Genomic DNA, 111859 nt, shown 5'->3' with positions numbered 1-111859 from the left:
TGCAGCCGGTGCGGTACCCCGGATCAATTGCAAGTACCCGCTTTTCCCCGGCCGGGGCTGCGAGCAGGAGGTGGCGGAGGTTCTCGGCAAACACCGAGATAGCCTCGGTGTCGGCACGCTCCTTGATGGTATTGAAGAACTCTCGTTCAAGCGACGGAGCGATCAGGCGGCGGTAGGCATCGGTTGCTGCCGCCGCAACCTCGGACGATGCTGCACTGCTGCCGGTTACCACACGCGGAATCAGTTCCTTCAGGACAACATCCTCGGGTGGTGCGAGATGCAGACGGAGTACACCTTCACGCTCTCCCCGCATCACCGCAAGCACGCGATGGGATGCCGCCCGGGTGATGAGCTCATCCCACTCGAAGTATCCGGCATATACCGAAGAGTCCTCACCCTTTCCTTTCACCACTCCGGAAGAGAGATGTGCGGAGCGGGCATAGATACCGCGAATCATCCCGCGAAGGTCTGCGTCCTCGGAGATCTCCTCGGCAATAATGTCCCGTGCACCGGCAAGCGCGTCCGCCGCAGTCGGGACCTCCGGAGTGATGAAGGTCACGGCAGCCGTCTCCGGCGACAGCCGCACATCCTGTATGCGCAGAACCGCGGCAAGCGGTGCAAGACCACGGTCACGGGCAACACTTGCACGGGTCTGGCGTTTTGGCCGGTAGGGCAGATAGATGTCCTCAATCTCTGCAACCGTATCCGCTGAGAGAAGCTTGTTCTGCAGATCAATGGTGAGAATCTTTCGTTCCCGGAGGGTTGTAAGAATGCTTTCCCTGCGTTCGTCAACCTGTTTGATGCGGATAAGTGCGTCACGCACCGACGCGATTGCAACTTCATCAAGAGAACCGGTGGCTTCTTTGCGGTACCGGGCGATGAAAGGAACGGTTGCCCCGCTGCCGAACAGCGATGCAACCGCAGTGACCGATTCCTCGGGCAAAGCGAGGAAATCGGCAACTTTGCGATAGAGACGGGTGGAACCGGGACCTGTGGAGAGGATCATATGTTGTGTAGTACTTGCATGAGGGGCGGGATAAAGCTTAGCAGGAAAATGGCTTTCTCTAAATGTCTGAGACGTCCCTTACCGCAGAGCAAGACGTTACGGTATAAAAATCCGGCTTCCGGTGGATTTTTTCCAATCATTCATGATCTTTTCCATACCCCTTCGATCCTCTTTCTCAAACGGATCAAAGACACAGAGGGAATCAGCAGAAACCGAAATTTTTCGCGGAAGACAACGGAAATCCCCGTGCCAGACTTCAAGCCTCGCATGACTGCCGGAAGCGGAAGCCACTTCCACCGGACAGCGGCGGATTTTTTTAGCGGAAAATTCTGCCGGATCTATCTGCCAGGAAAAATCATCAAGGTCCAGCGGACGGCAATTAACCGAGATGTTCACTGCACACCAGAATGCTGCCGCATACCACCGGTCATTGAGAATGACATGCGGCATTCCTGCAAGACTTGCGGCTATGCCGAGTGTTCCCACACCCGAACACCCGTCGATGACCGTTACCGGATGAGCACGTTCAATCATGCGGGATACTGAGAGAAGTTTTGGGTTGAACACCCGCGGCATCTCCACATGCATGGTGGAACTTCTCTGATACACCACAATATTTCCGGCGGGCGAGGGAAATACTGCGGCATGGAGATCGCATCCGGCAACAAGTTCATGCGTATGAAAAACCGGTGAATCAATCCCGCAGGATAATCCCGGCACCACATGCCGGTCACGGACAACACCCCGGAGCTCGGGGACCTCTGCCATCAGCCGCTCGGCAACATGTTTGTCAATGGCGTGTGTCAAAAGAATCAGGGAGCGCGGCGGGAGATGCGGCGGAGTACTGAGTACCATAAAAGGATGCAGATGAGGAATGCCTGCACTGCCCAGAGGAGATGCGGGGGAAATTATTTTCTCCTCTGCCAGTATCAGCCAGATATGGGAAAAAACATCATCAATATAGCGTTTGCCGCAGACAGGGCAGGGCGGCGGCGGAGAGTCAAGAACCGGAGGTAGGCGCTTGTCTCTTCGCAAACCCTGACAGGACGGGCACGCATCAAACCGGTGAGCAGAAGATTTTACCAGATCATCAGAAGACTGAATGCAATCCTGTCCGCAGACAGGGCAGTTCATATGGGATAAATGATGGGGAAGGTGATAACAGTTTCCCTCAAATGAGGGTCAGAAAAAGATCAAAAACCGAAAAAAGTCAGTCACTTTTTTCGGCGGAACCACATGTCTCACATCCGGCGCAGGAACCCTCGGCAGAGGTATTTTTCCTGACCGGCATCGGCTTTGCGTACTTCTTCCAGACCTGCTCGCGGTACACCGGACCGCTGTTGTAGGTGCAGAACGGAATCAGGCGGCCGTCCGGCGTTGTGTAGTGGATGCAGCACCGTTCGACGCGGTCGGTATCGTAATTGAAGCAGTCCATGAAGTGCATCGTCCCGATGAACAGCGCATTCTTATGGAACTGGCCGATACTATTGTAGTCGTGCTTGATCAGGGCATCGTAGATCATCTTGTTCATGTCGATCTTAATACCTTCAACCTCGCCCTTCTCCACAATCTTTCGCATGTTGTTGAGGCCGGTAACCATTGCAAGGTATCTGCCGGTTTTTCCTGCACTCCGGAATTTTTCGGCCATCTTTGCGACTTCGGTCAGGAATCTGTCCACATCAATGAACCGGTTGACCGGTACAAGATCGCCTTTCTCATTGACAAATCCGTAGGTTGCAGCACCGCAGTGCGGGTGGGCGCAGAACATAATCTGCGCTTCACCGGTGTAGGACTCAATCAGGTCGCAGACGGACATCATTGACGGTACCGGATAGAAATCGGACTGTTTTAATGCGCCTCCGGTCTGTTCTTCCATGCGTTTGACAAGATCCGGAACGGTGACGCGTTCCCTTTCCACATCATCATTCTTGGCAGCACCGGTAAAGGCTACTGGCTGGAAGTTGATGCCGCGAATCACATCAATGTTCTTTGCAGCGAACCTGATGATATCGCCCACCTGATGATCGTTTTTGCCGTTGATGACAGTCGGCACGAGAACAATACCGAGGCCTGCTTTCCGGCAGTTTTCAATCGCCGGAAGACTGGTCTTTTCCAGAAGCGGATTGGTGTCTTTTGTGGTACCGTCAAAGTGCAGATACACGGTTGACAGACCGGCGGCCCGCCATTCTCTGGCAAGTTCGGGATTGCGTGCAAGTTTAATACCGTTTGATGCCATCTGTACCTGCGAGAATCCGAGTTCCTTGGCCTTCTTGATGATATCTGTCAGATCATCGCGCATCGTCGGCTCGCCGCCGGCAAACTGCACAGCCGGGCAGGGAACCGGTTCCTCATTTCTGAGGAGCTCAAGCATTGAGACAATCTCGTCGAACGTCGGCTCATATATATATCCACATGCACGGGCGTTGGCGAAACAGAAGTCACAGTTCAGATTGCAGCGGTTCGTGAGATCGATGTTTGCGAGAAGGGTACCGGATTTGTGGTGGGCACACAGTCCGCAGCGCTGGGTACACTCGCCGGGAGTATTGGTGTTCGGGTTATAGACGCCGCGGCCTTCGCGGTCATACTCTTCGAACCGGTGATACATCTCTGCATCCGACCAGTAGAGAGATCGTAGTTCTCCGTGTTCAGGGCAGGTTCTGCGAATCCAGACAGCTCCATCCTCTTCAGTAACTGTTGCGGGGAGCAGCCTGCCGCAGACCGGACACATGCTTTTTGTTTCTTTGATGATTTTCATGGACCTGGCCAATCTCCTTGGGTATCGGCGGATCATGCCGCCAAAATGTAAGTTATTATATCTTTCTGCTTTCCATTAAATAAACTATGGATCGTGTGATCAGATGATTGTGGAGACAATTCTTGCGGTTTTGATGACGTTCGTTGCAGCATTCTGGATTATGGTACCTGCATATGTTGCAAATGCAGGCGCGGTTCCGTTTGGCGGAGGCACCCCGGTTGACTTTGGGAAATGCGCAAAAGACGGGCGCAGATATCTGGGAGACGGAAAAACATGGCGCGGCCTTATTGGGGGGATTGTTGTCGGAGTTCTGTTCGGACTCCTGCAGATGTTCCTCGCAGAAACGTTTCACTGGGACTGGCTGCCGCAGCACACTATCGTTACGATAACGGTTCTTGCCGCCGGTGCGCTTCTTGGTGACATGGTAAAGAGTTTTTTTAAACGCCGCGCAGGAAAAGACCGCGGAGAGAAGTGGCCGATCGCAGATATGTACGATCTGGTAGCAGGGTCTCTTGTGCTTCTGGCAGTCTTTGCCTGGCCGTGGGTGATGGCGTATGTCACCATCTGGATCTTTCTTGCAATCCTCATCTGGACACCGCTTCTCCATCGCGGTGCCAACATCATCGGTTACCTGATCGGCATCAAACAGGTGCCCTGGTAAATCGGGTTGTTACTTTTATCCGGAGTTCACCCCCGCCTGCGATGGAGAGGGTGAACTCCGTGGATACTGTGATTTTTCCAAGCGCAACCAGACTGATATTCTGGGAATACTTAATGTTCTTTCACCTCATATAATACACAATATTTCATCAGGAGTTTTACGGAGAACATGGTAAATCCGGTATTAGATCTGTTAATCCAATATAAGGCCGTGGAGTTCGGGGATTTTACCCTTGCTTCCGGTGCAAAAAGCAAATACTACATTGATGTGAAGACGGCGATCATGCAGCCCTCACTGCTCGGCGAGATTGCAAAGGAGGTCGCCGAACGCTACACTTTTGACGTAATTGCAGGTGTTGCCGTGGGCGGCGTGCCGCTCGCGGTTGCCGTATCGCTTGCAAGCGGTAAACCCTGTGCTGTCATTCGTGCAGCAGCAAAGGATCATGGAAAAAGCCAGATGGTTATCGGCGATGTTGCCGGAAAGAACGTTCTCTTAATTGAGGATGTAACAACATCGGGTGGTTCCTCAAAGTACGGCATTGACGAGCTGCGCAAGGCGGGCGCCGTTGTTGACTCAGTTGTTGTCGTAGTTGATCGGGACAGCGGCGCAGAAGCATTGCTTGCAGCAGACGGAGTAACCCTGCATCCGCTGGTCAGAGCAAGTGAATTGTTAAACCGCTGAGTTTTTTGCCGGACAGGAGATAGATATGAACATGAGAATACTCGTTGTGGGTGGCGGTGGACGGGAACACGCAATCACACTCGCACTGTCGAAGAATACTAAAACAGATCTGTACTGTGTAATGGGAAAGAAAAACCCCGGAATCGCAAAGCTGTGCCGTGAGGTGCTGATTCATCCGGAGACGGATGCAGGTGCAGTCCTCGCATTTGCAAAACAGCACAATATTGAATATGCGGTTGTGGGTCCCGAGGCTCCGCTTGCGGCAGGTGTCTCCGACGCGCTGGTTTCAGCAGGTATCGGATGTGTCGGTCCGTCAAAGGCTGCCGCACGCATTGAGACGGATAAGGGATTTTGCAGAAGACTGATGCAAAAACACGGAATTAACGGCTGCCCTGCCTACAAACTGTGTGAGAATCCAATAGAGGCTGCCGAGTACATCAGATCCTATCCGGGCGATCTTGCGGTAAAGCCGACCGGTCTTACCGGCGGCAAAGGTGTAAAGGTAATGGGTGAGCAGGTTGACCGCGAAGGAGCGGTCGCCTATGCGATGACGCTTGAGAATCAGACGATCATCCTTGAAGAACGCCTGCTTGGCGAGGAGTTCACGCTGATGGCGTTTGTGGATGGAAAGACACTTGTTCCGATGCCGCTTGTGCAGGATCACAAGCGTGCGTTTGAGGGGGATATCGGCCCGAACACCGGCGGCATGGGTTCTTACACGCTTGCTGATCATACCTTCCCGTTTGTAACTGATGCGGATTATGCAGCGGCATTTTCCATAATGCAGGAAACGGTTGCGGCGCTTGCAAAGGAAGGCTGTCCTTACAAAGGAGTGCTGTACGGTCAGTTCATGAACACAGGCGACGGGCCGAAGGTCATTGAGTTCAATGCCCGGTTCGGTGATCCGGAGGCGATGAACGTTTTAACTCTTCTCGACTCGGACTTTGTGACGATTGCAGAGCATATCATTTCAGGAACACTCACACCTGCGGATGTTTCCTTCAAAAAACAGGCAACGGTCTGCAAGTACATCGTGCCGAAGGACTATCCCGAACATCCGCACGCAGGTGATCCGATCACCCTCGGACCGCATGAGAATACTATTCTCTACTACGCAAACGTGATTGAAGAAAACGGGGTGCTTCAGACGCAGACTTCCCGGACGATGGCATTCGTCGGTGTCGGTGCAGACCTCACCGAGGCGGAAGAAGCGGCGGAGACTGCGTGCCGCAATGTCTCCGGCAATGTCCGCCACCGGACCGACATCGGAACAGAGGCTCTGTTTGCGAAGAGAATTGCCCACATGAAGGAGCTGCGGGGATGAAAAAGGACTTTATTTCGATTACAGATTTATCGTGCGAGGAGTACGATGATATTCTGACGCTCGCTGCACGACTGAAGCGCCAGCGGTATGCAGGTGTTCCCCACCCGCTGCTTGCCGGAAAGACGCTTGCGATGATCTTTGAGAAGGCATCGACGCGGACCCGGATCTCCTTTGATGTGGGCATGTATGATCTCGGCGGATATGCCCTGTATCTGAACTCACGGGACACGCAGCTCGGACGCGGCGAGACGATCGCCGATACCGCACGGGTCATGTCGCGGTATGTCCACGGTGTAATTATGCGGACCTATAAGCATGAGACGATCACGGAGTTTGCAAAGTATGCATCCATTCCGGTGATCAACGCGCTGTCCGACAAGGAACACCCCTGTCAGATCATGGCGGACTCTCTCACGCTCAAAGAGAAGTTCGGGGATCTGAACGGTCTGCGGGTCGCCTGGATCGGTGACGGCAATAATGTCTGCAATTCGCTGATCATGGCTTCGGTGCAGACCGGGATGGAGATCGCGGTTGCAACACCGAAAGGCTACGAGCCGGACCCGGCTGCTATCCGGTTTGCGCGGGAAAATGGTGGAAAGGTTGTGGAGTACGATGATCCGAAGAAGGCGGTGGCCGATGCTCACGCTATCTATACGGACACCTGGATTTCCATGGGTGAAGAGGAGATCAAGGACATGAAGTTAAAGGATTTCGATGGTTTCTGTCTTGACATGCCGCTCCTCAAACGTGCCGCGCCGGATGCAATCGTTCTGCACTGCCTGCCGGCCCACCGCGGCGAGGAGATCACGGATGAGGTGATCGACTCCATGCAGAGTGGTGTGTGGGATCAGGCGGAGAACCGTTTGCACGCACAAAAGGCTGTTCTCGTCCGGCTGATGGGACAAAACCTCTGAGTGAGTCTGTCTGTTTTTTTGGTGTCTGCCCTTCCGCCCACTGCGGAAGAGGCAAACCCTACATTAGAAATAGCAATTCCGGGAAATATAATCCCATATATGACAGACCAGGAAATATTTTCCGATCTCTCCCGCATCGGAAAACGACTCTTTACGGAACATCTTGTCGGCGGAAACTTTGGAAATATGAGCGCACGCTATGCCGACGGCTACTTTATCACCCGCACCGGTTCTTATCTTGACGCAGATCCGGCACAGGCGGTGCTCATGCCTTTGAACGGCAGAGTCACGCCGGGAGCATCCAGTGAGTGGCAGGTGCACACCGCAGTCTACAATGAAGCAGAGCAGCACTCAGCGATTGTTCACGCTCATCCGGCCCATGCCGTCGCACTCTCTCTTCTGGTAGAGGATGAAATACTCACCATCGACAGTGAAGGAAAAATGCTTGCACCTTTCATTGCCGTGGTGGACGGAGCGCCCGGAACACAGGAACTGGCTGATTCAGTTGCAAAAGGGCTGCGCAGCGCCAATGTTGTCATTGCGAGAGGACATGGAACGTTTGCCGCGGGAAAAGATCTGGATCAGGCATACCTGTTTACGTCCCTCGCCGAGCACTGCTGCAAAATTTTGCACTACACAAAGCTCTACCGACAGTAAAGTACAAAACAGATCCGGCCGGGGCAAAAAAATATTTTTTTTAAAGAAGCGGATCGATGTATTCGCTGATCCGCGGAACAGACACCGCACCAACCGGAACACATGTTCCGTTGATCAAAATGATCGGCAACGGGGGATGTTCGGCGCGAACAATTTCTTTGATGCGGTCGGGAATTTCTTTGTCAAGCGGGACCAGTTCGACGGAAACCTTGTCGCCGTATTTTTCCCCGAGTGCATCGCGCAGTGCCGGGAATGCAAAGGACAGCTTCTCTTTCTGGTAGCATTCTTCGAGGCCGCAGGAACGGTCGGCATCACAGGGGAACGGGCCGCAGGGACGATAGGTATAACCGACAACCTCAACGGTGATCTGAGTCATATTATCCTATTGGCTGTCTGTTCAAAAGGGCTTTGTGAAAGTGAGCCGCGAAGCGGCGAAGAAACATGCTGAAGGCATGCGACCGCGACTCATGAAGTGAGGGATAAAGCACGACGAACCGGCGTGCGCCTCACCTAAAATACTATTAAGAGAATTAAGAGATTAGTAGAGGGGGATCAACAGCGCTTCAAGGCGGGCTGCATCCGTCACACCCTCAAGACGGTGGACAACTTTCCCCTCTTTTTCGATGATGAGGGTAGGAACCACGCTGATCTGGTATTTGTTCGCAAGGTCGGGGAACTGGTCCACATCCACCTTCTTTACGTCAACCTTGTCACCGATCTTTTCTGCGAGCGAGTCAATAATCGGACTCTGGATTTTGCAGGGACCACACCAGGTCGCAAAGAAATCATATAACATGGGTTTTGTCATAATTACTCGTATGACAGGCAGATTAATATAACTTCTCTTTGAGGAACGCGGGGAAAATAGAGAGAATATTTTGAGGGGAAATAATGTTATTCTGCTTCGTATAATGCCGTAATCACATCGCGATCGAATAGCATACCGGACAGCCGCTGATCATTGTCGATGATCGGCATCTGATCCACACGGCCGCGCTTCATCTTTAAGGCACAGTCACTGATTTCGGCATTGTTCGGGACAGAAATGACCTTTTTTACCATGACGTCCTTCACCGGACGGTTCGGAAGTTCCACTTTGGAGATGCCGTAGGAGATGGTGTGGTTGTCGCGGATGCTCTCCCATGTCCATTCATCGTCGTCTGTTCCGGTAGAGAAGTCACTCGTCTGGACATCATCCTCAATGCGGGAACAGCGGATTAAGTCGCGTTCGGAAATAATGCCGGTCAGTTTGTTCTCTGAGTTTAAGATCGGCATTGCATCCACTTCTGCAAGTTCCATGATTCTGCCGACAACGGGAAGCGGGGTTTCTTCCCAGATGGCAAAGGTCTGTTTATTCACAAACCGGTCGTGAATCTCGCGCTTGTCATTGATCTTGGCAACGGCACTGACCAGATCGGAGACACTCAGAAGACCGACCAGTTTGTTGCCTTCAACGACCGGAAGACGGCGGACATTGCATTTGGTCATAACTTCCGCAGCCTCGGCAAGCGTTGCATCCGGACGGATGGTCAGCGGTTCGACACTCATCAGAAGCGCGATCTGGTTCTCCTCTGCATTGTGCAGAATGTCTTTTCTGGTGACTATGCCGATCAGCTGATCGCCTTTTACCACCGGTACACCGGAGATACCGGTACGCTTCAGAATCCGGAGAACATCGTCGCGGCTGGAGGGTATCTCTACAGACACAACATCCTTTGTCATATAGTCTTTTGCAAGCATTTCTTCAGTTGTCATGGAACACCTCCGTATATTGTACGAATTTTCTTGTCTGTGACATGGGCATTACACTTCCCACATGGGAGAGTTAGAATTACGTTAGGGCTATTGATGTAAAAACAGTTCTATCCGGTACAATGGACGTTATTCTTTCCAGGGAACACTTCTGATGCGAAAAAAGACTGAAATCAGTGCGGAAGCCAGGATTGAAGAGACAGAAAATTCCCATATCCCGGAATATACCAGATGCCACGCGCGGAAAAAAAGAACGGGATTCCCTGATGAAATTTGTGAGAATTTTTCAGGTCCGGACAATTAGGATGTTGGTTTTGCTGTAGTTGACCACATAGGAGGAGACGCTGCCGAGAAGCAGGCGATCAAGTTTGGATTTGCCGAGAGAACCGACAACGATCAGGTCTGCACCGATCTTGGTCGAAATTTCAATGATGGTGTCTCCTGCATGACCTGCCTCAATGTGCGGTTCAACGGTGATGCCTTTCTGTTTTGCATCCTCGACAAGTTCTGCGATGACCTGATGTCCCTCCTTTTCAAACCGTTCGTAGATCAGTTCCCATGTGGTGTCCACCGGTGCAGGGCTGACGATTCCTGATTCAATGACATAGATTACGTGGAGTTCGGCTTTATTCTGTTTTGCCAGATCAACTGCCCGCGAAAATGCACGCCGGCTGATCTCGGACCCATCAATTGCTACAAGTATTTTGGAAAACATGACTGTATACCTCCGATTATCTCGTTATGATAACTTATCCTCTCCTAAACTTAAAAAGAGTTCGGAGATGGCAAGGGTTCAGCCTCATCCGCGGATGACCATAATGTTCCGCATGCTGTACTGGGTTACATAGGCAGACACACTGCCGAGAAGCAGACGATCCAGGTGAGATTTGCCAAGGGATCCGACAACAATCAGGTCGGCGTCCATCTCGTCGGCGGTGCTGACGATCCGGTCGCCCGGATGGCCGGAGACAAGGTGCGGGGTAAAGGAGACCTCGGCTTCTTTTGCGATCTCTTCCAATTCGTCAAGCAGCATTTTTGCGTCTGTTTCGGATCGTGTCTGGTTTGCGGGACTGTCGTCCTTCCACATGTGGGGACTGTTGACGACCGCGATTGCATGCAGTTCGGCGTTGCTTTCTTTGGCGAACTCAAGAGCGCGGGAGTACGCTATTCTGCTGATCTCAGAACCATCCAGTGCTACAAGAATCCTGGAGAACATGATAATTCTACTGTCGTTTTATAAGGATAAAAAATCTCGGATGATTCTGTTCACCCGTACATTACCCGGACAGAGCGGCTGCCGATCCTTGATACAAGCGAGAGTGCCGGAGACTGTGTCCATTTCTTTGCATATCCCGGATCAAGACAGATGAGATTTGCGGGTTCTCCTTCTTCAATGATACCCCGATGACCGAGAAGGGAAAAACCGCCGGTTGCCATGGAAAGTGTTTCTTCGGGCGATGTTTTGTACACGGTGGTGAGGAATGCACATTCGGCAAACATGTCGGGAGCAACAAACATGACGTTGTCGGTACCAAGCCAGAGCGTACATCCGGCGTCGATCATTTTTCTCACGGGGGGACGGGAAGCGGCGTCTGTTCCACCCAGTATCCAGTTGGAACGCGGACAGATTACCAGGGGGATATTGCGGTCGGCGGCTTCGCGTATGTGGCGTTCCTCGAAACAGGTTGCGTGAATGATGAAGTCAGGGTCCAGTGCAAAGGCGTCTTCGATGTCTTTGGTTCCTGCTTCCCCGGCATGGATGGCGATGCGCTTTCCTGCGGCACGGGCGCGCTCGACTGCGGCGAGGTCGGCGGCAGGATGTTTTGCACTGCTGAGACCAAGCCCGTCCGCCACAAACTCGCCGCCGTCCCGGCCGAAGATTACGGGATGGATGCCGGGAGTGTCTGCCTGCTGCAGAAGCTGAACGCCGTGTGCTCCTCCTTCCCGGAATTCGGCGAATGCTGCGGTGCCGGTTGTGTGCATAAACTGCATTGTCTCATGCATGGCGGCACTCAGGCGTTCGTCTTGGGTTGCGCGGAGAATTCTGTGTTTCAGTCCGTTGGGTGGCGCAACAAGGTCTGCAAGCGGGCGGCCCTGCACGGGAGTGTCCATTGCAACGGTGTCGGCGATGTGGGTGTGGGCGTTGAAAAATGCCGGTGCTATCCACCCGGCTGCCGGTTTTGTACTCTCTGCAATTTCGGTGATGATGCCCTTTTCAATGCTGATGGTTACATTGCGCGGTGAAAATGTTTCACCGCAGAATGCGAGTCCCTGCAGTTCTCCGTCCTGCATATCTGTTGATCCTCCTCCTGATTTTATATGTTTGGAGCGGGAACATAATATGGTATGGCATCAAAGAAGTCGGGCAGAGGGTTAAGTTCATCCGCAGGTCTTGTTACGTATTATGATGCCGACAACCGGACGGCTGTTCATATCGGTCCGAAGACCGTTCTGATTGTCGTGGCAGTTGTTGGTGTTGCAATATACCTGCTGAACTTCTTCTTCTAAATTGTTCGGGGTTTAGACAAACCTGCAGGGATTTGCGCTGTCATTTCCGGCAGCAGTATTTTTTTTGAAAATCCGGTTTTGTTGAGAGGGTAATTTCCTGAACTTTGTTTCCGTGTTCTTCCACAATCCGTCTGATATCGGCATAGGCTATCCAGACGGTGATGGTGTTGATGTTCGGGTGGACGCCGATGCACGGTTTTTCGATCAGGTCGGCATCAAAGATAACTTCAACCGCAGAGTCGCGGTCGTTGAGGATGCCAAAGGGTGTTACCTCGCCCCGCGCGAGGTTGAGATATCTGGTGAGGCGCTCTGCTGAAGCGAAGCTGAGGGAAGTGGATCCGATCTTTTCTGCGAGTGTTTTGAGGTCTGCGGTTTTTTTGCCGCAGAGTACTACGAGGAAATGCCGTTTTCCTTTTGCGTCGCGCAAAAAAAGATTTTTGCAAACTTCGCCAAGATCGGGTACACCGAGGTTTTCCATGTCTTGATAGGTGCAGGCGGCCGGGTGGCGGGTTAGTTTGTAGGGTATTTTTTTCTCATTCAGGAGAGCAAAGACCGGGTCTTCCGGATTCATGTCTATCGGATGTGGAGGGCTTTCCGGATGAGGTCTTCTTCCCGGGTAAAGTAGAGGGAGTTGTGGCCTTTCCAGGTTTCACAGCCGGAAAATTTGACAACCGGAATCCCGTTGTTACTTTCGCCCATGATGAAGTTGGAGAAGGCTGCGATTTCATCAACGACTGCTTCTTCGGTGATCTCAAGTTCCAGACCGAAGAGGTCGCGGTCGCCGCGGAAGTCGCGGATGGCAGTCATACCGGCCCAGCCGATGGCACTGCCGGTCTGACCGCGGCGGAAGGCGCGGCCGCAGGTGTCGGTAACGATGACACCAACGTCGATACCGGTGATTTCATGTATTTTTTCGCGGATTTCCCGGGCTTCTGCCATTGGGTCTTTCGGCAGAAGAATGATGTTTTCACCTTCGATGTTGCTGTTATCTACTCCGGCGCGCACACCAACGTGACCGAAGGGGAGTTCGGAGAGGATGAACGGGTATTCGATGATGATGTCGGCAGACGAGTCCAGGACTCCCTGAATGAACCGCGGGTCTTCTCCGGTTTTTGCAGAGATTCTTTCTGCGTCGGGAGTAGGGACGATTTCTGCGAGCGGCCGGACGTAGCCTTTGGCTTTGGATACGATTGTTGAGGCGATACAGATGATGTCTCCGTTCTCAAAGCCGGTGTTTGCACAGATGATGGCAGGGATGTCGTCACCCTTTTGTATGAGCGGAATTCCGGAAATTCCGGTTACCTGAACTGACATTATCTGTCTGGTATGCACCTGTGTGATTATAAAGTCGGGGGTTTTGTACTGGGAGCTAAGAGATACTTTTTTTACTGTTCAGGTTGATCAACTGATATAACCGCATGAGTACCTATCGTGTTATCCGCTGCCCGGGCTGCCATCAGTTTACGTATACGGATCAGTATGGGAAGTGGAAGCTTTGTCCGGTCTGCGGGGAGGTCATTTCACTTGAGCGGGTGCCGATTTATCTGGAGGTGGATGATTTTTCGCAGGCTGAGGTTTTGATAAAAGAGGTGGAGCGGTATTTGTACCGGAGCGGGCGTCTGGATCTGACGCCCGCGGAAGTGAATCTGATACGCGAGAAGTATCTTGCCTGGCTGCACGCAGCGGTATAACCGGAAGTTACCAGAGTCTGCCGCAGTTGGGGCAGAGGATTGCCGGACGACGACCGCACTTGGGGCAAAAAAGCTGACCGTGCGAGTTCTGAATGAGTTCTGTTCCACACTCACGGCAGTAGATCTCTTTTTTGAAACCGCAGATGTGTTCAACTACCATATAGATAATACCTCTGCATGGAAGCGGATAAATGTAGTGCTCGAATCAGGGTGAGAATCCCACAGGTGTTGCACTTTATTCCTGAACATCGTGGGCTGAAATTCGATCAGCAAAGATCATTCGTGGTCAATAAACGAATTTAGGTGCACCGCCAATCCCACAAGAAAGTTCATCTTATATCCGTTCCACATAATAGAGAGCATAGGGCTAAATAAGGCGCGAGGGTTGCCAAGCCAGGTTAACGGCGCAGGGCTTAGGACCCTGTCTCAAGGAGTTCATGGGTTCGAATCCCATCCCTCGCATTGATGGAAAAAATGCTCAAAAAAGTTGAAATTTCCGGACTGCGGCACTTCGCCGAGTATGCGGTGCCGGTGGAAGGGCTTTTGGTCTTTTACGGGAAAAACGGTGCAGGAAAGTCTTCGATTGCTGTAGCGTTTGAGATGCTGTCTGCTATTGCAGGGCGATCCCTTGGCGACTGGACCGGGGTGTTCGGGAACTGCGGGGCACTTTTTCATTTCGGGTCTGAGTGTACAAAGGAGATTGTGCTTTGTGTGCAGCGGGGTCGTGAGTCCTACCGTGCAGTTCTTGTCCGGGATCCAAAGGATGCGGAGCGGTTGATCCTTTCCCGTGAGCAGCTGGTGGTACAGGATCAAAAGGATGATACGCAGCTGGAAAAGATCGAGGTTGGGACCGGCGAGCGGGAGAGTATCTTCGGTGTTCCCGTGGAGCCTGAGCTGCGCGATGTGTACCCGATCATGCGGGAGATGGATCGCTGGTGGATTGGTCATCTTGTTCCGTCCGCGATGCGAAAGCCGGAAACGAACGATACGGGCAGGCAGCTTTATCCGACCGGCAGGAATCTGGAGGCGTGTGTTCTCCGGTTTGCGGCGGGTATACCGGAGGCGTTTTCTTCAGTGGAGGCGGCTGTTGCGCAGGTTGAGCCGGAGTTTGTCCGGTTTGTGATTGTGGATGAGGGCGGGCACAAGCGACTGATGTGGGAGTCAACGGCCCGGGCAATGCTTATTCCCTACCAGTATTTCTCTGAAGGGACGCTGCGGCTGCTTGCCTATGCGGTGCTGTTCTCTTCACCGGATCTGCCGGAGGCAATTGTTATCGATGATATTGAAACGGCACTTGATGATGATCATATTGAGGTATTAATGCGGATTGTGAGGGATGCGGGGAAACGGACGAATATTGTTCTGACGACCCGTTCGGAAAAGGTTGCGGTGTGTGCCGGAGCTGCGGTTCGTGAGATATGATTTATTTGAGATAAGACAATATAGTTAGCAACATCTATGTTGCGCCGTCCTGTTCTTATTCTCCCGGTTCTTTTGCTGCTGCTGATTGTGAGTATTTTTGTTACGACCTGTATCGGGGTGTCCGGTTTGTCGCTGTGGAATTTTGATACGGCGATGATTCATAAGCTGTTGTTTGAGGTCCGGCTGCCGCGGGTGTGCGGTGCGGTGCTGGTTGGTCTCGGGCTGGCTGCGGCGGGTTGTGCTATGCAGGGGCTGTTCCGCAATCCGATGGCTGATCCGTATATTATCGGAACGTCGTCGGGAGGGGCACTGGGGGCTGCGTTTGCGATTGTGTTTCTCGGCGGGCTGTTTCTGCCGGTTCTTGCGTTTGTCGGTGCGACATTGTCGACGATTGTGGTGTATATTATTTCTCTCCGGCACGGACGGGTGGCGGTTGAGACGCTGCTTCTGTCGGGTATTGCGGTGTCACTGTTTTTGTCGGCGATGCTGTCGTTTCTGATGTATATTTCGGGAAACAGTCTGCATCAGATTATGTTCTGGATGATGGGCGGGTTCTGGAATGTGTACTGGGATGATGTGTTTTTAGGTCTTCTGATTCCTGCGGCGTGTGTGGTGGTGTTTGTGTTTTCCCGGGATCTGAATGTGATGGCTCTGGGGGAGGAGGAAGCGGTGCATCTCGGGGTGAATACGGAGAAGACGAAGCGGATTCTTTTGCTGGTTTCTTCGTTTATTACTGGTATTGCGGTGTCGATTGCGGGGTGCATCGGGTTTGTTGGTCTGATTATTCCGCATATTATGCGGATTCTTACCGGGCCGGATCACCGGGTTCTGCTGCCCGCGTCGATGATGGCCGGCGCGATTCTTTTGATGTGGGCTGATACGGCTGCGCGGACGCTGCCGGTTGAGATTCCGGTGGGTATTATTACGGCGTTTCTTGGTGCGCCGTTCTTTATTTATCTTCTGCGGAGGAGGACACAGGTATGATGCCGGTGATTTCTGCGGAGCGGTTGTGTGTGAGCTATGGTGATCACAAGGTTCTCCGGGATCTTTCGCTTGCGGTGGAGGAGGGACGGTTCATCGGGATTCTCGGGCCGAACGGGTGCGGGAAGACGACGTTTCTCCGGGCATTGTCGCGGATTCTTGAGCCGGTTTCGGGGGTGGTGATGATTGAGGGGATGGATGTTGCGGCGTACGATACGCGGGCGCTTGCACGTATTCTGGGATGTGTGCGTCAGGAGACGGATGTTGCGTTTCCGTTTACGGTCCGTGAGATTGTGCTGATGGGCCGTCATCCGCATATCGGGCGGCTTGCACCTCTGGGGGAAGCGGATCTGTCGATTGCGGATGAGGCGATGCGGAGGACGAATACGCTGCATCTGGCGGATAAGCTGATTACGGAGGTGTCGGGCGGTGAGCGTCAGCGGGTGCTGATTGCGCGGACGCTTGCGCAGCAGCCGAAGATTCTGCTGCTGGATGAGCCGACTTCACATCTTGATATTAATCATCAGCTGGAGATTCTGAGTCTGATTCAGGAGCTGACGCCGAAGATTACGGTTGTGGGGGTGTTCCATGATTTTAATCTCGCGTCGTATTTCTGTGACCGGCTGATTCTGATGAGTGCGGGGCAGATTGTGGCGGCAGGTACTCCTGCGGAGGTGCTGACGGCCGAGAGGATTCAGATGAGTTTTTCTGTACGGATGCTGGTGCATACGCATCCTCTGACGGGGAAGCCGTATCTGGTTCCGGCGTACGATGTTGCGGCAGCTCCGGGAGGGGTCCGGGTGCATGTGATTTCGGGCGGGGGGTCGGGTTCGGAACTGTTTCATCTGCTGCTTTTGCACGGGTGCCGGGTTACGGCGGGAGTGCTTGCGGCAAATGATTCGGATGCGGCGGCGGCAGCGGCGCTCGGGATTGAGGCGGTGGTGGAACCGCCGTTTGCGGCTGTTTCGGATGCGGCGGTTGAGCGTCTGAGGGGTCTGCTTGCGGCGGCGGATGTGGTGGTGGTTGCGGGAATGCCGGTCGGTTCGGGGAATCTTGCGAATTTGTCGGTTCTGAGGGATGTTTCAGTGCCGATATATTTCGTTGGAAGATGCGGTGATTATGCCGGGGGAGCGGCGGATGTGCTTTGTGCGGAGCTTGCCGGATGCGGGGCGGTTGAGGTTGTGTCGGCTGCGGATCTGCTGCGACGGATTCTGCTATGAGACGGTTTGGTGTTTCGACGAACTGCGGGATGGGATTTCCTCTCCCGGATGTGCTGATGCGGCTTTCGGAGGTTTGTGATCTGGTGGAGGTTCAGTGCGATGCGAAGCATTCTTTGTTTTTGTATGAGGATGTCTGCAGGGATTTTGATCTGCGGTACACGATTCATGCACCGACGGGGGACGGGAATATTGCGTCTGCGTTTGAGCCGATGCGGCGGGCGAGTGTGGAGGTGATCCGTGAGACTGCGGAGGCCGGGGATCGGATCGGTGCGGAGACGCTGGTGATTCATCCGGGGTTCTGTCTGCACCCGGAGGAGTGGGATGCGTCAACTGCGGCGATGCTGCGGAGTTTTGCAGAGCTGGGGGAGATGCAGGAGGAGTTTTCGATCCGGTTTGCGGTGGAGAATCTGGGCAGCTGGGACTGCTGCAGGTTTCAGACGCCGGAGCTTCTCGAACGTATCCGTGACTGCGGGTTGTCGTTTGTGCTGGATGTGGGGCATGCGAATCTGACGGGGACGCTTGCGGAGTTTCTTGCAGCAAAGCCGGAGCATCTGCATCTGCATGATAACTGCGGGGAGGTGGATGAGCATGCGGCGTGCGGGTCGGGGACGGTTGATTTTTCTCAGGTGCTTGCGGCGGCGGGGTCTGCGACGATGGTTGTGGAGGTTCTGCGGTTTGAGGATGTGGGGAGGAGTCTTTCGTTTCTGGAGGAGTTGTAGATGACGGGGTCGTCATCACGGGTGTGCTGCCGGGGAATGCAGAGGAGTTCTGCGATCAATATTTTTTGTGTGATACTACGAAGTGATTTAGTAGGTATTTTTTCTGGAAAATGTAGGTGGTTGGATGGTTATCGGGCATGATGAAAAGAAAACGCGAGATAATGCAGATGCGTCGCTACGCGGCGCGTGGTGATGCATCTGCTGTTTCTTTTCTCAGGTATCCCACTCACCACGTACCCGCCCGCAGGTTCCGGAAACAATTTCAGAAAAAGATAAACGGGTCCGCGGATTGCTTCCAGAAAAAAATACTTATGAAATGATTTTGTGACAGCATACGTATGATATCCGGTCATTTTGCCTGAAGATGCCTCTACGCTGTTCTCACCGGTTCAACTATTTCTCTCTGCAATCCTCTTGCAGTAAGATGTAATAAAATTTCCCTCACCCTTTTCTCTGCCTGCCGGATCACACGAATCCTTTTCCAAAAAAATAGGGGAAGACAACCAAGTCCCCTCCGGCAAAAGCGGCCGCATCACGCCAGACCCCGGTACAAAGCATCAGACGCACCGAAATACAACGCACGCCGGAGAATCCGTGCCCTATTCTGCCGTGAACCGTACAGAACGCCGCATGAATCCTACTGCAATAGGATATAATACAGAAAAATTTGTTCACTCAGGGCAACGTACCACCGGTGATTTTCTGCTGTGCAGAATGTCTGCCATGCAGATGTGTTAATAATATAAATATCAATTGAGCCATTTTTAGGTTTAGGTTTCCCAAAACTATGGTTTCGGGATCGGATCCGCTGCCGAACCCACGGCATAAATCCCGCGCAGTCAATCTCGTTTCTTTGTTTCCTCGGTTTTCCATGCATTGTCGTATGCGCGCAAAAGCCCTGCAACCATTGACAATGAAACTTGTGTTGTTAATTACTTTACTTGTCTTAACGCCGATCTGCTTATATGATCGAAAGAAAAAATGTTGTAATGTAAGCGGTGCGGACGTGTGCGGCAGTTACCTGCAGAGTACGATGCCGGCAGATCTGCCCTGCTTGCAGGACCGTGAACCGGGGCCGTTGAAAAATGCGTATGCGTCGGGAATGTACGGCACGTAATGATATCTGAATACCGGATGGTATCAGCATCCGGTAACCAAAAATCTCGTGAAAAGAAATTCGGAGATCTATTGTATGCAAAAAGAAGCATTTAAAATTATGGGGGCCCTGCTCGTGCTGGTCCTCGCAGTATCGTTCAGCGTCGGCGCGGTGTCGGCGGCAAGCTATTCTGTTGACATTATCGATGGAAGTCTTGCACTAACAAAAGATGTTCCCGCATGGGGCGCACCCGATCAGACACTTGGGTACTTCTTCGATGCAGAGACTGCTCTTGGAGCATTAAGAGAAGCGTATGTGGAGAATGATATTTCGACTTACGAAATCACCTTTGCATACAACACGAACAATGTCGGTGAGTACACCATCACGGACATCAACGGTGTCAGTTCAGCTGGTTCTGTCTGGTATCCGTTTGTTGGTACAACCTATGCACCAACCACAGCAACTCCGGTTACATCAGCCAGCAATGTGGTAACCTTCCTCCTTGCAGAGTCAGGACATGAAGCAGCACTCCTTTCCGGTGAAGAAGGCTTCGATGATATTAGTGAAATTGCAGAAAACAATGTAGATATTACAGTCACCTTTACGAACCCGGTCTTCAGCATCAGTCAGTCTATCTCAGTTCCGAATGGAACCACGGGTCTTGGAGTTCTGGACGCAGCCAAAGCACAGAATATCATTACCTCCTACACCAACACGTCTTACACGGATGATCAGGGTGTCTATGCATGGCTTGAGAGTATCAATGGGGTCTACTCCTACAACTGGTACAAGACCGGATACGGCTATGCCATTCTGAAGAACAATGCTCCTACTGATGCATTAAACCGTTTCAGCTTCACCACTGAACTGCCGAACCCGGACACCTTCGGAATCTACATGGCCCCCAGCACGTATGGAGGACAGTACCCGTTAGCAACTGCAACCGGCGGCTACTTCATTGACAAGGCAACCGAGAAACTGGTGTTATCGGTTGGTATTTCCGCATAAGAGTGTGTGTCTGATGCAGGCATCAAAAACAACCATCCATTTTCTTTTTTTTTTGATACTTCTCTCTCTCTTGTTGATACTGCCGGCTGCTGCTGACTATACTACGTATCAGGTAGATACTGCACGAACCGGTATCGCAGACGAGTTAAGCATCCAGTATACACCGGATGCAACTCCAACCCAAAATCTCCACACGTTTACTTATCACGCATCAGTGATCGGTACAAATACCGATCCAGTGAAGATGAGCCTGAACAAATTTAGTTCAACTCAGTATCCAAATCCCCTGAAAGATAACTCGAACTTTTACAGCTCCACCGGTGCAGTAAACAGCACCCCGGCTATCCATGAAGGCATGATATTTTTTGGAACCAGTAAATCTGCAAATACAAAGTATGCGACTGCTACAAATTATGGTGTCTTCTGCATTGATCTCTCTTCAAGAACTGAAATATGGTACACACCAATAATGTATGATGACAATACACCTGCAGGTGTTGTATCAGGATTTACCGTTCAGAACGGCAAGCTCTTTTTCGGTGGCGTCAACGGGAAACTCTACTGTTTAGACGAGTACACGGGTACGATCCTCGGACAAACAGAACCACTTGACACTACCGTGCAAACCGGTTTATCCTCGACACCACTGGTAATAGAGAATAAAGTCTACGTTACCTCCCAAACACCTGCAAAACTCTGGGTGTTCAGTATCGGTAATGACGGGTCGTTAACTGAGGAGAAGTCGATCGATCTTTCAGGAAACGTCGCTGCATTTTCCTCACCATCCACTGACGGCACGAACATCTATACTAGTGGAGACACAGGTTTTGCCGCGTTTGATTCCTCAGGAACTCTTCTCTGGAATGGGACAACAAATGGACCAACCGGGACACCGGTGTATTCCGACAATGTTCTCTATGTAAGAACCGCCGAAAAACTCTGGGCATTCTCCACAACAACACACAAAGAACTGTGGAACATCACCCACTCCGGTTATCCTACTGCACCCGTGGTAAAAAAACACGTATCGCTATCTGATAAGCTTGGTGGAAATACGGTCACTCTTGTTATTGCCAATGGATATGCGGGTCTGACTGCTTATAATGCCACTTCCGGCATACAGATCTGGAATCATGTACCGAACATGGCCTCCTATAATGCAGTGAAGAACAATGCCCTCACGGTTTCCAGCTTCTCGATATCCCCGAACTCTCCGATTATGGCCGGAAACAATGTTTACTATACGGCAAACCTTGTACCCTCTGCCACGTTTACCAACGGATGTACGGGAGTCTTTGGAGTAAATGTTTCGACAGGAACGGAAGATTCCTGTACGTCATCCAACGTCATCTATCCGGTGTACTCCGGTATCATTGGGACGACGAATGCAGCGACAACCTACATTGGATCTGCCTCACCGGTCGTCTCCAATAATCAGATCTTTCTGGGAACAGGTTCGAGGATGGGTAAATCTACTGCGGGAAAAGACAATGCCGTCCTCATCCTCGGGGAACCGCAGGGACTTCCTACAACTCTCCTCAGAAACACCATCACCGTACCACCAACACTCACACTGTCAGTACAGGGTACGACGACTCCTTATGCAAGTCCGCTTGGTTTACTCCAGATGCTGTCTGAAAAAGACAGTCAGAACAGTTTCAGTTTCTCCAGTGGAGTGCTTACCCAGTTCCGAACCATTAGTAGTAATTCAGGGGGGGACAAATCATGGAAACTGAAGATTAACGAGGTGGATTCTACAGACTACTGCACTGCCTTGGAGAATGGAGATGCCCTTCTGTTCTACTACAGTGCTGGTACGTACGCACAGGCAACAGAGGCATTCCGCCTCACAGCCAAAGTTACAGATACCTTTGCCACGGTTACTCTCTCAGAAGATTACTGGCGTGCCTTCCAGCCGAATGATGGAGCAAAAACCATCTCCGCAATCGTAAAAGACTGGAATGGAAACACACTCCCCGATGTAGAGGTTTCCTGGTCGATTTCCAATACAGGATCATTCACTATTCAAAAGGCAGGTTCGTTATCCGCAACGTATCAGCCAACGGCTTCCAGCGGAGAAGCAACCATCACTGCAACGTATACACCATCAAATGGAAACGGAGCATCGGTATCCGCAACAACACCAAAACCGATCTACATTTACAACCGTATCACCTCAATCCCCCCTAATCCTGCTATTGAATCAACGACTGGCTACACCACGTGGAAGGGAAATCCGGCAAGAACCGGTGTTGCAGAAGGTACGGGACCGATGACAAATAATGTCATCATGGATCTGGCATTCAAGATCTACGAAGATGATAAGAATAACAGATATATCCCGCTTGTAGACGGATCTCCCGTAATCCATGACGGAAAAATCTATTTCACCATCTGGAGCGGGGGAATGGCAGAGGGCATTAAAACAGGAATGTTCTGTTATGATCTGGCAAAGACAGACGCAGATGCGGAAACAGAGTATCTCTGGTGGAATGAATCTCTTTCCAGCCGGACCAGCATGACCGTTGCAGATGGGAAAATCTACGCAGGAACCGGCACAGGGCGACTAGTCTGTCTGAATGCCGCTGACGGTTCAGGTAACTGGCAGACACCGGTTATCAGTAATTACCCGTTTACCGGACTTGCAGCAACACCGTTGGTCTACGATGACAAGGTATATGTCAATGTCATTAACGTTACTGACGAAAAGACGACGACTGTAGGTGGAAAACCCGTTTCCATCGCAACAATAGATGAGTATCTGTACGTTTTTAACAAAAATGACGGAGCCCAGATTGCCAAAATCTTTACAGGAGTACATGATCCATTACATGGCGATATCAGTGGCGGAGCAAGCAAATACGCCTCCCCGTCCCTGTCTCCGGACGGCACGATCTATACCGTTGGAGCAGGGGGAATTGTCGCAATAGACAGTACAACCAATGCAAAAATCTGGGAGTTTAACGCAGGGGCGCGTGGCGGACAGGACATCGCTTCCGGCATGTACTATGTTGAATCTGGAAATGATATCTACGTTGGCTCTCCCGTCTACAAAAATCAGAGAATTTACTTCACTACCAGTGGAGGAAGTCTTGGAGGAAATAGTGCTCCCGGAAAACTGTACTGCCTGAATGCGATTACCGGCGAAAAAATCTGGGATATTACCGACACCAACATCAAGGCAACAACTCCGGTCGTAACTGATAGCTTAATCCTCACTACCGGATTTGGTCTCTCCGCCTATGATCATTCCGGAACATTACAGTGGCACCATGTCGACAGCAGCACAGGAGGAAATGGTTACGTCCAGTATGCATCCCCGATTGTTGCCGGAACCGTCGCATACTATGGAACATGGGGTCAGGGTCTTTATGCAGTAAATATCGAAGACGGTTCACAGGTCTGGAACTTTAAAGGAAAATCCATTAGTGGCCCGGACGACTGGAAATCACTCACGGAAGCGACACCTGCCATCTACAATGGGGTACTCTATGTCGGAATGGAAAACGGGCATTTCTACGGAATCAAAGATGCAGGCAGCATAGATCAGCTTCCATTCAACATCACCGTTCCAACCTCAGTTACCGCAGGAGTTGAAGCAGTCTTTACCATTGACGGACCGGCTTCCGGATACAACTGGGACTTTGGAGATGGATCCATCGCTTTAGGTAAGAAAACGGTCTACAAAATCTGGAAAAATGCCGGGACCTACATCGTAAAAGCGTACATCGGGGATAACATTAAGACAGTCACCATCACTGTTCAGCAGGCACCGGGAGAGTTTACCGGTGGCCGGCATCAGGATGCTGTGATCCAGGCTGAAACCGGAGTCACCATCCCGACAGAGAATAGTGTTACCCTCCGCTTCTCCAACAGTACTGTTTCAAGCGGTACACCAATGGTGACGATCGCAGAGTTTGAAGTTGTGAAATTGAACGAACCAGATCCAAACATCACACTTGACCCGAGCAAGTTCGACACCCCACCCAACACCAAAAAAACCCTCCTTAAGATGAACGTCACGGAGGTCAAAAATGTTACGAACAAAGAATCACTCAGCAACTACGCCTGGCTCACCATAAATCTGCCGGTCGATCAAACAGACAAGGACAAACTTAGTTTCTGGCGTTACGCTGATGGTACCAAAGTTCCTGAACGGCTGAAATCCGATCTCAGTGGTTATACAGAGACAAGAATAGCTGTATATAATGTTTACATTCCCGGATTCTCCACCATCGTTGCAACCGTGGATCAAACCACTGTGTCCGTGGTAGAACCGCCAAAGGAAAACACCGGCGGAACCGGAGGAGGAGGCAGCTCCGGCAGCAGCTACAGCGGCCTCTCCTTCACCAATGTCAACCCCGGAACAGGAGACTTCGAGTACACCACCCCCGACGGCACCACCTACACCGTCAGCGGTATGACCGCCTTCGGTGTTCTCAACGCCGCCGGACTCACCCTCGAAACCAAAACCTGGCCCGGCGGCATCTACGTCAACGCCATCAACGGCCTTGCACAGGACGCAAACCTCAACGGCTGGATGTACCAGGTCAACGGCTACGCCCCCATGGTCATGTCCAACAACTACAAAGTCACCTACGGCGACAAAGTCGTCTGGTACTACAGTGACAACAAAATGAGCACCGACCCCGCCAAAAGCAAAAAGTACTACGCCTTCACCGTCTCAACCGCGGTCTCTGCAACCGGCGGCGGTGCATCCGGACAGACCATTGGTCAGACCGCCAAACCCGGGACCACCACCAGCATCGTCGTCCCCGCCGAAACCAAACAGATCGCCGTCACCATCCCTGACGGCATCTCCGTCGAAAAACTCGCCGTCGGCCAGAAAATCACCATCGACACCGCCGTAACCAAACTCACCGGCACCGTCAACGTCAACTCCCGCAGCATCGTCATCATCCAGCCCGGCATCCAGATCACCATCCCGCTTGCCGACGTCGTCTACAACGGCGACGTAGCAACCGCAACCATCCGCGGCATGACCGCAGAAATAGTACCCGTACCGGTCACCGTCCCCAAAGGAGGATACAGCCTATGAACCCGACACACCTGTCACCGCAAAGCAGAACCGCGGAGTTCCTGCGCATCACCGCAGCCGCCCTGCTTCTGCTGCTCCTGCTCACCGCAGGAACAGCAGCAGCAGACGACACCATTCAGATCAGCCCCTCCGTCCTCCTCACCTTCGAAAACGTCCCCGCCGAACTCCTCACCGGATCCGAAATCGGCATCGACGCCGCAGCAGAGATCACCGGCAGCACCAGAACCATCCTCAAAAATGCAAAAGCCGGAAAAATCATCAACGCCGCCTACGCCGTAGCACTCACCCCCAAAGGCTTCAGCAAAAGCGACATCATCAAAGCAGACATCCGGCTCCCCGTCTCCGGCGACTGGTCCGGCGCACACAAACACATCTACGCAGCCGCCATCACCGGCGACACCTGCGAACTCCTCACCGTCACCCTCATCGGAACCGGCGGCGACGGAAACATCATCTTCGAAGCAGTCACCCGCGGACTCCCGGACATGATCCTCCTCGTCGCAACCGAAAACGCTGCCGACCTCTCCCTCCAGCAGACCGCAGTACCGACAGCATCCGCCCCCGCAACAGCGCAGCAGACCCCCGACCGCACCACCGCAGCCGCAACGCCCTCGGCAACCCTCGTCGAAGCCCCCGCCCCGGCCGCCGGAGCACTCCTCGGCCTCCTCGCCGCCGCCCTCATCACCACCCGCAGGAGGTGGGACTGACCCTCAGAACAAAACCGCGGACCACCACCACACCGCCGCGCACACCAACCGGGACCACCTGCGATCCGGACCGGAACGCACACCGAACAAAACTGTACTCCGAAAAAACCCGCAACACATAGAAACCGAAAACATGATCAAATCCAACGAACCCGTAACCCGTCCGGCCCTCTACTCAATCAGCAGCAAAACCCTGCACGGCAAAACCGAAAAAATCTACACACTCCTCGACACCATGCCCCCCGCATCCAAACCACGCAGCCGGGAACTGGCATGCCTCGACGCAATCTCCGAAATCTGTCAACACGGCGGGTGTGCAAAAGTAAAAGAAATAGCAAAACATCTCGGCATCACCACAACCACCGCCACAACCCTCCTCTGCCGCCTTGAAGAAAAACACCTCATCATTTATCAGCGGCACAAAGGAGCATACCTCACCCCGGACGGAACCGCAAAAGTCGCAGAAAACCTTGCCCTCCGCAAATCGCTCTACGACCTCCTCACCATGGCCGGCGTCCCCGACGCCGCCGCACAAAGCGATGCCGAAACACTCAACCGGGAACTCAGCGAAGGCACCCTCAAAACCCTCAGCAGCTGGATACAGGAACTCAGAACCCGGAACACCACAGACAAAAAATCCGGGCCCGCAAAAACTGCGGAAAAAACCCGCAACACACAACCCTGAAACAACGTACACACAAAAATTCCGGCCCGGGAAAAAAACATTCCGGGCCGGAACCACCGCATGGGACCAGGCGGCAGAGGGTCTGTACCAACCGGAATAAAAAAAATTCACACACCACCGGAAAACCGCATTGCACACACATACCGGCACTCCCGGGACACCGAACCCGCGGGAACCCTCGCATATACCCGCGAATACACATCCCGGAAACAAACCTCCGGAACTCCGGAACAGCAACATCCTCAATCAGGACAGACCCGCCGAAACCTGTGCCCACAGGCACAGACGGGCACAGCCTCCGCAGGAGGCAGTGCCCGAAAAGCACGGCCCGGTCAGGGCCGTGCACTCACCACAAATTAAGGAACATGTGGACTATGAATGGAAAACTCATCACAACCCTCATACTGCTCCTCGCACTTCTCATCGCAGGATGCAGCAGCGTATCCGCATCCTCACCCGATGTCGAAAACGCAGTAACAAAAGCACTCGACTACTTAGCCGAACATCAGCAGGCCGACGGCGGCTGGGCCGAACCCGGCCAGACCCTCGGCGCCGCAAGCCCCAGCTGGTTTGCCATCACCGCCATCACCAGTGCCGGTGAAGACCCCATGAACTGGCAGATCAACGGCATCTCCAGCCTCGACTTCTGGGACACCCCCAAAGAAGGAAGCGAAGGCACCGGCGAACTCGGCAAAATGACCACCCTCCTCGCCCAGTACGGCATCGACGCCCGCAACTACAACGGCCACAACTACGTCGAAGAACTCAAAGCCAAAATGAAACCCAGCGGCCAGATGGGCGACTTCATCTACACCACCTACTGGGGAATCTTCGGTCTCGTCGCAAGCGGCGAAGACGCAAAGCAGGCAGTCGAATGGATGAAAACCCAGCAGCAGGAAAACGGCGGCTTCGGCTGGGCCGAAGGCGCCCTCCCCGACAGCGACGACACCGCCGCCTGCATCATGGCACTCATCGCCGGCGGCGTCTCCCCTGACGATCCCGTCATCAAAAAAGCCGTCCAGTTCCTGCGTGACGTCCAGGAACCCACCGGCGGCTTCAACTACGGCTACTACAGCGAAAGCAACCTCGCCTCAACCGTCTGGGTCATTCAGGCACTCTGTGCAGCAGACGTCGACCCCGCAACCTTCACCAACAACGGCAAAAGCCCGGTAGACTACGTCTTATCCCTTCAGCAGGACGACGGCTCCTTCAAGTACACCGAATACGTCGTTGACAGCCCTGTCGGCATGACCGGCCGCGCCGTCCCCGCACTCATGGGCAAACCCTACCCTGTCCTTCCCGGACAACCTGCCTACGACCTGCGGAGCACCGCCTACTCCGGCGTCTCTCCCGAGACCGGCAGCAGCAGCGCAGCACCCGTCGACACCCCCGTACCCGTAACGGCACAGACCTCCGCGCAGTGGACGCCGGTCACCCTCACCGACGACTTCGGCTATGAAATCACCATCGAAAACGAACCGCAGAGAATCGTCTCGCTCGCACCCGCGAACACCGAAATGATCTTCGCGCTCGGTCTCGGCGACCGCGTCGTCGGTGTCACCGAGTACTGCAACTACCCGGAAGTTGCAACAACCAAACCCATCATCGGCGGCTACACCACCGTCAACATCGAACGGGTCGTCGCCCAGAAACCCGACCTCGTCATCGCCTACTACGGCAACGGTGAAGAAACCGTCAGCCACCTCAAACAGCTCGGCCTGACCGTCATGACCATGAACTCCGACAGCGTTGACGGCACCTTCCATGACATAGAACTCATCGGAAAAGCCACCGGAAAAACCGCAGAAGCCGCAGCCCTCATCGAAAGCATGCAGAAAAGAATCGACGCCGTCACCGCAAAACTCAAGGGAGTTACCACAACCCCGACCGCCTTCCACTGCGTCTGGGCTGATCCTCTCTGGGTCTCCGGCGGCCAGACCTTCCAGGACGAGATCATCACGCTCGCCGGCGGACAAAACCCCTTCCAAGACGTCAACGGCTGGGGCATCATCACCATGGAACGCCTGCTCACCACCGACCCGGAGTACATCATCGTTGACTCCGGCATGGGCATGGGCGAAGGCGGATACGACGTCCTCAAAGACTACTTCTACACCGAACCGCGTCTGCAGGACCTGACCGCCGTCAAAAACAAACATGTCTACGTCATGAACGCCGACATCATCGACCGCGGCGGACCAAGAATCGTTGACTGCCTCGAACAGGTGGCAAGAATCCTCCACCCCGAAGCATTCGGAACCGAAAACCAGACCGCAGCACCCACAAAAGCCCCCGGCTTTGGCGGAATCCTCACCCTCACCGCAGCAGCCTGTGCACTCTTCCTCATACGGAGGCACTAACCCCTTTTTTCGTCGTGACAGCGGCGAAAACCGGGACAGGGAGACGAATTCATCATGAAACACCTGATAGCAGTGTTGTGCATCCTTGCCTGCATCCTCGCGGCGGGATGCGTGAACGCACCCGTCCCGGGTCCGGACATCACGCCGGCACCCGGGCCGGCCACAGACCCCGCAGATGAGACGGAAATCCCCGCGGGATCCTTTGCAGTGACCGTTCTTTCCGATCCGCCGGGAGCATCGATTCTCGTTGACGGAGAGTACACCGGAAAGACCGCACCTGACACGATTGCAGTTTCCGCCGGCACGCACACGATCACCGCAGAAAGTTCCCACGGACACCGGAGTTCGGAGGAACTTAAGGTCGCAGAAGACAGAACCATCGAACTCCGGATCACGCAGGAGAAAACACTCGGAAAATTCCTGACAGAAAAAGAGCTGAGTAAAACCGGCTGGGCGGTGGTTCGTGCATCGCAGCAGTATGTCTATGTATCCGTAAACGGCAGGCAGGCAAACAGTGTCCGTTATAATCTGGAAGGAACGGCAATGCGTGATACGGTGGAAACCCCCTACATCATTCCAGGCCTCAAAGAAGGACTTGTCTCCATCAAAGTTGAACCGGGCGGACTGCAGTTCGACACCGGAAGCGGCTATGATTCCGGAGAGTTTCCGATTGTATCCGGAATCTACTCATGGCTCTACTTCCTCGTAAACGGCAATGAACCGATGGATGTTCTCGCGGTAACGTCTGAGGCATATGCAGGCTATCCCTACAGCGTGGACGGCTATCTCTCGGCAGGACTGATCCCGGAAACACGTGAGTGGCCGGTATCCTGCGACTATGTCTCGGTTCTGACGGACGAAGGCTATGTCTCCTATCTGCGGGACTCCATGGACCGGACACTGCTGAAGATCGAACCGCGGGAGGTGGTCTGGCATGACCTCTACGTAACATCCTCACCCTCCGGAGCGGACATTCTGGTAGACGGTTTTCCAACGGGGTACACAACACCATGGACAATACAGAATGTCTCGGATGGTTTTCACCGGATCACCGTCTCAAAACCCGGATATCTGCCGGTGGAAAAAGAACTGGTACTCGCAGGTACGACAGGAACCGAACAGATTTCAATGCCTGCGATGAGCGAATACTCCTCCGGCTATCTGCTGGTCGACGCGGATGAACCGGGATCCTACATCATGATGTACGGAAAAGACACCGGCGACCGGACACCGACGGTCTATCCGGCAGTTCCGATCGGAAACCGCGACATTACCATAATGTCAGGCTCCGGAGTTACCAAGACCGAGACGGTGATGATCCTGCCGGATGCGATGAACACACTCAATGTATCCTTCAAAAACTAAAATCCGGACATTTCTTTTTTTTGGAGGGCATGTTCCTCCGCAAATGTGTACGGTGCAATCAGCATGGTTTTTGTGGGATCATCAGGACACGCAGCGATAAAATCCTCCTCCTCCAGAGAGGATTTATATCCCTGCATCCTATTTTCATCCATGACACAGGAAGAGGTAAACAGAGCAGGTGCCTGTGCGTCCATGCGAACCTACTTCGCAAGCGGTGTAACCCGGCCGCTGCCGGTACGAAAAGCCGCACTTGGGGGTCTCAGAGAGGCAATTCTGCGTCACGAAGCGGACATCCTCCGGGCACTCTCCGTGGACCTCGGCAGACCGGCATTTGAAGCGTATGCCTTTGAAATAGCTCCTGTGCTGCAGGAGATCGATACGCTGGAAAAAAATCTCGGCAAATGGACCGGGCCGCAGAAGATCAAAACCCCGCTCCTTCTCTTCTCCGCAAAAACCGAGGTACGAACCGAACCCTACGGTCTTGTGCTTGTGATTGCGCCCTGGAACTATCCGTTCCATCTTCTCATGATGCCGCTCGCAGGAGCTGTTGCCTGCGGAAACGTTGTTGCTGTCAAACCGTCGCGCCGTGCACCGGAAACCATGCGGATCGTACGCACCATTCTTTCCGAAGCGTTTCCTGAGTCCTGGGTCTCGGTCTTTTCCGAGGTTAGTCTTGAGGAGAAGTATGACTACATTTTCTTCACCGGCGGCATTGAAACCGGCAGGGAGGTTGCCGCCGCCGCTGCACGGCATCTGACACCCGTAACCCTGGAACTGGGCGGTAAAAATCCCTGCATTGTGGACGAGACAGCAAACCTTGATGTCGCTGCACGCCGGATCGCCTGGGGAAAATGTGTGAATGCCGGTCAGACCTGTGTTGCCCCGGACTATCTGCTCGTGCATGATTCGGTCCGTGATATTCTCGTGGATAAAATTGCCGCAGAGATCACGGCATTTTACGGGGAAAATCCGACTGCAAGCCATGATTATGGTAAAATCATAACTGATGAAGAGTACGACCGCCTGCTCGGGTACTGTGCGCCGGAACGCATCCTCAAACAGTGCGGGATGCACAGCCCCGGCGACCGGAGGCTTGCACCGGTTCTCTTGTCCGCGACGTTTGGGGACCCCGTAACCCACACCGAAATATTTGGTCCTGTGCTGCCTGTGATCACCTGGCGGACCCGTTCCGATCTTGACGATCTGGTATCCCCAACCCCGCTTTCCCTCTATATTTTCACCGCCGATACCGCCTTTGCGGAGCAGCTGATTGACCGCCACCCTTCGGGCGGTGCGTGCATCAACGACTGTCTGGTGCAGGTGGCGAACGGGAATGCCCCGTTCGGCGGTGTCGGTACAAGCGGTATGGGATGTTATCATGCCCGCTACAGTATCGACACGTTTTCCCGTAAACGGACAGTCATTCTCCGGAAAAACTCTCCGGACCCTGCTCTCCGCTACCCGCCGTATGCAGAATCCTCTCTGGAAAAAATCCGCAAACAGCGGCGCAGACTGTTCTGAAAAATATTTATTTTTGTCTCATTATTTTTGTTTTTTGTCACCATCTATATACTTATTTAAATACACCTCGAAACTTGGTATGTGACACACCGGAAGCGGTATCGACGTTTTCCGGGAGCATCCTCCTTTTGCGGAGGATACAACACGGGTCATCAGGTCCGTGCAATGCAATTGCAAACAATGAAAAATAGGTGATACACAAAATGGCTGATTCAACTCCCCCGTCATCCGCTGACGCGGCCAAACCGTCAAGCAAAAAAACGCTTGGTATTATTTCCCTCGCCATGATCAACGTTGCCGCAGTCTTAAGTCTGCGCAACTTCCCGACCATGGCAATGGAAGGATGGAACATGATCTTTTGGTATGTTCTCTTCACTGTCTGTTTCCTGATTCCAACCGCACTTGTTGCCGCAGAACTTGCTTCTACCTGGCCGAAGTCAGGAGGTATCTACTCCTGGGTAAAAGAGGCCTATCCAAAGGACGGAAGTTTCATTACCATCTGGTGTTCCTGGGTGAACAATCTCGTCTGGTTTCCGACGGTTGTTTCCTTCTTTGCAGCAACGGTTGCCTATATTCTGCTTGCCCCGCTGCTCTCGGATAATCCGGTCTTTATGGCAGTTGTCATGCTTGCCTGCTTCTGGGCGGTAACCATCTTCAACTTCTTCGGCTCCCGCGCCTCCAACCTCCTGGCAACCGTGGGAACCGCATTCGGATCCTTAATCCCGGTCGGTATCCTTGTCGTTCTCATGATTCTCTGGGTCACCGGCGGAAATCCAAGTGCAATCGGTGATTTTTCGGTTGATCGTCTTGTTCCGCAGTTTGATCTGAGTACGGTGACGTTTGCGGCAAGTCTGGTTCTGATGTTTGCCGGAATGGAAATGGCGGGTTATCATGCCCGTGAAACGGCAAATCCGAGACGTGACTACCCGATTGCAATGTTCCTTGCAGCCGCTATCATCTGTATTGTCTCTATTGTGGGAACACTTGCTGTGGCACTTGTGGTGCCGGCAGATCAGATCGCACTGAATGCAGGAATTGTTCAGACGTTCCAGGTAATTTTTACTGAGTTCCACCTTGGCTGGCTGATTGTGCCGGTCTCGATTATGCTCGCTGTTGGTATTATCGCCCAGCTGTCAGTATGGCTGGTTGGTCCTGCCAAAGGTATGCTGCCTGCGGCGATGTCCGGGGATCTTCCGCCAATCTTCCGGAAGATGAACAAGTACGGTATGCCGGTCGGTGTTCTGATTGTTCAGGGTGTGGTTTCTTCTGCGTTTGCCCTTGCAATGGTGCTGGTTCCGTCGATTAATCAGGGATACTGGGTTTTGACGGCAATCACCGCACTGATCAATGCGGTGATGTATATGTTTATGTTCGCTGCATTCGTAAAGCTCCGGAAGATTAAGGGGAATGTTACCCGTCCGTACAAAGTTCAGGGCGGTAAGGTGGGTATGTGGCTGGTGGCAGGTGTTGCGTTTGCTGCACTGATCTTCTCTTTCGTGGTCGGTCTGTTCCCGAGCGGAAATTCCTACACGATGACCGAGACGGTTCTGTATGTCATCGGTATGCTTGCTGCTGTGCTGCTGATTATTCTTCTGCCGCCGTATCTGCTGAAGAAGTTCAGGAAGGAGTCGTGGAAGCCGACAAAGCAGGAGTTCCGCGACTGGTACTGCGAGGAGCATGTCTGCGAGACGGATACGCCTATTCCCTATGATGACTGATTCCTTTTGGGATCTTCCTTTTTTATTTCGTAATGATTTTATGTTTCCACGGAGAGGTTAATAGTATGAAGAAGCTTTTATTGGCAGCTGTTCTGTGTGCAGCGCTGGTGCTTGTTTCTGCTGCCGGCTGTGTCGGATCGGATCCGATCGTGGGCAACTGGCAGACAAAACCGGTACTCGGCGTGTATGTTTCTGTTGAGTTTGTGAATGATGGGACCGGGTCGATTGCGCTCCATACGGATCTTTCTCCGGCTGAGGCAACGACTGCGTTTGCCTGGGAGAAGACGGCAGATAAAACCTACAAGATTACCAGTTCTGATAAGTCTCTGCCGGGAGGAACGTATACGCTTTCCGATGACGGAAAGACGCTGAGCAGTTCAACCGGCCTTATTGTGCTGAACAAGGCGTAACGCTGTTCTTTTCAATTTTTTTCTTTTTTGGTTTTAAAAACGCCGGGTGTAGTTTCTGTACTTCTGCGAACGTATGTCAGGGTGGCGGTGGCCGGAAGGGAGATGCGGGTATGTATGGTTCAGCTGCGTCCGGTGAGAGGTACTTTCCGAAACGGAATATATTTTTTCGAAGGAAGTTTTTGTTCAGATGGTCCGGAGTTGAAAATTTCAGAAAAAAGATACAACATCTTTGTGAAAGGATTTATTGTGGTATCCCCGGGGATACCAGCATCCTGAAACCGCCGGACTATTGGTCCGGCGATTTTCCACACCCCTGATTTTTTAGGAAAAATCAGTTTTATTCTTTAGTGGCGAGGTCAATGTCCTCTGCCTTGATGGTCTTGCGACCTGCGTGCTGTGCGTACTCGTATGCTTTCTTTGCGATCTCTTCGATGTAGGCTTCTGCCTTTGCTACGAGTGCATCTGCTGCATCTTCGCCGACACGCTCTGCGCCTGCTTTCTTTGCAAGTCTAACAACTGCTGCTTTTGGTAAGTCTGCCATAATTATTACCAATGAAAAAATAGTTCAAAATACTATATAAATATATCTCAAGATTCGGGTGTTTTTAGCAGTTTGCAGGCTTTGGTGAACCGAATATGGTTTTGTACAAAGAATATGGGCGATATTTGATATTGGCGTTAATTTGCCGCAAAATTTGAAAATTGACGCAATTCATGGCTTTTTTCCGAGGGCAAGGGCCGCAGCGAGGCGGAGAGATCCTCCGTATCCGGCGGATGCGCGCGAACTGTCCACAAATACGGGAGATATATTGACGACGGGCGCACCATGTCCGGTGCCGTGTCCGAGGAAGGTGAGGGTGCGGAAGATGAGGTTGCCGGAGATGCCGTCGGGGGCGATGATGAGACCGCAGTCTTTGACTGCGTCTTCGATGAGTATTTCTTTGTGGACGGCTCCGGTACGTTGTGCGATTTCTTCGGCGTCGGCGATGGTTTTGTCGACAACCGGGTGTCTGCCGATGTCGCCGAGTCTGCCTCCGGAGAGTACGGCGGTTTTTTCGGGGATGCCGAAGCGGCGGGCGAGTTCCCGGCCGTCGTTGATGAGGGAGATTTTTTCCGGGATGGTCCATCCTTCGTCAACGCCGACGGGTGCGAGGAAGAACAGCTGGTGATCAACGGTTTCAAGGAGGGCTATCCGTTCCAGCCGGTCAACGCTGCAGGCTTTTTTGAGGTATCTGAGCGTTTCGTTTGCGGGGAGGGTGCCACGGACTGCGCCATCGATTGTTCCGGCGAGAAGGTCGTCTATGATGCGCCGGCAGGGTGCGGGGCAGACGGTGAGTTCGACGAAGGGCCCTGCGGAGAAGCCGTCGGCTGCTCCGGGGCAGCAGTAGCAGCGTATGCGGAGGTCTGCGGTTGCTGTTTCTTCGGCGCTTCGCAGAACTTTTGCGGCGTCGGCGCCGCAGCCGATTCCGATGGTGATCATATGTTGGTGATGCCTTCTGCGCAGAAGTTGAAGAGTACGGTCTGCCGGTCGCCTTTGACGAGGGTGAGTTGTCTGGTGGTGTTGACGGTGCCGATGACCTGGGCTGCCATGCCGGCTGCGCGGAATTTTTTGCAGACGGTGTCCACCTGCGACTGGTCTGCGGTCATGATGAAGCCCATGCCGGGGTACATGCGTACCCATTGTTCGAAGGTGAGGCCAAGTGCGTCGAGGTCGGGGCAGGGGATTGCGGTGAGGTCAACGACTGCGCCGACACCGCTTGCTTCGATGAGCATACCGAGGGTGCCGATGACGCCGGGGTTGGAGATGTCTTTTCCGGCGGTGAGGTGGTGGTGTTCGCCGAGGTCTTTCATGACGCTGATCTGGGTACGGAGGAGTTCGGGGGTTTTCATGGTGACGGAGTCCCAGTTCATGGGCGCGGAGGGGTGGATGCGGCCGTTGAGGTCGATTGCGGCGATGATGGCGTTGCCCGGTTCTGCGGTGCTGCTGTAGATGATGTTTTCGAGTTCGGCGACGCCGAGGATGGAGACGTCGATGACGTTGTAGGGGGCGTCGGGGTGGAGGTGGCCGCCGACGACGGGGACGTCGAAGGCGGTGGCGGCGTCACGCATGCCGCGGCTGACTTCGGACATGAGCTGGTCGTTTGAGGCGGAGAGGACGTCAACCATGGCGACGGGGCGTCCGCCCATGGCGGCGATGTCGTGGACGTTGACGAGGATGGCGCAGTAGCCTGCCCAGTAGGGGTCAACTTCCATGAGTTTGTTCCAGATGCCGTCGGCGGCAAGGAGGAGTGCGGTGCGTCCGTTCTGGATGACGGCGGCGTCTTCGCCGTAGGAGGCGATGACGTCGAGGTTGTCGAAGTGGAGCGCACGGACGAGGGTGCCGATTGCCTGTTTGCGTCTGACTCCGTCGTACTGCCGGACTGCGTCTGCAACTGATTCGGGGGTGTAATTGTCTGCGGCCATGCTTGTATCTGTCACCACGGGGGCATGATGTCCCCTTTGTTATCTATTCTATTCCCGTTCAACGGTGATAAGATGCACGATTGGAAATGACCCTATTGGGCGAGTGATATAATAAAATCGGTTTTGTTCCAAAAATCCAAACTTGTTTACAAAGTCTGTTTGGATTTAAAATAGAGATATTTGCAATTTTTTGAATTTGGTTTTGAGATATAAAAATGGAAGGGATAATCATTTGCTGTGATCGATATAAATAATTCCTTCTTGATAGCCGATAGGTTCAGGTTCTGCAGGTTCTTTTAACCCAGTCTTATCAGTTGCTTTCTCATACGTACGTTTATCCTCCAAGTACTTCTCATATTCCTTTTTGTCATATGAGTTCACGATTACTTTGACCCCCCCTACAGGTATAGTCTTGTCTTTGTATTTGTCTAACTCGGACGCGAAGATATTAATCTCATTATCTTTATTGATTAGACTGTCTCTTACATATCCTTTCAAGGTACCATCACTCCAAAAAACATAACCTGACATTTTTAAATACTGATCCGAAGTTTCTTCTGCTTGTGGGACGGTAATAAGCAGATTGTGCCGGTTACCAGTCCCATTTTTATAAATTATAGAACTGGCATTAATCCAGATAGGAGAGCCAGATAGGAAAAGATCGGCTATATTTTCAGAGATCTCTCTTTTATCAAAGTCTTTTAATCCCATACTGATCAAAACACCATCAAGGTGGGACTTGACACCAACAAATGTCAATTTTGTATTCAGTAAAACAACTTCTGTTCCATCTCGAAATAATCCTTTTACCAAAACAGGTGTTAAATATGGTTTTCCAATTGATTGTGCAGAAGGCCAGGCCACACTTTTCGCAACATATCCTGCCCCGGCAGTAAACGACGTAACATCTCCGCCATCGGAAAGCCTTACCTCCCGAAACACTGCATCCGCCGAACCCCCGTCGATCACCTCAAGCTTCGTCAGCTCCGGCACATCCTTTCCCGAGACCACCGTCACCAGCACATCCCCGCCGGATGCCGCAGGCTTTACGATAAGGCCGACCTGTTTGCCGTTCTGCAGTTCTCCTGTCATGCCGGTTGCCACCACCGCAACAACCCCTGCGGCAACTACCGTTATGGCAAGGATGAGCAGCACCGCAATCACCGGCGAAACTCCGTTGTCTTTGGTATTTTGTGTCATATGCTCTTGGGATCGATGATATTCCTTTTGAAATACATCCTATTAGAATAGGAATCATTCATATATATAGTTGAGCCACTTACCATCTTCTCCGGAGACCTGCCCAAAGCGTTTTTGGTATCATCCCGGGAAAATATCCCTCTGATTCGCGCATGATTGCAAAAAGTTCCACACGAAACGTATGAATCCTCTTCTAAAAGGATTCAATCCTCTGTAACCGGCAGGCAGATTACAAAAAATCCCGGAAAACACCGATGAAATCTGAAAATACCGGAAATTCAAAAACTTTCCAAAAACGGTAGCCGGTGTAACTGCAAGAACAGTACGCTGTAGAATTTTTTTCAAACATCACCCCGCCGCGGATGTTTGGGATACCTTTTCTCTGAAAGAACCACATACCGAAGCTTCCCGAATCCATCGCCGCGTGTGTACCTATCCACATGTGGTATGACTGTGAAAATGGTAGCAGGAACTGGAAATAACTGCAACCAGTAACATCACTCTCTCGTACCCCCATAAACAGTCATTGAAGCAGTTAGAAAATTTACGAAAAATCAGCAAAACAGGAAACAAAACACAAAAGCAGGTACGAAAAATCAGCAAAACAGGAAGCAAAACACAAAAGCAGGTACGGATAATCAGCACACGAAATAGAATCCTACCGTGATAGTATATAGTACTCTGAGGCAAATAAACGTATTCTCCAACCACCTTGAAATCAGAATTGATACCCGTATCTTACCCAACCCCATCTTTCAGGATGAGAGGTTCAGCACATTTTTCTATTTTCTCCTGACGAGATGATCGTTGTACCTCACAATATTTTTTCCAGATATTGTCGATAAATCTTGTTTTTTCATATTTGATCCATCTCATTTTTCAATCATATCACGGAAGGATTCAATTTGAAAAAATGTTGTAATTGGTATGTCACTTTGGAGAATTTTCTTGTGAAATCGACATATATGAGAGACAGGGTGTTCACCGTACTTCCGATAGAACCAGTCTTGCGACGTGGATTGCTCGCCGCCGCAGTCCTGCTGTTGCTTGCAGTCGGGTGTGCCGTACCAGCGGGAGCGGATGCAGGTACCGCTGTACCGTTTGACGGTGGTACATACAGTACCGCAAGTGATCTTGCACATGCCCTCGGTAGCGAGAACGCAACCGCATCCGGCAGTATGCTCACACTTCTGAAGGACATTAACGTCACCGGTACCATCAACATCACCGGCGACATGACCATTCTCGGCAACGGTCATACTGTCTGGCGCGGCGGCATAAACTTCCACCTCATCAACGTCAGCAGTGGAACACTCACACTCGGTGACAACTCTTCGCAACTGACCATCCACGGACAGAACGACAAATTCACCAGTACCAAGAGTTCCATCTTCGTAGCCGGATCAGGGGCACATCTTGTGATGAAGGATGGTGTTACCATCAAAAACGTCGCCTCGATAGTAAGTGGCGGGGGAGCGATTCGCGTTCAGGATGATGCCTCATTCACGATGTTCGGCGGAAACATCTCCGGCAACACTGCACACTCCGGCGGCGGCGTTTCTGTCAGCCAAGGTACAATGACGATGTCCGGCGGAAACATCTCCGGCAACACTGCAGAAAGATACGGCGGTGGCGTTTCTATCGTCAATGGTGCTTCATTCACAATGTCCGGCGGAAACATCTCCGGCAACACTGCAGGAATATGGGGCGGCGGTGTTTTTATCGCCACTACTGGTACTTCGTTCACAATGTCCGGTGGCAACATCTCCGGCAACCGCGGCAATATTTCCGGCGGGACTACAGGAACATGGACACGGACTACCGGAGGCGGAGGCGGTGTTTATATTAACGGTAATATGACACTGTCCGGCAGCGCGTCAATCGCTGCGGACAACGAACTGTATATGGCGCGTAATCACATCTACCTCACCGGCAACGAATTTACCGGCAGTGCCAAAAACATCACTGGCCATTCAACCATCATCACAGAAGGCTATGAGCTGATCCAGATCACGAGCGGCAGCCTCAAGGCATCCGAGGTTCGGAAACAATTCATTCTCCAGGAAAAGAATGATTTTTCGCTGAAACCTTCCAGTACTGACAAGGCCCTCATCATCATCCCGCATGTTCCGGCTATCATCACCCCCTTCCCTCTTCCTGCCGGTATGGTTGACCAACCCTACCTCCAGACCCTCGAAGCAACCGGCACCACCCCGCTGACCTGGACGAATGAAACCACGTTACCACCCGGCCTGACGCTGGACTCTGCCACTGGAAATGTCTCCGGTACGCCAACCGTGGCCGGGTCCTATACGTTCCGGATCAATGTAACGAACGCATACGGCCATGATACCGACACTGTTTCCCTCACCATCACCCCTGCTTATCCCGGTCCCGGACCACAACCACCGGTCGGTACCTCCGATTCCGGTGACGGTAACATGGAGAACGCCTTCCGTGTCCTCTTCGACACACAGGGCGGCAACTTCATCAGCCCGGTAACCTATCTCTCCTACGGCGACAAGATCACCTGCCCGCCAGTACCAACCAAGGACGGATACACCTTCGGCGGTTGGTACACAGACGCAGGATGTACCAAGGAATGGAGTTTCTCCTCCGGCATCACCGGCGACATGACCCTGTATGCCAGATGGATCGGTACCACCACTCCTACCCCGATCCAGACACCGGCAGCAACCACAGGGGAACACACCATCTCCCCAACGCTTGACACCGTGTCCCCGTCAGAAGACGCTACCAGCGTCGTGACGCCCACCGGAACCAGCGACGACAGCAGTAACGGAAACAGCACATTCTACTTCCTGCTGTTCCTCTTCCCGCTGTTGCTGCTGATCCTCTACCTCCTGTACCGCCGCACATGACTCGCCTCGGTCTTCGGGATATTGCTTGGACTGTTCACTGTGGGCGTACTCTTACGGAAAAAAGACTAATCTCCTCCTTTTTTTTTGATATTCTTTTCCATAGTAGTTTTCAATCAACCGTGAGTACCGAATGCCGAAGGCATATCTGTGAAAATGTGACTCCGTTTGCGGGGAGCTGAGCACGATTCTGCCGTGCAAATCGTGGGTTGAAATTCGATCAACGATGATCACCTGCGCTGTACCGAAATTATTTGAATTCATGCTGATACCTCCGTGTCGTCCTTCTGTTGTCTCTCACCCCTATTTTCCATCTTTACCTCAATTTTCTGATAAACGTCTTGTCCGGTGTTTCCATGATATCTCAGTCCGGGCTCTGATGAGGTCTGGCGGTGTTGTACCAGATCAGCATCTCGTCAAGGCTTGCGAACTTCGCGTGGAATTCTGCGGCCCCAGAGCATACAATGATCAATGCAGATGTGGTAAATATTACTGCAAAAACCCGGATAAAGAACCTAACCACTTACCATTTTGCTGACTGCAACAAAATGGTAAAAAAAGGATTAAGAGATGGTGAATTTTCCAATTTCAATTTTCGAACCAGTATATGCACCACCTTTCGCACAATAAATTCCAGATGTCCCTTCAGGAATTAGATATTCTGTCATAGTTGATGCGAGAGTGGAGGATGACAGGGTATTCATCTCTGCATCAACAAATCGTACAGAAGTACTGCTCTGACTTGCAGCTCCTTTTAGAGGGATAGAACCCGAGAGTGTCTCCCCGGGCCCAACCTGATATACCTAGAGGGATTGTTCTAGTCCTATCGTGAGAGTAGTAGCAGTTACCAGTGGATGTACTGGGGTCAACACATAGTTACATTTCACTTTTCCTTCGATGATGTGTGGTTCTGGTACGAGAATATCTGCTGAAAGTTTCAATTTTCCGTTTACCGTGTCATGGCTTGCTTTGTGTGCATCCAGCACATCCTCATTCGTGCCAAGTGCCTCCTCGATCTTCGCAAAATTCCCGCTGACCTTCTCAGCGTATCCCAGTTCTCCGGCAGCAGCCATGTAGAGCAAATACCGGGAAGTCCAGGATCCCATTTAAAGCACCTCCAGATTTTGTATCGTACTCCAAGAGGATTCAATATTTGCGGAAGTCTCGTGAAAGTCGTGCGTGAACAAAACCCCAAAAACAGCAAAGATCGCGACCGTATAATCACAGATATATAATTTGTTTTTACCTGCGATTGTGTTTTTCATCGTATTTATATGTTTTACAACCTAAATTTCACCGAAAAATCCTCAGAAACTCCCTTTTTTCCCAAAATTATAAATACCTCAGAAGTAAGACATCAGAATTGTCCCCGGACCCTATCAACTCCGGGCGGCAAAAACATCACCGAGGTGAACACAAAAAACCCCGAACCGCACAACCCCGGAACAGAAACAGATGTCTGCCCGATTTCCGCCACTCGAAAGGGAAAAAGGAACAGACATCTCTTCTCTTCGTCGTCCCCCGACGAATACGTAACTCTGACAACCATCCGGAAGACAGAAGACAGTCCCCAGAAGACAGATCATTTCCCGCACCCGCTCTCCCGAAAAAAACAGGCCGCACCTCCCGGGTGAGACACAACAGTTCGTGCTCCGCACTCCTGTTGTACTTCTTTCTCACTCATCCATAATATATCTGCGTAATTTCCTGATACAAAAACGAAAAAGTACAACGTACAAAAAAGCGGGGAACCCCCCGGGTCTTCCTCCTCATCCCTGACCCGTGTGTCTCCTGTCCCCTGTCTTCTGTCTTCTGTCTCCCCGCCGGACCACCCCGGAACCGCCATCCATGCGCCTCTCCCTCAAAGCAAACATCACTCAGGATGAAGCACACATCCTCGACAACATCCTGCACGCCGCAGGATTTGACAACCGTACCGACTACCTGACCGCCCTCCTGCACACCACCATCCACGGCACCGCCGCCCGCTCCCCTCCTGCAAACGTTACCGACTGGATCGGCACCGTCCGCGACCGCGCCGTCGACCATGACCGGCTGCTTGCCGCCGCCTTTGCCGTCTTTGACGAAATCGCATTTGCCACCATTGCCATGAAAGGAGCAGGCTATGTACTTGCCCACATCGGCAGTGACCTCGAGGCCGCCATCTTTGAACGCTGCGGAACCCTCCCCGCAGCAGAAGACCTGCGGACGTATCTCCGCATCTACCAGAATGTCCGCCGCCCGAAACTCATACAGTACCGTACCGAACAGGTGGCAGAAGAGTACCGTAAACTCCTCGGCGTCGAAAACGACGGCGGAAACGCCGGAGACGTTGGAGACAACGAAGACGGGAGTCTTCAGTAGGGGAAAGATGAAAAAAAACGCAGATAACGCAGATCGCGCCTGCGGCGCATCTGCGTTATCTGCGTTGTTCTCTCCCCATCCTGCCCCCATGAAGAACCCCGAACAACGGAAATACCTCACCTAACCACAAACCAAGGAAACAAACCATGACTCCCAAAACCACCACCACATACTCCTCACCATGCTCAGAACAGGATACAGCATACGCGAATGCACCCGCACAAACATCAACTCAGCCATGAAAAACCACCGAATCAGACGACCCTGCGGAGAACACGTACCCGAAGGAATGCGAAAAAAATGAGGCTCTAACCCCCTCTTTCTCTAAATAAAAATCCAAAACAGAAAACAAAAAAAGAAAATTATAAAAACTCCCGTCCCTGCATATACGGACGCAGAACCTCCGGAATCTCAACACGCCCGTCCTCCGTCTGATAATTCTCCAGAATACACCGCAGCGCACGCGACGTCGCAATCGCCGTCGAATTCAGCGTATGCAGATACCGCTTCGAATCAAAATCATGCGCATCCCGCACCCGGATATTCAGACGGCACGCCTGATACGCCGTACAATTCGAACACGACACCACCTCGCGGTACGCATTATCCCGCGGCATCCACGCCTCAATATCATACTTCTTCGCAGCCACAATACCAATATCCCCCGTACAAATATTCACCACATGATACGGCAGGCCCAGTCTCGTAAACAACTCCTCCGAATTCGCCAAAAGCTCCTCATGCATCTCCCACGACCGCTCCGGCATACAATAAATAAACTGCTCCACCTTCGTAAACTGATGCACCCGGAACAGACCCCGGGAATCAAGACCATGTGCCCCGATCTCGCGGCGGAAACACGGAGAAATACCCACCATCTTCAGCGGCAGATCCTTCTCCTCAAAAATCTCATCCTGATACATCGCCGCCATCGGATGCTCCGCCGTCGCAATCAGATACGCATCATCCCCATCAATCTTATACATCACCTTCTCAAAATCCGCAAGATCCGTCACATCCTCATACGACCTCCGGTTCAGCATATACGGCGGAACAATCGGCGTATACCCCTTCGCAACCAGCGAATCAATCGCAAACCGCTGCAAAGCCATATCCAGCAGAGCAAGATTCCCCTTCAGGAAATAAAAACCCGCACCCGACGTCTTCGTTGCACGCTCAAAATCAGCCCAGCCATTCCGGACACACAACTCACCATGATTCACCACCTCAAAATCAAACGTCCGCGGCGTACCCACCGTCTTCACCACCACATTCTCCGTATCATCCTTCCCGTACGGAACCGACTCATGCAGAATATTCGGCAGACGCATCAGATAGTACCGTACCATCTCCGTCGCCTTCTCCATCACCTCATCATTCTCCTTAATCCTCTGCGGCAGCGCCTTCGCCTCCGCAAACAGCGGAGCAGGATCCTCCCCCGCCTTCTTCGCCGCATTAATCTCCTTTGCAATAGAATTCCTGCGGGCCCGCAGCTCATTATTCTTCACCGTCAGCTCGCGGAACAGCTTATCCTGCTCAAGAACAACATCAACCCAGGCAAGCTTCTCCGTATCGTGCCGCCGTTCCAGATCCGCACGAACAACCTCCGGATGTGCCCGGACAAACTTAATATCCAGCATAATTGGCATCAATATATGCGTTCAGACATGAAGAGGATTTCTCCAAACCGGCATTACCCCGGAACTCCGGACCCGCTCACGAAACTGACCGGATTACACATAACAAAATCACCCCGCTCCCTTTTCCCGGAAAAACCACACAACAAAAAAGAAAAAATCCGGAGAAGGACCAGCCTCCTCACTGACTCTTATACTCAGGATACCGCCGGAGAACCGCATCATCAACAACCGCCGGATTCTCCTTCAGAAGCGCAAGACCGCGCTCCGTAATCTGACACGTATTATCCGCAGACTTCGTAATCAGACACGCCTTCGCAAGCTCCGTACTCGCCGCAATCATCGGCTCAAGATAATCGCACGACCCGTCCTTCGGCTCGCGGATACCCAAATCATCAGGCAGCACGCAATAAATTTGACCGGTCTTATCCGGAAGCGCTGCAATCTGCTTCGGCTTCCCATCGGCAAGAGCCTTCAAAAGCGGCAGATACAATTCACAGGTACTCTTTGACGCTGTCATAATCACACATAGGAGACAATCGCAGATAAACATCCGGATAGTACCAAAAACCGCACAAACACAAAACTGACAAACGAAAAGAACAAAAAGAAGTATGGAGAATCCGGGCGGGTTTACACCCAGCCGCGAACCTTCATTGCCTCAACAACGCGCTTTACTGCAACAACATATGCTGCCTGACGCATGTTGATCTGATATTCCTTGGACGCATCCAGCACCGCATGGTAAGATGCAGTCATCGCAGCATCAAGCTTTGCATAGACATCATCCAGCGTCCAGTAGTGCATGTACATGTTCTGGACCATCTCATAGTAGGAAACGGTCACACCGCCTGCATTGCACAGGAAATCCGGAATAACATGAACACCATTCTTGTGGAGAATCGCATCTCCCTCCGGAGTCGTCGGGCCGTTTGCAAGCTCACAAATAACCTTTGCCTTCACAGTCGGTGCAACCTTCTCATTGATTGCTCCCTCATCCGGTGCCGCGGCAATGATCACATCAACCGGCAGTCCCATAACCTCATCATTCGTCAGGGTCTTTAATCCCTTATATCCGACGACGGACCTGGTTGACTCCTTGTGCGCAATAACTGCTGCGACATCCAGACCATTTGCATCATAGATACCGCCCTTCGAATCCGTCACTGCAACAATCGTAGAACCAAACATCTCCTGGGCAAGAGTTGCTGCATACATACCTGCATTGCCGAAACCAAGGATTGCGATCTTTGCCTTGGACAGATCAAGATTGAACTCCTTTGCTGCCTCACGCAGAGTGAACAGACCACCACGGGCAGTGGAATCACTGCGGCCGAGAGACCCGCCGACAACCAGCGGCTTACCGGTCAGAAGACCGAACTGGTTCTTACCCTGAATCGTAGAGTACTCATCCATCATCCAGGCCATAATCTGACCATCAGTATATACATCCGGTGCCGGAACATCAGTATCAGGACCAATATTCTTCCACATTGCACGGATGTATCCGCGGCTCAGACGCTCAAGTTCACCCTTGGACATCTCCTTCGGGTTGCAGATGATACCTCCCTTGCCTCCGCCGAGCGGCAGACCAAGAACGGAACACTTCCAGGTCATCCATGCAGACAGTGCACGAACGGTGTCAATGGTTTCTTCCGGGTGGTAGCGGATACCTCCCTTGTATGGACCGAGTGCATTATTATACTGCACACGGAACCCCTGGAAAACCCGGGTCGTACCATCATCCATCTTCACCGGGATGGAAATCTGAATCTGCCTCTGCGGCTGCATGAGGATGTCGACAACGCCCTGCTCAAGCTTGAGGATCTTTGCGCAATCCTGAAGCTGCTGCTGGGCCATCTCAAACGGGTTTACCTTCGACATGGTTTTTGCTTCCTGTCATGTTGCGGCTCTTCATAAAACCTTATTTAGGCCACATTCTGACATCAGTAATGTTGGAGTTCACCTATATAAAAGGTATCGTATTGTCGACAATTCAGACCCCAATTATTCGCCATTTTCAGAAAATACCGGATATTAGGCAAAATAACGATTAAGGCGTTGAGCATGGTTTTTCTATGCTATATGTTAGCATGCAAACCATATTTACCGCATACCTCTCGCGCATCAATGTACACAAACGCGCGGACAAAAAAAACAGAAAGAGGGCTTAGCTGAAGTGCACGCCCACGTCTTTCATGCCATTAAACTTGGCAATATTCAAAACAAGCGGAGTAATACTCTCCACAATACCTGAGACCGCGAGTGGACCCGCATCCACCGCCCGAAGCTTCGAAACCTCCGAGACCAGCTGCATCACAACTTTCTTCGCCTCCGCATCATCACTACAGACCGCAACCGTATAATCCAGCTCCTCATCAAGAAGTGTCCACTTGTGGGCCGCAATATTATTGAACGCCGTAACAAGCTTCGCAGACGCAGGCAGCATCTTCTGAATAGCAAGAGCCGCTGATCCCTCCTCCGGCCGGTCAAAGAAGAAATATCCATCCTTCTTCCCCATCGGATTTACCGGAGAGATCACAATCTTGTTCTCCAGATACTTCGGATCGATACCTGCAAGCGTCGGAGCAACATGCTGGAACATCACCGAGATCACCACAACATCCGCATCCCGCACCGCCTCCTCATTGGAAGTCCCGCGACAGAGACCTATACAGTTATGTTCCTGAAGCGTACAGACCGTAGCCTCAGCCGCCTCACATGCCTTGGAAGCCTCACGGGAACCAAGGATAATCTCATGTTTGTCAGAAATACGGAGGGCCAGACCCTTACCGATATCTCCCGTACCACCAATAATACCTATCTTCACTGAAACATTCACCTCAGATACTGTAGATATTGCAAGAGAAAAAGAATAAAGATTGTGCTAGGGTGTAGCACAGCAGAAAAAAACGTTCGCATCACTTGTACTTGTACCAGCGTCCTTTCTCGTCATACTCACCCTCCGGCTCGGCAACAGTTGCATCCGGCAGCACCAGAGCGGAAGTCTTTGCAAAGTAACAGACCTTGTACAGCGTAAACAACGGAACAAAAAACACCGCACACACCGCAATCGCCGCAAATCCGGCAAACATCACCTCAGGGGCAGACATAATCGCGAGAAGCTCATCAGGTGTCAGAGACAAAAGCTCAGCCTCCGTCATCGACGTAAACGGCAGAAACGCATCTGCCGCAAACGCCGCAAACACAAACGAACCGATAAACGAAACCGCAATCAGCAGCACAACATTCACCAGATAAAAGACCGCAACCGAAAACGACCCGTTCATCACCCGCAGGAAACTATCCTTCACCGACGCAAAAACACGCTTTTCATTCACCACCGCAGTCACATCCGCAAAGTAGCAGAAAAACACCACAGGAATAAACACAAACATCGCCACCTGTGCAGAAGCCGCAAGACCAAGTCCGAACGTCATCAGAATATAGGAAACAAACTGCGAAATAACCCACGCAATCAGAAACACCAGAATCGACGGCAGAAGCTGCCGGAAGTACCCGTGCACCGCATACCGCCGGAACACCCGGAACGACGACTCACCTTCTGCAACGACACCGTATGTCCCGGCAATAAGCGCCGGAAGCACAAATGCCAGCACCAGAGCAACCGAAACCGCCGTCATTATCCCGACACCCTCATACAGATACCAGGCAAGCAGAAGAACCGCCGCAGTCCACAGCCCGCTCAACCAGACGTACGGACTCTTCGCCATCCATCCGGCTGCCTCTCCAAGTGATTGAAGCGCCATATATCTCACCGGTTTCTGGGCATTGCCACAACTTCGCGAACCTGCAAATCAAAAAACGATGCTGTATGGGCTGGCCGGATCACCAGAACCGTATCCGCCCCCTCCTCCGTTCCGCCGACCGCAACAACCTCATCAGTCACACCGACCGCACCCTGATCTGCGGCGATAAGCACACACTCCACCACAACCTTCAGACCAACCGCAATTGTCCTGCGGAACGCTTCGGCAACAGCCTCAGTACGTGAACCACCGCCTACACGCGGAGACCGGGACAGGGCGCGTTCCAGACCGGACAGGGCATGTGTTCCGCAGACAACCGTATGCCCGGCCGCACGCAGCTCATCAGCAAGTACCGCATCAAACTCCCACACGCCGGGGGAAGAAAACCCGACCGCATGCGTCACAATTACCAGCCGGATATCCGTACCCGCGATCGCTTTGGCAAACTCCCGCGCCGTAGCACCTCCCGAACTCGCCGCAACAATCGTAGTCAGACCAAGCTCGGTCGCACGTTCAACTGCAAGCGCCGCACAATCCGCCGTATTCACGGGACCCGGACTGTCGAAATAGGTAATCGTCTTTGTCGTTTTCATAAATATCACATTACCCCCGGGCTGTCAGACTGCATAGTTCAACTCACTCCCGCCGCACCGTAAAATCCGGAAATTCTGTCAGTACATACTCCGACACCGCAACCTCGCGGATAATTGCACGCGGACAAGTGTACACCATCGAAAGAAACTTCTCGATAACCATATCCTCGCCGGTCACAAGAGCACGCACCCGCCCATCGGGCAGATTCTCCACCTCACCGCAAAGGCCGAGACTCTGACCCGCGTTCTTCACACAGGCGCGAAAACCAACCTTCTGCACTTTTCCGGAGAAGAGAACTTCCATCGTTTTTCTCATTATTTATCCCTGACACCCAAACGGTAGATACTTGTTTGATTCTGAAAAATGATAAACTTCCGCCCCTGGCAACATTCAGAGCGCCGGTGTTTTCATCCCATGCTTGCGCAGAAGAATCGATGCAGCCGCAGGAACCGCCACAATTGCACCGAAAAGCGTAAACGCCATTGCAATCACAGTGACAATCCCGAATACACTGATAATCGGAAAATCCGAAACGATCAGAGCCGAAAATGCCGCCATCGTAGCACAGGCGGAAACCGATATTGCCGCACCGATTTTACCGGTACCTTCGATCACCGCAGTCAGGGTATCGTGCGTCTCCATCTCCTCATAAATCCGCTCAACCATCATAATACAGTACTCAGCAGCGACACCGATGGTCATCGCACCCATAGTTGCCGTGAGGATATTGTACTCAATGCCGAGAAGATACATCGCAGCCCCGTTCCAGCCGATGATTAACACAATCGGAATCAGCGGTACCGCCGCTTTACCCATACTCCGGTACAGAAGCGACAGGAACACAAAGATCACCACAAACGCTAAAATCGTCATCTGCAGCTTGCCGATGTTCATCTCCTCCATCAGCTCAACATCCGAATACGGCGTTCCGGTAACCACCGCCTCAACTCCCGGCGGCGGCTGATAAAATGCAATATCACGGGTAACCTGTTCTGCAAGCGACCGCTCCGTTGCAAGCGACATCGAAGTCATATCAAACGAAATAATCGCTGACTGACCATCATTAAGATACGGCCGCCGCTTCTCTGGAGGAATTTCAGCAAGAATTGTATCGATCTCCTCCTGGGAAGTTGGAAGAACACCATTGTTTGCCGAAACGATCAGAGTGGCAATACTCTCAACACCCGTAAAACGCCACTCATGCGACGAAAGTTCATTGTTACCCCACACATACATCCACTCAAGCACATCAGGACTCACAATATTGCCACCGGTCACCTCCACCTGCAGACCATCCAGATCACCGATAGCATCCGTCACCGTATTGATACTGATAAGCGCCGGCATATCGGTAGGCACATAGGTTTTAATGTCTGTGTTGATAGGGATCTCCTCATCAACATACAACCCCACAACACCAACAACACAGAGAATCAGAAGAACAGGAACCGCATACCTCGTAATATGAAGAGCAGTCCCTTTCAGGAACGCATTGTAGCGTACCGAAAGAGGAGGTTTCGCTCCGGATTTTGGAGTTTTAACCTCACGGGGACGATAATCAGTCAGAACCGCCGCCAGCGGAATAATCAAAATCGCCGAAATATAGCAGCAGACAAGACCAAGAATCGCAACCGCACCGAACTGCCGGATATCCGGAAGTGTGGATACCTGCATCGCCACAAACCCCAGAGCACTTGCAATCATTGCAAAAAACACCGCAGACCCTGTCTTCGTGATCGTAATCCGCAGCGCCTCAGTCAAAGGATGAATGCGTATCTCATCATCAAGCCGCGAATGGAACTGAATCGCATAATCAATACCGATTCCGAGGAGAATCGGCAACGCCCCCATCGTCGCCATCGACAGCGGAATATGAAACAGTCCCATAATGCCAAACGTCATTAGAAGACCATTCATCACCGAAACAATCGACAAAAGGGTGTAGCGTGCATGATGGAACAACACCACGAGCGCGGTAATCATCAGAATAAACGCTGAACCAAGAAGTTTGCCAACATCATTGCCAAGACTCGTTCCCATATCCTTGTGAAGTGCCGCCGTCCCTGTAAAGGTCAGCGTAACGCCCGGCGGAACATTTGCAAGCGGCTGAAGAGCTGCAAGCGTGTTCAAAAGCGTCTGCTGATTCGCATCCGTCATGCCGGTTGTCGGATCAATCTTCACTAAGAGAAGCTGATTATTGGGCATACTGCCTGCAAGAACAGTCGCCGGAACACGGGAAAACAGGACATTCAAAACATCCTGATTCTCCGGAACACTACCTCCATTGTACGCAAGAATCAGATCATAAATGCTCTCTACATTCTGCACACCGTTCTGCTGCCGGAGAAGTTCTTCGAACTCAACGATGCTTTTCATCACATTCACATCGCGGACATTGCCGGTCTGCACCATCATCACGACCGAACTTGTCTGAAACGTATCGCGATAGTCCTGATACACATAGGAAGCGTGACCGGTTTTGTCCGGCGTCTGAATTGTGGTGTTCATAGTGACGCCGGTTGCACCATAGATACCGATAAGGATCATGAGAATGAGAAGACAACCAATTACGAACGGATATTTAGTAATAAACTGATTGATCTTCTCAAATGGTGACAGCATGGCACAACCCTCGACTCTTGTATAAAATAAGATGTTGCAGGCAGTTCTCTTAAAGGTAGAGATGATACTCAAATTTTTTGTCGAAATTTATGACAGAATACGAGTATTTTTTACGATAGCCGAGTATGCAGCAGAAAAAAAGATGCGCGGCCTTACTCACCGCAGGTATCGCAGTCGTGACCGCAGGAGGAACACGATACAGGTTCTCCCCAGGGCTCGCGTCCCTGTTTCACCAGATAATCATTAATTGCCTTGTGAATCGTCTCCTCAGCAAGAACCGAGCAGTGCATCTTGATTGCCGGCAGACCATCGAGCGCTTCTGCGACCGCCTTGTTGGAAAGCTGCCAGGCCTCTTCAAGGGTCTTGCCCTTGATCATCTCGGTTGCCATACTGCTTGAAGCAATAGCCGCACCGCAGCCGAAAGTCTGAAACTTTGCGTCCACAATGATATCATTCTCGATCTTCAGGTACATCTTCATGATGTCGCCGCAGGAAGGATTACCCTCCTCGCCGACACCGTTTGCATCCTCAATGGTACCCACATTGCGCGGGTTCATGAAATGATCCATGACTTTTTCACTGTACATTTATCTCAGCTCCTCAGGGGTAAGGGGTGACATCGACCGGAGTTTCTGAATAATTTCCGGCAGTTTTTCAAGAACATACAAAACATCCTCCTCCGTGTTTCGCTCACCGAGCGTAAGACGAACCGAACCATGGGCAATCTCATGCGGAACACCCATCGCCGTCAGCACATGGGACGGCTCAAGCGATGCAGAGTTGCAGGCACTGCCGGTGGAGGCACAGATACCGAACATATTGAGAAGCAGAAGAATACCCTCTCCTTCGATGTACTCAAATGTGATGTTCACATTATTCGGCAGACGTCTGGTCGGATGGCCGTTCAGATGACTTGCCGGAAGTTTGAGAAGTTCGGTGATCAGGTGATCCCGCATCGCCGCAAGACGCACCGATTCATCGGGCATTGCCGCAACAGCCCGCTCAATTGCAGCACCCAGACCAACAATTCCCGGAACATTCTCGGTTCCTGCCCGGTGCCTGCTCTCCTGTGCCCCTCCGTGAATCAGATTCTGAATCCGCACACCGCGCCGGATATACAGTGCACCAACACCTTTCGGCCCGTAGAACTTATGACCCGACAAAGAAAGCATATCAATCTGCTCAGCCTTCACGTCAATCGGGACATGGCCCACCGCCTGTACTGCATCAGTGTGGAAATAGATGCCGTGCGCACGGGCTATCGCCCCGATCTCTGCAACCGGCTGGATCGTCCCAACCTCGTTGTTTGCATACATGACGGATATGAGAATAGTGTCGGGCCGGATCGCTTTTTCCACATCCGCAGGTGACACCATGCCGTACTGATCCACCGGCAGATAGGTCACTTCAAATCCCTGGGACTGCAGCCACTCGGCAGCATGCAGAATTGCGTGGTGTTCAACGGCGGTGGTGATGATGTGTTTTCCTTTCCGGATGTTTGCAAAGGCAACCCCTTTCAACACCCAATTATCCGATTCAGAGCCTCCCGCCGTGAAGTAAATCTCATTTGGTTCCGCATTGATGGCTGCCGCAACCTTCGCACGCGCTTCATCAACTGCCGCCTTACTCTCCTGGCCGATGCTGTACACCGACGACGGGTTGCCGAACTTCTCCGAGAAGTAGGGAAGCATCGCCTCTACAACCTCCGGCGCCGCATATGTTGTTGCGGCATGATCCATATACACAATTTTTTTCTCCGTTTCGGTCACCTCGGCACGTGCAATTCACGCCGTGAATTGATCTGATAGTAGTATATCGCTCTTCTTGTATTTGAAAAGATATGGATATGCGGGTAGTGGCAATTCCCCTCCCATATCCGTGACTCTTAACTATGTCAGAGTCTAACATACTTAGCGATGTACGCAAAACGCCTGGACAACTTACCCCCCTATCTGTTTGCCCAGATCGACGCCATCAAAGCACAGAAACGTGCCGAAGGCGTTGACCTCATTGACCTCGGAGTAGGAGACCCGGACCTGCCGACTCCGGAACACATCGTTGATGCGCTCTGTGAAGCAGCACGCGACCCGGCAACCCACCACTATCCCGACTACCTCGGCATGATAGAGTACCGTAAAGCGGTCGCCGTCTGGTACAAAAACCGGTTCGGCATTACCCTTGATCCCGCCAAAGAAGTTCTGGCACTCATCGGCTCCAAGGAAGGTATCGCACATATCCCTGAAGCGTTCGTAAACCCCGGAGACTACGTGCTCGCATCCGACCCGGGTTACCCCGTCTACAAAACCTCCACCCTCTTTGCCGAAGGAAAATGCTACAACATGCCGCTTCTTGAGGAAAACAACTTCCTCCCTGACTACGATGCAATCCCCAAAGACGTCGTGGCCGGCGCAAAACTCATGTTCATCGGATACCCGAACAACCCGACCGGTGCAGTCGCCCCCATGGAATTCTTCGACGAAACCGTCGAATTCGCCAAAAACAACGACATCATCGTCGTCCACGACAACGCCTACTCGGAGATCGCCTACGACGGCTACAAGACCCCCTCCTTCTTACAGGCAAGCGGCGCAATGGACGTCGGTATTGAGACCCACTCCCTCTCCAAAACCTACAACATGACCGGCTGGCGTATCGGTATGGCTGTCGGAAACGCCGACCTCATCGGCGCATTCGGACGTGTCAAAACCAACATCGACTCAGGAGCATTCGACGCAATCCAGCGTGCCGCAATCGTCGCACTTACTGGATCGCAGGACTGTGTTGCACACGCCTGCTCCATCTATCAGGAACGCCGCGATGCACTCGTCGCAGGTCTTCAGTCCCTCGGCTTCACCGTCCATGTTCCCAAAGCAACATTCTACGTCTGGATGAAGGTGAACAACTCCGTTGAGTTCACCCAGAGGATGATTAACGAAGCAGGTATCGTCGTCACCCCCGGAACCGGTTTTGGTCCGAACGGTGAAGGCTATGTCCGCTTCGCCATCACCCGTCCGGTAGAACGCATCAACGAGGCAATCGCCCGCATGAAAGAACACAACATCACCGGTAACTGAAATGAAACTTCCCGAATCACTCTCCATCCAGGGCGGCCACCTCTACTGCGGCGGCGTTGACACCGTAGAACTTGCAAAAAAATTCGGCACGCCGCTCTACGTCACCAACGAAAATCATGTAATCAAAAACTTCCGTCGCTTTGAAGCCGCCCTCAAAACTTACACAGACAACGTCCAGCTGCTCTACGCCGCAAAAGCAAACGAAAACCCTGTCCTCATCCAGACCCTCGCACGCGAAGGTGCCGGAGCAGACATATTCTCCCTCGGAGAAATGCGTGCCGCCCTGGAAAGCGGTATGCCCGCCGAAAAACTGCTCTTCAACGGCAGCTCCAAAACTGAGGCCGACCTGCGGGCAGCAGTCCAGCACGGCATCAAAATCTCCGTTGACTCCGTGGATGAACTCCATCAGCTCGACGCTATTACCAAAGAGATGAAAAAGGCCGCAAAAATCGGCTTCCGCGTCAACCCGGAGATCAATGTCCCGACCCACCCGAAGATCGCAACCGGTATCAAAAACAGCAAATTCGGTATTCCGGCAGAAATGATCCTTGACGCTTATGCAGAAGCCCTCGCCTGCGAGTACATCATCCCGGTCGGCATGCACTGCCATATCGGATCACAGATTCTGGAGATCGAACCGTTCAGAATCGCCTGCGGCGTCATCATGAACGTGGCAAAAGAGATCACAAAACTCGGCGTCAAACTCGAGTTTGTGGACTTCGGCGGAGGCCTCGGCATTCCGTATCACCGCGGAGAAAATCCGGATGCAGCGCCGACTCCCGAAGAGTATGCCGCAGCTGTCATGCCGGTGTTCGTGGATGCCTGTAAAGATGCCGGCATCTCGCCTGCATTCTGGGTCGAACCCGGACGCTGGATGGTCGGCGAATCCACCATCCTGCTGACCGGCGTCAACTCGGTTAAGACCGTGCACAAGACCTTCATCAACGTGGATGCAGGATTCAACCTCCTGATCCGCCCGGCGATGTACGACTCCTGGCACGAGGTGCTTGTCGCAAACAAAGCAGACGCGCCTGCAAGCATCACTGCAACTGTTACCGGCCCGATATGTGAGACCGGCGACATTCTTGCAGCCGACCGGAAACTTCCTGAGACCGTGACCGGTGATGTCATCGCGGTTCTGGACGCAGGAGCGTACGGTTATGCCATGTCCTCGCAGTACAACAGCCGCCCGCGATGTCCGGAAGTTCTCGTCAATGGCGACAAAGCCGAACTGATGCGCCGCGCCGAGACCTATGAGGACATGACGGCTACTGTCGTCTATCCATCCTGGCACAGGAAATAACCCATGCACTATGCGCTCGTCTCCGATCTGCTGACAAAAGAAGAGTTTGACGAGCGGGTAGAGAACAAATGCGAGGAACTTGGCGGAGCAGTTGATGAGGTCTGCGCCGCCATGCTCGTCGTTGAGGAGCTGGGACGCAGCCACATCAGGATCGGTGAAATCAAAAACACTGCCACCGCCCTCGTATCTTTTTTCGGAAAAATTCTTGAAATAACCCCGCCCCGCGAGTTCAGACGCGAGGGAGACGACGAGAACGCAGAACCAGGGCTCGTGGCATCCCTTATCCTCGGGGATCCTACCGGCACGGTGAAAATGACACTGTGGGATGCAATGGCCGCAGCCGTTCCTGAGCTTGAGGTCGGATCGGTTCTTGAGGTGATCGCAAAGCCGCGTCCGGGTTACCGGAATGAGGTGACCTGCGCCGCACTCAGACCGAGCCAGGTCACTATTGTTGAAACGAAGAAGCCGCCGAAGTCCGAAACGATGAAGGTCCCGCTTGCGGCAAAAGTACTCCACATCGGAAACATCCGTGAAATCACCCGTCGTGACGGATCCCTGTCCGAGCTTCAGGAGATCCTCGTAGGCGATCCGTCCGGAACGGCACGGATTATTACCTGGGAACCGGAACTGTTTGCGGATCTGGACGAAGGAGTCTCGGTAAGTTTTGCCGGACTCACGCGAAAAGAGGATGAGGATTCGGTTGAGTACGTCGCAGGAGATAGTGTAGTGATAACACCGCACACAGAACCGATCGAAGTTCTCACCTGTGATGCGGGCGATGTCACCGAAGGCCAGACCTCGGTGGTGACCGGTGTTGTGCGATCCGTCTCCCCGGTCCGGACCTTTACCACCCGCCGCGGAACCGAGTCACGGGTAAAGAACATCAAACTTGGCAGCGAGACAGGGCACGGATACGTAAACATCGCCTGTTGGAATGAGGCCGCGGATACAGCGGTGCTTGCCGGGGACAGAGTCGAAGTCATCAACGCACCGGCAAAGCTGAACAAGTACGGGGATGTGGAACTTTCCGTCGGTCGCGGCGCGGTCCTGCGGGAGCGGGAAGAAGAGGGAGTCTATACTGAGTTTGAGGGATTTGTTGTCCCCAGAATCGAGGGAATGACAATCGACAACGGAACACAAGCCTTTCTGATGGTAACCGATCTGCCGCTTACTCCGGCGGTACGCATACGTGCCGAAGGCATCTGTAAAAACTTCCGGCTGTACGTGGAGAGGGTGGAAGTGGTGCCGGTGTCGGCAGCCGATCTGAAGGATCGGCTGCGCAATCTGTGATCTATTCTCTGCTCTCTTTTTGAAGTCCGATACTTTCTTTAAATCTCCGTTTTGCGTATGCGGCAAATGCATCGCGGCATTCAGGAGAGGAAAGGAAGTCATATGCGACCTGTTCAATAACCGGACCAATAACCGGATTTTTGACAAGGTCTCCCGCAGCACTGAGCAGAGCTGATTTGAAAGATGAGTCGTCCGCAGATGTCATGATGTAGCGTGAGCAGGATATGGATAAATCTGTATGGATGGTGACAGGAGACAGACAACGCACATTCACACGGGAGGGCACTTTCACACCGCGCGGTCGGGGGTTTATATGCCGCAAATGTCGATGTAATAGTATATCTCAACAATACAAAGGAGACAGAAGATATGACAGCAACTGATATTGAGGACATTCCCGGAGTAGGACCGGCAACCGCCGACCGCCTTCGTGAGGCAGGATACATAACCGTTGAAAGCATTGCAACCGCCGCACCGGTTGACCTCTCCGAGGCAGCCGAGCTTGGCGAGTCAACGGCCAAAAAGATCATCAAGGCAGCCCGCGAGATCGCAGATATCGGCGGTTTTAAGACCGGCACGGATGTTCTTGCACGCAGACAGGAGGTTCTCAAGCTCAGTACGTTCGTCCCCGAGGTGGATGAACTTCTGGGAGGCGGTATCGAGACGCAGGCCATCACCGAGTTTTACGGTGAGTTCGGTTCCGGAAAGTCGCAGATTGTCCACCAGCTTGCAGTGAACTGCCAGCTTCCTCAGGAAGTTGGCGGTCTTGGCGGCAGCTGTCTCTACATTGACACGGAGAACACGTTCCGTCCGGAACGTATCGAACAGATGGTTGCAGGTCTTGAGTTTGAAAAGCCGCTCCCCGAGGGATACGAGATTCCGGACACGGAAACGTTCCTTGCAAACATCCACGTTGCCCGTGCCCACAGTTCCGATCACCAGATGCTTCTGATAGACTCTGCACGCGATCTGGCGAATGAACTTAAAGAAACTGAGATGCCGGTCAAACTGATCATTGTGGACTCTCTTACCGGCCTCTTCCGTGCTGAGTATGCGGGCCGCGGCACCCTTGCCGGACGTCAGCAGAAACTCAACCGCCATCTGCATGATCTCTTCAAGCTCGTTGACGAACTGAACGCGGTTGCTATTGTTACCAATCAGGTAATGTCCAACCCGGGTGTCTTCTTCGGGGACCCGACAAAACCGATCGGCGGCAACATTGTCGGCCATTCAGCAACGTTCCGTCTCTATCTCAGAAAGAGCAAGGCAGGAAAACGTATTGCCCGGCTTGTGGACAGCCCGAATCTTCCTGAGGGAGAGGCCACCTTCATGGTTGAGACCGCAGGTATCAAACCCTGCTAACGGGTATGACGGCGGGTATTATCACAAAAATACCCGTTTTTAGAGCTCGGATTGTGATAACATGATGACCCCTGAAATGTTACCAAACGAGTATATCGGGATGTATGCAAAGGAGAACACCCGGTACCAAAAACAGTTTGCCATCCGACGATTTTTGAAAGTATATCTGGGGCATGATGTCCCAGATCTGAACTCTGCTATGCAGGAGTATCTGAAGCGTGACGAGCGGCAGATCGCAGTTGATCTTACTCGGTACCAGATGCACCCCTCATTCCAGAAGCTTGCGCCTAAAACGAGATCACTCTACACATCATTGGTCATCACGTATTTTGAAGATTGTTGCAACCTATCTCTCTCCGGTCTGCAGAAAAAGATGATGAGGAAAGCGGTCAAGGAGAAAGTCAGGGCTGTTACCGTTGATGCGAATCCAACACGTGAGATGATACGAAAGATCATCAATCACTGTAATGAGCGTCACACAGCTGAAATACTTATCAGCGTGTCATCTGGTCTGCGTTTTGGAGAAATACTGCAGTTACAGCATGATGATATCGACTATACAACAATACCCGTGACCATCCATCTCCGAGGGGAAACCACCAAGAGCGGAGAGCCAAGGATAACGTATCTATCTACCGAGGCAGTGGATGCACTTAAAGCCTATTACCGGGTCAGGGATTCAATGATCCAGAAAAGTGAACGGGAAAAACGGCGTGGCCGTCCCATCTGTGTCACAGATACTTCCCTGATATTTCCGTGGTCGATGAATAATGAGGGAAAACTGATATCAGATGCGATTGTTCTTGCAGGATATACAGAAAAGGACAAAAGGACAGGACGGTATAAGGTTCACTTCCATCTATGGAGGAAGTATTTCTTAACGCAGGCAAAAAGGTACGCCAATCCCGCATTTGTTGAAGCCTGGGCAGGGCACTCCGGCTATTTGTCCTCCTCTTATCATCGACCCTCAGACGAAGAAGACCGGGCGGAATATTTGAAGGCAGAGATTGCGCTCACAATCAACATCCCTGATGATTACATACAGATCAAACTGGAGCAGAGTGAGGAGCTGGATGATCTCCGAAAAAACAATGAGCGTCTCACCTCGATGTTGCATATTCTGCAGAGCCAGCTCGAAACGATGCAGATGCAACAGAAAGAACTGATGGTTGCCCAAAGGATTAGTGGTGGGATTCCGCCATACCCAGGGCCTTGTGAAACAAATGATGATGAATCAGACTGAGCACTTTCAGACCGCACGGTCAGGGATTTATATCCTCCCAAAACGAGGTATGATCAGGCAGGTGGTTCCCCCTACCTGCTCCACCCCAATTTTCAAAGTTTCTGCAATTTTCGGGCAATGACTGGAATTGAGCACTGGTTGGATTCCGGAAGATACCACTCGCATTTTTCTTTGATACACCCATAGTAAAAGGGAGCACCAACTTGGTTGATGTTGAGTGGACATGCTTTGTCTTTATCTGTTACCTGCTTTGCAGTGATGCCTAGGAGCCCCATACCATTACTTGAGATGGGATATGAATTAACCTTATCCCATCGATGCACGGACCCGCCGCAACAGCTGAACATCAGCTGCTCTTGCTCCCTTTTTCGATGCCTCATCGATGATTGCATCCAGCTCATCCGGAGAGAGGGACTGAGGATTGATCGTGATGTTGTAGGTCTCATGCAAGGCTGTGGAGGAAGAGGAGTTTGAGATCTCCGTCAGTGTCTGTACCGACTGCTGCATCCTCTCAAGCGGGTTCTCCAGAGTTCCGGTAGCCGCCTGGGCCAGCGTGATTCCCCAACCGACTGGATTGGAAAGACGGAATGCCCATTCCACAAACGGCCAGAGAGGGTGATTCGTCACAGTGTCCCAAGTGTTCTTGATGGTCTCCGGCAGACTGGTTACCCATTCCACAAACCCCTGAACAGCATCAGACAGACCCGTAAATCCTGCCTGGAGATAGGGGAGTATACCACCACCTAGCCAGTTCAGGAATTTTCCGAGCACACTGTCATCCCACCCATTCTGTGCCACATCCCAAAGCAGCCAGCATGCGCCAATAATCGCACCAATTACGGCAATAAGCGGGATGAAGGGGGCCATAAATGCCCATGCTGTGATAGCTCCCGCAGAGAGTGATGCTGTTAGACCTGTGATACCTCCTGTTGCAGCAATACTGGCTGATAAGATTGATCCAAACCCATAGATTACACGATAGATTGATGGAAGTAACATATTCACCGCTACGATCTGCAGTGCAATCGAACCCGTCAGCCCCATCACTGCAGTTCCTGCTGCGCCGACCACCCCTATCACTCCCAACACTGGTTCCGGCAGTCCGCTCACCGCATTCGCCAGGGCCGTCACGGAATCATACCATACCTGCATTGCCGGAGCTGCCCCGCCGGCGATGGCCACGTTCATGTCCTTCACGGCAGCTGTCGATGCCTGAATACTGCTGCCCAGACTCTTTTGCTTCTCGCCGGCCATATCCAGCAACACATTGCTTTTCTCCAGCACCGCATACAGCATCGCGGACACCTGCTGCTCTTCGGTCAGGGCATCAACAGCCACACCGAGACTCTCGGCGTACATCTGATTCGCTTCCCCGACGGAAACCACAATACCCAAGTTATCCAGGATCATCTGCGACTGCCGCGCAATACCCGTCACAATATCGTTGAACATCGCAGTAGTATCCCCTCCCTGAATACGTGCAGCCGCCTCGGCGATCTCCGCAAGTTGCGGCAGGGTCTCCGCCTCAATACCAAATGCAATGGCCCGGTTCGCACTCTTCACCATATCCACTGCAGCAACCGTTCCGCCGGTCGCCTCCTTCATCTGCTGCAGCAGCCGATCCGTATCCTCCCCCACGTTCCGACTCAGGATGCCGTATCCTCCGGAGTACGTTGCAAACTCCCTAGATTGGGATGAGAAATACAGTGCCCCGGCTACGCCCACCGCTGTCAGGGCCGCACCGACCGCCATCAGTGAACTCCGGAACTGATCCGCTTCCCGCTTGGCCTGCTCCATCGCCCGTTTCTCCAGCTCGATCTGCGCCGCACTCTTCCCGGCAGCGGTCTCCAACTGCAGCTGTGCCTCGGCAGCCGTCACCGTAGTTGCGGACAACTTCACCGTCTGCTGTTCTGCAGCCTTCGCATGACCGACATACTGGTTGACGGCATTATTGCTGGCCATTAGCGGTCCGGTTACCGCATCCACCATTCCCACCCGCACAAAGAGCGAGCGGATGATCCCCTGCTTGGCCTCTGTCATGGGGAGAACGTCAGCAGAATGAGAGAAAAAGGAAAGTCACAAGGAATGATTCAAAAGTAGATGTTGTGCCGTTAACGGGCGACCAAACCCCGGCACAACAAAGGACATTAGTTCTGAACCTTATGAGATAGAACTACTGATAGAGGAACGGCTTAGGGCGGGTTCACTCTGATCTGTATATTGTCTTTCAGAATATATAACGTTGTCCCAGTGAGCAAAAGAGTGAAAAAGGAGGTTTATTTTCCTCCTTTTTCTTGCTCAATAGCTCAACCCACCCGCGTATTTCAGCGGATACCAGCATCACCAGAGTGATGATGTCGATTATGTTCATTTTTCTAATGTCCTATCCGGGCCATTTGGTCAACCCGAACAAACAACATAGGATGTTTGCCGTTATAAACCCGGTAGCGATCCGCCTAATGGGGGTAAATCCTCACAAATCTATCCTCACCAACCCCTCTGCCGCCACAATCCCGAGCGACGCATGGCATGCTGAAACCGAACGGTCTCCCGCTACACACACCGGCACACCCGCTACCCGGAACCATCCCAACTGCTGCCCCATCGCCGTCCCGGCCGACGCTGCACAGTGACCTGGGAACGTCTGACCCCGACAAATCATCCTCTTCCCCACAACCCGGACAAACGCATTGATCACCGTTCCAGAGGGCTGGATCGCAGACGTTCCGCCACCATGTTCCTCAGAGCACGGAAGAAACGTTTCCGTATCTCCCTCGCATACCACCCGCAACATCATGCACCACCCAGCCGGACAAAGTCCACCGCCGTTGCACCGATCTCCAGTGAGCCATCGGCACTGAACCGAATATACGACCCGGAGCGGTGCTGCAGCAGCAACTCACCCGGGGCCGGCTGCAGATCCGGAAGAGCATCTGGTGTATCCAGAACCGTCAGCACCACCGGATTCGTGTACCGTATCCGCTCATTGATCTCCGGAATGTGTCCTGCGGCCTCCAGCATCGGTGGAAGTTCATGCATCAGAAACGCAATCAACACCGTATCCCCAACCAGAGGCGCAGCGCAGAGCCTCCCCGCCCCCGTTCCATAGGGGAGCAACGGCACTTCCACATACTCCATCACCCGGCCGGAAACCATATGCTTCACCTTCACACTGACCAGGTTCCCGGATACACTGCTCACCGTCCCTACGTCCAGCGTTCGGATACCGGCAACCTGTTCCCGAACATACTTCGCAATCACCTCAGCAGCATCCATCACTCCTCACCTCCGGATGCCTTCAGCTTCATAGTCGTTGTAAACTCACTACTGCTGTGCGTGTACTCCGCCACCACATACCGGCCGGACGCACCCGGTTCCAGACTTTCCAACTCCACCGCAGAACCGGTCATCACCCGCCAGTTCAGGAGCGTTGTCACCCTGCGGTCATAGCTGTCCCCATCCTCCGGAGACGTAGAGATAAGGCCGGTATCTACACTCACCCGGATCGTCGCCGAAAGAGTCACATCATCCGGCACAATGTACGACTCGCCCCCGGCAGTCATGGCCCGTATCGTCCTGCCGGTCTTCTTGATATCCGGATCGCCGTTGACCACATCCAGACACCACTGCAGAGTCACCGCACCATCTGGATCGGTCGTGTACGGGCCGCTGGTCGTCACCTCCAGACACTCCACGGCCGCCAGAAGAAATGCTGCATCCCGGTAAAGGTTCCTGAGAATATCAGCAATCAGAGTACCCTTGGGATAAATCCGCGGCTGCATATTCTTCGGCCATTCCAGATCCACACAGCCGAACTCCGTATACCGATCGGCCCCGTCCCGGCCATGAGTGATAGTGGTCACCTGGCCGCAGAAGATGCAGCCGGCATCGCCCTGATATCCGGCCATCAGCAGCACATCATCTCCGGCATGGACTGCTGCAATCGTTTCGGGTGAAAGATTCCAGACCGTGACGGTGGTTGACGCCTTGTTTTTGTCTCCTGCATTACTGTCCACCTCGAAGTCGATATCCAGCCCGTCCAGCGTTGCAGGGCCTATCTGCAGGGAAACATGCCTAAGATACGAGCTGTTTGTACGTGTCACTATCAACGATATGCACCTCCCTGTTGTCTGCATCCGGATACAGTGTCAGCAGCGGAATGCCGGTTTGTGGATCCGGCACATCCACCGCAGTCTTATCCTCAAGCCGCTGCGACCAGAGCGGAGTATCTTCTCCGGTTCGTTTGATGGTGAGCGTATCGTACTGCTCACCGTCTGTGGTACTTGTGGTTTGAATTGCTGCCTGGTATCCGGTACCGCCATACTTGAACCGCGTCACCTCCGGAGTATTGGCCTTTCCGAACGGAATGTTCCGAAGAATGAGGAACTTGCCGCCGTCCAGTGATATCTGCGACATGGCCTGCGATGCTATGGTGAACCGGTCCATGACACCGGTGAGACCTTCCTTTGGTTGTTCAGCGTCGGTGAATGCCTGCAGAACTTCATCGGAGACGGATATGCTGGTGTTGGTCAGGGATTTGGGAACACCGTCGCCGAGAGTATCCGGTGCGGCAAGGTCCATGCCGTCTATCCGCTGGATCTCCACATGGGTTTTGACGATGCGGATCTGTTCCAGTGTGACTTTGCATTTGGTGGTGTCCGCAGTGGATCCGTACTCATCCGTCAGCCGGGTGAGGGCCATGTTGGTGTAGGTTCCCTGCGGGATTGTTACGGTGATGAGCTGCTGGGAGGTTGCGAGCTGCTGCAGCTGCTGATACTGTCCGGCGAACAGCGTTATCTCGGCGTCAATGACGGGTTGACCGATGATAAGATGGTCGCCAGTTTTGTTGCCGTCCTCGAGGGTGTGTTTGCCGATGCTGTTGGTCTGATCCGGCCGGATGCGGGTAACCCCAAGGTAGCGGGTTCCAGCGATGGTGAGGTACTGCTCCATGCTTATGGGGTTGACGTGGGGGTAAAAAAGGGAGGGATGGCGTTTTGGATGAGTTGGATGGCACAGTAGTGCCTGTATGCTGTGGAGGTTTTGTTGGAATTATTCCGTTGGATATGGTTGTATAACCTTTTCCACCAGATACCATCCGTCCTCAGTATGGGACAAACATTTACATTTTTTCAGATTTTCTAATGCTAATCGGATTTCTGCTGACGATTTATCAGGATATCCATATTCAGAGATGGCATTTTCAATAAACGAGACCACTTCACTGTCTGAAGTATATCCGTAATACTTATTTTTCTTGTGAAAAACAGTAAGAATAATTAGCTCTGTCTCGGGTAAGGATACCATTGATAGACAGAATATTTTGTAAAGGAGACGGATCAGCAGCAGGAATCCATGCGGGATGGATTGCGGACCGAGAATAATTATTTCTGTAGTATCAAAACACAACTCTCCGCATTTTCTAATGTCGAGAATAATATTCTGTGGTTTTATCGATTTTTTCCTGTAAATAAAGCCCAATCTTTCATGACGGTTTTCTGGTTCGATGGTAACGTTTTGATCCATAAACCGCTTTATGTCATCAGATGACAATGCGACAAGCATTGGATCGCACATGAGATATTCGGTCAACTCCTTTTCTAAACGCAGGGCTTTTTGGTATTCCTCAGTTTCTTGTCCGTTCATGATTTCCTCATTTCTTTCCATTCGGTTATCTGAGATTGTAGTCGTTCTTTGTAATAATCAGCTATGTCCAAGTAACAGTTACAGAGATCATTTCCTTCTTCAGTATCAAATTGATACACAGGATCCTTAACCATCTCGAGGAGCTTATCCATCCGGAGCTGAATTGAAGGATAGTTGGATGCAGTATCATTGTTCTCGACCCCAAATTCGGTATAGGTGATGAGATTGAAAAATTCCAAGAATACGAGTGGAGCGAGATATGTATATTCGTGGTATACATCCCAGTCTGATGTCACTCCATGACTTTTCTGGTACATGATTTTGTTGAGAACAAGATCGTACGCAACCGCATCGGCTTCGAACTCCTGACTATAGGTTTTTTCTTTGTCAGTATAGTCTGCTTGATGGTTTAAGTAGATGTGTGCGAGCTCATGGGCGATAGCAAACGCAATACTAACCCAAAACGTATCAGACGCAATTTGGAGCAGGTGTGGATCTGTCTTCACAAGATTTTTCCAGAGGGCAATGACTTCCTCTTTGGGCAGGATACCCCGACATCCCTGCTGATAAAGTACATGGCGAAGATGAGAGTAACAGAAATTCCAAGCTACCTCGTCTTGTTGGTACTCGGACCAGAAACACATCGTGCTGAGAGAACCGAAGAGGGCTGATCCTACAAGTTCATCCACATAAACATAGGGGACATCAAGATTTTCTGCATGGATATCCATCACTCTGCTATATCGCGAAAGAAATTTTAATTCGTTCTTTTTACTAGAGTATATTTGTTCAAAATGAGATACGAGGGACCAGAACAGAGTCTCAAAATTGCACGTATTGCATGCGTCCGTTACGAATTGGATCTGATCTTCGGTAATTGACTCATTTCCAAAAACTGCATTTGCAATGAGATCTAGTGTGTCTTGGGAGTGAGAGTCTAAAGAATGACATTTCTGCAGCTTACACATCATGTCATAGGACGAGGTGGATGGGCAGGGAACAAAATAGTTTTTTTCTTGACCAGAGCCATTTTCTAAACATTGTCTGTTCTTTTCATGATTTTTCAGTATATCCTTAAGATCTCCGAGATAGTATTTCCTAAGATCATCTTTTGTATATGCGATATTAGATTTATTCTCCATGATGACTCATCACACTAATAATTAATCCATTAATGTATTTATCCAGATAATATATAAATCTGCGTCATGCAATCGTTCTCGTTGGCCAATACGAGACTGAACATCATGAATACGTCTGATTACGGTGCAAAAAAGATTAAGGGGATACAGTGAATTTTCCGAGTATTATGTAGACACCCGTGTATGCCGATCCCTTTGATCCATATATTCCTGCCGTCCCTGTAGGAATTGGGTATTCGACCATAGTTTGCGTCAGGGTGTATGTTGCTAATACATCCATATTTACATCCACACACGTTATTGTCGGAAATACTCCATTTCCGTTGGTACGAACCGGAAGACTCCCCGATAACGTTTGTCCCGGGGGAACTTGGTAAATTTGGATCATTCCAGGCGTGCCAACCACAATATCCGTTCCATCAACCAACGGTCGTACGGGGGTAATCACATAATCACATACAGATTTTCCCTGTACAACATGTGGCGCTGGTACGATGATATCCGCGGAGACAAGTACATCCCCATTGATATCTGTGTCATGGCTCTGCCGATGCGTATCAAGCGTGTCCTCGTTTACACCAAGTACCTCCTCGATCTTTGCGAAATTCCCGCTGATTCTCTCACCGTATCCCATTTCTCCGGCCGCAGCCATGTACAGCAAGTACCGATCGGTCCATGATCCCATGTTACATCCTCCTGTGAGAGGATATGGGCCCTCTGATTTTTTGCCGAACAAATAACCCTAACCTCCCTTTTTTACCCTACATTCCGACCATCATGGCATGTCACAATGGATAGGACAAATCGGCCTAAACCACATGGCCGAACTCGCAGCAGCTGAGTACAAGTGGGTCGCACTGGGCGACGGAGAGCCTCAAGAAGGTCATCCGACCATTACCGGTCTCGCTCATGAAGTGTGTCGAAAGCCGGCAGTCGTCAATCGAAACACCAACGTTATCACCTGGATTGGAGAGTTTCAGGCAATAGATCTGCCGAATGGCTACTATACTGAAGCTGCTGTTTTTGACAGTCCAACCGCAGAAACCGGCACCTACATCACGATGTGCAGCCATGCAGAAATCAGTCTACCGACCGATGCACCGACACACGTCCAGCTGGTGGCCACTATTGGGGGACGGGTCGCATGATCCCATCCTCTCACAGGAGGATGTAACATGGGATCATGGACCGATCGGTACTTGCTGTACATGGCTGCGGCCGGAGAAATGGGATACGGTGAGAGAATCAGCGGGAATTTCGCAAAGATCGAGGAGGTACTTGGTGTAAACGAGGACACGCTTGATACGCATCGGCAGAGCCATGACACGGTAAATGGCATCTTGACAGCTGATACGGCAAATATCAAAACGATATCCGGGGCGGTATTTCCCACCACGATAAGTACGAAATCCGCAGCTGCAGGTGGCGTAATAGTTCTGGCGGTGGAGTCGCATTATGGATCTGGTTATCTCACTGATTTTTACGTGCCGGTGGGCTGGGCATTTCGTGGAAATATGCGTGCCGTTGACACGACGGGCGGGCGTGTCACGACACTTTACGGAATCGATCTGTATACTGGCGAGTGGACCTCTATAGTCGCTTCCACATCCATGGACATGCACCACTACATTGCATATGCATCACGGCCCGCAAATAGTCAGGTCGGTGGGGTGAGTTTCTATATGGTCGAGCCGTTCAATCGATTAACATCAATCGGTCAATAATTCTCCTCTTTTTACCATTTTGTTGCAGTTAACAAAATGGAAATTACACCACCTCAAATTCCCCGCACTCAATCGTCATCGTCGCATCACCCGAACCCCACGGGCAATCTCCCCATTGCATGTACCCCCATCCAGAGCAAGCCGGCATCCGGACATAACGCTGCATCACACGCCCGACATCGATCTGAATTTCCACTGGCAGCAACGCCAGAATCAGATCCACCGCACGATAGCACACTCCAGCCGCCTTCACATCCCGGACTGTCTGGTTGATCGCATCCCAATGGGAAGCCCCGGTCGGCTGACCACAAATCCGGATCATAAACACCGCATTCGGCTGCTGCACGTACGACTCGATCACCTCAACTGCATCCGGATCAAGACCCAGCATATCACCCACAAACCGCTGAACATCAGCGACCGTCCCGTAACTCAGCCGCATCGCAATCGTGTGCTCAATACGTGCCCGGTACGCAGCGTCAGACTCGCCTGCCATCCGGTCGATCGTAAATCGGGCCCCGACAGCATCCAGGGATGCGCCCCATGCATCCTCCACCCAGCGGCTGGCGAGAATATCGTCCATCGCATCCAGACATCCGGCAAACTGTATCGCAGGAACCTCCAGTAGTCGGCGCATAACACTTCCCGGATCCCGGGACACTCCGCTGGAGAGCCAGGAGCTCATCTCCTCCGCAATCTTTTCTGCATCCTTCATACCACAGTCACCGTAATCGTCCCGAGACTTACCGCTGCATCATCAGCAACCGTCAGCTGCTCATCAAACCCGCTGATCGTCGTCTCGTCCGCAGTCGCCGACAAAGAAACCAGACTGGCAACACCGCGAACCCCTAATACCGCTGATACCAGGGCCGAGTAATCCACCGCCACACCAATCGACCAGGACTGCAGCATCATTGCCAGTGCCGAGGTCACATTCTGCACAACAGCCTCCGTATCAGAAACCGACGTCCGGAGCTGTGCAGTCACATCCACCGGCACCACAGTAGGCCGTGACCACGTAACCGCAATACCAGCCGGGCGTGTCTCCTCAATCTCCGCAGAAATTGCAGCATCCGCACCACCCAGAATACTCACGGACACCGTATTTGCATCAGTATCCTCCACAATGTTCAGATCCAGCACACCATCAATATCCAGCAGCTTGGACCGGAGTGCATGCACCGTCCCCCTGCTCGCCGGCTCATACGTCTTCATCCTGGCCCGATACACCGCATCGCTCTCCCGATCCGCCCCGCCGGTAACCGCCTGGGGATTGGTCACATAATCAACACCAAGAATCGGTGTCGTAATTGCAACCACCGTATGCATTGCCAGGTTCGCCCGGATACCCGGCTCAACAGCACGGATAGAAACCGGATCAGATACCGTCGCACCTGCGGCAAGACTGCCTGCAGCAGTAGTAGTATAGAGGATCGTCCGATCCGCACTGGCCACCACCGTTCCCGCAGGAATAACATACTCCTGCGGGGCCGGAGTTGCCCGGGAAAAAACCACCTCCCCGGTTGCATACGTTGCCGGATTAATGGTCATCCCATTCAGCCTGCCAAGCTTCTGCAGATGAATGCCGGCCGCAGTATCGATATACGCCGCATCATACACCCGCTCCATCTCAACCCAGATCTTCGCAACTTCAAACGCAAAGATCTGTGCAATCTGACCCAGCGGAGAAGACGGCGAAACATCCACATCCTGCCCGAGCAGCTGCTGCATGGACGTCTGAACTTCCGTAAGAATCACCGCATACGGTTTGCGGATAAACCCGGCCTCCGTCACACCGTATCCGGTCACAGAATCACCCCCAGACGTACCGTCTGACCATCCTGCAGGGTCACATCCGCAGCAATACTGATCCGGCGGTCCTGACCGGGCGTTACCGTCACACCGTTGACCGACTTCAGGTACGGATACTGAACCAGAGCCTGCCGGACCTCGCCTTCAATGGTCGTTGCATTTCCCCGGGCATCCAGAATTGCCAGAGCATCCAGCCCAAACTCCGGAGAAAGCAGAGCCGACCCCTTGATACTCCGGAGCAGAACTGTCAGATCCTGAACCGCTTTGTCCGTACCGGTAACCGGGACCAGCCGCCCGTACTGCAGCACCAGATCCCCGGTTGCATCCAGCGCATATGTTTTACCAATATCTGCCATACCGGTATGGTCGGCAGGCAGGCAAAAAAGAGAGGGTTAGGATGATATGCATGACTGCACTAGGCAACTGATGGTAACAGTCTCATCCCTGAGTTGCAGTTCGTGTTCTTAGATACAGAATTCGATTTTCAGATCAGGGGGGTGCAGTTTCACTGCCGGAGATCAATCCACATCAAAGAATCTATCGAGCTTTTGCTGGGGTTTTGGATCATTATTCATTTTATTCCTAACGAGTACTGGGATATTCCGCATATTATTTTCCATGGCGTCTTTTCTTTGGGAAATGATCATCTTCGCAAATGTTTCAATCATTGTAGCGAAATCATCTTTATTTCCTGCTTTGAGAGCCCCGATATACTCACTCCGTCGCTCCTTCAATATCAGAAGACGCGGATATTCCGCACTCACCAACAAGTAATTCAGCAATTCACGCCCGACTCTTCCATTCCCATCTGAAAAAGGATGGATTGTTTCAAATTTGTAATGGAACAGAACTGCACACTCGAACGGATGGTATTTCTCCGCGAGGTGTGTATAATATTCATTGATTAAATCTGTGAGTTCTGTCTCAATAAAAATGGCAGGAGTCAGTTGATAGTCATAACCTGAGATGACAATTGCATCGCTCTTTCTGAACTCCCCGGGTTCCTCCAGAATATTTGCCATGATGAGTTCATGGAGTTTTTTGATAAAATCCAATGTTATGCGACCGTGATATTCATGTCGGTACTTTGCAACACGTTTGTAGTTTTGGACTTCATTTATTTCTCTGAGTTCTTTTCCCCGAGGGATCGTTCCGTTTTCAAGCAGATCTATCGTCTCATCCAAAGAAAGAGTGTTCCCTTCAATTGCAGTGGTTCCATGAATATAATATTGCTCAAATGCCTGTTCATAGACCGTGACGTCATCGACAGATATCAGGCTGTTGATGTATTTGTAGAGATAGCGTATATCTTCTAGTTCTTGTTCAACCTCTTTTGAAAGATATTCGGTTTTAAGCGATTCAAGCCTTGACTGAATGATTTTTTGCCTAGCTTTTGTCTCCAGCTCCACCATATGTTTCAATGTGAATTCTTCTATCTCTTTCTCGGTCGGTGCAGCACCATTCCCCATATACTTCGTTATGCGCGAACTCTTTCCATCACTATGTATGTCCTTTACGAGGTAGTAATGTGTCTTGCCGCACCTATTTCGTCGTTCAACACGATATCGGGGTCCATCCTGCATGTATGTATCTTTGTGTTGCGTGAAGCTAAGATTATTTCCATCATGTCACGTCACACGAGATGACAGTTTATTCCACAGGATGTTACTGTTTACGTCATGATCACCCTGATTTCGGCGTCAGGATGATGTATCCCATCTTCCGGAAAGCAACAATAGGATATTTCGGTAGGCAAGCAGGCAGACAAAAAAGAGAAAGTCGGATACAACACCCAGTTACCGTCGTAAGGACCCCAGTTCAACTGGGGTGATACGGTAGAAAACGGGTTATTATCCAGTTAGATGATTCCCTTCAGATTCCACTACTGAAGAAATTTTGGGTGGGAAGAACACTGGTATTTACAACGTTGATAGTCACATTCGCCGCATTGATTACCGCATCAGATCCATCGTGGGTAAGACAGATATAGAGCAACATGGCACCAACAATGAAGGTTAGTATAATTCCAATTATAAATGAGACCTGGCCCTTCCACATAATACTTACAGTTCCATCATTATTTTTACTGTTTCTTTCAATGATCTTTACAAGATCTGGATTTAAGTCTGCAGGAGAATAATATGGATTAGCTAACCCTCCAAATATGTGTCCATCGCTCGGATAAGCTAGGCAGTAACCCCAACGATTAACTCTGAAGAACACTCTTAATGCATAGTACGCTGCGAGAATAAGAAAGGCAACACTAAGTGATATGAGTATTGTTGGTAACTGATAGACATACGACAAGGAAAAGCGATCTGCAGTAAAAAGCGTAACTCCTAGTGTAATTACTAACCCGACAGCCCCCAAAATAAAGGTTGATTGGGATTTGAGGTTGTTCATCCGTCCAACCTCATAATCATAGCGATGTACTAATACATCATGCCAAAAACCCAGACGTTTCCCATCCCTTTTCTGTTCATTAGGGAGATTCTCATTGGTCCACTTCGCATCAGATGAAAGATCTAATATCTTTGCTTTTGGAGGAGAATTACTCGCGTCTGGCTCTGTAATGGCAAGTTGAGTAGTATCATCACCCTCGATATCTATTGTATCACTCACCCTCATCAATTACATCACCTGTCTTTACATCAATAAAGACAGGAAGACGCTTGGGAACATACTCTTTACCTTCGCTCGAAGTATATTTGTCCAAGAACTTCTGCATGATCCCTTTGGGGTTTACTGAATTTACATATATCTTCGTGTTGAGGAGTTGTTCTAGTTCTTCCATCTCATCAGGAGACAAACGGAAATCCTCCAAAGAAATATGTTCTCCATTACACTCATGATTTTGCCAAAGAGCAAATTTATGCGTGTATGAACTCAGGGACGTCGCACTCCGAGATTTTGTCATCTCCAAGGTAAGATCAATCAAATCCTTTTCAACGTCTTTAAAAATCGTAGTCTTTGGCTCGACTCCCGGTTTTAGAGAAAATTTATAATAATAATATTTACCGCCGTCTACAGAGACTTGTTCCATTTGGAAATCATTCTGGTGAAGATATGCGCAACCAGGATCTGTATAGGAAATTCCATAGTCAGGTACAGGACCATTTGGAAGGCATTTGTATTTGTCATCGAGTATTGTGTCACCGAATTTATTGAAGGCAAAGAGGTCAATGAAGAAGACATACTTCATTAATTTCGTACGATTAATTGACTTGTCTCTCTGAATTGCATATAGGATGGCTTGTTTCTGTTTCTCAGTCTTCGGGATAGTTTTTTGCTGTTCTTCACTCACGTTTTTCACCTCCATTCTATGCAAGAATATTGAACCAGAACCATATAATATATTGCACATCTCGGCAACAGGGGGTTATAAAAAAAGAGCTTCGACCTCTACGCTCATCCATATAGTAACTGTGAGGTTATGAGATCTTAATTGGGGTAATTTCCAATCAGATACACTCCATCCGGTCCCCGTTCCGTACCAGCGTGAACCCGTCTCCCCCGTCCTGCGGCACCATCGCAGCCTTCGCAGAACGAACGGCCGTCTCATGTTTCCAGGCAAGAAACTCGGCCCACTCCAGATACTTCCGGAGCGGCCAACTCCGGACCGTATCAATATCCACACCCAGCTCATACGCCAGAAGAAACAGGGGCCGCTCTGCCTCTACCCGTTTTTTACCTCATCCGGCAGAATCCCAAGCGTCTCCTGAATCCGGAGTGCAATCTTTCCTGCGACCCCCGGCTTCAGAACATTCGCATCCGGAACCGGCGGATCCACCACTGACATCTCGATCAGCGCATTATTGAACGTTGACCGCATACCGGACGGCTTACCATCCTTCATCACCACATGCCGCGTCGACAGCTCCGTAAACTCCTCCGGTGTCAGTTCCCGAATAAACAGCGTAACCCCGTCCACCTCAATCGGGATCGGATCCGCGGACCGCAGAAATGCTGCAGGAATCTCCATCTCAGGGCCTCCGCTGCTTCGTCACATTTCCGGCAAACTTCAGCGATGCCGTCCGGGGCGAACTGAGATCATCCGAGAACACCGGCTCCTCCGTAATGCGGCCCTGCACCAGCTTCGCATTCTCCCAGGGAGACGTCACGGTAATCGTGATCTCCTCCACCGCATCATGCATCGCCTGAATCGTATCCACCTGATCATTGGTCACATACGTCTCAATCTCAATCGTTCCGGCAGCATACTTGATCTGATAGCCGGCAAGACCCTGGGCACCGGCAACCGGCTCCACCGTCTTACCGCCTTTCACACTCAGCTTGTTAAAGTTCGTCAGCTCAATCGACCGGGTCGAAGAACTGATGTTGACGTGATACTTCGTTGCATCATGATCCTTGTCTGTCATCTCAGAACGCCTCCACGATCAGCGGAATAACCATACCCTGAATATCTCCCGGAGCCTTCACCAGGATCTGAATGCCGGTCAGAATCCGCTCGCGCTGGGACGCGGCAGGAATATCCGCAAGTCTCGGCATGGCAATCTCATACGAGCTGAGTACCTGATTATCTCCTTTCAGCCGCTCCAGCGTTGCCATGATCCTGCCCTCAATGTAGGCGAACCCGACATCATCGTACCGGATATACGGAGTGTTAAGCATATAGGTTGTCAGATCGTCCTGCAGATTCGACACAATCCACTGGGTCTTACGAAGGATATCCAGATACTGCGACTTCTCCGACTGCTGCGTCAGGGTCAGCTGATTGGACAGATAGTTGCGACCGTCGTTTTTGAGGAGCAGAACAGCGTTCACGCGGGCCGTCTCCAGCGTCTCCACATCGGCAGCCGGGAAGTACTTCGTCACCGCCACATCCACCGCCGTCCATCCGATACGATACGCAGGATGCAGCGTCATGATATGACCAAGCGTTGCTGCAGCAAGGTCGCCGGTGAACTCCGGATCGGCATGGGCGACAAACATTCCGTACTCACTGTCGATCTGCTTTACTGCAGATACAATGTCGGCAACCTCTGCTCCGGCAGGATGGGTTGTCGTGAAGATGATCTTGTTTGCTTCGGCGAATGCTGCGAGTTTTTTCAGTAGTGCCGGCTGGTCGCTGTAGATGCCTGCCAGACAGACGCCGGCAACATCATGGGTAGTCACGTGTGGTAGCAGAGTTGCCAGAGCTGCAGCGACCTCATCAGCGGTCGGCTGATCTGCGGCGACTGCACTAATACTTACGACATAGAGCGATCCGATCCCGTTTTCAAACGCTGCTTTTGCTGCGGTTCCTACTGGTGTGTCGGCCCCGTGATCGGTCAGCAGCGTGGACAGCTGTGTATATTCACGCGGCGTGTTTTTTGCATCCGCATCGGACAGCCCTACCACGGCCGCAACACCATACTGGCTGCTGCGGGCGGCGAGCGGGACGACCGATGCCCGGATGACAATTGCATTTGCTACAGAGGGCATATGCGGGATAGGTCAGCCGGCGGATAAAAAAGAGAAGGTCAGGGTTTGGGAGCCAGCGACCGGAGGACTGCAACAAGATCACTGAGGATCCTGCCCGCCTCTTCCGGTGTGATCTTCCTGTCGGCAAGGGACTGCTGTACGGTTGTCAGCAGGTTGGCGATTGCCTGCGGAGTGGTTCCCGTCGGCTGATACCGGCGGGAGATGAGATGGCCAGCGACAGCTCCGACTGCGATGCAGCCGATACAGAGAGCTGCAAACAGGGCGGGGTCAATCGTGATCATTCCTGTTTCACGACCAGCGTAAAGGGCAGTGTCTGTACCAGCTTATGGTTCCCGTTGTAGAGCAGGAACTCTGCCTGATGCGTGCCGGCCGGGTAGCCGTTCGGATACGGCGGGTTCCAGCTACGGGCCAGTTCGCGGCCGGAGCTTGGCAGGTCCACTTCATAGAGAATGAGCGTGCTGCGGTGAGCGTTGTTCTCCGTCAGAGCTCCGTCAACTTTGAGGCCGACATAGAAGGAGCCGACAACGTCGAAGTAGGTAGCGAAGTAGAAGACGCCTTTCCGGTTCTTCAGCGTGATGGTGTTCTTTGCTTCACCGACCCGGCCGAGTTCCATTGTGTCAGAGACCCGGACGATCTTCGGTTCGTAGTTGCCGGTGGACGGTTTTGTATCTGGAGTGGTGGTGTCACCGCCGCCGGCCGGTGGTGCAGTCGGGGTACTGCCGCTGCCGAAAAGGGCTGCGAAGATGCCCTTTACGGCATTGATAAGAGAGTCAATGAATCCCATGCATCACAGGTCGGTTGGCGGATAAAAAAGAGAGGGTCAGGGTTCCAGGGTGAGGTCCGGAGCATCGATCTGTTTTGTTGCCGGGGTTTCTGTCAGGTAACTCTGCAGGTACCGGAGGGTGAAGGCTATCTCCCGCCGGGCGATGTCCGGGTCGATGTAGCTGAGGTCGAGGGTGCCAAGGTCGTCGGCAACGGTGATGATCTCCGGCAGGTCCCGCAGGGCCCACAGTTGCAGGGTGTCCAGGTATGTTTCGACAAGCTCGGCTTTTGCGGCGGTGTCGGTATCACAGGCGTGGACGTCAAGGGTGAGGGTTGCATGCCGCCATTGTCCGTGCTGGTAGGTGAGGGTGTTTTCAGCTGTGCCGACGGCGAGCAGCCGGGTTGCCGGGGTCCATTCCCGGGCCGGCCGGTCGGCACTGTAGCGGAGGGTAATCACCAGCGGATACTGCTGCAACAGGGTCTGGACGGGGGCGTTGTCGCTGTAGCTACGGGCCGCAGGGTAGGGAATATCTCCTATGATGATGCGATCCGGAAGGGACCGGAAGATCTGTTTCCGGATGTCGCTCGGAATCATCAGGGCCACCGCCACCAGGCGGCAAGTGCTCCTGCCAGGGCAATGACGGTTGAGATCATGCCGCCGATGATGTACTTCAGGGTCTTTCCTTCGGTCTTGAGTTTCGTTATTTCGACGGTGAGGTCGTGGATAAGGCAGGTGTTGTCGTTGATGAGTTCCAGCTGTTTGGCCAACTGTTCCTGCATGGCATGCATGTCTTCCCGCATGTCCTGATCCTGTCTGCAGACCCGGGTACGGATCTGGCCCACCTGTTCTTTGATGACGGCTATGTCTTCCCGCATCTGATATGCTGCTGCATCGTCCATGCCGGTATGGTCAGCGGACAGGCAAAAAAGGGAGAGTCGGTTTATATCAGAAATTTATTCAGTTCTTTTTCCAGTTCACGGGTGATCATAGCCGGGATGTTTTCCGCCTCAAGGTCGAAGACGGTGGAAAACAGTGGACGTGCCGGGATGCGACCGTCTTTTGTTCCATATTCAAGAACTGCGGCGATGTCTGCTTTGGGATGGTCGAAGATTCCTACCTCGATCTGGCAGGGAGAGATGTCGCCTGCGACAACGCGGTGGGTGATGACGTTCATCAGTTCGGTGGTTTTCTGCCAGGGTTCGGTTTTGTGGCCGTACGGCGGTTTTTCCCGGGCATACTTCATGAGGGTGTTCGGAGATTTGGGCAGCCATGCAGGGTTGCCGGCATGGATCATCTGAAGGGCACGGTCTTCGAGGTAGACGCCCACTTTTGCTGCGACCCGGGTCATGATGGCATCAAGACTCCGGGAGAGCAGGGCCATGTTGTTGGTGTCAGTTACCATGCTGCATCATCTCTTCGAGTTCTTTTCCGTACCGCCGGTAAAAGTCGTCCCGGCATTCGGTGCTGCAGAAGACAAAGACCCGCTGGTCGTAACGTTTGACCATGCCGGACATCATGTCGGCCCTCTGCCGCGGGTGCATGGGGATGGTGTTCCGGCATTCCGGGTGGCTGCAGGTGACCATGATGGTTTCCTGCTGCAGCTGTTCGCGGACCTGGATGAGTTTGTCCAGGACGGTATGTTCTATGTCGTTTGCCGGCAGCCATTTGGTTTTCCATTTTCCGTGTTCTTTCCACCGGACGACGATGTAGGGTTTGCCGTTTTTCTCTAGGACGGTAAGGCGTTCTTCCGTTGTTTGGCTTGCTTTCATGTTGCACGGGTTATACACTGTTAATTTTGATTTTTGATGCGTCAGAGTAGCTTAATTTCTCTCTCAACGTTTCCTCAACGTCAGAGAGGAGTTCCACTTTGCGGATTGCCAGTTCGTTCGGGTATTCGTCGGGGTAGACGATCCGCTTACGGTACTGGACGACAATGCAGGGGATCAGCCAGGGGATGCGGGGTATCTTGCAGGCGGCCCGGTGCGGACAGCGGTTGGTGCAGATCCGGCCGGGGTTGCGGCATACCTGAAGGGATTGCATATGAGCTGGTGGGCGGTGGAGTGATATTAGAATAGCGAAGGGGGAAAAGAGGGGGTTAGGGGGATTTTGGAAGTTTTGCTTTGGAGTTCTTTTTGCGTTTGGGTAAACAGAATAACATAATCAAAGTGAGGACGATTGTTGCAATGAAACCTCCAGCCCAAATACTGATTACGACTGTAGGGAGATCCGGCGATTCAGCTGGAATAATTGCTGTAGCTGTATTGATACCTAATCCAGCAAGACCAATTACTATACTAGCCCCAGTCAAGATATAAATTAACTGAGTAAGACTTGTTGTTTTCTCTGCTGAATTAGCAGCAATTTCATTCATGTCCACAATTCTTTTCGTGAGTTCTGCCACCTGCATCATCGAATAATGGATTTCTTTTGTTAAATCGCGTTGTTCCTCTGCAACGTCAAATATTGTTTCATCCGATTGAAAATCAATGTCTTTTACCTCAACAGTGGGATATTCTGGAAAATTTATGAAATTCGAGAATTCTCTTTTTGTCACACCAACTGGATCTATGGAGTATGCCGAGGCTAAGCTATTCAGTGAGTTACTGATCGAACCTGCTGTTGTCTCCTCTATTTGTTTTCCTAAGGCTTTGAGTGCAGCTGTCGCCCCCTCCATCTGTTCTTGCAATACTTGCATTGAGTCAGTTATTTTGTCGAAATTCTGTTCCAAGCATGGAATTGAATCTATTACTGACCCATAGGCATCCATTTGTGAATTTTTCGATATCTCCCCATTAGATTGTGTATTGGATGATTTTTTCTCATTCACCATATTCATAGATTATGTTTACAAACATGATATTAAACCTCTTGACACCAAAAATGACATGTAGTCCGAACTGATTTATCAATTCATTCTTAAAGAAAAAAACTACAGCTACTTCACTGCCGTCTGATCAGATACGTGTACCGCACCGGAAAAAAGAGCGTGTGGACCGCAGACTCGCAGCCCACAATGGTCCAGGAAGTAACATCCCCGTTTGGTTCAGTAATTTTCAGAAGTGAGTCTTCGGCAAGTGGAGTAGAGGTGTGGAACCGCCGGTCGCCCGAAAGGTACATGCCCTCCGGAGCCCGCAGGATCTCCCTGGCAGAGACATCCTGCAGATGACCGGCAACAGCTGTACTACTGATAACCCGGGCCGGTATTCGTGTTCCGTCTTCGTCAGTATAACCCGGCTCGATGCAAACATGGAGAATCGGGTACGGATAATCGAACTCGGAGAAATCATCAGTAGTTGTCATAGAGTGGTATCACCGGTAAGGTTCTTGGTCTGAGGAGCCGCAACAGCTCATCAATCTCACGATCCCAGGTGGAAATTCTACTGTCACTGTCACGGTAGGTAATGCTCATGTTCCCCTCGCTCTTGGATGCAATATTCGCTGCCGCAGGACTGTCTGCCGACAGCGACCTTGCAGCAAGAAGGCGCTGAGCTTTCCCATAACTGGCTCGGGGTATCGCCGCACTCCCGACACCCTTCATCGCCATGAACTCTTTTGCCTCTGCTAGGGCAAGGCTGATCTCCTCATCCGTATACCGGACCGCAGCAAGACCAAGCAGTCGCTTCACCTGATCAACCGTTGCCTCGGGCATCGTCACTCCTTCTCAGGCTTCCCGGACTTCTTCTCCGGTTCCGCAACCACCTTCTGTGGCGGCAGATCCGCAACCGCAGCAACTGCCAACTGTCCCGTCCGGGCCGCTTCGCGTACAGCCGCAGGCCACTCCTTCGGACTATCCGGAATCGTGATCCAGTCACCTTTCCGGGACGTCACATACTTCCCTGATGCATCCTTCAGCGTCAGCGTCCCGTCAATAACCTGTGCCTGCATCAGCTCACCCCAGCAGTCCGGTCAGTTTCGTAATCAGTTTCGGATGGGAAATGTAGGCATTTGCCTTCGCCAGAGCCACCGTCTTGTAGGCGACCATATCCTTCCCCAGGAACTTGCCGTCCACACTGTAGGTCCGGATCGGATGACGCACATCCCATGTACCGCAGCTCAGCGTCCGCAGCACATACGCAATACCCGTATCCTCCGGATCCAGCTCGTCATCCACCACCACCCGCAGACCGGCAAGCGGTGGCAGATCACCGGTGTTCACAAAAGACTGACTGCCGTTCGTGTTGTAGATACGGCTCTTCACAATATCCATCGAGGAGAGATACTCCGCAAGGGACGTGGAGATAACCAGCGTGTCGGCAGGCAGCCCGTCCTTCTTCACCAGGTTCTTCGCCTTCTGCAGATCACGGAGCGGATCCGCAGACGAACCGGTCCAGTCGGTACCGGTCAGTGTGTTCAGTCCCTGGGCGTTGGATACCGTCCACAGAATGTTCCGCTGCTCGTAGAGCTGCATTGCATATGCCAGGTTCTCCACCTTCGTCTGTACCGCATCGGCCCGGCCGTCCTCGACCTCATCAAGCGTGATCTCAATGTAGCCGCCGTACCAGTCCACTGACCGGACCTTTTTCAGGAAGTCGGTATCGATCCGCGGGATGTCACCGTTCTCACTGACGATCTTGACCTCGCCGCGACTGTCTCCTTCGAGAGAGCTTTCAATCGCGGACCCGACTACCTTGTTCTCCCGAAGCAGACTTTTCGCGATGGACGGCTCGTGATACTTCTTGAGAATACCTGCCTCCACGACCTTATAGGTCAGGGCCGGGTGGTTCGCCAGAGCATAACTCTGTGTCATCGGGCTGGTTGTACCGGGAAGAAATTCATTCAGTTTCATGTTGTTACTCCGTGAAAATGACGACTGTGGCATTTGCCGCGCCGCCGATGCGGACCACTCCGGCGATGGCAGACAGTGCCGTTACTGCGGTACTTGCCACCGTTCCAAGAGATGTTGCTTTCTTGACGCTGCCGTCCGTGTCATAGACCACGACGTCACCTGCGACCACTGCCTCTTTGGCTTTGACCCACCGGGACCGTTTGTATCTGACCCAGACGGACCCGGCCATACGCTTCGGGTTTGCCACATTTCCGGAGGTGGCAAACACGCGGTCGGTCTCAAGGAATGGGCCGATGTCATGATCCAGGTAGCCGATGGGTTCAGTATGTGTGCTGCTGTCCAGCGGGCCGAACATGTCGTCTCCATAGAGAGCAACCGGCTGGCCGGCGACATAGTATCTGCCCTGGGAGTCGGGCGTCGTTTCGGTTGCGAACATGGTAACCGGCGTCACTGCATGTTCTTTGTAGATAGGGGTTACGGACATTGCCACCTCAGAAATACTGCTTTACGGCAGCATCGATCTGCTGTTTTTCATGGTCTGCGGTGCTGCCGGCTCCTGTATCACCTTTGCCTTCGGCGGCTGTGGCCGCGGCTGTTGCTGCACGCTGCTGCAGGTCGGCGTGGTAGTCGGCCAGAAGGTTGGTTGGCAGTTTGGCGAGGAAGTCCTGGTTTACCTGCGGGTCGGTCTGCAGGATCTTTGCCATGAGGTTGGCCCGCTGTTTTACTGCTTCCTCGAGTTCAGCCGTCTTTGCCTTCTGGTGATCGGCGACTAAGGTGTCGATGGCGGCCTCAATTTTGATGAGACGGGCCTCGGTGTTGTCTGTCATACCTTCTGATTTTCTGTTTTCCGGTAAAAAGGGAGAGTCGGATTTTGTGTGGTTTGTGACGACGCCTGCGTAGGGGCAAGCGGGTTCGGTGGTGAATGCGTTGTGGATGATCTGGGCGTTGGTCCACTGCCAACGGCCGGTGCCGGTGTTGTAAATCTGCATGCCGCCGACCCGGACGGAGCTGTAGCAGTTGTCCGGATCCTGTTCGATGAGTGCGGCGATGTCTTTTTGTACGGTGGTGGTGTTCCAGAGCTGGACTTTCTGCAGCAGGGCGGTCTTTTTTCCGTCGTCGGTGTCGATGGTTTGTACTTCGTAACCGAGGGTTTTGCCGACTTTCTGCAGGAACTCGGCGGTGTGGCCGGACATCATGGGAGCCGCTGCTTTGCTTTTTGTCCATGCTTCGTCGGCCCGCTGTTTCATGAGAGTGATTTCGTCCGCGGTGAACTCGGTGTCGTTGAAGACGCCTTCGGTGATGGCGACGAGGAGGTATTCTTTGTCCGGGCTGTCGGTTTTGTTGTGGTCTGCTGTTGCTTTTGTTGGTATGAGGGCTTTGGTGAACTGCAGGGTGTAGTCCGCCTCAGCATAGCGGGTTGTTGTGTCCATACAGGACTGATGGTGTGAGGGAGGAGAAAAGGGAGAGGTGGTTTTGTTGATCGTCAGGTTTATGTTTGTAGTAGGGGATGTATTGGTGTATGAGTGACGATGGTGCGCGTGAAGTGAAGTTTAAGCAGGAACACTATGATCTGCTGGTTATGTGTGCTGAGAAAGGGGATATGACGGAGTGGAACGCATGGCAGAATAGGTATCATTCGAAACATAAGGAAACAGAAGATGCTGGCGTATACTTGGAGGGGGCCGATTTGAGGGGTAAATGCTTAGATGGCGTATGTCTATCTTGGGCACATCTCGAAGGAGCTAAAATGGAGGAGGCACATTTAAAAAATGCACATCTAACGTTTGCACATCTAGAGAAAGCCTCCCTAATAAAGGCTCATCTTGAGGAGGCAACAATGAATGGAGCAAATATGAATGGGGCACATTTAGAGGACGCACATCTGGAAAGGGCTAAGATGGGGGCTACATGGTTAGTTGGGGCATCACTGTTTCAAACTCATTTAGAGGGAGCAATTCTGAAAGAGGCTCATCTTGAAGATGCTGAAATGAGTGGATGTTATATCGATGGAACATCATTTTATGATGCATGTTTTAACAACAAAACACATATTATGGGATGTAATTTCAATATTGATACGGATTTTAGTGCAAGTGCCATCTCATCCACAAGAATTGATCCACGTATATTGACCCTAATTCAACGGAATATCCGACGAAAGTACTGGATGAAGTGGTATGATCAGCATGTAAACCTGCAAGACCCAGTTCGCCTGTTCTGGTGGCTCTCAGACTACGGAACCACATGCACCCGCTGCATCGGAGCATTCGTTCTTTTGATCATAGCCGCCTTCATCACCTACTTCTGCATAACCGGCATTGCAATCACCAGCAGCCCGGAACTTTTCGCCGACACCATCCTTGCCACATTCGGGTTCGGCGGCCTCTATGATCAACTCATCGGGCCGGCTCTGCTTCTTCTTGCCGTCCACGTACTTGCCGGCTACTTCCTTCTCGCCGTTCTGATCACCCGCTTTGCCGTAATGTTCCAGAGCCTGACTCCCTAACTCCATTTTTATCAAAAATCAGACGAAAACCGTCTCACTCGAGTTTACGCTCGATCATCGCCTTAACCTCTTCATCCGTGAAAAAATACCCTGCCTCAACCTCTGCCAGTGCATCAAGGATCTCCTGTCTCTCCTCATCCGTAACCCGGGCATCCTCGTAGGCTTCGTCGATAATCCTTGTCAGGATATCCGTGTAGCTGGTATCTTTATCTTTCAGGACGTCGAGCTTACGCACAATCTCCGGGCTGAGGGTAACAGTGACAGCATCAGGCATGATGATCGTTTTGTTCAACCGCCGAAAACAAATGTCTTGCGGCAGACGTACTTTCTCTCAGTACAAATACCCCATCACCATCGTTTTCCGTTCCTCCGCAGAGAACCATTCAGACCCCATTATCGTCCCCTCATACAGCCCGATACTCCGCTCCTCTCTATCCGTCATCGGCTCCAGATCATCCGGCACCTCCATCAGCATCCTGCCTTCCTCCCGAACGATCCGAATCGACGAATTCGCCTTCGCCGTCGGAACAGGGAACCAGATCTTCCCGTCAAAACAGTACGCCGGAACAGTCTGCCCGCTCATATCACGAATCTCTCCATAACTGTCATCCATTACCGGTACCAGCATAGTATTTTTCCTGATTTAGATGAACCCCACCATCATCGTCTCCCGCTCCTCAGCCGAGAACCGGTCGGACCCCATCTCCAGCCCGTCATGCAGCTCAAGCTCACAGATCGGCCCGGCCGTCACCCTTCCCAGATCGTCCGGAACCTCCATGTACACATCCCCTGACTCATCCAGACTGATCCGTATCACCGCATTTGCATCCTTCTCGGCAACTGGGAACCAGACCTCCCCGTCGAAACAGTATGCCGCAATATCCTGCCCGGCAAGATGGCTGATACAGCCGCCGTGAAACACCTTCACTCTCATGCTCTCCCCTTCCTGAACACCCATATGGAGTTCCGGACATAATCGCTTTTTGGTGCAGTCCGCAGTTCCTTCTCCCGAGCCGGATCCGCGATAAAAGCAGTTGCAGCGGCCCCATAACGCTCTGGATTATCCGTTGTGAGCGGGACGACCAGGAGCCGCCCGTCTGGCAGATCCAAAATCGCCTGATTCTGTCCGCGAAAGGTCACAATCTCCCCGCAGTTTAACGTGGTCAGGATATCCTGCATAGACACATCAGTATGCTTCTGCAGAGCATGCACAAACGAGTACTCCCCATCACTCTTCCGGACGTAGAAGTTCTCCGCAAGCATTCCGGTTACCTTCCGGCCCGCAGCATTCGCCGTAATCCCGGACACCCGGGCCATAAACATCAGATCCGTATCCTTCCGGATGGCCGCACCCACCGACCGGCTCAGCTTCTGCAGCTCGGCTTCGCTCCGTGGATGTGCCGCAAGAACCGGATCATACACCGCCAGCCGGTTTACCAGATCAATCTCCATCCGCTGTGTTGCCATCTCCCGCTTCTCCTCCTGCAGCTTCTCCGGCGCAATATCATAGGACGGATCATCAAACCAGGGCCGCGGCCTGCACCGGCAGTTCGGCTCCCCCATCACCTGCAATGCCAGCTCCTCCTCTCTGCTGCCCGACCGGATCACCTTCCCGTGCAGAGCCAGATGATGCGGCCGGGTGACCTCGTCATGTACCGCCTGATACACCCAACCTGGACAGCCTGCCTGCGCATACCGGGACAGATGCCCCCGGGCATAGGCCCGTTTCATATTCGTCCGGGCCAGCACCATGGCATACGCATCCACGGGCATCGTCACGTTTTTTGTGATCGTCTTTGTCGCCCACTTGAGACTCCCGTCCGGCTGCACCGCAACATATCGGCGGGTCTGCCCGCGGCGATGAAAAGATATCCGCTCGCCCCAGTCGGTTTGGATCTTCGTCTTCAGCTGTGCGATCACCTGTTCGTAGGAGGACCCCGTCCGGATACCCTGCTCAATGATACCGGTCAACTCACCGGAAAGAGCAGCGAAAGTCTCATCCAGTACCGGCCCGAGTTCTGCAATCACCGGTTCCAGCTGCTCGGTTCCGAGTACCATTGACTGGGACGGATCCGGCAGCTGTTTGCCGGCGAACACATACCCTGCCGCAAAGGCAGCCGCCATCTGTGCAGCCAGCCGGCGGACGAACTCCTCTTTCCGCTCGGTTACCCGCCCGTCAATATATGCCTGCAGCTGCCGGAGAACTTCCTCATCCCACGAGGACATCCTCAATGTCTCCTGCGATTTTGTCAATCGTCTCCTTCAGAGCGTCCCGGGTCTCTTTGGTTCCGGAGGCAACCGCTCTGGGAACCCCGCGGCGGGTCGCATGGTCGCGGGACAGGGTCAGAATGTCAACCCGGGCACCTTCCGGAATGTCGTATCCCAGATTCTGCAGCCACTGCTGTACCACAGGTTCCGGCATGTAGCTGACATACGGTGCAAGGATCTCTGCCTTCCGAAGCCGGTCATCCGGTGTCAGATCCTCGTACTCGATCCAGGCGTCTCCGGACTGATAGCCGTACCACCGCAGCAGCGGGTCAAGGATCGTCCGCTCGATCTCTTCCGAGAAGATTCTCCGGATCGGGGCAATGGACCGTTCGAAGAATGCCAGTTGGACCTCGCCGACGGATCTGTTGGAGCTGTCGGACTGCATGAAACTGTCGGCAAATCCCATGGCTTCCATGAGCATTGCTTCATAGTGTTCCTGGGCTTTGATGACCGCGGCGGCGTTTCCCATCGGTTCAATGAGACTGATGTCGGTAGCATCCTCTCCTTCGCCGGACGGCAGGACAAAGTCCATGCCGTTGCGGATCCCTTTGCTGAAGGTCTTCTTCCACATGGACCTGCGTCCAAGTTCTCCGTCAAATCCGTCATCATCCCAGTCGTTTTTTGGGATGTGGATGATGTGCTTCGGGTCACCGTGCCGGGCTGCCATCACTGCCTGGTCCCGGTCGATCTTGAGTTTGTGCATGATGATGGTGTAACACTGCCGGAGCAGGGATATTCCGTCCGGGTGCTGGGCCGACCGGTTCCGGATGATGACGACCAGTTCGTCAGGTCCGAAGTAGATCTGCTGGTTCGCGGAGGTTGTCTGGACGTAGCCGATGACGGTGTCGCCGTCGCCTGGTCTGCAGCGGCCGGCAACTGTCCGCCATTTGGTCTCTGCCAGAACCTGCTGCATGTTCTGGATGTCGGCTGCGGTGTTGCGGTAGATGGTGATGCTGGTGGGGCTTAGGGTCCGGAGCCGGACGGCAAGCCGGGATTCCGGGGTTGCAGGTTTGCCATCGGCAGAAGGGGCATAGACCGGTTCGATGACACAGTAGCCGTGTGCTTCGTAGTCGCCGATGGCGTCCAGCATGACCTGCAGGAACCGGGAGGTTTTCTGCCAGCTGAAGAGCTGCCGCTGCAGGTCGGCCATCTCAGGTTTGGCCCGCAGCTGAAAGGACATGATGTTTGCAGCGCGACCGGTGAGGATTGCGGCAACTTTGCCCTGGTCGCGGGCCCAGAGTTCCCATGCCTGCCATCCGCCGTCCGGGATAAATCCCGGTTCATAGATCTTTTTCATACCGGTGGCATCCCAGTTGCCGTCACCGGCGGTAAAATCGGTGATGGTACCGGGACGGCGGATGAGATCACGTATCTTCATGCGGGATACGTGCACGGGGAGAGAAAAAAGGGAAAGTCAGAGCAGGCAGTCCGCCGGGCCGCGACCGGACCTGCGGCCCAGGATCGGGTAGAGGATGCCGGCGTAGCTTGCGGTGTCCACCTGGTCGTCATGTTCTCCGGTCGGGAACTCGAGGAGTTCGGATTCCCAGGTGTGCAGCCAGGGAGCACCGGCCGGATGGTAGACTTTGCCGGACTGGTACAGGATTGCCATCGGGAGTGCACGGGTGTACTTGTCGGTGTCCGGCTGCAGAGGGAGGATGGGGAGCCGGGACCGTTTGGCGGTCTGATACGTGGACTTGCCGATGCCCGCCTCCTCGACACCGATGGCAATCGGACGCCACTTTTCGTATGCCTGCTGCAGTCGGGCAAGGTGGTCCGGTGACTCGACGCGGGCCCGGTAGACGTCCAGCAGGAGGAGGTTGTTGTCCGGTGTAATACCCCAGGTAGCTATCACGAACCAGTCGGCAGAGCTCTTGAGGCTTGCTGCCGGGTCAACGGTCTGGAAGATGGTCAGGTTCCGGTGGAGGTAGTTGGTGCCATTGAGCTGGTATCCTGGCTGACCGGAGACGGTGATCGTCTGGTAGGTACGGAAATATTCCTGTTTGAAGAGTGCTCCTTCCGGATCGGTGGGCCGCTGCTGGTAGAGGGAGAGCCACTGATACGGGGTCATGGTAGCTTTGATGTCGGCCAGTGCTTTGGCGTCGAACCATTCGGGCCAGAGGGCTTCTCCCGTGTTTCTGTTCAGCGGGTCGTTCTGCTCGGCGACGGCTGGCATGGTGAGTACCCGCCACCGTTCGCCGCCGGCTGCTTCCTGGGCAAGGAGCCAGCCGACGAGGTCTTCTTTGTGCCAGCGGGTCATGACGATGATGATGGCGGCATCCGGGTAGAGACGTGTCCGGAGAACAGTCTGGTACCATTCGATGGTGTGCTGCCGATACGTTGCAGACGCTGCTTCCTGAGCTCCTTTTACCGGATCGTCGATGATCACGATGTGACCGCCACGGCCGGTAATCGGGCCCTGGACACCGACGGCGAACATACCGCCGCGGTGACCGTCGATTCCCCATCTGCCGACGGCCGCACTTTCCCGGGAGATGCTGACACCAAAGATCTCCGGCCCGAACTCCCGCAGTTTTTCCCGGTTGAGGCGGCTGAACCCTTCGGCAAGCTCCGCTCCGTAGCTGGCAAGGATTACCTCCCGGTCCGGGTTTTTGCCGATGCACCAGCTGGGGAAACTCTTGGAGATGAGTTCTGACTTGCCGTGCCGCGGAGGCATGCAGACGATCAGGCGTGTGCATCTGCCGGCTTCGACGTCTTCCAAGGCTTCGCAGAGGAGGTCAAGGTGCCGGGCGGAGTGCCACATGCCGTGCGTGGTGTACTCGACGTAGGAGGCGAGGTCAAGGGTCAGCAGGAGTTTCTTCTTCGGACTCAGTTTCTTTGAGTCTGGCGACGAGGTCCGCTTTTGCGGCGGGGTTTTCTTTGAGGTAGGTGTCAATGATTTGTCTCAGTTCTTTGTACTCGGTGTCCTGGGAGATGGTGTGCTGGATCTCCTGTTTCTGCGGTGCGGCAAGACCCATGAGGGTAACCATGTCGCCGACGATGAGACGGGCCACCCGGAGATCCTTTTCGGTCATGGCACGGCGGTAGAGTTCGTCGTATCTGAGGATTGCTTTGCCGAGTTCTACTTCTTCTTTGAACTTTGCGGCTGTTTTTGCCTTTGCTTTTGCCTTGCGGATGTAGGCGTCAATGGAGGTCTCCGAGAGGTCCCATTGATTTTCATAAGCATATTTAAGCATCTGGCGTCTTGTCGCTCCGTTAATGTAGAGCGTATAGATGTCATTTTCGTGTTCCTCGCGTTCTGCGGGTGATAACCTTATGCTTGGGTCCATGCGTGATCTCCGGAGCGGATAATCTCGGCTTTCCTGCCGGTGAACTGTTCCCAGCGTTTTTTAATTACGTCACAATAGACCGGATCCAGCTCAATGGCCCGGCATTTGCGGTGTGTTTGTTCGCAGGCGATGACTGCTGATCCGGAGCCGCAGAAGGGATCGGCGACGGTGTCCAGAGGCTTTGTGCTTAGGAGAATTGCTTTTCTGTAGAGGGTTACCGGTTTCATGGTCGGGTGGACTTCGTTGCGGCTGGGTTTTGCGGCGACCCAGACGTCGGTTTCCGTTCTGGTATCATACCACTGTCGGTGGCTGCCTTTTTTCCAACCGTAGAGGATCGGCTGGGCAGTTGTTTTCATCTTCGGGTCAAGGGTTTCTTTGACGGTACCTACGAGGAGCGGTTCATACTGCGGATGCATATCTTTTCGGGAGAGGCAGAAGTGGCTCTTTACCCAGATGATGGTGGTGGACCATCTGCCGCCGGCTTCTTCGAAGGCTGTGTGCAGGGTGGGCCATTCTTCAGAGGACATGAAGATGTACTGGGCACCGGCAACATGTTGCATGGCCTGGTGCAGGAATCCGGAGATGAGGGTGTGGAACTGTTCCTGCGTGAGGTTGTCGTTTTTGAGGGTGAGTTCTTTTCCGTGTCCTTTGCCTTTGATGTTGCAGTTGTAGGGCGGATCGGTCATCATCATGCTGAGCGGCTGCGGGTCCAGCTGGTTCCAGATGTCAGGATCAGTGCAGTCGCCGCAGATGAGGAGATGGTCACCCATTTGTATGATGTCACCGGGTTTGGTTTCCGGGATGGTGATTTCGTCAAGAGCTGCGTCCATGTCGAAGTCGTCCGGGTCTTTCTTTTCGATGAGAGATACTTTGTCAAGGACATGCAGCAGTTCTCCGGGATCTTCGCCGAGGTAGTCGGAGAGCGGAACGATTGCGTCGAGGTCAATGAGTTTCTGGTACTCTCTGGCGTCGAGTGCTGCGTCGTGTTTTCCCCGGATTTTGTTCATGGTCTGTCTGATGATGCGGCGCTCGACTTCGTTGTCCGGGATTTTTCTTGCTTTAATGGTTGTGTATCCCAGTTCTTTTGCTGCTTTCAGCCGGTGTTCCCCGTCGGCGAGGAGACCGCTTTCGGTGATGATGATGGCGTTGATGATGCCGTATTTTTTGATGTGGCTGATGAGTCCGGAGTACTGTTCATCGGTCATTTTGTTGGGGTTTTCCCCGTCGCTTCTGATCTGTTCGAGGGGGATGTCTTCTACAGGCAGGTCAGCGAGTTTGCTAAGGAGGGTCTGTTCTGTTTCGGTGAGTGAGCTGCTCATGCGAGATACGTGAGCGGAGAAGAGAAAAAAGGGAAAGGTGGGTTTCTAAATAATTACTCTATGTTGATTATTTTCGCCAGAACAGACCATAGAATTATGGTTAGAATGTTTATCACTATTATAGTTGGAAATAAAAACGACAATATATCAAGGTAAACTTGACTCCAAGAATAGTATCCTCCATATAATGCAACACCAATACAAATTGCCAATATATTTGACATTATCCATACGAATATTTTTGTCATCGTTTTATATCTCTCTTTCAGATTATTCACATATATGAGCGGATATGCCAATAGTATCATAACACAGAGAAAACAGCATACAAATATAAAGACCCCTATAGGATCCCCATTATATCCTAAAAATGAAACATTTCCCACTGGTCCATCAGGCTGAAAGCCGGCCCTATACATCCCAGGCAAGCTAACCATCAACATTGCCAGAGTGAATAACAGAATAGCCTTATTTATATTGAGCTCGTTTTTGGGCTCATCATCCTTTAACGTTTTATCACCCATGATACAAGATATCCTCCTCAGTAATTATAATTATTGAATAAGCATTAGGTTTTACTCAATCACAACAACCCACCGAAGAACCCGATCCTTTCCCTCCGGTGTGTCTGCAGGTGCATAGATCCACTCCTCCCCATCATACGAAAGACACCCAACTCCTTCGTATCCTCCTCGATGTGTCATTCGCTGCAAAAACAACATCCTGGGACATTCATCTGAGCAGGAGATTTTATCTACCTCTACCCGCCAATTCCTGCATCCCTTCGGAGTAATGAGATACACCATGCAGGTCATTTTTCCCTCCTGCACAACCTCTCCTGCTCTTCTGGGATCCGGTGCCGGACCAGCTGGAATGCCTCCTCAAAGGTCTTTGCCTGGGTCATCTTTTCCACAATAGCCTTTCGTGGAGGAAACGCTCCATGGGATCCCATCACTCTTCTGGCCGTCGCAACCATCTCCAGCTGAGCCCTGGTCCACCCGGGAGCGATATAACGGTCCTTGAAATATGCATTCAGCGGGATGTAGCGCATCGGGTAGGAGGTACAGCCCAGCTCCAGAATATGCCGTATCCGCTGAAGAAACACCTCCGGGGTATCTCCGTAGTTGTAAATGTGGTATATGACGATTCTGTCTCTCCGGATCCCGGCATCATTGAGGGCCTGCACGGCCCGCTCCACCGCGACCCCCCATCTTTGCATCATCATATGCCAGGTGAATATCCCGGTGTTTGCAGTCAGCAATCATGCCGGCCATCTCAGGAGTAATCTGTCTGGCATCAAGACCTTGGTTGAACTCTACACGGACACCGAGATCGGCAATCTGCTGCAGGACAGACGCGGCATGTTCTTTTTCCGCCAGCAGGTTGTTGTCCCAGAGGATGAGGTCTTTATGCTGCGGGAGAATATACGGTGATATATCGGTGATAATCGGTCTGAACTTCCCTTCCATTTGGGAAACGGCACAGAAGCTGCATCGTCGGATACAGCCTCGGGACGTAAACAGAATTGCTTTGTTCCAGTCAGCCCATTTCGGGATCTCCTTCAGAGCGGCATAGTCCGGAACGACGGTATCCAGATACGGCAATGGCCCCCTGATGATCGCGTTGTAGACGGGGCAGACCCGACGGAGCATCTCCGGCCGAAGCGTTGCATAAATACCGCCTACAAAGATCAGGGCGTCAGGGAACTGCGATCGGTACCAGCGGAGAGCCTGATGAACCGGGTGCCAGGCGTAGGTGTAAAGGCTGGTTACATGAATGATGTCGGGGGTGAAACCGATGGCACTTGCAGAGTGAATTCCCCGAACCAGTTTAACCCGCTGCCAGTTGGATTTGTAGTAAGTGGAGTATTTCATCAGGCCCAGAGGTGGGAACTTCGAGTAATACTCCGGCTCAACCAGAAGAATGTTCTTGGACTTCGTCACTGCAGCTCCCTCCCAAACGGACATTCCGGAATACTTCTGCAGGGAATTCCCAGCAGAGTGATCCTGTCACTTTTGTTCCGTGGAGAATAGTGTTCGACGGTTTTCGGATTCCAGCAGCATGCCACCATTTCTGAGTTTGTATCTCCCAAGGATTTTTGGCAGGGCCAGCCACGGCAGCGGATCTCCCGGAAGTATGCTTCCAGGAGTTCCGCATCCGGCCGCAGTAAAGGTTTGCCCAGAGGACAGTCCACTACCATGCAGAGCGGTGTCTCTCCTGCTGCTGTGCAGAGATACTGTATCAGGCAGCCAGCTGTATCTCCTATGGGTGGAAGGTGGCGGATATGTTTGTTGGAACAGGTCATGCAGCGGATGTACCGCTGAATGCAGGGCCGGTCTTCATGCGGCCACCCGTTCAGGGATAACTGAGGCATCAGTCACCTCTCCTCCGGTCGGATGATTTTATCCTGCTACCTTTGTACTGCATCGGATCCGGAATACGTCCCTCATCTGCTATGCGAAGGACCTCAATACCCGCAAGATCAATGGATTCCCGAATGCTGCTGCTCATCAACGGTGACTGACGATGCTTCTGACAGGGGTTGGACAGCTGCTCAAACTGAATCATCTGAGGACCCGGAAGATACTGTCCCCGGAAATATCTGGCGTCCCGGTCCATATCGAACTCAGTGTATATCGGCATACCGGCAAGGTGGGCCCAGGCAAGTTCCAGACAGACACCCGGTGAAAACCGGTACTCCGGAACGGGACAGACAGCCCAGATCGCATCACAAGTGGAGAGATCGTCAAGATCAAGTTCCAGCCACTCGCCCCAGCTGATCTCAGGGACATCGCGCTCCATCCTTGCGGTATGGGTGTGCGGACAGCGGGGCCACCATCCGGAGAGCATTGCTTCAATCATTCTGCTGCGGGCACAGTCGATGTTCTCATCCGTCTTACGGGGGGTTGCCGCAGTGTACGGGCCGCTGATGTAGAGACGCGGCTTCATTTCTGCCTCCTCTGTTCCTTTTTCAGTTCCCGTTCCAGCTGCTTGTGGAATGTAGACAGGGGAAGCGGGACTGTGTTCATCTCGTGACTGAACTCCCGGATGGTGAATATACAGTCCTCCAGAACTACCCGCAGGTGTTCGGCTTCTTCATCAGATAATGTGATTGTGATCATACTGCTGCCTCCCGGGTCCAGCTCTCCAGCTGTCGCAGGACGGTCCGCTGCTGCAGGATGGTACGCAGCAGCATCCAGAACAGCAGCAAATTCACCACAAAAAGCACGATCATCGTGAGTTTGAATGTCAGCGGAGCTGCCGGACCAGGAACTGCCAGCAGAAGGATCACGCCTGCAGGGATTACTGCAGATGCGATGCACGCTACAACCGTCCGGCAGTAGCTCCGGTACAGGCGGGCGTAGGTGTTCAGATAGCGGTTGACTGCCTCCTCGAGAGAAGGCATGAGATTGTCTTCAGTTGTGTTCATGATGTTTCCTTTGTTTTGTAGAGTCTGTTGTTCGATTCGCGTGAGGTGTCCTGCGGGTTGGGAAGATATCCTCTGGCCCGGAGCAACTGGTGAATCCGTTTACCGAGGTAAGGAGTGATGGGCCTGCCTTTTCCGACGATATCCCGTGCGATGGCACGCGGCCGGGCCGGGCACCCCGGCGGCAGTTCCGCCAGATATGCATCAAGGAGCGGGATGATCAACTCATCCGGATACTGCATCAGGTTCCCTCCGGATTTTTGTCACGGAAGGCCAGCTTTTTTCCGAGCCGGATACCGGGTTTGGAGAAGTTTACGTCCCGTTCCGGATGGGCGGTCAGCAGATGCTTTTTCGTCAGGAGATCGATAGCGTCCGCTATCCGTGACAGCGGAATGGGTGTTTTTGCCTTCCTGAGCCGCTCAGAGATATCCTCTTTCAGGACGGAACCGCGGTAGAAGGACTCGGTCCAGATGGCAAATGCAGCGAGATAGACATAGGCTGCATCCTGGCTTCCGGTGAAGGCTGTCAGGGCCTTGACCACCCGTTCCAGCTCAAAGTCCGGCATGCTTTCTACCAGGGCGATGAGGTCTTTGAGGTCTTCGGACTCCTCCTCGGTTTTGGTGGTGATGTAGTCGGTGAGAACGGTCCGGAGCTGTTCCTGAACCACGTCCATTTTCTTGTCCATCAGTTTTCCAAGCGTGGTGATTGCCTCGGCAACCGCATCGTTGTCCACGGTAATAGTGACCGGTGCTGTTCTTGGGCCGTAGTGCTTTGTTTCCCACTCAAGATACAGCCCGGGTGTTTTGGCGATGTCACAGGCAAGCAGCAGGAACTCCTGCCGCATAACAAGGGCTGCGCGGGCCCGCTGCTCGTCACGGGCGTCAAACTCCACCCGCATGGTTCCGTCCCGCTCGTAGATCTTCAGCCCGGGTGTAAGACCGTTGGGTGCCGGCAGGTAGTAGACGCGGTTGCGGGGATCGATGTACGGGGCGATGTTGTTCCGGATTGCCATGATGACGTTGATGTCACTGATGACGATGGTCTGTTCATCCCGGTAGATCTCCGGATACTGCAGTTTGTGCAGCAGAAACTCCGGGTTGGGATGAATGGCGGCAAAGACCAGTCCCACCCATTCAATGACCCACCCGTGGTTCGGCTCGGAGCTGTAGATGGTGACACTGTCCCGGCCCACCTGGAGTGTCAGGGGTCTGGGAGTGTTCGGGTAGATCGTCCAGACTTTGGTGTGCGGGTTCTGCCGGCGTTCCCATCCTCTGCTGCGGGCAATCTCCGGCAGTACCCGGGCCCATGCCCTGTCCTGGACACCGAACTGCAGGGCATCATGTTCCAGGTCACAGACCTGCAGCGGGCAGGAGCTGCAGGCATGATCACATTCCGGAGATAGCGGTATACTACCGGTATCCTGGATCGAATTTAGCGGTACACTTTGCGGTATCTCCTCGCAGCTTGCCCCGTTCGAGGGTTTACTATGCCTCATGGGGGTTAAATTTTGATTCTGTGGTGTTTGGGAGGGTATTTTTCCGGTATGATCCGCAATGTGTTCCCCTAAGTGTTCCGCAATGTGTTCCTCTATCTCAGATAGCGGAACACTTAGAGGAACACTTTCGAGATACCGGTACACATTTTGCGGAACAGATCCGGGATCGGTCGAACCGGTAGTAATACTGTAGATGCGGGTTCGCCGATCCGATTCATCGGGCCGGAATGATACCCTGCCGCGGGCACAAAGAGCAGCCAGAACTTTTCGGACGTACCGGCCGGAACGAAGACCCAGAGCTGCAGCAAGTTGGTCGCTTGACTGCGGGGACTGCTGCAGGAGTGTCAGGATCTTTGTCTCTGTGCTCATGGAAATAGAAGAGGATTATTCTGAAGGCGCTACTCTGCCGATGGGGCAGACCGGGATTGCTGCGCACGGAGAAAACCGTTCATCGGTTCCGAGGTTCTGGGCCGCTCTGCGGTAAATCCGGTGGGTACAGACAATCTGTTTGCCGTTACGAGAAAGATGGGGACATTGCGGCTGGGAGACACAGCGTTTTTCCAGCGGATTTTTGTAGGCGGCAGGTACTGCCATACGGCCCGGCAGGATTTTTCCTTCCGGGCAGTCGGGGATGTCAATACAGCTGACGAGGGTATGCCGGCAGATCCAGGTGGATGGTATTGGTACCACGCCGGTGCTCCGGCTGGTACATCCGGTACAGCGTGCCACCCGCAACTGTCGTTCCGGGACCAGGGTTGGCGGGATGCGTTCCTGGGCAACGCCTCCAGTGAGAGTTATCTGAGGCGTTGTTCACCTCCGTTCAGTGATTTCATGATGTCTGTTCCCTGTGTGTCATCGGCTGCCAGAAACTCGTCCAGGCATTTTTCGTTGCGGACGGTGACGGTGAGTTTGACCTTGGCCATGACGATCTTTGATTCGATGGTCATCGGGCCGGTCGGCTGGAATTCACCGCCGTCCAGAACGTTCCGGAGGGAGGCTGTCAGGGCAGCTGTTGCTTCTTCCATGGTGTTGCCGGTCTGGGACAGCTGATATCCTTCCAAAGATGCGGTCCAGTCTCCGTTCCGTTTCCGGACGACGGTGGCGTCGTAGGTCTGAGGCATTATACACCTACCCGCACGAATTTCCGGACTGCGATGATTTTTCCGTCACTGTTCCGGACAAGCGAGCCTCTGCTGGTGTCAGGACAGATGAGGTCGGTCCTGTCCGGGTGTTCGATCTGGGCCCGGTGGACAACATATCCGCTGACGATGAGCCAGGTGTTCGGCTGCCGATCCGGAAGGACCAGCGGCTGATAGGTGACGGTCTGCAGCGGGACTCCGTTGGGGAGGTTGCCGCTGCTGTGTCTGATTGGCGTTACGCGGATCTCGCCGGACGAGGGGATCGTGATAATCGTCCCGTCCGGTCTGCAGATGCCGATGGTGTGTGGTGTGTAGTTTATGAGTTGCACGCTCCTTTCCCCCTTTTTTCGATAGCATTCGCTATTCGTGAGTGTTTTTCAGCATTCGTCGAAGGTAATTACCAGAGTGATTGTCTGGCCTTTCAGGTTCTGAATGACCTGTTTTTCAGTAAGGCCGCTGTTTTCCATTCCGGATTTTGCAAGAGCGGTTATGGCTTTTGCAAAGTGAGAGATGACATCTTTCTTGCCGATGTAGAATCCTTGGTCTGTTTTGAGGCAGGCTCGATCAAGGTACATCTTCAGCGGAGTGTTCAGCCGGATGTTTACGTTAAGTTTTGATCCGGACATGGTTACCACATCTTGAGTACGGTGTCTGCCAGGAGCTCGAGGGCCCATGCCAGATGCGGGTCGAGGTCGATCAGGATGTCTGGATGACGGATGGTCATGAAGGCCTGCTTGGTGTTTCTCCGGCCCCAGACATCCCTGCTTTTGATCCACCGGAATCCAAGCTGCCGCAGAGCATCCTGGATTTCCTTGGTAGGCGGGACAGTGAACCGGATCTGGATATGGCGTGTTTCGACGTTGTTGGTGACGTATCCACCGGAGTTTTCCCCGGAGTACTTTATGTCCACTTCTCCTTGGTTCTGCAGCCGAAGGGTTGCGGCAGGTTCAGCTGCCGGGACCGGTTTTATCAGATCCGGAAGTGCGGCTGCAAGACGGTTCAGGTATGAGGTGGCCGCGCCCAGGGTACGGTATACCGGGAAGGTGAGGCCGATGTCCGGTATTGTTTCGAGGGAGTATCCGCTTTTGACAGGGACGACGGCAAAGCGGATCGTTCCAAGGGTGTATGCGGTCATGATGTTCCCTCCCGGGCTTTTGCATGGGTCAGCGCAATGGCGATACGTTCACGCAGAATGCCGGTATCGGCAGTGTACCTGACTGGGCCTTTCAGTTTGGCGAGCTCTGCTGCGAATGCGTTGATTGCTTTCTCAAGGGTGGGAAAACAGGTATGGGATCTGTACGATCCATACAGGGGTACCTGTACATCGACGTAGTAGGGTTTATCCGCATACGAGCCCTCTTCGAGTACTACTCTGATGGATTTCCGTTCCAGTAGGGCCAGCTGTTTCTTAAGCATGAGATTCCTCCTGCTGTTCACCTTTCCTGACGTAGGTGTAAAAGTGGGCATAATACCGTTTTTCCGGAGTGTAATGTCCGCGATGCAGCCTGCGCCACAGGACTTTGAACTCTTCCGGGCTTTGACAGCCTTCACAGCGGTAGAGATACTCGGCGATAATCTTCAGCGGGAGGTACAGGACATCGACGATCTGACAGAGTTCGCCGTCGGCATCCTGGAACTGGTCGCCGGGGTTTCCCATTTTCTCTGAACGGCTGGTACAGCATTTTCGTTGTTCCCGGTTGGCCTGCTGCATCTGCGGGCAGAAGGGTATGGAGATCATGTTCATGCTGCAGCACCTCCTGATATGGTGGTGATGGCAGGTGACCAGGTTCTGCGGGTCACGGGCCGTGTAACATCCCAGAGCGGCGGTTCGATGTGCGTGTCTGCCGGGATTGTGACAATTTTCACCTGCAGGAGTGGTTTATCGGGGTTGTTCTGGGCCTGAATCATCAGGACCCGGTCACCGAATGCACCTATCGGACGGGTGAAGAAGAGTCTGTTGGTACATTTGTCCCGGCGCATGGATGCTGCATCAAGCTGCTCTTTGGTGGGTGCAGGGAGCCGTGCAGTAATTGCACGGACGAGGTCCTTGCGGTCCAGGACATGGTATCCAACGTTGAGGCAGTGTTGTGCTGCGGCCGCAGCTGTTGCAGGATCGTTTGCTGCTTCCACATGCCGCAGAGCGCTGAGCAGATCGTTAACAGTGGCCCGGTAGACGCTTTCCATCGTGGGGATGGTCTGCAGAGCGTTCATACCGCACCTCTGTAGGTGTAGCCCTCTTCTAGAAGGCTGGTCAGCGTGTACATGGCACAGAGCGAGTTCATGACTGCGTTCCCGACGGTCCACATGTCGATGTCGGGCTGATGGATGAATTCGATGGTGTCGCTGACACTTTTGTTCATCGTGAAGCGGCAGTCTGGAGGGGCCATTAGTGGATCCTCCCGAGGGCTTCTTCTGCAGCTGCCTGGATGCTGTCTGCGTCGATGTAATTTGGCTTTCTTCGGGCTGAAACAAACTCCTGAATCTGTTTGCCCTGTTCAAGGGATATGGTACCGGTCGCGTCTGTGTCGATGATGAGCCGGGACATCAGTATCCCTCCACGGCAACAATTCTGTAGTTCTTTGACGGTTTTTTCAGTTCGCGAATCTGGCGGGAGAGATCGTCAAGCTGACGAGAGATGTCCAGCTGGTTCCGAGCGATGCGTTCCACGTCATGGTCAATTTTGTTGATCCGGGTGGTGTTGATCAGCAGCGCTTCCCGACTTGCCTGCAGTGCGATGTCAGTGACAATCGAGGGCTTGATGCGGCCAGCGATTTTGTTGCTCAGTATCGTGTAGGCAATTGGGTCGTCGATAATCTGATCGATGAACTGTGCAGCAGTCTGTAACTGTGTCTGCGGCTTGGTGTATGCCCCCGTGCGGTTGATGGCCGGGAGCACCTCGTGGGTGACCCAGCGGCGGAAGGGCTTGGCCTGCGGCTTGCGGGATCGGAGTGCGAGAGTGTACATCCCAGCCTCGGAGATGATGTTGATCTCCTGTCGCCCCCCAAGGGTGTCGGAAATTCCGACACCCTTTTCATCGTCGTCAAGGGCGCGAAGAGCATCACGGTTGTTCGAGATCCCAAGAGCCGCACACACGTCGGGTGCAACAAACCACGGTTCATCATCCTTCATGACGACGCGGACGTCAGTGCCCATGAAGTTAAAAGTTCTCGCGTTCAATACTTCTGTGCCGAGAGATTTCGCCTCGTTTCCACACCCGGCAATATCCTCGGCATCTTTCGTTTCTTTTGTTTTTGTCATGGTCCAACCTGTTCCATGTAATCTTTGGCAAGTTTATAGAGCAAACCAGCTCTCGTTCTGCAATCCGAATCTGCGAGTTTTTTCAATGTGTTCGCCTCCTTGCGAGTGAATCTAACACCCACAACGACAGACTCGTTCTCTTCTTTGTTGTCGTTAGATGTCACAATATTACATGGTCGTTGCTGATATTTATGTTTTCTCAAGATGTCATTTATTGTCGATTGTTTTATTTTGATGTCGGGATGATACTGATACAATGGGTAATAATGAAGTACAAATGACAATTCGCCTAGAGAAGGACTTTCACGCACAGTGCAAAGCGCTCTCTGACGATGCAGGCCAAACACTCGCAGAGTGGATACGTCGTGCTATGCGCGAGAAGCTTGAACGTGAGGTAAATGGAGATTCAGGTATTTCCGACGATGAACTCGACTCTCGTATCGAAGCTGTGCTCACGCGTATGCTGCAAGAAAAAGGAAGGAAGGTGTGATTTACGGGATTATTTAACTCTCGAGAACTTCAGGAGATAGAACGCCTAAACAAAAGAGTTCAGGAATTAGAGGTGTTTATCACTCCCGAAGTTCGTTCCATCAGTGACATAAATCTCCTTATCACCGCCAAGAAGGATGAACTTCAGAGACTTACAGAACAGATACAAGCTCAAAGTTTGGAATTTTCCAAACAACGAACAGAGCAGTACGCTCAGTTGCGTGAAATGAAAGCTGAATTCGAAAAGCAGAAATCTGAGTTGAATGATCAATTACGAGTAATAAAGTCAGAAATTGCCCGTCAGCGGGTCGAACTCATTCAACTCAATGATGAAGTTCTCATGCAGGAATACGGACTTTATCACCCCCTCTACGATTTTGCAACTTCTGAAGGTTACAAGAAAAGATTAGAACATATTCGCCTGAAGCAGAAAGATATGGTCCGAGAAAGTACAGCTGCCTCATGTACAACAAAATGGACGGTGAATGGTAGTGAGTCGCAAGGGCAGGCAATGATCACCAATAATATCAAACAGATTGTTAGGTCCTTCAATGCCGAATGTGAAAACGCCATAGATAGGGTTAAATTTAACAATGTCGAGAGCATGAAAGGGCGAATCAAGCGCTCATATGATCATCTCAATAAGCTGAACAAGACCAATGCAATTTGCATCTCAGAAAAATACTATAATCTCAAGATAGAAGAACTCCATCTGGCAATCGAATATGCTCTGAAAAAACAGCAGGAAAAAGAAGAATTAAAGCGTATTCGCGAAGAACAGCGTGAAGAGGCAAAATTAGCTAAAGAAATCGAAGAAGCACGAAAAGAGATCGGTAAAGAACAGAAACACTACAACAACCTTCTGTCGAAATTAGATATGCAGCTCCTTGATACCTCCGATGAAGTGAAAAGATCTGAATTGATTGAGAAAAGAGAGAATGTAGTTGCTCAGATAGCTGATCTCGATAAAGCCTTACAAGATATTGACTATCGTGCAGCCAATATGAAAGCAGGATATGTTTATATTATTTCAAATATTGGGTCTTTTGGAGAAAATATTTATAAAATTGGCATGACCCGCCGCTTGGATCCCATGGAGAGAATCGATGAATTAGGAGATGCATCTGTACCGTTCAATTTCGATACTCATGCAATCATATTTTCGGAAGATGCCCCTGCTCTTGAAGCTGCATTGCATCGTGCCTTCGAGTCGAAGAAACTCAATATGGTTAATACTCGGCGGGAATTTTTCCGTGTAACTCTTTCAGATATTGAGGAGGTTGTTCGGAAAAACTATGATAAGACAGTTGATTTTAATGTAATCCCTCCTGCTGAGCAGTATCGTAATTCTGAACGTATTCGTAATGAATTACATAAATCCAGATCAATTTGTGAGAAAATATAGGATTAATTAACAGATTAAAGAGTAAGGTTAACAGAAAAAACAGAGGACGGGTCACTTGTCTCCAAGTAACTCATCCAGCATCTGCCGGAGGATTGGATTCTCCCGCAATCTCTGTTTTATTCTGTCATTAAGCGATTCAGATCGCGTCCGTCCGGAACCACGTGCCGGGGTCGTACTGCCACAAAGGGCTCGTCCGGCTAAGGCATCATCATCGGTCGAGTAGTGTTGTTGTTCGTGCTCCGTGGCTCCGGCTGCGCTCCGTTTGGGGTGCGTTGTATTGGAGGCCACTACTCTACCTCACATAACGATTAGATTCAACTGACGTATAAACCCCCTACCGCGTGGTGTGAAAGTGCCCCAGTAAAATGAAGAAGGTTAACAGTATGAAAACAGTAGAAACACAAGATGAAAGAATACAGGATAATGCTTCCCGCGGAAACACTAAAACCCTGCTAACCCCAATATATTTTTCATGCCAAAAGCCTTCATCACCGACATCGACGGAACGCTCACCGATGATCGGCGGCGTCTCTCAACGCACGCCGTAGAAGAGATCCGTCGTCTGGTGGATGCAGACATTCCGGTGATTCTGGCATCCGGCAACACCGTCTGTTTTATCGACGCATTGTCCAAAATGATCGGAACAAACGGTGACATCATTGCAGAAAACGGAGGTGTGTACCGTCACGGCTACACAGGACCGCGCCATGCGGAGGGCGATCGCGAACTCTGTCTTACCGCCTACCAGAAAATAGTTGATTATTTTCAACCGGAAGGCGAAAAACTGCGGCTTTACAGCAACGAATACCGGTACTCCGATGTCGCCTTTGCCCGTGATGTGGATGTAGGAGAGGTAAGCCGCCTCCTTGCCGGAATGCCGGTGCAGGTCGTAGATACCGGATTTGCCATCCACCTCCAGCCGCCGGGACTATCCAAGGGAGCAGCCCTTGCAAAACTCGCAAAACTCATGGGACTTGCCCCTGCCGACTTTCTTGCCGCAGGAGACTCGGTCAACGACGTATCCATGCTCAAATTAGCGGGAGTAGCCGTAGTTCCGGCAAACGCAAGCCAGGAAGCACGGGCAGCGGCAGATGACATCATGGACAAACCCTTTGGAGAAGGGACAGCCGAAGCCCTCGCCAGGTACTTTCCCTGAAAAAAGATTCTGAAGAGTATTCTCCCAAAAAATGCAGGAGAACCTGTTGATATTTTTTACCGCAGCATATAGCGGTCAACCACGATAAAATCCGTGATGTCCTTGACTGCCTCAAACGGCAGTGTAATTGCATCGCCGTCAAGTTTATAGCCGGATGCATCAAAGGTCTGATCCGGACGCACGACTAGATTCAGCAGCTGCCCGGTTTCACTGTCAAAGGTGATGTTCTTGATCTGTCCGATAATTTTTCCGTCGGTACTCATCACTCTCTTTTTGCGGATAGAATGGGTAAACTGCTCACTCTTCATAGTAATCAGTAGATTTTATTGATAACGAAAGTATATATCCGTTTTGAATAAAACAGGTGGTTCAAAGGGTGGGAAACACCCGGATAATATCCGAATGGGTGAGAATACCAACCGGCTTTCCTTCCTCGGTTACGATCACCCGCCCTATATCCTGCTCTTTGAACCTGCGGATAACCTCATACAGCCTCATATCTCCGGGGATGGTAACAACATTGCGGACCATAATATCTGCGACCGGGCTGTCCATGGGAACACCTTGATCGATAGCCGAAACAATATCCGTCTGTGTGACAATCCCGAGAAGCCGCCCCTCCTCAATCACCGGCGCACCGTGAATTCTCCGCTGTAACAATGTTTTCATCACATAGGCAACCGTCATATCTGCGTCCAGCGAAACGAGGGGTGCGGTCATGTACTCGCGGATGGGCAGTTTCGGCAGAGACGTCATCTCCGACGTTGAGATGAGAAGAACACTGTTGATTTCATCCTTGCCAAACACCTCCCCTTTGATGAGCAGCTTGTTTACCGGCGTTGGACCGATTGTCACCTTGTCGCCCACCTCAAAGATCCGGACGTTGCCGATCACCTTGATCAGTGCATGGCAGAGATCTGCGTGCGTCAGGGTAGTGAAATCAATCTCGTTCACGCGCACACTATCTATCATCTCATTGTTGCGGAGAATTGCAACCTCACCCTCCGAATCATCGGCAGTAACGTTGAGTTCACTGTAGGCGCGTGAGGTCGGATGATACCCTCCTTTCGGTCCCGGTACCCCGTCCACCAGACCCAGCGCTTTGAGGGCCTGCATCTGATTACGGACCGTGCCGGGGTTGCGCTTGATAATGTCGGCAATATCTTCTCCTTTTATCGGATGCGAATATTGATGATAAAGCGAGATAAGTGTAATAAGGATATCTTTTTGGATCAGCGACAAATCCATACTGATTGTTCAGACCGCCACCCTAATAAAGAAATCGAGTGAATCAGGCAACTATGTACTTTGACAATATCCCTACAATACCCACAGCCGACGAACTGCTGGACCGCAGTTTCCGGCGTGCCGCAAAAAAGATGCGGGAAAAAAATAATAAAAACCACGCGAACGAAGACTTCGTCCGTGCCATTACGCAGGCAACCCATGACAAACTGGTAAGTATCATCCAGAGTTTTCCTGAGTTTGAACAACTCCCGCCGTTCTATCGCGATCTCTGCGACATCCTCTTCGGCATGGACAACCTCCGCCAGGCACTTGGCATGGTGGGATGGGCAGCAAAGAACGTGCGCGACGTTGGAAAGGGCATTTCCCGCGGCATGCGGCGTGCCGACACCTTAACCGAACGCAAACGTGCGGTCGCCCGCATCGCATCCATCGTGCACCGTGCTGATGATGCGCTCCGCTACTTAAACGATGTGCGAAACGTACTCCGCAAACTCCCTGTCATCAGTACGGACGAGTTTACCATCGTGGTTGCCGGATATCCGAATGTCGGCAAATCCTCATTTATCCGACTGGTTTCCAGTGCCGAACCGGAGATTGCATCCTACCCCTTCACCACAAAGGGCGTCATCGTTGGCCACCGGAATGCGGAGCGGAGAAAACGTATTCAGTTTATCGACACACCAGGTCTGCTTGACCGCAGCGATGAGGAACGGAACGCAATCGAAAAACAGGCACTCAACGCTCTTGTGTATGTTGCGGATCTGGTTCTGTTTGTGATCGATGCAAGTGAGCACTGCGGCTACTCGGTTGAGGCGCAGGAAAAACTTCGCGAGGAAATTGCAGAAATTGTTGCTGTTCCGATGCTGACCGTGGTAAACAAGGCCGACATCAAAAAGACGGAAGACCGTTTCAACATGTCAACGATCACGGGAGAAGGGGTTGAGGATGTTCTTGCGGAACTGCTCCGACAGCGGACAAAGCTGATGCAGGACGAAGTGGTGGACATCAGATCCGAACTGCCGGTCCCGGAGATGAAGCGCCGCGGAGGACGAACCGAGACCAAAACCGAGTATTAAACCCGCAGCGGGGCTGCAAAAAGAGCCCCGCAGCTATTTTTTGGACGTATTAAATGTAATCCGAAATATACGGTTTTCTGGAGATAAACACCTGATCGAGCAGGTGAATGGTTGACGGATCGGCGCAGAGCCGTTCCAGTGCTGCAAGCTCCGACGCACGCTTGTATCCCAGCAGGAGAGTCGTTAATGTCCCTATCGACAGATCAGCACCGTGCTCTGCGGTACCATCCTTCTGAACCGCTTTTCCGTCGGATACCGCAAGAGTGATACTTCTGTTGTTCCATTCCAGAATCGGATCAGAGATGTTGACAGTAAATTCCGCATGCACATCCGGGTTGAACCGATACTTCTCCAGAAACTGTTCAACATCGACGATTCTTCCCATGATGTAGGGGCGGATCGTCTCTTTGATGTCGCTGTCCTCCAGATCAAAGGCAATCGGCTCGCTGAAATAATGGTATCCCCTGACTTTGGTAATCATGGATTCATGGGCACTGATATAGTTCCAGAGACCTTTTTTCGATTCCCTATCCAGATAAATCATTTCTTTTACATACATGACACCGTTTTTAATGAGGTAAACCATGTATCCTCCGGGGACACCATTTTCCCTGTAATACAGGGCAACTGTCATATCATCCTCATCCCATCTCCAGTACTTGTCCCACACCAGATAGTTGCGGAACAGACATCCATGTGTCCGTTTTGCAAACTGCATGTGCAAATCCGTAAACTCCTTGTCATCACGCGGGACCCGGCGGACATAGCCCGGAACTTCAGGATAGATGGGAAATCCTCCCTCGCGGATGCTGAAGGACATTTTGTCGGATACAATCTCCCATCCTTTCTTCCGGTAGAGGGGAATTGAGTAGGGACACAAAAGAGCAAGAGACTGACCGTTCTCCCGCATCTCTGTCAGACTTCGCTTCATCAGTTTCGACATCAGCCCGAGGCCCGAGTATTCGGGATAGGTGGACACGCTCGTGATGAAAACGATCGGATAGATGACGGAGTGTATATTCATTTCCAAGGGATAGGAGGCAAACTGGGATACGAGTGTCTCGCCGTCGAAATATCCCCAGACATTAGCACGTTCCAGTACAGAAGACTTGGATTGCTTAATTTCTTCATCCTCCCATCCGCATTCCCGCAGCGTATTATCCGTTACCTGAAAGGCGTACCGCAAAAGATCGGTGGATTGATCGAGATGCTCGACAGACAATTTTTTCAAAGTGAAAGGGTGGTGATCCATATATTATCCTTTATTTCTATGATTCAGGTCTGATTTGTTATCAGGCTTCTCCTCATTCCGGAAAGAAAAAAACGTTCAGGCAGGGAAAAAAGTGAAATAATTATTTCGTCCGGTACCATTCGGCACCGGTTTGCATGCGTTTGCAGAAAGCATCTTTATCCAGTGTGCGCAGTTCCGCAACGGCGTTTGCAAGGTTTTCCACCGCCGCATCATTATAGGGGTTCTCCCGCTGGATCGCATAATACAGGGGAGCATTCTCTTCGGAGACCTCACGCGAGACCGCAGTCTGTTTCCGGAACGTCGTGGACGCAGCCGCATTTAAAACCTCCGCCGAAAATCCGCTTCGAACAAGCGCCTCGGAAAACGCAAGATTCACCGCATGGGACAAGCCGAGAACATATGCCGCAATCGGATCATGATCCTCAACCGGCATGCGGAGAATCGTTGCACCGCTGAAAAGTGCGGCGGTCTCCTCGATGACCGAGGGGCAGCCGCAGTCCGCAACAACAACGTTGCGGCCTGCGACCGCAGCCGCCGTCGGTCCGAACATCGGATGCACCGAACAGACCCGCATGCCGGCCTCCGCCATGCGGCGGAGCACCGGAATCACCGGCGACTTCACCGACAAAATATCAAACACTAATGCCGAAGTCCCCGTCGCAAAAATCTCAGCAAGAATATCTGCGGCAACCGTCACCGGCGTGGAAACGATGATCACATCAACTGTCCTGCAGGCATCGGCGATCGTCACCGCAGGGTATGCGGCGTGTTCTGGATCACGGACAACGACGGTAATCTCATGACCCCGTGCTGCAAAAAAGGTTGACAGCCAGCGTCCCATGCCGCCGTTGCCGCCGATAATACAGATGCGGCGCGGTTCAGCATGCCGGGGAAGTCTCCCCTGCACCTCAACCGACTCATCGATCACTGCACGGGCAAGGCGCACAGCGGTTGCGGCACTCACACCCGCAAGCGTTCCCGCATCCACGTACCGCTGCTCAACGGTCCGTTCGACCGACGGCACAACAACCTCTTCATTTGCTTTTGCTTTTTCCTCGCCGATCACTTTTGCAATGCTGTTGCGCCTGCCGACCAGTGCAACGATCGCACGATCAATCTCGGCGAGCTCCGCACGCAGCGGGGCAAGATTTTCCTTACTCAAGGTAACCGCCCCGCACACAAAGATCAGCCAGTACAAATGCAGTCATCGCCTCAACCACAATTGCACCGCGGTTCGCGATGCAGGGATCGTGGCGGCCCTGTACCGACAGGTCGGCGCTTGTGCCGTCCCGCAGATTCACGGTCTGCTGAACCCTGGCAATCGAGGGCGTCGGTTTGAACGCAACCGAGAAGTCCAGTACAGAACCGTTTGCCATGCCGCCGAGCACGCCGCCTGCATGGTTTGTGACGGCAGCAACGCTGCCGTCCACTATACGGTACGGATCATTATTTTCCGAACCGTGCAGTGCTGCGGCGGCAAATCCGCTGCCAAACGAAATTCCTTTTACGCCCGGTACCGCAAACACGGCTTTGGCAATCTCACCGTCCAGAGTGTCAAAAAACGGCTCACCAAGCCCTGCCGGCAGACCGGATGCCATGCACCGGACAATTCCGCCGACACTGTCACCCTCAGCCTTCGCCGCAAGAATCTCCGCACGCATCCGCCCGGCAAGATCAGCATTCATTGCCCGCAGCGGATTGTCACGGGAGCGGACAAGTTCCTCAGCCGCATACTCCCCGGCATCGACAACATTTCCAATGCGGGACAGATAAGAACCTATGCTGATACCGAGCGGCCCAATCATGTCACGCAGCAGAGCACCTGCTGCAACAAGAGGTGTGGTCATCCGGCCGGAGAACATACCGCCACCCCGGATGTCGTGTGCTTCTCCGTATTTGCAGAGAGCAGGATAGTCAGCATGACCGGGACGTGGAGTCAGCCGCAGATCTTCATAGTCTGAACTTTTCGTGTTTGCATTGGCAAATGTGATCACCACCGGAGCACCGGTGGCAACTCCGTTCAAAATGCCGGAAATTTCAGGCATATCTGCCTCAACACGGGGAGTGCCGATGCCAGGTGCCGGTTTTCTGAGTGCGAGATCAGCAAGCATGCGGTCAATGCTGACCGGCGTTCCCGCCGGAACACCGTCGATCACGCAGCCGATGCGGCTGTCGTGACTTGCCCCAAACAGGGTGAGCTGTACTGCTGTTCCAATTGTATTCATAGATACCTCATGTCTGCGCCGAGCGCCTGCATATCGGCAACGAACGCGGGATAGGAAACCGCACAGCAGCCGGGATCATCGATGACGGTTGTACCGTCCGCGATGAGTCCGGCAACTGCGGCGGCCATCATAATGCGGTGGTCGCCAAAGGTGGTAACCTTTGCGCCGTGCAGAGTGGACGGACCGCGGATGATGCAGCCGTCCTCGGTCTCGGTGATGTCTGCCCCCATATCGCGGAGGAACAGGGCGGTGGATTTGATGCGGTCGCTTTCTTTGAACCGGAGATGCGCTGCGCCGTACAGCCGTGTGGTTCCGGAACACTGGGTTGAAAGAACTGCTGCAATTGGGAACAGGTCGGGAGCATCTGCAAGGTTCACGTCCTCTGCGCGCAGTTCGTTATGACCGACACGAACTGTTCCGTCCGGTTTGCGGGATACAACAGCACCGAGTAGCTCCAAAAGACCGATGAACATCTTGTCTCCCTGCGGATCGGCAGGATCAAGGTTGGTGACGCAGACGTCTCCCGCAAGAGCACCTGCGGCAAAGAGGAATGCGGCGGATGAGTAATCACCGCCAACCCGGACCGATGCGGGGAGGTACTGCCGGCCTTCGGGAACGATGAATCCGTCCCCGGTTGTTACAACCGCAACACCGCGTTTTTTCATCGCAGCGATGGTCATCTCGACATAGGGGCGTGAGGTCAGGGGCGTGGTCAGATGAATCGTCAGCCCGTGTCCGCCAAGCGGCGCACCGATCAGGAGTGCAGAGATGAACTGTGAGCTGATGTCTCCCCGGATGGTTGCACAGCAGCCGGTTGCAGGACCGGTCACCGAGAACGGGGCACATCCATTGTCCGCGGCAGAGACGGTTACGCCAAGCTCTGCAAGCGCGTCAAGCAGCGGCTTCATGGGGCGCGAACAGAGCGAGGCATCCCCGGTAAAGGAGACTGTACCCGCAATCTGTGCGGCAACTCCTGCAAGAATCCGGATCGAGGTTCCGGAGTTTTTGCAGTTGATGACGTCCGCCGGAGCAGAGAGGCCACCGCCCCGGATGACAACATCATCCCCCCGGCGGGACACCGTAGCTCCGAGTGCTGCAACCGCGTCCAGTGTTGCACAGGTGTCCTCGCCGATCAGCGGCGAGGAAACAACCGACTCGCCGTCCGCGAGGGCGGCGAGGATGAAGGCGCGGTGCGTGTGACTCTTCGACGGCGGAGCGGCAACGGTTCCCCGCAGAGTAGACTTCTGTACAGCAAGCATCATACTGCATCACCATTCCTGACATTGGCCACGATCACATGTTCGCGCCCGAAAGCATCCAAAAATGCATCCAGTCGGTCGGTTTCCACAAGAATCCCGGTCGCAGGGCCGGTGCCGGAAAGTCCTGCCCCGGCCGCACCGCAGGCAAGCGCCCGGTCGGCAGCCTCCGGTTCAATCCCGAGTGCCCGGCAGGTACAGACACCATTTGCATACATCGCGCCAAACACATCCCCGGCAAGAGCACGGTCATACGCGGCGGAGACCTCATCCGCCATCTCCCGCATACGATCTTTTGGAAATGCGGATTTCCGGATCTGAAACTCCGGCAGATGAATGACTGCCGTATACCCTTCGGGCATCGGCAGTCGGTGCAGGAGTTCACGTTTCGGGTTATCGGTAAAGACAAGACCGCCAAGCATACAGGCGCAGGCATCATCAAATGTTCCAGTGATGCTGACCCCCGCAGCAATGGCAACGGTTGCACCGATGCGCCCGATTTCAAGCGGGTCAAGAACAACACCGAGCGCATCAGCGGTCGCGGCAAGAATTGCGTTCGTTGCCGCACTGCTGCTTTTGAGTCCCTGCGAGATCGGAATAGTGGAGGTAGTGGTAATCACTGCTCCCCGCATCCCTGAGTCCGGATAACGCCTGAGCATCTCTTCGACTGAGAAGCGGGCAAGCCGGGTGTCCTCTGAGGGATAACCGTCGATCTCGACCACAATCTCCGGCTCACTTGTGAGCCGGACGGTTGCCTCGGTTTTCAGATCGATCCCGAACCCGGCCCCCTTCCCCATCGCAATTGCATTGATGACCGAGAGAGCACCGTAAGATATGCCGTGACCAATCATTTCCCGCCTCCGAATGCGGCGGTCATCGTTGCGATGTCTGCGGCAGTGCCTGTCCAGAGGGTGAAGGATGCCGCCGCCTGTGCGATGAGCATGGTTTTGCCGCCAAGCACGGCACGGCAGCCTGCGGCACGGGCTGCGGCAATCAGCGGCGTGGTCTCCGGTTCATATACCATATCAAAGACCGCCGTCTGCGGCGTGAGGATAGATTCCGGGATTGGAATCCCTGCGGGAAAACCACTCATCCCGGCAGGTGTTGCATTGATAATGAGATCATATCCGGCTTTCAGCTCTTCCTGCGGTATCGCTGTCGCACCAAACTCTGTGGCAAGGGATTCGGCTTTTTTCATCGTCCGGTTCGTGATAAAAACTGCTGCTCCCACCGCAGTAAGGCAGGCGACAGTCGCCCGTGCGGCGCCGCCTGACCCGGCAACAAGTACCCGTGCACCGGATGGGGTGATATGCAGTGCCGCAACGGTTGCGGCAATTCCTGCAATGTCGGTGTTTGTTCCGATGAGTCGTCCGTCGGGACTGACAAGAATGGTATTCACCGCTCCGGCACTCTGTGCCGCGGGCGACACCTCCGACAAGAGAGGCATGACTGCCTGTTTGTGCGGGATGGTGACATTTGCACCGCGTATCTGGTAGCAGCGGAGCACTTCGGGAAGCAGAGGAAGTTCCTCTGCAAGGGCCGGGATTCTGACGTAGCGTCCCGGGATACCTGCGGCACGGAATGCCGCATTATGCATCTGCGGGGAGCGGGTATGTTCCAGCGGCCAGCCGGTGATCGCGGTGATGAACGGGTCGGTGGGGGGGGGGGGGGGGGGGGGGGCGCGGGGGGGGGGGGGGGGGGGGGGGGGGGGGGG

131 protein-coding genes, 1 tRNA gene and 1 pseudogene (1 of these 133 cut by a window edge) are annotated in these 111859 nt (G+C 52.6%); 37 read left to right on the top strand and 96 right to left on the bottom strand.

The features are described from left to right. The 3 genes from O0S10_RS02110 to tes all read right to left on the bottom strand — a co-directional run. Positions 1-1006, bottom strand: partial view of a Tex family protein gene (locus tag O0S10_RS02110; protein WP_268924245.1) — the start only. Its footprint begins 1142 nt before the window's first position; 1006 of the gene's 2148 nt are visible here — the first part of the coding sequence; it begins with the start codon at positions 1004-1006; the stop codon falls past the left edge of the window. Positions 1007-1102: 96 nt separating this feature from the next. Then, the gene (locus tag O0S10_RS02105; RefSeq protein ID WP_268924244.1) at positions 1103-2140 is read right to left on the bottom strand and encodes a hypothetical protein; all 1038 of its coding nucleotides are present in this window, start codon (positions 2138-2140) and stop codon (positions 1103-1105) included. A gap of 76 nt (positions 2141-2216) precedes the next feature. Then, positions 2217-3761: a tetraether lipid synthase Tes gene (tes, locus tag O0S10_RS02100; protein WP_268924243.1), complete on the bottom strand. Its 1545-nt coding sequence runs from the start codon at positions 3759-3761 to the stop codon at positions 2217-2219. Positions 3762-3864: 103 nt separating this feature from the next. Between tes and O0S10_RS02095 the strand changes: the two genes are divergently transcribed. The 5 genes from O0S10_RS02095 (at position 3865) to O0S10_RS02075 (ending at position 7998) form a co-directional block, all read left to right on the top strand. After that, on the top strand, positions 3865-4422 hold the full coding sequence (locus O0S10_RS02095) for a CDP-2,3-bis-(O-geranylgeranyl)-sn-glycerol synthase (protein ID WP_268924242.1): 558 nt from the start codon (positions 3865-3867) through the stop codon (positions 4420-4422). A gap of 168 nt (positions 4423-4590) precedes the next feature. After that, on the top strand, positions 4591-5103 hold the full coding sequence (gene pyrE, locus O0S10_RS02090) for an orotate phosphoribosyltransferase (protein WP_268924241.1): 513 nt from the start codon (positions 4591-4593) through the stop codon (positions 5101-5103). Between the two features lie 25 nt (positions 5104-5128). After that, positions 5129-6427, top strand: a complete 1299-nt coding sequence (gene purD, locus O0S10_RS02085) for a phosphoribosylamine--glycine ligase (RefSeq protein WP_268924240.1) — start codon at positions 5129-5131, stop codon at positions 6425-6427. Further along, on the top strand, positions 6424-7341 hold the full coding sequence (argF, locus tag O0S10_RS02080) for an ornithine carbamoyltransferase (protein ID WP_268924239.1): 918 nt from the start codon (positions 6424-6426) through the stop codon (positions 7339-7341). The genes purD and argF overlap by 4 nt, the downstream gene beginning before the upstream one ends. Before the next feature lie 99 nt (positions 7342-7440). After that, positions 7441-7998, top strand: a complete 558-nt coding sequence (locus tag O0S10_RS02075; RefSeq protein WP_268924238.1) for an aldolase — start codon at positions 7441-7443, stop codon at positions 7996-7998. A 40-nt stretch (positions 7999-8038) separates the two neighbouring features. Here the strand turns inward: O0S10_RS02075 and O0S10_RS02070 are convergent, their stop codons facing one another. The 6 genes from O0S10_RS02070 to O0S10_RS02045 form a co-directional block, all read right to left on the bottom strand. Next, complete coding sequence (locus tag O0S10_RS02070) at positions 8039-8374, bottom strand: hypothetical protein (RefSeq protein WP_268924237.1); 336 nt, start codon at positions 8372-8374, stop codon at positions 8039-8041. Between the two features lie 162 nt (positions 8375-8536). Further along, on the bottom strand, positions 8537-8806 hold the full coding sequence (locus O0S10_RS02065; RefSeq protein ID WP_268924236.1) for a thioredoxin domain-containing protein: 270 nt from the start codon (positions 8804-8806) through the stop codon (positions 8537-8539). An 86-nt stretch (positions 8807-8892) separates the two neighbouring features. After that, a complete protein-coding gene (locus tag O0S10_RS02060) occupies positions 8893-9738 on the bottom strand; it encodes a CBS domain-containing protein (RefSeq protein WP_268924275.1) in 846 nt (281 codons plus the stop codon). Positions 9739-10036: 298 nt separating this feature from the next. After that, entirely contained in the window at positions 10037-10465 is a 429-nt protein-coding gene (locus O0S10_RS02055) for a universal stress protein (RefSeq protein ID WP_268924235.1), read from the bottom strand. A gap of 84 nt (positions 10466-10549) precedes the next feature. Beyond that, positions 10550-10966, bottom strand: coding sequence for a universal stress protein (locus tag O0S10_RS02050; RefSeq protein WP_268924234.1), 417 nt, complete (start codon positions 10964-10966; stop codon positions 10550-10552). Positions 10967-11016: 50 nt separating this feature from the next. Further along, positions 11017-12042 carry an amidohydrolase family protein gene (locus tag O0S10_RS02045; RefSeq protein WP_268924233.1) on the bottom strand — a complete coding sequence of 342 codons (1026 nt, stop codon included), beginning with the start codon at positions 12040-12042 and terminating at the stop codon, positions 11017-11019. A gap of 54 nt (positions 12043-12096) precedes the next feature. Here O0S10_RS02045 and O0S10_RS02040 point away from each other — a divergent pair, with 54 nt between their 5' ends. Further along, the gene (locus O0S10_RS02040; protein ID WP_268924232.1) at positions 12097-12258 is read left to right on the top strand and encodes a preprotein translocase subunit Sec61beta; all 162 of its coding nucleotides are present in this window, start codon (positions 12097-12099) and stop codon (positions 12256-12258) included. A 40-nt stretch (positions 12259-12298) separates the two neighbouring features. Here O0S10_RS02040 and O0S10_RS02035 read toward each other — a convergent pair whose 3' ends face one another. Together O0S10_RS02035 and O0S10_RS02030 are read right to left on the bottom strand one after the other, a co-directional pair. After that, entirely contained in the window at positions 12299-12829 is a 531-nt protein-coding gene (locus O0S10_RS02035; RefSeq protein WP_268924231.1) for a prolyl-tRNA synthetase associated domain-containing protein, read from the bottom strand. 2 nt (positions 12830-12831) lie between these two features. Then, on the bottom strand, positions 12832-13572 hold the full coding sequence (locus O0S10_RS02030) for a coenzyme F420-0:L-glutamate ligase (protein WP_268924230.1): 741 nt from the start codon (positions 13570-13572) through the stop codon (positions 12832-12834). Between the two features lie 104 nt (positions 13573-13676). On the opposite strand from O0S10_RS02030, the gene O0S10_RS02025 reads away from it, so the two are divergent. Further along, positions 13677-13949 (top strand): DUF1922 domain-containing protein, encoded by a 273-nt coding sequence (locus tag O0S10_RS02025; protein WP_268924229.1) that lies wholly within the window; start codon positions 13677-13679, stop codon positions 13947-13949. A gap of 7 nt (positions 13950-13956) precedes the next feature. Here the strand turns inward: O0S10_RS02025 and O0S10_RS02020 are convergent, their stop codons facing one another. Beyond that, complete coding sequence (locus O0S10_RS02020; RefSeq protein ID WP_268924228.1) at positions 13957-14109, bottom strand: DNA helicase PriA; 153 nt, start codon at positions 14107-14109, stop codon at positions 13957-13959. Between the two features lie 218 nt (positions 14110-14327). Between O0S10_RS02020 and O0S10_RS02015 the strand changes: the two genes are divergently transcribed. The 15 genes from O0S10_RS02015 to O0S10_RS01945 all read left to right on the top strand — a co-directional run bounded on the left by O0S10_RS02015 (position 14328) and on the right by O0S10_RS01945 (position 34223). Then, positions 14328-14411: transfer RNA gene (locus O0S10_RS02015), tRNA-Leu, on the top strand. Between the two features lie 12 nt (positions 14412-14423). Then, positions 14424-15371 carry an AAA family ATPase gene (locus tag O0S10_RS02010; protein ID WP_268924227.1) on the top strand — a complete coding sequence of 316 codons (948 nt, stop codon included), beginning with the start codon at positions 14424-14426 and terminating at the stop codon, positions 15369-15371. Positions 15372-15407: 36 nt separating this feature from the next. After that, entirely contained in the window at positions 15408-16355 is a 948-nt protein-coding gene (locus O0S10_RS02005) for a FecCD family ABC transporter permease (RefSeq protein ID WP_268924226.1), read from the top strand. After that, the gene (locus O0S10_RS02000) at positions 16352-17572 is read left to right on the top strand and encodes an ABC transporter ATP-binding protein (protein WP_268924225.1); all 1221 of its coding nucleotides are present in this window, start codon (positions 16352-16354) and stop codon (positions 17570-17572) included. The genes O0S10_RS02005 and O0S10_RS02000 overlap by 4 nt, the downstream gene beginning before the upstream one ends. Next, on the top strand, positions 17569-18291 hold the full coding sequence (locus tag O0S10_RS01995; RefSeq protein ID WP_268924224.1) for a sugar phosphate isomerase/epimerase family protein: 723 nt from the start codon (positions 17569-17571) through the stop codon (positions 18289-18291). The genes O0S10_RS02000 and O0S10_RS01995 overlap by 4 nt, the downstream gene beginning before the upstream one ends. Positions 18292-19174: 883 nt before the next feature. After that, complete coding sequence (locus O0S10_RS01990; protein WP_268924223.1) at positions 19175-19408, top strand: hypothetical protein; 234 nt, start codon at positions 19175-19177, stop codon at positions 19406-19408. A gap of 75 nt (positions 19409-19483) precedes the next feature. Next, positions 19484-20398, top strand: a complete 915-nt coding sequence (locus O0S10_RS01985; protein WP_268924222.1) for a beta clamp domain-containing protein — start codon at positions 19484-19486, stop codon at positions 20396-20398. Positions 20399-20867: 469 nt separating this feature from the next. Next, positions 20868-25457, top strand: coding sequence for an outer membrane protein assembly factor BamB family protein (locus tag O0S10_RS01980; protein ID WP_268924221.1), 4590 nt, complete (start codon positions 20868-20870; stop codon positions 25455-25457). After that, on the top strand, positions 25454-26164 hold the full coding sequence (locus O0S10_RS01975; RefSeq protein WP_268924220.1) for a hypothetical protein: 711 nt from the start codon (positions 25454-25456) through the stop codon (positions 26162-26164). Before O0S10_RS01980 ends, O0S10_RS01975 begins: the two co-directional genes overlap by 4 nt. A 133-nt stretch (positions 26165-26297) precedes the next feature. Next, positions 26298-26849 (top strand): MarR family transcriptional regulator, encoded by a 552-nt coding sequence (locus tag O0S10_RS01970; RefSeq protein WP_268924219.1) that lies wholly within the window; start codon positions 26298-26300, stop codon positions 26847-26849. A gap of 374 nt (positions 26850-27223) precedes the next feature. Further along, the gene (locus O0S10_RS01965) at positions 27224-29209 is read left to right on the top strand and encodes a helical backbone metal receptor (RefSeq protein WP_268924218.1); all 1986 of its coding nucleotides are present in this window, start codon (positions 27224-27226) and stop codon (positions 29207-29209) included. 54 nt (positions 29210-29263) lie between these two features. Beyond that, positions 29264-30574: a PEGA domain-containing protein gene (locus O0S10_RS01960; protein ID WP_268924217.1), complete on the top strand. Its 1311-nt coding sequence runs from the start codon at positions 29264-29266 to the stop codon at positions 30572-30574. Between the two features lie 150 nt (positions 30575-30724). Continuing rightward, positions 30725-32095, top strand: coding sequence for an aldehyde dehydrogenase family protein (locus O0S10_RS01955; RefSeq protein WP_268924216.1), 1371 nt, complete (start codon positions 30725-30727; stop codon positions 32093-32095). 203 nt (positions 32096-32298) lie between these two features. Continuing rightward, positions 32299-33813, top strand: coding sequence for an amino acid permease (locus O0S10_RS01950; RefSeq protein ID WP_268924214.1), 1515 nt, complete (start codon positions 32299-32301; stop codon positions 33811-33813). A 65-nt stretch (positions 33814-33878) separates the two neighbouring features. Next, positions 33879-34223 (top strand): hypothetical protein, encoded by a 345-nt coding sequence (locus O0S10_RS01945; protein ID WP_268924213.1) that lies wholly within the window; start codon positions 33879-33881, stop codon positions 34221-34223. Between the two features lie 337 nt (positions 34224-34560). On the opposite strand, the gene O0S10_RS01940 is transcribed toward O0S10_RS01945, so the two are convergent. The 4 genes from O0S10_RS01940 to O0S10_RS01925 form a co-directional block, all read right to left on the bottom strand. Further along, positions 34561-34764 (bottom strand): histone family protein, encoded by a 204-nt coding sequence (locus tag O0S10_RS01940; RefSeq protein WP_268922366.1) that lies wholly within the window; start codon positions 34762-34764, stop codon positions 34561-34563. A 171-nt stretch (positions 34765-34935) separates the two neighbouring features. Further along, a complete protein-coding gene (gene mtxX / locus O0S10_RS01935) occupies positions 34936-35703 on the bottom strand; it encodes a methanogenesis marker protein Mmp4/MtxX (protein ID WP_268924212.1) in 768 nt (255 codons plus the stop codon). Further along, positions 35700-36686 (bottom strand): methanogenesis marker 2 protein, encoded by a 987-nt coding sequence (locus O0S10_RS01930; RefSeq protein ID WP_268924211.1) that lies wholly within the window; start codon positions 36684-36686, stop codon positions 35700-35702. Before O0S10_RS01930 ends, mtxX begins: the two co-directional genes overlap by 4 nt. A gap of 228 nt (positions 36687-36914) precedes the next feature. After that, positions 36915-37886, bottom strand: a complete 972-nt coding sequence (locus O0S10_RS01925) for a type IV pilin domain-containing protein (protein WP_268924210.1) — start codon at positions 37884-37886, stop codon at positions 36915-36917. 1007 nt (positions 37887-38893) lie between these two features. Between O0S10_RS01925 and O0S10_RS01920 the strand changes: the two genes are divergently transcribed. Next, positions 38894-40768, top strand: coding sequence for an InlB B-repeat-containing protein (locus O0S10_RS01920; protein WP_268924209.1), 1875 nt, complete (start codon positions 38894-38896; stop codon positions 40766-40768). Positions 40769-41568: 800 nt separating this feature from the next. Here O0S10_RS01920 and O0S10_RS01915 read toward each other — a convergent pair. Then, entirely contained in the window at positions 41569-41871 is a 303-nt protein-coding gene (locus O0S10_RS01915; RefSeq protein WP_268924208.1) for a hypothetical protein, read from the bottom strand. 742 nt (positions 41872-42613) lie between these two features. Here O0S10_RS01915 and O0S10_RS01910 point away from each other — a divergent pair. Continuing rightward, a complete protein-coding gene (locus tag O0S10_RS01910; RefSeq protein ID WP_268924207.1) occupies positions 42614-43129 on the top strand; it encodes a hypothetical protein in 516 nt (171 codons plus the stop codon). A gap of 362 nt (positions 43130-43491) precedes the next feature. Here O0S10_RS01910 and serS read toward each other — a convergent pair whose 3' ends face one another. From serS to nifS, 10 genes are all read right to left on the bottom strand, one after another. Beyond that, complete coding sequence (gene serS / locus O0S10_RS01905; RefSeq protein ID WP_268924206.1) at positions 43492-44769, bottom strand: serine--tRNA ligase; 1278 nt, start codon at positions 44767-44769, stop codon at positions 43492-43494. Between the two features lie 178 nt (positions 44770-44947). Beyond that, positions 44948-45286 (bottom strand): winged helix-turn-helix domain-containing protein, encoded by a 339-nt coding sequence (locus O0S10_RS01900; RefSeq protein WP_268924205.1) that lies wholly within the window; start codon positions 45284-45286, stop codon positions 44948-44950. Positions 45287-45399: 113 nt separating this feature from the next. Beyond that, a complete protein-coding gene (locus tag O0S10_RS01895) occupies positions 45400-46650 on the bottom strand; it encodes a Glu/Leu/Phe/Val family dehydrogenase (RefSeq protein ID WP_268924204.1) in 1251 nt (416 codons plus the stop codon). Between the two features lie 286 nt (positions 46651-46936). Then, positions 46937-47608: an NADPH-dependent F420 reductase gene (npdG, locus tag O0S10_RS01890; RefSeq protein WP_268924203.1), complete on the bottom strand. Its 672-nt coding sequence runs from the start codon at positions 47606-47608 to the stop codon at positions 46937-46939. Positions 47609-47687: 79 nt separating this feature from the next. Beyond that, complete coding sequence (locus tag O0S10_RS01885) at positions 47688-48536, bottom strand: hypothetical protein (RefSeq protein ID WP_268924202.1); 849 nt, start codon at positions 48534-48536, stop codon at positions 47688-47690. A 5-nt stretch (positions 48537-48541) separates the two neighbouring features. Next, positions 48542-49129 (bottom strand): pyruvate kinase alpha/beta domain-containing protein, encoded by a 588-nt coding sequence (locus O0S10_RS01880; protein ID WP_268924201.1) that lies wholly within the window; start codon positions 49127-49129, stop codon positions 48542-48544. A 43-nt stretch (positions 49130-49172) separates the two neighbouring features. Next, positions 49173-49445: an acylphosphatase gene (locus O0S10_RS01875; protein WP_268924200.1), complete on the bottom strand. Its 273-nt coding sequence runs from the start codon at positions 49443-49445 to the stop codon at positions 49173-49175. Between the two features lie 75 nt (positions 49446-49520). Next, on the bottom strand, positions 49521-51752 hold the full coding sequence (locus O0S10_RS01870; RefSeq protein ID WP_268924199.1) for an efflux RND transporter permease subunit: 2232 nt from the start codon (positions 51750-51752) through the stop codon (positions 49521-49523). Between the two features lie 152 nt (positions 51753-51904). Further along, on the bottom strand, positions 51905-52339 hold the full coding sequence (gene nifU, locus O0S10_RS01865) for a Fe-S cluster assembly scaffold protein NifU (RefSeq protein WP_268924198.1): 435 nt from the start codon (positions 52337-52339) through the stop codon (positions 51905-51907). Continuing rightward, positions 52340-53491, bottom strand: a complete 1152-nt coding sequence (nifS, locus tag O0S10_RS01860) for a cysteine desulfurase NifS (RefSeq protein ID WP_268924197.1) — start codon at positions 53489-53491, stop codon at positions 52340-52342. It abuts the gene before it with no gap. A gap of 177 nt (positions 53492-53668) precedes the next feature. Here nifS and O0S10_RS01855 point away from each other — a divergent pair, with 177 nt between their 5' ends. The 3 genes from O0S10_RS01855 to O0S10_RS01845 are packed head-to-tail and all read left to right on the top strand — an operon-like array spanning position 53669 to position 57419. Further along, positions 53669-54826 carry an LL-diaminopimelate aminotransferase gene (locus O0S10_RS01855; RefSeq protein WP_268924196.1) on the top strand — a complete coding sequence of 386 codons (1158 nt, stop codon included), beginning with the start codon at positions 53669-53671 and terminating at the stop codon, positions 54824-54826. Between the two features lies 1 nt (position 54827). Continuing rightward, the gene (lysA, locus tag O0S10_RS01850; RefSeq protein WP_268924195.1) at positions 54828-56129 is read left to right on the top strand and encodes a diaminopimelate decarboxylase; all 1302 of its coding nucleotides are present in this window, start codon (positions 54828-54830) and stop codon (positions 56127-56129) included. 3 nt (positions 56130-56132) lie between these two features. Beyond that, the gene (locus O0S10_RS01845; RefSeq protein ID WP_268924194.1) at positions 56133-57419 is read left to right on the top strand and encodes a hypothetical protein; all 1287 of its coding nucleotides are present in this window, start codon (positions 56133-56135) and stop codon (positions 57417-57419) included. 1 nt (position 57420) lies between these two features. On the opposite strand, the gene O0S10_RS01840 is transcribed toward O0S10_RS01845, so the two are convergent. After that, entirely contained in the window at positions 57421-57624 is a 204-nt protein-coding gene (locus tag O0S10_RS01840) for a hypothetical protein (RefSeq protein WP_268924193.1), read from the bottom strand. Positions 57625-57788: 164 nt separating this feature from the next. Here O0S10_RS01840 and radA point away from each other — a divergent pair, with 164 nt between their 5' ends. Both radA and O0S10_RS01830 read left to right on the top strand, forming a co-directional pair. Further along, positions 57789-58781, top strand: a complete 993-nt coding sequence (gene radA / locus O0S10_RS01835) for a DNA repair and recombination protein RadA (RefSeq protein WP_268924192.1) — start codon at positions 57789-57791, stop codon at positions 58779-58781. Between the two features lie 61 nt (positions 58782-58842). Continuing rightward, a complete protein-coding gene (locus O0S10_RS01830; RefSeq protein WP_268924191.1) occupies positions 58843-60024 on the top strand; it encodes a tyrosine-type recombinase/integrase in 1182 nt (393 codons plus the stop codon). 306 nt (positions 60025-60330) lie between these two features. Here the strand turns inward: O0S10_RS01830 and O0S10_RS01825 are convergent, their stop codons facing one another. The 7 genes from O0S10_RS01825 to O0S10_RS01795 form a co-directional block, all read right to left on the bottom strand. Then, positions 60331-62064: a hypothetical protein gene (locus O0S10_RS01825; protein ID WP_268924190.1), complete on the bottom strand. Its 1734-nt coding sequence runs from the start codon at positions 62062-62064 to the stop codon at positions 60331-60333. 753 nt (positions 62065-62817) lie between these two features. Beyond that, positions 62818-63300 (bottom strand): hypothetical protein, encoded by a 483-nt coding sequence (locus O0S10_RS01820; protein ID WP_268924189.1) that lies wholly within the window; start codon positions 63298-63300, stop codon positions 62818-62820. After that, positions 63300-64127, bottom strand: coding sequence for a hypothetical protein (locus tag O0S10_RS01815; RefSeq protein ID WP_268924188.1), 828 nt, complete (start codon positions 64125-64127; stop codon positions 63300-63302). Before O0S10_RS01815 ends, O0S10_RS01820 begins: the two co-directional genes overlap by 1 nt. Next, on the bottom strand, positions 64099-64974 hold the full coding sequence (locus O0S10_RS01810; RefSeq protein WP_268924187.1) for a phage baseplate protein: 876 nt from the start codon (positions 64972-64974) through the stop codon (positions 64099-64101). The genes O0S10_RS01815 and O0S10_RS01810 overlap by 29 nt, the downstream gene beginning before the upstream one ends. 99 nt (positions 64975-65073) lie before the next feature. Then, complete coding sequence (locus O0S10_RS01805) at positions 65074-65667, bottom strand: hypothetical protein (RefSeq protein ID WP_268924186.1); 594 nt, start codon at positions 65665-65667, stop codon at positions 65074-65076. Next, positions 65664-66809 (bottom strand): ImmA/IrrE family metallo-endopeptidase, encoded by a 1146-nt coding sequence (locus tag O0S10_RS01800; RefSeq protein ID WP_268924185.1) that lies wholly within the window; start codon positions 66807-66809, stop codon positions 65664-65666. The genes O0S10_RS01805 and O0S10_RS01800 overlap by 4 nt, the downstream gene beginning before the upstream one ends. A gap of 136 nt (positions 66810-66945) precedes the next feature. Next, positions 66946-67494, bottom strand: coding sequence for a hypothetical protein (locus O0S10_RS01795; RefSeq protein ID WP_268924184.1), 549 nt, complete (start codon positions 67492-67494; stop codon positions 66946-66948). A gap of 97 nt (positions 67495-67591) precedes the next feature. On the opposite strand from O0S10_RS01795, the gene O0S10_RS01790 reads away from it, so the two are divergent. Continuing rightward, positions 67592-67957 (top strand): hypothetical protein, encoded by a 366-nt coding sequence (locus O0S10_RS01790; RefSeq protein ID WP_268924183.1) that lies wholly within the window; start codon positions 67592-67594, stop codon positions 67955-67957. Positions 67958-67984: 27 nt separating this feature from the next. Beyond that, on the top strand, positions 67985-68533 hold the full coding sequence (locus O0S10_RS01785; protein WP_268924182.1) for a hypothetical protein: 549 nt from the start codon (positions 67985-67987) through the stop codon (positions 68531-68533). 43 nt (positions 68534-68576) lie between these two features. Here O0S10_RS01785 and O0S10_RS01780 read toward each other — a convergent pair whose 3' ends face one another. The 24 genes from O0S10_RS01780 to O0S10_RS01665 all read right to left on the bottom strand — a co-directional run bounded on the left by O0S10_RS01780 (position 68577) and on the right by O0S10_RS01665 (position 82769). Beyond that, positions 68577-69248, bottom strand: coding sequence for a hypothetical protein (locus tag O0S10_RS01780; protein WP_268924181.1), 672 nt, complete (start codon positions 69246-69248; stop codon positions 68577-68579). After that, positions 69245-70342: a baseplate J/gp47 family protein gene (locus tag O0S10_RS01775; protein ID WP_268924180.1), complete on the bottom strand. Its 1098-nt coding sequence runs from the start codon at positions 70340-70342 to the stop codon at positions 69245-69247. Before O0S10_RS01775 ends, O0S10_RS01780 begins: the two co-directional genes overlap by 4 nt. Then, complete coding sequence (locus O0S10_RS01770) at positions 70339-70701, bottom strand: contractile injection system sheath initiator (RefSeq protein ID WP_268924179.1); 363 nt, start codon at positions 70699-70701, stop codon at positions 70339-70341. The genes O0S10_RS01775 and O0S10_RS01770 overlap by 4 nt, the downstream gene beginning before the upstream one ends. 162 nt (positions 70702-70863) lie before the next feature. After that, on the bottom strand, positions 70864-71928 hold the full coding sequence (locus tag O0S10_RS01765; protein WP_268924178.1) for a Fic family protein: 1065 nt from the start codon (positions 71926-71928) through the stop codon (positions 70864-70866). A 289-nt stretch (positions 71929-72217) separates the two neighbouring features. Next, on the bottom strand, positions 72218-72973 hold the full coding sequence (locus tag O0S10_RS01760) for a hypothetical protein (protein WP_268924177.1): 756 nt from the start codon (positions 72971-72973) through the stop codon (positions 72218-72220). Beyond that, positions 72960-73649 (bottom strand): Panacea domain-containing protein, encoded by a 690-nt coding sequence (locus O0S10_RS01755; RefSeq protein WP_268924176.1) that lies wholly within the window; start codon positions 73647-73649, stop codon positions 72960-72962. Before O0S10_RS01755 ends, O0S10_RS01760 begins: the two co-directional genes overlap by 14 nt. A gap of 157 nt (positions 73650-73806) precedes the next feature. After that, positions 73807-73980 carry a hypothetical protein gene (locus O0S10_RS01750; RefSeq protein ID WP_268924175.1) on the bottom strand — a complete coding sequence of 58 codons (174 nt, stop codon included), beginning with the start codon at positions 73978-73980 and terminating at the stop codon, positions 73807-73809. Between the two features lie 41 nt (positions 73981-74021). Next, positions 74022-74327 (bottom strand): hypothetical protein, encoded by a 306-nt coding sequence (locus O0S10_RS01745; RefSeq protein WP_268924174.1) that lies wholly within the window; start codon positions 74325-74327, stop codon positions 74022-74024. A gap of 1 nt (position 74328) precedes the next feature. Continuing rightward, a complete protein-coding gene (locus O0S10_RS01740) occupies positions 74329-74724 on the bottom strand; it encodes a hypothetical protein (protein ID WP_268924173.1) in 396 nt (131 codons plus the stop codon). 1 nt (position 74725) lies between these two features. Beyond that, positions 74726-75790, bottom strand: coding sequence for a hypothetical protein (locus O0S10_RS01735; protein ID WP_268924172.1), 1065 nt, complete (start codon positions 75788-75790; stop codon positions 74726-74728). A gap of 38 nt (positions 75791-75828) precedes the next feature. Further along, on the bottom strand, positions 75829-76071 hold the full coding sequence (locus tag O0S10_RS01730; RefSeq protein ID WP_268924171.1) for a hypothetical protein: 243 nt from the start codon (positions 76069-76071) through the stop codon (positions 75829-75831). Then, on the bottom strand, positions 76068-76574 hold the full coding sequence (locus O0S10_RS01725) for a hypothetical protein (RefSeq protein ID WP_268924170.1): 507 nt from the start codon (positions 76572-76574) through the stop codon (positions 76068-76070). The genes O0S10_RS01730 and O0S10_RS01725 overlap by 4 nt, the downstream gene beginning before the upstream one ends. A 36-nt stretch (positions 76575-76610) precedes the next feature. Next, positions 76611-77147 carry a hypothetical protein gene (locus O0S10_RS01720; protein WP_268924169.1) on the bottom strand — a complete coding sequence of 179 codons (537 nt, stop codon included), beginning with the start codon at positions 77145-77147 and terminating at the stop codon, positions 76611-76613. Further along, positions 77147-77452, bottom strand: coding sequence for a hypothetical protein (locus O0S10_RS01715; RefSeq protein ID WP_268924168.1), 306 nt, complete (start codon positions 77450-77452; stop codon positions 77147-77149). The genes O0S10_RS01720 and O0S10_RS01715 overlap by 1 nt, the downstream gene beginning before the upstream one ends. A 41-nt stretch (positions 77453-77493) precedes the next feature. Beyond that, entirely contained in the window at positions 77494-77955 is a 462-nt protein-coding gene (locus O0S10_RS01710) for a hypothetical protein (protein WP_268924167.1), read from the bottom strand. Continuing rightward, positions 77945-78322 (bottom strand): eL24 family ribosomal protein, encoded by a 378-nt coding sequence (locus tag O0S10_RS01705; protein WP_268924166.1) that lies wholly within the window; start codon positions 78320-78322, stop codon positions 77945-77947. The genes O0S10_RS01710 and O0S10_RS01705 overlap by 11 nt, the downstream gene beginning before the upstream one ends. Before the next feature lie 10 nt (positions 78323-78332). Next, positions 78333-78593, bottom strand: a complete 261-nt coding sequence (locus O0S10_RS01700) for a hypothetical protein (protein ID WP_268924165.1) — start codon at positions 78591-78593, stop codon at positions 78333-78335. A gap of 55 nt (positions 78594-78648) precedes the next feature. Further along, positions 78649-79383 (bottom strand): hypothetical protein, encoded by a 735-nt coding sequence (locus O0S10_RS01695; RefSeq protein WP_268924164.1) that lies wholly within the window; start codon positions 79381-79383, stop codon positions 78649-78651. A 110-nt stretch (positions 79384-79493) separates the two neighbouring features. Beyond that, a complete protein-coding gene (locus O0S10_RS01690) occupies positions 79494-79853 on the bottom strand; it encodes a hypothetical protein (protein ID WP_268924163.1) in 360 nt (119 codons plus the stop codon). Next, positions 79840-80202, bottom strand: coding sequence for a DUF4054 domain-containing protein (locus tag O0S10_RS01685; protein WP_268924162.1), 363 nt, complete (start codon positions 80200-80202; stop codon positions 79840-79842). The genes O0S10_RS01690 and O0S10_RS01685 overlap by 14 nt, the downstream gene beginning before the upstream one ends. 2 nt (positions 80203-80204) lie before the next feature. After that, positions 80205-80438: a hypothetical protein gene (locus O0S10_RS01680; protein ID WP_268924161.1), complete on the bottom strand. Its 234-nt coding sequence runs from the start codon at positions 80436-80438 to the stop codon at positions 80205-80207. A 4-nt stretch (positions 80439-80442) separates the two neighbouring features. Beyond that, positions 80443-81339: a phage major capsid protein gene (locus O0S10_RS01675; RefSeq protein ID WP_268924160.1), complete on the bottom strand. Its 897-nt coding sequence runs from the start codon at positions 81337-81339 to the stop codon at positions 80443-80445. Positions 81340-81343: 4 nt separating this feature from the next. After that, on the bottom strand, positions 81344-81823 hold the full coding sequence (locus O0S10_RS01670; RefSeq protein WP_268924159.1) for a hypothetical protein: 480 nt from the start codon (positions 81821-81823) through the stop codon (positions 81344-81346). Positions 81824-81830: 7 nt separating this feature from the next. Next, positions 81831-82769: a hypothetical protein gene (locus O0S10_RS01665; protein ID WP_268924158.1), complete on the bottom strand. Its 939-nt coding sequence runs from the start codon at positions 82767-82769 to the stop codon at positions 81831-81833. A gap of 77 nt (positions 82770-82846) precedes the next feature. Here O0S10_RS01665 and O0S10_RS10545 point away from each other — a divergent pair. Together O0S10_RS10545 and O0S10_RS01660 are read left to right on the top strand one after the other, a co-directional pair. Beyond that, positions 82847-83368 (top strand): annotated as a pseudogene (locus O0S10_RS10545) (pentapeptide repeat-containing protein); the annotation flags it as partial. Between the two features lie 138 nt (positions 83369-83506). After that, complete coding sequence (locus tag O0S10_RS01660) at positions 83507-83845, top strand: hypothetical protein (protein ID WP_268924157.1); 339 nt, start codon at positions 83507-83509, stop codon at positions 83843-83845. A 34-nt stretch (positions 83846-83879) separates the two neighbouring features. On the opposite strand, the gene O0S10_RS01655 is transcribed toward O0S10_RS01660, so the two are convergent. The 29 genes from O0S10_RS01655 to O0S10_RS01515 form a co-directional block, all read right to left on the bottom strand. Beyond that, positions 83880-84137, bottom strand: a complete 258-nt coding sequence (locus tag O0S10_RS01655) for a hypothetical protein (RefSeq protein WP_268924156.1) — start codon at positions 84135-84137, stop codon at positions 83880-83882. A gap of 39 nt (positions 84138-84176) precedes the next feature. Next, positions 84177-84473: a hypothetical protein gene (locus O0S10_RS01650; protein WP_268924155.1), complete on the bottom strand. Its 297-nt coding sequence runs from the start codon at positions 84471-84473 to the stop codon at positions 84177-84179. A 15-nt stretch (positions 84474-84488) separates the two neighbouring features. Further along, positions 84489-84779, bottom strand: a complete 291-nt coding sequence (locus O0S10_RS01645; RefSeq protein WP_268924154.1) for a hypothetical protein — start codon at positions 84777-84779, stop codon at positions 84489-84491. Continuing rightward, positions 84776-86071 (bottom strand): minor capsid protein, encoded by a 1296-nt coding sequence (locus tag O0S10_RS01640; RefSeq protein ID WP_268924153.1) that lies wholly within the window; start codon positions 86069-86071, stop codon positions 84776-84778. Before O0S10_RS01640 ends, O0S10_RS01645 begins: the two co-directional genes overlap by 4 nt. Further along, the gene (locus O0S10_RS01635) at positions 86055-87491 is read right to left on the bottom strand and encodes a phage portal protein family protein (RefSeq protein ID WP_268924152.1); all 1437 of its coding nucleotides are present in this window, start codon (positions 87489-87491) and stop codon (positions 86055-86057) included. The genes O0S10_RS01640 and O0S10_RS01635 overlap by 17 nt, the downstream gene beginning before the upstream one ends. Positions 87492-87527: 36 nt before the next feature. Next, positions 87528-89006, bottom strand: coding sequence for a phage terminase large subunit (gene terL, locus O0S10_RS01630; RefSeq protein ID WP_268924151.1), 1479 nt, complete (start codon positions 89004-89006; stop codon positions 87528-87530). Then, positions 88909-89400, bottom strand: a complete 492-nt coding sequence (locus tag O0S10_RS01625; protein ID WP_268924150.1) for a hypothetical protein — start codon at positions 89398-89400, stop codon at positions 88909-88911. Before O0S10_RS01625 ends, terL begins: the two co-directional genes overlap by 98 nt. Further along, the gene (locus tag O0S10_RS01620; RefSeq protein ID WP_268924148.1) at positions 89385-90719 is read right to left on the bottom strand and encodes a DNA methyltransferase; all 1335 of its coding nucleotides are present in this window, start codon (positions 90717-90719) and stop codon (positions 89385-89387) included. The genes O0S10_RS01625 and O0S10_RS01620 overlap by 16 nt, the downstream gene beginning before the upstream one ends. 53 nt (positions 90720-90772) lie before the next feature. Then, positions 90773-91243 (bottom strand): hypothetical protein, encoded by a 471-nt coding sequence (locus O0S10_RS01615; RefSeq protein ID WP_268924146.1) that lies wholly within the window; start codon positions 91241-91243, stop codon positions 90773-90775. 51 nt (positions 91244-91294) lie between these two features. Then, positions 91295-91423 (bottom strand): hypothetical protein, encoded by a 129-nt coding sequence (locus O0S10_RS01610; RefSeq protein WP_268924145.1) that lies wholly within the window; start codon positions 91421-91423, stop codon positions 91295-91297. Positions 91424-91530: 107 nt separating this feature from the next. Further along, positions 91531-91905 (bottom strand): hypothetical protein, encoded by a 375-nt coding sequence (locus O0S10_RS01605; protein ID WP_268924144.1) that lies wholly within the window; start codon positions 91903-91905, stop codon positions 91531-91533. Continuing rightward, entirely contained in the window at positions 91889-92662 is a 774-nt protein-coding gene (locus O0S10_RS01600; protein WP_268924143.1) for a radical SAM protein, read from the bottom strand. The genes O0S10_RS01605 and O0S10_RS01600 overlap by 17 nt, the downstream gene beginning before the upstream one ends. Continuing rightward, complete coding sequence (locus O0S10_RS01595) at positions 92659-93093, bottom strand: hypothetical protein (RefSeq protein WP_268924142.1); 435 nt, start codon at positions 93091-93093, stop codon at positions 92659-92661. The genes O0S10_RS01600 and O0S10_RS01595 overlap by 4 nt, the downstream gene beginning before the upstream one ends. Then, positions 93093-93668 carry a DUF7768 domain-containing protein gene (locus O0S10_RS01590; RefSeq protein WP_268924141.1) on the bottom strand — a complete coding sequence of 192 codons (576 nt, stop codon included), beginning with the start codon at positions 93666-93668 and terminating at the stop codon, positions 93093-93095. The genes O0S10_RS01595 and O0S10_RS01590 overlap by 1 nt, the downstream gene beginning before the upstream one ends. Then, positions 93665-93841: a hypothetical protein gene (locus tag O0S10_RS01585; RefSeq protein ID WP_268924140.1), complete on the bottom strand. Its 177-nt coding sequence runs from the start codon at positions 93839-93841 to the stop codon at positions 93665-93667. Before O0S10_RS01585 ends, O0S10_RS01590 begins: the two co-directional genes overlap by 4 nt. Continuing rightward, a complete protein-coding gene (locus tag O0S10_RS01580; RefSeq protein WP_268924139.1) occupies positions 93838-94149 on the bottom strand; it encodes a hypothetical protein in 312 nt (103 codons plus the stop codon). Before O0S10_RS01580 ends, O0S10_RS01585 begins: the two co-directional genes overlap by 4 nt. Next, positions 94146-94388 (bottom strand): hypothetical protein, encoded by a 243-nt coding sequence (locus tag O0S10_RS01575; RefSeq protein WP_268924138.1) that lies wholly within the window; start codon positions 94386-94388, stop codon positions 94146-94148. Before O0S10_RS01575 ends, O0S10_RS01580 begins: the two co-directional genes overlap by 4 nt. Continuing rightward, entirely contained in the window at positions 94388-96010 is a 1623-nt protein-coding gene (locus O0S10_RS01570; protein WP_268924137.1) for a MarR family winged helix-turn-helix transcriptional regulator, read from the bottom strand. Before O0S10_RS01570 ends, O0S10_RS01575 begins: the two co-directional genes overlap by 1 nt. A 15-nt stretch (positions 96011-96025) precedes the next feature. After that, positions 96026-96331: a hypothetical protein gene (locus tag O0S10_RS01565; RefSeq protein ID WP_268924136.1), complete on the bottom strand. Its 306-nt coding sequence runs from the start codon at positions 96329-96331 to the stop codon at positions 96026-96028. 104 nt (positions 96332-96435) lie between these two features. Next, positions 96436-96762 carry a hypothetical protein gene (locus tag O0S10_RS01560; protein WP_268924135.1) on the bottom strand — a complete coding sequence of 109 codons (327 nt, stop codon included), beginning with the start codon at positions 96760-96762 and terminating at the stop codon, positions 96436-96438. Beyond that, a complete protein-coding gene (locus tag O0S10_RS01555; protein ID WP_268924134.1) occupies positions 96762-97109 on the bottom strand; it encodes a hypothetical protein in 348 nt (115 codons plus the stop codon). Before O0S10_RS01555 ends, O0S10_RS01560 begins: the two co-directional genes overlap by 1 nt. A 48-nt stretch (positions 97110-97157) precedes the next feature. Then, the gene (locus O0S10_RS01550) at positions 97158-97406 is read right to left on the bottom strand and encodes a hypothetical protein (protein ID WP_268924133.1); all 249 of its coding nucleotides are present in this window, start codon (positions 97404-97406) and stop codon (positions 97158-97160) included. A 2-nt stretch (positions 97407-97408) separates the two neighbouring features. Further along, positions 97409-97915 carry a hypothetical protein gene (locus O0S10_RS01545; RefSeq protein ID WP_268924132.1) on the bottom strand — a complete coding sequence of 169 codons (507 nt, stop codon included), beginning with the start codon at positions 97913-97915 and terminating at the stop codon, positions 97409-97411. Continuing rightward, positions 97912-98196 (bottom strand): hypothetical protein, encoded by a 285-nt coding sequence (locus tag O0S10_RS01540; protein WP_268924131.1) that lies wholly within the window; start codon positions 98194-98196, stop codon positions 97912-97914. The genes O0S10_RS01545 and O0S10_RS01540 overlap by 4 nt, the downstream gene beginning before the upstream one ends. Next, entirely contained in the window at positions 98189-98524 is a 336-nt protein-coding gene (locus tag O0S10_RS01535; RefSeq protein WP_268924130.1) for a hypothetical protein, read from the bottom strand. Before O0S10_RS01535 ends, O0S10_RS01540 begins: the two co-directional genes overlap by 8 nt. Then, positions 98521-98991: a hypothetical protein gene (locus tag O0S10_RS01530; protein WP_268924129.1), complete on the bottom strand. Its 471-nt coding sequence runs from the start codon at positions 98989-98991 to the stop codon at positions 98521-98523. Before O0S10_RS01530 ends, O0S10_RS01535 begins: the two co-directional genes overlap by 4 nt. Beyond that, positions 98988-99167 carry a hypothetical protein gene (locus O0S10_RS01525; protein WP_268924128.1) on the bottom strand — a complete coding sequence of 60 codons (180 nt, stop codon included), beginning with the start codon at positions 99165-99167 and terminating at the stop codon, positions 98988-98990. The genes O0S10_RS01530 and O0S10_RS01525 overlap by 4 nt, the downstream gene beginning before the upstream one ends. Then, a complete protein-coding gene (locus O0S10_RS01520) occupies positions 99167-99325 on the bottom strand; it encodes a hypothetical protein (protein WP_268924127.1) in 159 nt (52 codons plus the stop codon). The genes O0S10_RS01525 and O0S10_RS01520 overlap by 1 nt, the downstream gene beginning before the upstream one ends. After that, on the bottom strand, positions 99325-100038 hold the full coding sequence (locus tag O0S10_RS01515) for a BRO-N domain-containing protein (RefSeq protein ID WP_268924126.1): 714 nt from the start codon (positions 100036-100038) through the stop codon (positions 99325-99327). The genes O0S10_RS01520 and O0S10_RS01515 overlap by 1 nt, the downstream gene beginning before the upstream one ends. A 256-nt stretch (positions 100039-100294) precedes the next feature. On the opposite strand from O0S10_RS01515, the gene O0S10_RS01510 reads away from it, so the two are divergent. From O0S10_RS01510 to O0S10_RS01500, 3 genes are all read left to right on the top strand, one after another. Beyond that, on the top strand, positions 100295-100528 hold the full coding sequence (locus O0S10_RS01510) for a hypothetical protein (protein WP_268924125.1): 234 nt from the start codon (positions 100295-100297) through the stop codon (positions 100526-100528). A gap of 72 nt (positions 100529-100600) precedes the next feature. After that, the gene (locus O0S10_RS01505) at positions 100601-101932 is read left to right on the top strand and encodes an SNIPE associated domain-containing protein (RefSeq protein WP_268924124.1); all 1332 of its coding nucleotides are present in this window, start codon (positions 100601-100603) and stop codon (positions 101930-101932) included. A gap of 472 nt (positions 101933-102404) precedes the next feature. Further along, complete coding sequence (locus tag O0S10_RS01500; protein WP_268924123.1) at positions 102405-103088, top strand: phosphoglycolate phosphatase; 684 nt, start codon at positions 102405-102407, stop codon at positions 103086-103088. Positions 103089-103144: 56 nt separating this feature from the next. Here the strand turns inward: O0S10_RS01500 and O0S10_RS01495 are convergent, their stop codons facing one another. Beyond that, on the bottom strand, positions 103145-103396 hold the full coding sequence (locus tag O0S10_RS01495; protein WP_268924122.1) for a PRC-barrel domain-containing protein: 252 nt from the start codon (positions 103394-103396) through the stop codon (positions 103145-103147). A 61-nt stretch (positions 103397-103457) separates the two neighbouring features. Next, positions 103458-104336 carry a CBS domain-containing protein gene (locus O0S10_RS01490; RefSeq protein ID WP_268924121.1) on the bottom strand — a complete coding sequence of 293 codons (879 nt, stop codon included), beginning with the start codon at positions 104334-104336 and terminating at the stop codon, positions 103458-103460. Positions 104337-104389: 53 nt separating this feature from the next. Between O0S10_RS01490 and O0S10_RS01485 the strand changes: the two genes are divergently transcribed. Next, positions 104390-105412: an NOG1 family protein gene (locus tag O0S10_RS01485; RefSeq protein ID WP_268924120.1), complete on the top strand. Its 1023-nt coding sequence runs from the start codon at positions 104390-104392 to the stop codon at positions 105410-105412. Positions 105413-105461: 49 nt separating this feature from the next. On the opposite strand, the gene O0S10_RS01480 is transcribed toward O0S10_RS01485, so the two are convergent. The 6 genes from O0S10_RS01480 to aroE form a co-directional block, all read right to left on the bottom strand. Then, on the bottom strand, positions 105462-106634 hold the full coding sequence (locus tag O0S10_RS01480) for a GNAT family N-acetyltransferase (protein WP_268924119.1): 1173 nt from the start codon (positions 106632-106634) through the stop codon (positions 105462-105464). Positions 106635-106764: 130 nt separating this feature from the next. Then, positions 106765-107826: a prephenate dehydrogenase/arogenate dehydrogenase family protein gene (locus O0S10_RS01475; protein ID WP_268924118.1), complete on the bottom strand. Its 1062-nt coding sequence runs from the start codon at positions 107824-107826 to the stop codon at positions 106765-106767. Continuing rightward, on the bottom strand, positions 107819-108889 hold the full coding sequence (aroC, locus tag O0S10_RS01470) for a chorismate synthase (RefSeq protein ID WP_268924117.1): 1071 nt from the start codon (positions 108887-108889) through the stop codon (positions 107819-107821). Before aroC ends, O0S10_RS01475 begins: the two co-directional genes overlap by 8 nt. Beyond that, positions 108886-110151, bottom strand: a complete 1266-nt coding sequence (gene aroA / locus O0S10_RS01465) for a 3-phosphoshikimate 1-carboxyvinyltransferase (RefSeq protein ID WP_268924116.1) — start codon at positions 110149-110151, stop codon at positions 108886-108888. Before aroA ends, aroC begins: the two co-directional genes overlap by 4 nt. Continuing rightward, positions 110148-110996, bottom strand: coding sequence for a shikimate kinase (locus O0S10_RS01460; RefSeq protein ID WP_268924115.1), 849 nt, complete (start codon positions 110994-110996; stop codon positions 110148-110150). The genes aroA and O0S10_RS01460 overlap by 4 nt, the downstream gene beginning before the upstream one ends. Continuing rightward, positions 110993-111859 (bottom strand): shikimate dehydrogenase (gene aroE / locus O0S10_RS01455; RefSeq protein ID WP_268924114.1); only part of this gene is annotated, 867 nt, incomplete at its 5' end. The genes O0S10_RS01460 and aroE, both read right to left, overlap by 4 nt.

The sequence above is a fragment of the Methanocorpusculum petauri genome, from assembly GCF_026891975.1.
Taxonomy (GTDB): Archaea; Halobacteriota; Methanomicrobia; order Methanomicrobiales; family Methanocorpusculaceae; genus Methanocorpusculum; species Methanocorpusculum petauri.
The sequence above is the reverse complement of the archived record's forward strand: the minus strand, read 5'-3'. Positions and strand labels throughout refer to the sequence as shown.

What these genes read in the sequence shown, in the direction of transcription:
- O0S10_RS01560 (WP_268924135.1), bottom strand. Translation starts at nt 96,762, where the DNA reads ATGCCTCAGACCTACGACGCCACCGTCGTCCGGAAACGGAACGGAGAC.
- O0S10_RS01725 (WP_268924170.1), bottom strand. Translation starts at nt 76,574, where the DNA reads ATGGGATTCATTGACTCTCTTATCAATGCCGTAAAGGGCATCTTCGCA.
- tes (WP_268924243.1), bottom strand. Translation starts at nt 3,761, where the DNA reads ATGAAAATCATCAAAGAAACAAAAAGCATGTGTCCGGTCTGCGGCAGG.
- O0S10_RS01800 (WP_268924185.1), bottom strand. Translation starts at nt 66,809, where the DNA reads ATGGAGAATAAATCTAATATCGCATATACAAAAGATGATCTTAGGAAA.
- O0S10_RS02000 (WP_268924225.1), top strand. Translation starts at nt 16,352, where the DNA reads ATGATGCCGGTGATTTCTGCGGAGCGGTTGTGTGTGAGCTATGGTGAT.
- nifS (WP_268924197.1), bottom strand. Translation starts at nt 53,491, where the DNA reads ATGGATCATGCCGCAACAACATATGCGGCGCCGGAGGTTGTAGAGGCG.
- O0S10_RS01970 (WP_268924219.1), top strand. Translation starts at nt 26,298, where the DNA reads ATGATCAAATCCAACGAACCCGTAACCCGTCCGGCCCTCTACTCAATC.
- aroA (WP_268924116.1), bottom strand. Translation starts at nt 110,151, where the DNA reads ATGATGCTTGCTGTACAGAAGTCTACTCTGCGGGGAACCGTTGCCGCT.
- O0S10_RS01955 (WP_268924216.1), top strand. Translation starts at nt 30,725, where the DNA reads ATGACACAGGAAGAGGTAAACAGAGCAGGTGCCTGTGCGTCCATGCGA.
- O0S10_RS02040 (WP_268924232.1), top strand. Translation starts at nt 12,097, where the DNA reads ATGGCATCAAAGAAGTCGGGCAGAGGGTTAAGTTCATCCGCAGGTCTT.
- pyrE (WP_268924241.1), top strand. Translation starts at nt 4,591, where the DNA reads ATGGTAAATCCGGTATTAGATCTGTTAATCCAATATAAGGCCGTGGAG.
- O0S10_RS01985 (WP_268924222.1), top strand. Translation starts at nt 19,484, where the DNA reads ATGCAAAAAGAAGCATTTAAAATTATGGGGGCCCTGCTCGTGCTGGTC.
- O0S10_RS01730 (WP_268924171.1), bottom strand. Translation starts at nt 76,071, where the DNA reads ATGATCACGATTGACCCCGCCCTGTTTGCAGCTCTCTGTATCGGCTGC.
- O0S10_RS01995 (WP_268924224.1), top strand. Translation starts at nt 17,569, where the DNA reads ATGAGACGGTTTGGTGTTTCGACGAACTGCGGGATGGGATTTCCTCTC.
- O0S10_RS02025 (WP_268924229.1), top strand. Translation starts at nt 13,677, where the DNA reads ATGAGTACCTATCGTGTTATCCGCTGCCCGGGCTGCCATCAGTTTACG.
- O0S10_RS01535 (WP_268924130.1), bottom strand. Translation starts at nt 98,524, where the DNA reads ATGAACATGATCTCCATACCCTTCTGCCCGCAGATGCAGCAGGCCAAC.
- lysA (WP_268924195.1), top strand. Translation starts at nt 54,828, where the DNA reads ATGAAACTTCCCGAATCACTCTCCATCCAGGGCGGCCACCTCTACTGC.
- O0S10_RS01570 (WP_268924137.1), bottom strand. Translation starts at nt 96,010, where the DNA reads ATGAGCACAGAGACAAAGATCCTGACACTCCTGCAGCAGTCCCCGCAG.
- O0S10_RS01585 (WP_268924140.1), bottom strand. Translation starts at nt 93,841, where the DNA reads ATGATCACAATCACATTATCTGATGAAGAAGCCGAACACCTGCGGGTA.
- O0S10_RS02050 (WP_268924234.1), bottom strand. Translation starts at nt 10,966, where the DNA reads ATGTTCTCCAGGATTCTTGTAGCACTGGATGGTTCTGAGATCAGCAGA.
- O0S10_RS01735 (WP_268924172.1), bottom strand. Translation starts at nt 75,790, where the DNA reads ATGCCCTCTGTAGCAAATGCAATTGTCATCCGGGCATCGGTCGTCCCG.
- O0S10_RS01700 (WP_268924165.1), bottom strand. Translation starts at nt 78,593, where the DNA reads ATGCAATCCCTTCAGGTATGCCGCAACCCCGGCCGGATCTGCACCAAC.
- O0S10_RS01960 (WP_268924217.1), top strand. Translation starts at nt 29,264, where the DNA reads ATGAAACACCTGATAGCAGTGTTGTGCATCCTTGCCTGCATCCTCGCG.
- O0S10_RS01625 (WP_268924150.1), bottom strand. Translation starts at nt 89,400, where the DNA reads ATGGACCCAAGCATAAGGTTATCACCCGCAGAACGCGAGGAACACGAA.
- O0S10_RS01855 (WP_268924196.1), top strand. Translation starts at nt 53,669, where the DNA reads ATGTACGCAAAACGCCTGGACAACTTACCCCCCTATCTGTTTGCCCAG.
- O0S10_RS01680 (WP_268924161.1), bottom strand. Translation starts at nt 80,438, where the DNA reads ATGCAGGCACAGGTTATTGACGGGACGCTGACGCTGAAGGATGCATCA.
- O0S10_RS01925 (WP_268924210.1), bottom strand. Translation starts at nt 37,886, where the DNA reads ATGACACAAAATACCAAAGACAACGGAGTTTCGCCGGTGATTGCGGTG.
- O0S10_RS01520 (WP_268924127.1), bottom strand. Translation starts at nt 99,325, where the DNA reads ATGTCCCGGCTCATCATCGACACAGACGCGACCGGTACCATATCCCTT.
- O0S10_RS01965 (WP_268924218.1), top strand. Translation starts at nt 27,224, where the DNA reads ATGAATGGAAAACTCATCACAACCCTCATACTGCTCCTCGCACTTCTC.
- O0S10_RS02060 (WP_268924275.1), bottom strand. Translation starts at nt 9,738, where the DNA reads ATGCTTGCAAAAGACTATATGACAAAGGATGTTGTGTCTGTAGAGATA.
- O0S10_RS02075 (WP_268924238.1), top strand. Translation starts at nt 7,441, where the DNA reads ATGACAGACCAGGAAATATTTTCCGATCTCTCCCGCATCGGAAAACGA.
- O0S10_RS01615 (WP_268924146.1), bottom strand. Translation starts at nt 91,243, where the DNA reads ATGGGTGATAAAACGTTAAAGGATGATGAGCCCAAAAACGAGCTCAAT.
- O0S10_RS01885 (WP_268924202.1), bottom strand. Translation starts at nt 48,536, where the DNA reads ATGGCGCTTCAATCACTTGGAGAGGCAGCCGGATGGATGGCGAAGAGT.
- O0S10_RS02065 (WP_268924236.1), bottom strand. Translation starts at nt 8,806, where the DNA reads ATGACAAAACCCATGTTATATGATTTCTTTGCGACCTGGTGTGGTCCC.
- O0S10_RS01500 (WP_268924123.1), top strand. Translation starts at nt 102,405, where the DNA reads ATGCCAAAAGCCTTCATCACCGACATCGACGGAACGCTCACCGATGAT.
- O0S10_RS01575 (WP_268924138.1), bottom strand. Translation starts at nt 94,388, where the DNA reads ATGCAGTATCCGGATGAGTTGATCATCCCGCTCCTTGATGCATATCTG.
- purD (WP_268924240.1), top strand. Translation starts at nt 5,129, where the DNA reads ATGAACATGAGAATACTCGTTGTGGGTGGCGGTGGACGGGAACACGCA.
- O0S10_RS01795 (WP_268924184.1), bottom strand. Translation starts at nt 67,494, where the DNA reads ATGGGATCATGGACCGATCGGTACTTGCTGTACATGGCTGCGGCCGGA.
- O0S10_RS01485 (WP_268924120.1), top strand. Translation starts at nt 104,390, where the DNA reads ATGTACTTTGACAATATCCCTACAATACCCACAGCCGACGAACTGCTG.
- O0S10_RS02010 (WP_268924227.1), top strand. Translation starts at nt 14,424, where the DNA reads ATGCTCAAAAAAGTTGAAATTTCCGGACTGCGGCACTTCGCCGAGTAT.
- O0S10_RS02030 (WP_268924230.1), bottom strand. Translation starts at nt 13,572, where the DNA reads ATGTCAGTTCAGGTAACCGGAATTTCCGGAATTCCGCTCATACAAAAG.
- O0S10_RS01675 (WP_268924160.1), bottom strand. Translation starts at nt 81,339, where the DNA reads ATGAAACTGAATGAATTTCTTCCCGGTACAACCAGCCCGATGACACAG.
- O0S10_RS01490 (WP_268924121.1), bottom strand. Translation starts at nt 104,336, where the DNA reads ATGGATTTGTCGCTGATCCAAAAAGATATCCTTATTACACTTATCTCG.
- O0S10_RS01495 (WP_268924122.1), bottom strand. Translation starts at nt 103,396, where the DNA reads ATGAAGAGTGAGCAGTTTACCCATTCTATCCGCAAAAAGAGAGTGATG.
- O0S10_RS01690 (WP_268924163.1), bottom strand. Translation starts at nt 79,853, where the DNA reads ATGACAACTACTGATGATTTCTCCGAGTTCGATTATCCGTACCCGATT.
- O0S10_RS01950 (WP_268924214.1), top strand. Translation starts at nt 32,299, where the DNA reads ATGGCTGATTCAACTCCCCCGTCATCCGCTGACGCGGCCAAACCGTCA.
- O0S10_RS01940 (WP_268922366.1), bottom strand. Translation starts at nt 34,764, where the DNA reads ATGGCAGACTTACCAAAAGCAGCAGTTGTTAGACTTGCAAAGAAAGCA.
- O0S10_RS01880 (WP_268924201.1), bottom strand. Translation starts at nt 49,129, where the DNA reads ATGAAAACGACAAAGACGATTACCTATTTCGACAGTCCGGGTCCCGTG.
- O0S10_RS01745 (WP_268924174.1), bottom strand. Translation starts at nt 74,327, where the DNA reads ATGGAGATTCCTGCAGCATTTCTGCGGTCCGCGGATCCGATCCCGATT.
- O0S10_RS01670 (WP_268924159.1), bottom strand. Translation starts at nt 81,823, where the DNA reads ATGTCCGTAACCCCTATCTACAAAGAACATGCAGTGACGCCGGTTACC.
- O0S10_RS01645 (WP_268924154.1), bottom strand. Translation starts at nt 84,779, where the DNA reads ATGAGAGTGAAGGTGTTTCACGGCGGCTGTATCAGCCATCTTGCCGGG.
- O0S10_RS01805 (WP_268924186.1), bottom strand. Translation starts at nt 65,667, where the DNA reads ATGAACGGACAAGAAACTGAGGAATACCAAAAAGCCCTGCGTTTAGAA.
- O0S10_RS01720 (WP_268924169.1), bottom strand. Translation starts at nt 77,147, where the DNA reads ATGATTCCGAGCGACATCCGGAAACAGATCTTCCGGTCCCTTCCGGAT.
- O0S10_RS01915 (WP_268924208.1), bottom strand. Translation starts at nt 41,871, where the DNA reads ATGGGATCCTGGACTTCCCGGTATTTGCTCTACATGGCTGCTGCCGGA.
- O0S10_RS01875 (WP_268924200.1), bottom strand. Translation starts at nt 49,445, where the DNA reads ATGAGAAAAACGATGGAAGTTCTCTTCTCCGGAAAAGTGCAGAAGGTT.
- O0S10_RS02020 (WP_268924228.1), bottom strand. Translation starts at nt 14,109, where the DNA reads ATGGTAGTTGAACACATCTGCGGTTTCAAAAAAGAGATCTACTGCCGT.
- argF (WP_268924239.1), top strand. Translation starts at nt 6,424, where the DNA reads ATGAAAAAGGACTTTATTTCGATTACAGATTTATCGTGCGAGGAGTAC.
- O0S10_RS01620 (WP_268924148.1), bottom strand. Translation starts at nt 90,719, where the DNA reads ATGAGCAGCTCACTCACCGAAACAGAACAGACCCTCCTTAGCAAACTC.
- O0S10_RS01715 (WP_268924168.1), bottom strand. Translation starts at nt 77,452, where the DNA reads ATGGACGATGCAGCAGCATATCAGATGCGGGAAGACATAGCCGTCATC.
- O0S10_RS01710 (WP_268924167.1), bottom strand. Translation starts at nt 77,955, where the DNA reads ATGGTAACTGACACCAACAACATGGCCCTGCTCTCCCGGAGTCTTGAT.
- O0S10_RS02070 (WP_268924237.1), bottom strand. Translation starts at nt 8,374, where the DNA reads ATGACTCAGATCACCGTTGAGGTTGTCGGTTATACCTATCGTCCCTGC.
- O0S10_RS02105 (WP_268924244.1), bottom strand. Translation starts at nt 2,140, where the DNA reads ATGAACTGCCCTGTCTGCGGACAGGATTGCATTCAGTCTTCTGATGAT.
- O0S10_RS01780 (WP_268924181.1), bottom strand. Translation starts at nt 69,248, where the DNA reads ATGAAGGATGCAGAAAAGATTGCGGAGGAGATGAGCTCCTGGCTCTCC.
- O0S10_RS01695 (WP_268924164.1), bottom strand. Translation starts at nt 79,383, where the DNA reads ATGGTGAATGAGAAAAAATCATCCAATACACAATCTAATGGGGAGATA.
- O0S10_RS01530 (WP_268924129.1), bottom strand. Translation starts at nt 98,991, where the DNA reads ATGAACGCTCTGCAGACCATCCCCACGATGGAAAGCGTCTACCGGGCC.
- O0S10_RS01580 (WP_268924139.1), bottom strand. Translation starts at nt 94,149, where the DNA reads ATGAACACAACTGAAGACAATCTCATGCCTTCTCTCGAGGAGGCAGTC.
- O0S10_RS01930 (WP_268924211.1), bottom strand. Translation starts at nt 36,686, where the DNA reads ATGGCCGCAGACAATTACACCCCCGAATCAGTTGCAGACGCAGTCCGG.
- O0S10_RS01900 (WP_268924205.1), bottom strand. Translation starts at nt 45,286, where the DNA reads ATGACAGCGTCAAAGAGTACCTGTGAATTGTATCTGCCGCTTTTGAAG.
- O0S10_RS01770 (WP_268924179.1), bottom strand. Translation starts at nt 70,701, where the DNA reads ATGGCAGATATTGGTAAAACATATGCGCTGGATGCAACCGGGGATCTG.
- O0S10_RS01510 (WP_268924125.1), top strand. Translation starts at nt 100,295, where the DNA reads ATGGGTAATAATGAAGTACAAATGACAATTCGCCTAGAGAAGGACTTT.
- nifU (WP_268924198.1), bottom strand. Translation starts at nt 52,339, where the DNA reads ATGTACAGTGAAAAAGTCATGGATCATTTCATGAACCCGCGCAATGTG.
- O0S10_RS01785 (WP_268924182.1), top strand. Translation starts at nt 67,985, where the DNA reads ATGGGATCATGGACCGATCGGTACTTGCTGTACATGGCTGCGGCCGGA.
- O0S10_RS01845 (WP_268924194.1), top strand. Translation starts at nt 56,133, where the DNA reads ATGCACTATGCGCTCGTCTCCGATCTGCTGACAAAAGAAGAGTTTGAC.
- O0S10_RS01790 (WP_268924183.1), top strand. Translation starts at nt 67,592, where the DNA reads ATGTCACAATGGATAGGACAAATCGGCCTAAACCACATGGCCGAACTC.
- O0S10_RS01975 (WP_268924220.1), top strand. Translation starts at nt 25,454, where the DNA reads ATGAACCCGACACACCTGTCACCGCAAAGCAGAACCGCGGAGTTCCTG.
- O0S10_RS01635 (WP_268924152.1), bottom strand. Translation starts at nt 87,491, where the DNA reads ATGAAGATACGTGATCTCATCCGCCGTCCCGGTACCATCACCGATTTT.
- O0S10_RS01895 (WP_268924204.1), bottom strand. Translation starts at nt 46,650, where the DNA reads ATGTCGAAGGTAAACCCGTTTGAGATGGCCCAGCAGCAGCTTCAGGAT.
- O0S10_RS01840 (WP_268924193.1), bottom strand. Translation starts at nt 57,624, where the DNA reads ATGACATCTGCGGACGACTCATCTTTCAAATCAGCTCTGCTCAGTGCT.
- O0S10_RS01830 (WP_268924191.1), top strand. Translation starts at nt 58,843, where the DNA reads ATGATGACCCCTGAAATGTTACCAAACGAGTATATCGGGATGTATGCA.
- O0S10_RS01550 (WP_268924133.1), bottom strand. Translation starts at nt 97,406, where the DNA reads ATGTCCGGATCAAAACTTAACGTAAACATCCGGCTGAACACTCCGCTG.
- O0S10_RS01760 (WP_268924177.1), bottom strand. Translation starts at nt 72,973, where the DNA reads ATGAGGGTGAGTGATACAATAGATATCGAGGGTGATGATACTACTCAA.
- O0S10_RS02035 (WP_268924231.1), bottom strand. Translation starts at nt 12,829, where the DNA reads ATGAATCCGGAAGACCCGGTCTTTGCTCTCCTGAATGAGAAAAAAATA.
- radA (WP_268924192.1), top strand. Translation starts at nt 57,789, where the DNA reads ATGACAGCAACTGATATTGAGGACATTCCCGGAGTAGGACCGGCAACC.
- O0S10_RS01460 (WP_268924115.1), bottom strand. Translation starts at nt 110,996, where the DNA reads ATGATTGGTCACGGCATATCTTACGGTGCTCTCTCGGTCATCAATGCA.
- O0S10_RS02005 (WP_268924226.1), top strand. Translation starts at nt 15,408, where the DNA reads ATGTTGCGCCGTCCTGTTCTTATTCTCCCGGTTCTTTTGCTGCTGCTG.
- O0S10_RS01640 (WP_268924153.1), bottom strand. Translation starts at nt 86,071, where the DNA reads ATGTCCTCGTGGGATGAGGAAGTTCTCCGGCAGCTGCAGGCATATATT.
- O0S10_RS01595 (WP_268924142.1), bottom strand. Translation starts at nt 93,093, where the DNA reads ATGCCTCAGTTATCCCTGAACGGGTGGCCGCATGAAGACCGGCCCTGC.
- O0S10_RS01525 (WP_268924128.1), bottom strand. Translation starts at nt 99,167, where the DNA reads ATGGCCCCTCCAGACTGCCGCTTCACGATGAACAAAAGTGTCAGCGAC.
- O0S10_RS01515 (WP_268924126.1), bottom strand. Translation starts at nt 100,038, where the DNA reads ATGACAAAAACAAAAGAAACGAAAGATGCCGAGGATATTGCCGGGTGT.
- O0S10_RS01820 (WP_268924189.1), bottom strand. Translation starts at nt 63,300, where the DNA reads ATGGATGCTGCTGAGGTGATTGCGAAGTATGTTCGGGAACAGGTTGCC.
- O0S10_RS01980 (WP_268924221.1), top strand. Translation starts at nt 20,868, where the DNA reads ATGTATGATGACAATACACCTGCAGGTGTTGTATCAGGATTTACCGTT.
- O0S10_RS01545 (WP_268924132.1), bottom strand. Translation starts at nt 97,915, where the DNA reads ATGACCGCATACACCCTTGGAACGATCCGCTTTGCCGTCGTCCCTGTC.
- mtxX (WP_268924212.1), bottom strand. Translation starts at nt 35,703, where the DNA reads ATGATCACCATCGGAATCGGCTGCGGCGCCGACGCCGCAAAAGTTCTG.
- O0S10_RS01825 (WP_268924190.1), bottom strand. Translation starts at nt 62,064, where the DNA reads ATGACAGAGGCCAAGCAGGGGATCATCCGCTCGCTCTTTGTGCGGGTG.
- O0S10_RS01610 (WP_268924145.1), bottom strand. Translation starts at nt 91,423, where the DNA reads ATGACACATCGAGGAGGATACGAAGGAGTTGGGTGTCTTTCGTATGAT.
- serS (WP_268924206.1), bottom strand. Translation starts at nt 44,769, where the DNA reads ATGCTGGATATTAAGTTTGTCCGGGCACATCCGGAGGTTGTTCGTGCG.
- O0S10_RS01650 (WP_268924155.1), bottom strand. Translation starts at nt 84,473, where the DNA reads ATGCTGGTACCGGTAATGGATGACAGTTATGGAGAGATTCGTGATATG.
- O0S10_RS01540 (WP_268924131.1), bottom strand. Translation starts at nt 98,196, where the DNA reads ATGCTTAAGAAACAGCTGGCCCTACTGGAACGGAAATCCATCAGAGTA.
- O0S10_RS01590 (WP_268924141.1), bottom strand. Translation starts at nt 93,668, where the DNA reads ATGAAGCCGCGTCTCTACATCAGCGGCCCGTACACTGCGGCAACCCCC.
- O0S10_RS01765 (WP_268924178.1), bottom strand. Translation starts at nt 71,928, where the DNA reads ATGCAGGATGGACCCCGATATCGTGTTGAACGACGAAATAGGTGCGGC.
- O0S10_RS02095 (WP_268924242.1), top strand. Translation starts at nt 3,865, where the DNA reads ATGATTGTGGAGACAATTCTTGCGGTTTTGATGACGTTCGTTGCAGCA.
- O0S10_RS01810 (WP_268924187.1), bottom strand. Translation starts at nt 64,974, where the DNA reads ATGGAGCAGTACCTCACCATCGCTGGAACCCGCTACCTTGGGGTTACC.
- O0S10_RS01685 (WP_268924162.1), bottom strand. Translation starts at nt 80,202, where the DNA reads ATGCCCGAGGCAACGGTTGATCAGGTGAAGCGACTGCTTGGTCTTGCT.
- O0S10_RS02045 (WP_268924233.1), bottom strand. Translation starts at nt 12,042, where the DNA reads ATGCAGGACGGAGAACTGCAGGGACTCGCATTCTGCGGTGAAACATTT.
- O0S10_RS01870 (WP_268924199.1), bottom strand. Translation starts at nt 51,752, where the DNA reads ATGCTGTCACCATTTGAGAAGATCAATCAGTTTATTACTAAATATCCG.
- O0S10_RS01990 (WP_268924223.1), top strand. Translation starts at nt 19,175, where the DNA reads ATGCGCGCAAAAGCCCTGCAACCATTGACAATGAAACTTGTGTTGTTA.
- O0S10_RS01945 (WP_268924213.1), top strand. Translation starts at nt 33,879, where the DNA reads ATGAAGAAGCTTTTATTGGCAGCTGTTCTGTGTGCAGCGCTGGTGCTT.
- O0S10_RS01660 (WP_268924157.1), top strand. Translation starts at nt 83,507, where the DNA reads ATGAAGTGGTATGATCAGCATGTAAACCTGCAAGACCCAGTTCGCCTG.
- O0S10_RS02055 (WP_268924235.1), bottom strand. Translation starts at nt 10,465, where the DNA reads ATGTTTTCCAAAATACTTGTAGCAATTGATGGGTCCGAGATCAGCCGG.
- aroC (WP_268924117.1), bottom strand. Translation starts at nt 108,889, where the DNA reads ATGAATACAATTGGAACAGCAGTACAGCTCACCCTGTTTGGGGCAAGT.
- O0S10_RS01665 (WP_268924158.1), bottom strand. Translation starts at nt 82,769, where the DNA reads ATGGACACAACAACCCGCTATGCTGAGGCGGACTACACCCTGCAGTTC.
- O0S10_RS01705 (WP_268924166.1), bottom strand. Translation starts at nt 78,322, where the DNA reads ATGAAAGCAAGCCAAACAACGGAAGAACGCCTTACCGTCCTAGAGAAA.
- O0S10_RS01910 (WP_268924207.1), top strand. Translation starts at nt 42,614, where the DNA reads ATGCGCCTCTCCCTCAAAGCAAACATCACTCAGGATGAAGCACACATC.
- O0S10_RS01740 (WP_268924173.1), bottom strand. Translation starts at nt 74,724, where the DNA reads ATGACAGACAAGGATCATGATGCAACGAAGTATCACGTCAACATCAGT.